Annotated in this window: 116 protein-coding genes and 3 tRNA genes (2 of these 119 only partly in view); 75 read left to right on the top strand and 44 right to left on the bottom strand. The window is 64.1% G+C overall.

The window, feature by feature from the left end; all coding sequences use genetic code 11:
- From A6F65_RS08290 to A6F65_RS08280, 3 genes are all read left to right on the top strand, one after another.
- Positions 1–180, top strand: the 3' end of a protein-coding gene (locus A6F65_RS08290; RefSeq protein WP_067787684.1) for an aminoacyl--tRNA ligase-related protein. 1,362 nt of this gene lie to the left of the window's left edge; 180 of the gene's 1,542 nt are visible here — the last part of the coding sequence; the start codon falls outside the window, past its left edge; its stop codon occupies positions 178–180.
- Positions 181–250: 70 nt separating this feature from the next.
- The gene (gene rnr / locus A6F65_RS08285; RefSeq protein WP_067787683.1) at positions 251–2,608 is read left to right on the top strand and encodes a ribonuclease R; all 2,358 of its coding nucleotides are present in this window, start codon (positions 251–253) and stop codon (positions 2,606–2,608) included.
- A 47-nt stretch (positions 2,609–2,655) separates the two neighbouring features.
- Positions 2,656–3,171, top strand: coding sequence for a peroxiredoxin family protein (locus A6F65_RS08280; RefSeq protein ID WP_067787680.1), 516 nt, complete (start codon positions 2,656–2,658; stop codon positions 3,169–3,171).
- 15 nt (positions 3,172–3,186) lie between these two features.
- Here A6F65_RS08280 and A6F65_RS08275 read toward each other — a convergent pair whose 3' ends face one another.
- A complete protein-coding gene (locus tag A6F65_RS08275; protein WP_067787678.1) occupies positions 3,187–3,639 on the bottom strand; it encodes a universal stress protein in 453 nt (150 codons plus the stop codon).
- A gap of 128 nt (positions 3,640–3,767) precedes the next feature.
- Between A6F65_RS08275 and A6F65_RS08270 the strand changes: the two genes are divergently transcribed.
- From A6F65_RS08270 to A6F65_RS08250, 5 genes are all read left to right on the top strand, one after another.
- Positions 3,768–5,066, top strand: a complete 1,299-nt coding sequence (locus tag A6F65_RS08270) for a pyruvate dehydrogenase complex dihydrolipoamide acetyltransferase (RefSeq protein WP_067787676.1) — start codon at positions 3,768–3,770, stop codon at positions 5,064–5,066.
- 10 nt (positions 5,067–5,076) lie between these two features.
- Entirely contained in the window at positions 5,077–5,448 is a 372-nt protein-coding gene (locus A6F65_RS08265) for an acyl-CoA thioesterase (protein ID WP_067787673.1), read from the top strand.
- Complete coding sequence (locus A6F65_RS08260; RefSeq protein ID WP_067787672.1) at positions 5,445–5,942, top strand: hypothetical protein; 498 nt, start codon at positions 5,445–5,447, stop codon at positions 5,940–5,942. Before A6F65_RS08265 ends, A6F65_RS08260 begins: the two co-directional genes overlap by 4 nt.
- A gap of 178 nt (positions 5,943–6,120) precedes the next feature.
- Complete coding sequence (lpdA, locus tag A6F65_RS08255) at positions 6,121–7,536, top strand: dihydrolipoyl dehydrogenase (protein ID WP_067787670.1); 1,416 nt, start codon at positions 6,121–6,123, stop codon at positions 7,534–7,536.
- An 84-nt stretch (positions 7,537–7,620) separates the two neighbouring features.
- Positions 7,621–7,806, top strand: coding sequence for a hypothetical protein (locus tag A6F65_RS08250; protein ID WP_067787668.1), 186 nt, complete (start codon positions 7,621–7,623; stop codon positions 7,804–7,806).
- A 1-nt stretch (position 7,807) separates the two neighbouring features.
- Here the strand turns inward: A6F65_RS08250 and A6F65_RS08245 are convergent.
- A tRNA-Ser gene (locus A6F65_RS08245) sits at positions 7,808–7,897 on the bottom strand.
- A gap of 124 nt (positions 7,898–8,021) precedes the next feature.
- Between A6F65_RS08245 and A6F65_RS08240 the strand changes: the two genes are divergently transcribed.
- The 11 genes from A6F65_RS08240 (at position 8,022) to mazG (ending at position 18,167) form a co-directional block, all read left to right on the top strand.
- Positions 8,022–9,050, top strand: a complete 1,029-nt coding sequence (locus tag A6F65_RS08240) for a lytic murein transglycosylase (protein WP_083989642.1) — start codon at positions 8,022–8,024, stop codon at positions 9,048–9,050.
- Positions 9,034–10,110 (top strand): SPOR domain-containing protein, encoded by a 1,077-nt coding sequence (locus A6F65_RS08235; protein ID WP_083989360.1) that lies wholly within the window; start codon positions 9,034–9,036, stop codon positions 10,108–10,110. The genes A6F65_RS08240 and A6F65_RS08235 overlap by 17 nt, the downstream gene beginning before the upstream one ends.
- A gap of 56 nt (positions 10,111–10,166) precedes the next feature.
- Positions 10,167–11,324 carry a D-alanyl-D-alanine carboxypeptidase family protein gene (locus A6F65_RS08230; protein WP_067787666.1) on the top strand — a complete coding sequence of 386 codons (1,158 nt, stop codon included), beginning with the start codon at positions 10,167–10,169 and terminating at the stop codon, positions 11,322–11,324.
- On the top strand, positions 11,321–11,956 hold the full coding sequence (tmk, locus tag A6F65_RS08225) for a dTMP kinase (RefSeq protein WP_067787662.1): 636 nt from the start codon (positions 11,321–11,323) through the stop codon (positions 11,954–11,956). The genes A6F65_RS08230 and tmk overlap by 4 nt, the downstream gene beginning before the upstream one ends.
- Entirely contained in the window at positions 11,953–12,906 is a 954-nt protein-coding gene (locus A6F65_RS08220; RefSeq protein ID WP_067787661.1) for a DNA polymerase III subunit delta', read from the top strand. Before tmk ends, A6F65_RS08220 begins: the two co-directional genes overlap by 4 nt.
- Positions 12,899–14,449: a methionine--tRNA ligase gene (gene metG / locus A6F65_RS08215; protein WP_067787658.1), complete on the top strand. Its 1,551-nt coding sequence runs from the start codon at positions 12,899–12,901 to the stop codon at positions 14,447–14,449. The genes A6F65_RS08220 and metG overlap by 8 nt, the downstream gene beginning before the upstream one ends.
- A complete protein-coding gene (locus tag A6F65_RS08210) occupies positions 14,449–15,225 on the top strand; it encodes a TatD family hydrolase (RefSeq protein ID WP_067787656.1) in 777 nt (258 codons plus the stop codon). The genes metG and A6F65_RS08210 overlap by 1 nt, the downstream gene beginning before the upstream one ends.
- Positions 15,222–15,989, top strand: coding sequence for an MBL fold metallo-hydrolase (locus A6F65_RS08205; RefSeq protein ID WP_067787654.1), 768 nt, complete (start codon positions 15,222–15,224; stop codon positions 15,987–15,989). Before A6F65_RS08210 ends, A6F65_RS08205 begins: the two co-directional genes overlap by 4 nt.
- On the top strand, positions 15,986–16,156 hold the full coding sequence (locus A6F65_RS13050; RefSeq protein WP_169817014.1) for a hypothetical protein: 171 nt from the start codon (positions 15,986–15,988) through the stop codon (positions 16,154–16,156). Before A6F65_RS08205 ends, A6F65_RS13050 begins: the two co-directional genes overlap by 4 nt.
- 110 nt (positions 16,157–16,266) lie before the next feature.
- Positions 16,267–17,421, top strand: coding sequence for an acetylornithine deacetylase (argE, locus tag A6F65_RS08200; RefSeq protein ID WP_067787650.1), 1,155 nt, complete (start codon positions 16,267–16,269; stop codon positions 17,419–17,421).
- Positions 17,418–18,167 carry a nucleoside triphosphate pyrophosphohydrolase gene (mazG, locus tag A6F65_RS08195; protein WP_067787649.1) on the top strand — a complete coding sequence of 250 codons (750 nt, stop codon included), beginning with the start codon at positions 17,418–17,420 and terminating at the stop codon, positions 18,165–18,167. The genes argE and mazG overlap by 4 nt, the downstream gene beginning before the upstream one ends.
- Positions 18,168–18,177: 10 nt before the next feature.
- Here the strand turns inward: mazG and hflX are convergent, their stop codons facing one another.
- From hflX to dusB, 7 genes are all read right to left on the bottom strand, one after another.
- Complete coding sequence (gene hflX, locus A6F65_RS08190) at positions 18,178–19,479, bottom strand: GTPase HflX (RefSeq protein WP_083989357.1); 1,302 nt, start codon at positions 19,477–19,479, stop codon at positions 18,178–18,180.
- Positions 19,480–19,508: 29 nt separating this feature from the next.
- Positions 19,509–20,063 carry an RNA chaperone Hfq gene (gene hfq / locus A6F65_RS08185; RefSeq protein ID WP_067787647.1) on the bottom strand — a complete coding sequence of 185 codons (555 nt, stop codon included), beginning with the start codon at positions 20,061–20,063 and terminating at the stop codon, positions 19,509–19,511.
- A gap of 152 nt (positions 20,064–20,215) precedes the next feature.
- Positions 20,216–21,604, bottom strand: coding sequence for a nitrogen assimilation response regulator NtrX (ntrX, locus tag A6F65_RS08180; protein WP_067790328.1), 1,389 nt, complete (start codon positions 21,602–21,604; stop codon positions 20,216–20,218).
- Between the two features lie 22 nt (positions 21,605–21,626).
- On the bottom strand, positions 21,627–23,861 hold the full coding sequence (locus A6F65_RS08175; RefSeq protein WP_335645316.1) for a sensor histidine kinase: 2,235 nt from the start codon (positions 23,859–23,861) through the stop codon (positions 21,627–21,629).
- A gap of 91 nt (positions 23,862–23,952) precedes the next feature.
- Entirely contained in the window at positions 23,953–25,368 is a 1,416-nt protein-coding gene (locus A6F65_RS08170) for a sigma-54-dependent transcriptional regulator (RefSeq protein WP_067787645.1), read from the bottom strand.
- A complete protein-coding gene (locus tag A6F65_RS08165) occupies positions 25,365–26,441 on the bottom strand; it encodes a two-component system sensor histidine kinase NtrB (protein ID WP_067787643.1) in 1,077 nt (358 codons plus the stop codon). Before A6F65_RS08165 ends, A6F65_RS08170 begins: the two co-directional genes overlap by 4 nt.
- Positions 26,438–27,454: a tRNA dihydrouridine synthase DusB gene (gene dusB / locus A6F65_RS08160; protein ID WP_067787641.1), complete on the bottom strand. Its 1,017-nt coding sequence runs from the start codon at positions 27,452–27,454 to the stop codon at positions 26,438–26,440. Before dusB ends, A6F65_RS08165 begins: the two co-directional genes overlap by 4 nt.
- A 70-nt stretch (positions 27,455–27,524) precedes the next feature.
- Here dusB and A6F65_RS08155 point away from each other — a divergent pair, with 70 nt between their 5' ends.
- From A6F65_RS08155 to A6F65_RS08145, 3 genes are read left to right on the top strand one after another with little or no spacing between them, the layout of a single operon-like run.
- Entirely contained in the window at positions 27,525–28,679 is a 1,155-nt protein-coding gene (locus tag A6F65_RS08155) for a bifunctional 2-C-methyl-D-erythritol 4-phosphate cytidylyltransferase/2-C-methyl-D-erythritol 2,4-cyclodiphosphate synthase (RefSeq protein WP_067787639.1), read from the top strand.
- 11 nt (positions 28,680–28,690) lie between these two features.
- Positions 28,691–29,218, top strand: coding sequence for a hypothetical protein (locus A6F65_RS08150; RefSeq protein ID WP_067787636.1), 528 nt, complete (start codon positions 28,691–28,693; stop codon positions 29,216–29,218).
- A complete protein-coding gene (locus A6F65_RS08145) occupies positions 29,215–29,712 on the top strand; it encodes a CinA family protein (RefSeq protein ID WP_205631869.1) in 498 nt (165 codons plus the stop codon). The genes A6F65_RS08150 and A6F65_RS08145 overlap by 4 nt, the downstream gene beginning before the upstream one ends.
- Here A6F65_RS08145 and A6F65_RS08140 read toward each other — a convergent pair.
- Genes A6F65_RS08140 through A6F65_RS08130 form a run of 3 tightly spaced genes read right to left on the bottom strand, consistent with a single transcriptional unit; the run spans position 29,673 to position 31,596 of the window.
- Positions 29,673–30,134 carry a type II toxin-antitoxin system RatA family toxin gene (locus A6F65_RS08140; protein ID WP_067787630.1) on the bottom strand — a complete coding sequence of 154 codons (462 nt, stop codon included), beginning with the start codon at positions 30,132–30,134 and terminating at the stop codon, positions 29,673–29,675. The genes A6F65_RS08145 and A6F65_RS08140 overlap by 40 nt on opposite strands.
- The gene (gene lipA / locus A6F65_RS08135; protein ID WP_067787628.1) at positions 30,134–31,099 is read right to left on the bottom strand and encodes a lipoyl synthase; all 966 of its coding nucleotides are present in this window, start codon (positions 31,097–31,099) and stop codon (positions 30,134–30,136) included. Before lipA ends, A6F65_RS08140 begins: the two co-directional genes overlap by 1 nt.
- Before the next feature lie 41 nt (positions 31,100–31,140).
- On the bottom strand, positions 31,141–31,596 hold the full coding sequence (locus A6F65_RS08130; protein ID WP_067787626.1) for a hypothetical protein: 456 nt from the start codon (positions 31,594–31,596) through the stop codon (positions 31,141–31,143).
- A gap of 257 nt (positions 31,597–31,853) precedes the next feature.
- On the opposite strand from A6F65_RS08130, the gene A6F65_RS08125 reads away from it, so the two are divergent.
- From A6F65_RS08125 to A6F65_RS08115, 3 genes are read left to right on the top strand one after another with little or no spacing between them, the layout of a single operon-like run.
- Complete coding sequence (locus A6F65_RS08125) at positions 31,854–32,564, top strand: NYN domain-containing protein (RefSeq protein WP_067787624.1); 711 nt, start codon at positions 31,854–31,856, stop codon at positions 32,562–32,564.
- A 57-nt stretch (positions 32,565–32,621) separates the two neighbouring features.
- Complete coding sequence (locus A6F65_RS08120) at positions 32,622–33,431, top strand: DUF1206 domain-containing protein (protein WP_067787623.1); 810 nt, start codon at positions 32,622–32,624, stop codon at positions 33,429–33,431.
- Positions 33,431–34,210, top strand: a complete 780-nt coding sequence (locus tag A6F65_RS08115) for a MauE/DoxX family redox-associated membrane protein (RefSeq protein WP_067787621.1) — start codon at positions 33,431–33,433, stop codon at positions 34,208–34,210. The genes A6F65_RS08120 and A6F65_RS08115 overlap by 1 nt, the downstream gene beginning before the upstream one ends.
- On the opposite strand, the gene A6F65_RS08110 is transcribed toward A6F65_RS08115, so the two are convergent.
- A complete protein-coding gene (locus tag A6F65_RS08110) occupies positions 34,207–34,704 on the bottom strand; it encodes a hypothetical protein (RefSeq protein ID WP_067787619.1) in 498 nt (165 codons plus the stop codon). The genes A6F65_RS08115 and A6F65_RS08110 overlap by 4 nt on opposite strands.
- Entirely contained in the window at positions 34,705–36,513 is a 1,809-nt protein-coding gene (gene mutL, locus A6F65_RS08105; protein WP_067787616.1) for a DNA mismatch repair endonuclease MutL, read from the bottom strand. It lies immediately after the preceding gene.
- Between the two features lie 186 nt (positions 36,514–36,699).
- Between mutL and A6F65_RS08100 the strand changes: the two genes are divergently transcribed.
- The 6 genes from A6F65_RS08100 (at position 36,700) to A6F65_RS08075 (ending at position 42,518) form a co-directional block, all read left to right on the top strand.
- Positions 36,700–37,746, top strand: a complete 1,047-nt coding sequence (locus tag A6F65_RS08100; RefSeq protein WP_067787614.1) for a rod shape-determining protein — start codon at positions 36,700–36,702, stop codon at positions 37,744–37,746.
- A gap of 76 nt (positions 37,747–37,822) precedes the next feature.
- Entirely contained in the window at positions 37,823–38,668 is an 846-nt protein-coding gene (mreC, locus tag A6F65_RS08095; protein WP_237164793.1) for a rod shape-determining protein MreC, read from the top strand.
- Positions 38,665–39,222: a rod shape-determining protein MreD gene (gene mreD / locus A6F65_RS12900; protein WP_067787609.1), complete on the top strand. Its 558-nt coding sequence runs from the start codon at positions 38,665–38,667 to the stop codon at positions 39,220–39,222. The genes mreC and mreD overlap by 4 nt, the downstream gene beginning before the upstream one ends.
- Entirely contained in the window at positions 39,222–41,249 is a 2,028-nt protein-coding gene (gene mrdA / locus A6F65_RS08085; RefSeq protein ID WP_083989348.1) for a penicillin-binding protein 2, read from the top strand. Before mreD ends, mrdA begins: the two co-directional genes overlap by 1 nt.
- Entirely contained in the window at positions 41,249–42,370 is a 1,122-nt protein-coding gene (gene rodA / locus A6F65_RS08080) for a rod shape-determining protein RodA (protein WP_067787606.1), read from the top strand. The genes mrdA and rodA overlap by 1 nt, the downstream gene beginning before the upstream one ends.
- 72 nt (positions 42,371–42,442) lie before the next feature.
- A tRNA-Lys gene (locus tag A6F65_RS08075) sits at positions 42,443–42,518 on the top strand.
- A gap of 348 nt (positions 42,519–42,866) precedes the next feature.
- Here A6F65_RS08075 and A6F65_RS08070 read toward each other — a convergent pair.
- Together A6F65_RS08070 and A6F65_RS12895 are read right to left on the bottom strand one after the other, a co-directional pair.
- Positions 42,867–43,100 carry a hypothetical protein gene (locus tag A6F65_RS08070; RefSeq protein WP_067787604.1) on the bottom strand — a complete coding sequence of 78 codons (234 nt, stop codon included), beginning with the start codon at positions 43,098–43,100 and terminating at the stop codon, positions 42,867–42,869.
- A 176-nt stretch (positions 43,101–43,276) separates the two neighbouring features.
- Positions 43,277–43,555, bottom strand: a complete 279-nt coding sequence (locus A6F65_RS12895) for a hypothetical protein (protein ID WP_157093097.1) — start codon at positions 43,553–43,555, stop codon at positions 43,277–43,279.
- Positions 43,556–43,627: 72 nt separating this feature from the next.
- Between A6F65_RS12895 and A6F65_RS08065 the strand changes: the two genes are divergently transcribed.
- Positions 43,628–44,290: a M48 family metalloprotease gene (locus A6F65_RS08065; protein WP_157093096.1), complete on the top strand. Its 663-nt coding sequence runs from the start codon at positions 43,628–43,630 to the stop codon at positions 44,288–44,290.
- Here A6F65_RS08065 and A6F65_RS08060 read toward each other — a convergent pair.
- Entirely contained in the window at positions 44,287–44,799 is a 513-nt protein-coding gene (locus A6F65_RS08060; protein ID WP_083989345.1) for a flavin reductase family protein, read from the bottom strand. The genes A6F65_RS08065 and A6F65_RS08060 overlap by 4 nt on opposite strands.
- A gap of 93 nt (positions 44,800–44,892) precedes the next feature.
- Here A6F65_RS08060 and ribB point away from each other — a divergent pair, with 93 nt between their 5' ends.
- Positions 44,893–46,155 carry a 3,4-dihydroxy-2-butanone-4-phosphate synthase gene (gene ribB, locus A6F65_RS08055; RefSeq protein ID WP_067787596.1) on the top strand — a complete coding sequence of 421 codons (1,263 nt, stop codon included), beginning with the start codon at positions 44,893–44,895 and terminating at the stop codon, positions 46,153–46,155.
- Between the two features lie 23 nt (positions 46,156–46,178).
- Positions 46,179–46,598 carry a 6,7-dimethyl-8-ribityllumazine synthase gene (gene ribH, locus A6F65_RS08050; protein ID WP_067787592.1) on the top strand — a complete coding sequence of 140 codons (420 nt, stop codon included), beginning with the start codon at positions 46,179–46,181 and terminating at the stop codon, positions 46,596–46,598.
- A gap of 55 nt (positions 46,599–46,653) precedes the next feature.
- Here ribH and eno read toward each other — a convergent pair whose 3' ends face one another.
- Complete coding sequence (gene eno / locus A6F65_RS08045; RefSeq protein ID WP_067787590.1) at positions 46,654–47,940, bottom strand: phosphopyruvate hydratase; 1,287 nt, start codon at positions 47,938–47,940, stop codon at positions 46,654–46,656.
- 179 nt (positions 47,941–48,119) lie between these two features.
- Between eno and A6F65_RS08040 the strand changes: the two genes are divergently transcribed.
- From A6F65_RS08040 to A6F65_RS08020, 5 genes are all read left to right on the top strand, one after another.
- Positions 48,120–48,668: a hypothetical protein gene (locus A6F65_RS08040; protein ID WP_237164792.1), complete on the top strand. Its 549-nt coding sequence runs from the start codon at positions 48,120–48,122 to the stop codon at positions 48,666–48,668.
- 2 nt (positions 48,669–48,670) lie between these two features.
- Positions 48,671–49,153 (top strand): phage holin family protein, encoded by a 483-nt coding sequence (locus tag A6F65_RS08035; protein WP_067787587.1) that lies wholly within the window; start codon positions 48,671–48,673, stop codon positions 49,151–49,153.
- A complete protein-coding gene (locus A6F65_RS08030) occupies positions 49,150–49,488 on the top strand; it encodes a hypothetical protein (RefSeq protein ID WP_067787585.1) in 339 nt (112 codons plus the stop codon). The genes A6F65_RS08035 and A6F65_RS08030 overlap by 4 nt, the downstream gene beginning before the upstream one ends.
- A gap of 23 nt (positions 49,489–49,511) precedes the next feature.
- Positions 49,512–50,009 (top strand): hypothetical protein, encoded by a 498-nt coding sequence (locus A6F65_RS08025; protein ID WP_067787582.1) that lies wholly within the window; start codon positions 49,512–49,514, stop codon positions 50,007–50,009.
- Between the two features lie 105 nt (positions 50,010–50,114).
- Positions 50,115–50,366, top strand: coding sequence for a DUF4170 domain-containing protein (locus tag A6F65_RS08020; RefSeq protein WP_067787580.1), 252 nt, complete (start codon positions 50,115–50,117; stop codon positions 50,364–50,366).
- Between the two features lie 24 nt (positions 50,367–50,390).
- Here A6F65_RS08020 and greA read toward each other — a convergent pair whose 3' ends face one another.
- The 4 genes from greA to carA form a co-directional block, all read right to left on the bottom strand.
- Entirely contained in the window at positions 50,391–50,858 is a 468-nt protein-coding gene (gene greA, locus A6F65_RS08015) for a transcription elongation factor GreA (protein WP_067787577.1), read from the bottom strand.
- 118 nt (positions 50,859–50,976) lie between these two features.
- On the bottom strand, positions 50,977–54,300 hold the full coding sequence (gene carB / locus A6F65_RS08010) for a carbamoyl-phosphate synthase large subunit (protein ID WP_067787574.1): 3,324 nt from the start codon (positions 54,298–54,300) through the stop codon (positions 50,977–50,979).
- The gene (locus A6F65_RS12890) at positions 54,300–54,818 is read right to left on the bottom strand and encodes a hypothetical protein (RefSeq protein ID WP_157093094.1); all 519 of its coding nucleotides are present in this window, start codon (positions 54,816–54,818) and stop codon (positions 54,300–54,302) included. Before A6F65_RS12890 ends, carB begins: the two co-directional genes overlap by 1 nt.
- On the bottom strand, positions 54,815–55,996 hold the full coding sequence (carA, locus tag A6F65_RS08005) for a glutamine-hydrolyzing carbamoyl-phosphate synthase small subunit (protein ID WP_067787572.1): 1,182 nt from the start codon (positions 55,994–55,996) through the stop codon (positions 54,815–54,817). Before carA ends, A6F65_RS12890 begins: the two co-directional genes overlap by 4 nt.
- A gap of 156 nt (positions 55,997–56,152) precedes the next feature.
- Between carA and A6F65_RS08000 the strand changes: the two genes are divergently transcribed.
- The 8 genes from A6F65_RS08000 to A6F65_RS07965 all read left to right on the top strand — a co-directional run bounded on the left by A6F65_RS08000 (position 56,153) and on the right by A6F65_RS07965 (position 64,490).
- On the top strand, positions 56,153–56,605 hold the full coding sequence (locus tag A6F65_RS08000; RefSeq protein ID WP_067787570.1) for a GatB/YqeY domain-containing protein: 453 nt from the start codon (positions 56,153–56,155) through the stop codon (positions 56,603–56,605).
- Positions 56,602–57,324 (top strand): hypothetical protein, encoded by a 723-nt coding sequence (locus A6F65_RS07995; RefSeq protein ID WP_083989342.1) that lies wholly within the window; start codon positions 56,602–56,604, stop codon positions 57,322–57,324. The genes A6F65_RS08000 and A6F65_RS07995 overlap by 4 nt, the downstream gene beginning before the upstream one ends.
- A 33-nt stretch (positions 57,325–57,357) precedes the next feature.
- The gene (gene dnaG, locus A6F65_RS07990) at positions 57,358–59,244 is read left to right on the top strand and encodes a DNA primase (RefSeq protein ID WP_083989339.1); all 1,887 of its coding nucleotides are present in this window, start codon (positions 57,358–57,360) and stop codon (positions 59,242–59,244) included.
- Positions 59,245–59,252: 8 nt separating this feature from the next.
- The gene (gene rpoD, locus A6F65_RS07985) at positions 59,253–61,274 is read left to right on the top strand and encodes an RNA polymerase sigma factor RpoD (RefSeq protein ID WP_067787565.1); all 2,022 of its coding nucleotides are present in this window, start codon (positions 59,253–59,255) and stop codon (positions 61,272–61,274) included.
- Between the two features lie 254 nt (positions 61,275–61,528).
- On the top strand, positions 61,529–61,966 hold the full coding sequence (gene rpiB / locus A6F65_RS07980; RefSeq protein WP_067787563.1) for a ribose 5-phosphate isomerase B: 438 nt from the start codon (positions 61,529–61,531) through the stop codon (positions 61,964–61,966).
- 8 nt (positions 61,967–61,974) lie between these two features.
- Positions 61,975–63,273: a serine hydroxymethyltransferase gene (glyA, locus tag A6F65_RS07975; RefSeq protein ID WP_067787560.1), complete on the top strand. Its 1,299-nt coding sequence runs from the start codon at positions 61,975–61,977 to the stop codon at positions 63,271–63,273.
- 3 nt (positions 63,274–63,276) lie between these two features.
- Positions 63,277–63,753, top strand: coding sequence for a transcriptional regulator NrdR (nrdR, locus tag A6F65_RS07970; RefSeq protein ID WP_067787558.1), 477 nt, complete (start codon positions 63,277–63,279; stop codon positions 63,751–63,753).
- Positions 63,753–64,490, top strand: coding sequence for an RNA methyltransferase (locus A6F65_RS07965; protein WP_067787556.1), 738 nt, complete (start codon positions 63,753–63,755; stop codon positions 64,488–64,490). Before nrdR ends, A6F65_RS07965 begins: the two co-directional genes overlap by 1 nt.
- On the opposite strand, the gene A6F65_RS07960 is transcribed toward A6F65_RS07965, so the two are convergent.
- Complete coding sequence (locus A6F65_RS07960) at positions 64,480–65,532, bottom strand: hypothetical protein (protein WP_067787554.1); 1,053 nt, start codon at positions 65,530–65,532, stop codon at positions 64,480–64,482. The two genes, A6F65_RS07965 and A6F65_RS07960, sit on opposite strands and share 11 nt — an antisense overlap.
- Positions 65,533–65,579: 47 nt before the next feature.
- On the opposite strand from A6F65_RS07960, the gene A6F65_RS07955 reads away from it, so the two are divergent.
- Entirely contained in the window at positions 65,580–66,533 is a 954-nt protein-coding gene (locus A6F65_RS07955; RefSeq protein ID WP_067787552.1) for a TauD/TfdA family dioxygenase, read from the top strand.
- Positions 66,534–66,540: 7 nt separating this feature from the next.
- Here the strand turns inward: A6F65_RS07955 and A6F65_RS07950 are convergent, their stop codons facing one another.
- The gene (locus A6F65_RS07950; protein ID WP_067787547.1) at positions 66,541–66,849 is read right to left on the bottom strand and encodes a chorismate mutase; all 309 of its coding nucleotides are present in this window, start codon (positions 66,847–66,849) and stop codon (positions 66,541–66,543) included.
- A 274-nt stretch (positions 66,850–67,123) separates the two neighbouring features.
- Here A6F65_RS07950 and rpsD point away from each other — a divergent pair, with 274 nt between their 5' ends.
- The gene (gene rpsD, locus A6F65_RS07945; RefSeq protein WP_067787545.1) at positions 67,124–67,738 is read left to right on the top strand and encodes a 30S ribosomal protein S4; all 615 of its coding nucleotides are present in this window, start codon (positions 67,124–67,126) and stop codon (positions 67,736–67,738) included.
- A gap of 66 nt (positions 67,739–67,804) precedes the next feature.
- Here the strand turns inward: rpsD and A6F65_RS07940 are convergent, their stop codons facing one another.
- The 12 genes from A6F65_RS07940 to A6F65_RS07885 all read right to left on the bottom strand — a co-directional run bounded on the left by A6F65_RS07940 (position 67,805) and on the right by A6F65_RS07885 (position 76,509).
- The gene (locus A6F65_RS07940) at positions 67,805–68,491 is read right to left on the bottom strand and encodes an SDR family NAD(P)-dependent oxidoreductase (protein WP_067787544.1); all 687 of its coding nucleotides are present in this window, start codon (positions 68,489–68,491) and stop codon (positions 67,805–67,807) included.
- Positions 68,488–69,624 (bottom strand): tRNA guanosine(34) transglycosylase Tgt, encoded by a 1,137-nt coding sequence (gene tgt / locus A6F65_RS07935; protein ID WP_067787543.1) that lies wholly within the window; start codon positions 69,622–69,624, stop codon positions 68,488–68,490. The genes A6F65_RS07940 and tgt overlap by 4 nt, the downstream gene beginning before the upstream one ends.
- Entirely contained in the window at positions 69,624–70,577 is a 954-nt protein-coding gene (locus A6F65_RS07930) for a DUF481 domain-containing protein (RefSeq protein ID WP_335645315.1), read from the bottom strand. Before A6F65_RS07930 ends, tgt begins: the two co-directional genes overlap by 1 nt.
- A 24-nt stretch (positions 70,578–70,601) precedes the next feature.
- On the bottom strand, positions 70,602–71,363 hold the full coding sequence (locus tag A6F65_RS07925) for an ABC transporter permease (RefSeq protein ID WP_067787541.1): 762 nt from the start codon (positions 71,361–71,363) through the stop codon (positions 70,602–70,604).
- Complete coding sequence (locus A6F65_RS07920; RefSeq protein WP_067787539.1) at positions 71,360–72,313, bottom strand: ABC transporter ATP-binding protein; 954 nt, start codon at positions 72,311–72,313, stop codon at positions 71,360–71,362. The genes A6F65_RS07925 and A6F65_RS07920 overlap by 4 nt, the downstream gene beginning before the upstream one ends.
- Positions 72,310–72,567, bottom strand: coding sequence for a hypothetical protein (locus A6F65_RS07915; RefSeq protein ID WP_067787535.1), 258 nt, complete (start codon positions 72,565–72,567; stop codon positions 72,310–72,312). The genes A6F65_RS07920 and A6F65_RS07915 overlap by 4 nt, the downstream gene beginning before the upstream one ends.
- The gene (queA, locus tag A6F65_RS07910) at positions 72,564–73,604 is read right to left on the bottom strand and encodes a tRNA preQ1(34) S-adenosylmethionine ribosyltransferase-isomerase QueA (RefSeq protein ID WP_067787532.1); all 1,041 of its coding nucleotides are present in this window, start codon (positions 73,602–73,604) and stop codon (positions 72,564–72,566) included. The genes A6F65_RS07915 and queA overlap by 4 nt, the downstream gene beginning before the upstream one ends.
- 88 nt (positions 73,605–73,692) lie before the next feature.
- Complete coding sequence (locus A6F65_RS07905) at positions 73,693–74,394, bottom strand: peptidylprolyl isomerase (RefSeq protein ID WP_067787530.1); 702 nt, start codon at positions 74,392–74,394, stop codon at positions 73,693–73,695.
- An 88-nt stretch (positions 74,395–74,482) separates the two neighbouring features.
- A complete protein-coding gene (gene coaD / locus A6F65_RS07900) occupies positions 74,483–74,995 on the bottom strand; it encodes a pantetheine-phosphate adenylyltransferase (protein ID WP_067787528.1) in 513 nt (170 codons plus the stop codon).
- A complete protein-coding gene (locus A6F65_RS07895; protein ID WP_157093093.1) occupies positions 74,992–75,327 on the bottom strand; it encodes a hypothetical protein in 336 nt (111 codons plus the stop codon). The genes coaD and A6F65_RS07895 overlap by 4 nt, the downstream gene beginning before the upstream one ends.
- 14 nt (positions 75,328–75,341) lie before the next feature.
- Positions 75,342–76,247, bottom strand: coding sequence for a polyprenyl synthetase family protein (locus A6F65_RS07890; protein WP_067787524.1), 906 nt, complete (start codon positions 76,245–76,247; stop codon positions 75,342–75,344).
- A 13-nt stretch (positions 76,248–76,260) separates the two neighbouring features.
- The gene (locus A6F65_RS07885; RefSeq protein ID WP_067790315.1) at positions 76,261–76,509 is read right to left on the bottom strand and encodes an exodeoxyribonuclease VII small subunit; all 249 of its coding nucleotides are present in this window, start codon (positions 76,507–76,509) and stop codon (positions 76,261–76,263) included.
- Between the two features lie 83 nt (positions 76,510–76,592).
- On the opposite strand from A6F65_RS07885, the gene purL reads away from it, so the two are divergent.
- The 3 genes from purL to A6F65_RS07870 all read left to right on the top strand — a co-directional run bounded on the left by purL (position 76,593) and on the right by A6F65_RS07870 (position 80,903).
- Positions 76,593–78,827 carry a phosphoribosylformylglycinamidine synthase subunit PurL gene (gene purL, locus A6F65_RS07880; protein WP_067787522.1) on the top strand — a complete coding sequence of 745 codons (2,235 nt, stop codon included), beginning with the start codon at positions 76,593–76,595 and terminating at the stop codon, positions 78,825–78,827.
- Positions 78,828–78,906: 79 nt separating this feature from the next.
- Entirely contained in the window at positions 78,907–79,593 is a 687-nt protein-coding gene (locus A6F65_RS07875) for a nitroreductase family protein (protein WP_237164791.1), read from the top strand.
- A gap of 95 nt (positions 79,594–79,688) precedes the next feature.
- A complete protein-coding gene (locus A6F65_RS07870) occupies positions 79,689–80,903 on the top strand; it encodes a DUF418 domain-containing protein (RefSeq protein ID WP_067787518.1) in 1,215 nt (404 codons plus the stop codon).
- On the opposite strand, the gene serB is transcribed toward A6F65_RS07870, so the two are convergent.
- Positions 80,900–81,820, bottom strand: coding sequence for a phosphoserine phosphatase SerB (gene serB / locus A6F65_RS07865; protein WP_205631868.1), 921 nt, complete (start codon positions 81,818–81,820; stop codon positions 80,900–80,902). The two genes, A6F65_RS07870 and serB, sit on opposite strands and share 4 nt — an antisense overlap.
- Here serB and miaA point away from each other — a divergent pair.
- The 9 genes from miaA (at position 81,777) to A6F65_RS07820 (ending at position 90,566) form a co-directional block, all read left to right on the top strand.
- Entirely contained in the window at positions 81,777–82,736 is a 960-nt protein-coding gene (gene miaA / locus A6F65_RS07860; protein WP_067787514.1) for a tRNA (adenosine(37)-N6)-dimethylallyltransferase MiaA, read from the top strand. The genes serB and miaA overlap by 44 nt on opposite strands.
- Positions 82,737–82,834: 98 nt before the next feature.
- Positions 82,835–84,577: a biosynthetic-type acetolactate synthase large subunit gene (gene ilvB / locus A6F65_RS07855; RefSeq protein WP_067787511.1), complete on the top strand. Its 1,743-nt coding sequence runs from the start codon at positions 82,835–82,837 to the stop codon at positions 84,575–84,577.
- Positions 84,577–85,092, top strand: a complete 516-nt coding sequence (ilvN, locus tag A6F65_RS07850) for an acetolactate synthase small subunit (protein WP_067787508.1) — start codon at positions 84,577–84,579, stop codon at positions 85,090–85,092. The genes ilvB and ilvN overlap by 1 nt, the downstream gene beginning before the upstream one ends.
- Position 85,093: 1 nt before the next feature.
- A complete protein-coding gene (locus A6F65_RS07845) occupies positions 85,094–85,477 on the top strand; it encodes a hypothetical protein (protein WP_067787505.1) in 384 nt (127 codons plus the stop codon).
- Positions 85,478–85,484: 7 nt separating this feature from the next.
- Positions 85,485–86,519 (top strand): ketol-acid reductoisomerase, encoded by a 1,035-nt coding sequence (gene ilvC / locus A6F65_RS07840; protein WP_067787503.1) that lies wholly within the window; start codon positions 85,485–85,487, stop codon positions 86,517–86,519.
- 17 nt (positions 86,520–86,536) lie between these two features.
- Entirely contained in the window at positions 86,537–87,169 is a 633-nt protein-coding gene (locus A6F65_RS07835; protein ID WP_067787501.1) for a DUF4329 domain-containing protein, read from the top strand.
- A 71-nt stretch (positions 87,170–87,240) separates the two neighbouring features.
- Positions 87,241–87,903, top strand: coding sequence for a YceI family protein (locus tag A6F65_RS07830; RefSeq protein WP_067787498.1), 663 nt, complete (start codon positions 87,241–87,243; stop codon positions 87,901–87,903).
- Between the two features lie 286 nt (positions 87,904–88,189).
- Complete coding sequence (gene leuA / locus A6F65_RS07825) at positions 88,190–89,866, top strand: 2-isopropylmalate synthase (RefSeq protein ID WP_067787495.1); 1,677 nt, start codon at positions 88,190–88,192, stop codon at positions 89,864–89,866.
- The gene (locus A6F65_RS07820; protein ID WP_067787493.1) at positions 89,859–90,566 is read left to right on the top strand and encodes a rhomboid family intramembrane serine protease; all 708 of its coding nucleotides are present in this window, start codon (positions 89,859–89,861) and stop codon (positions 90,564–90,566) included. Before leuA ends, A6F65_RS07820 begins: the two co-directional genes overlap by 8 nt.
- Here the strand turns inward: A6F65_RS07820 and A6F65_RS07815 are convergent.
- Positions 90,558–91,094: an AHH domain-containing protein gene (locus A6F65_RS07815; RefSeq protein ID WP_157093092.1), complete on the bottom strand. Its 537-nt coding sequence runs from the start codon at positions 91,092–91,094 to the stop codon at positions 90,558–90,560. The two genes, A6F65_RS07820 and A6F65_RS07815, sit on opposite strands and share 9 nt — an antisense overlap.
- On the bottom strand, positions 91,091–91,822 hold the full coding sequence (locus tag A6F65_RS07810; protein WP_067787490.1) for a hypothetical protein: 732 nt from the start codon (positions 91,820–91,822) through the stop codon (positions 91,091–91,093). The genes A6F65_RS07815 and A6F65_RS07810 overlap by 4 nt, the downstream gene beginning before the upstream one ends.
- A 201-nt stretch (positions 91,823–92,023) precedes the next feature.
- On the opposite strand from A6F65_RS07810, the gene recJ reads away from it, so the two are divergent.
- The 10 genes from recJ (at position 92,024) to phoB (ending at position 102,822) form a co-directional block, all read left to right on the top strand.
- Positions 92,024–93,802 carry a single-stranded-DNA-specific exonuclease RecJ gene (gene recJ, locus A6F65_RS07805; RefSeq protein WP_067787488.1) on the top strand — a complete coding sequence of 593 codons (1,779 nt, stop codon included), beginning with the start codon at positions 92,024–92,026 and terminating at the stop codon, positions 93,800–93,802.
- A gap of 81 nt (positions 93,803–93,883) precedes the next feature.
- A tRNA-Glu gene (locus A6F65_RS07800) sits at positions 93,884–93,958 on the top strand.
- A gap of 138 nt (positions 93,959–94,096) precedes the next feature.
- The gene (locus tag A6F65_RS07795; protein WP_067787486.1) at positions 94,097–95,287 is read left to right on the top strand and encodes a sensor histidine kinase; all 1,191 of its coding nucleotides are present in this window, start codon (positions 94,097–94,099) and stop codon (positions 95,285–95,287) included.
- 149 nt (positions 95,288–95,436) lie between these two features.
- Positions 95,437–96,822: an OprO/OprP family phosphate-selective porin gene (locus tag A6F65_RS07790; RefSeq protein ID WP_067787484.1), complete on the top strand. Its 1,386-nt coding sequence runs from the start codon at positions 95,437–95,439 to the stop codon at positions 96,820–96,822.
- 87 nt (positions 96,823–96,909) lie between these two features.
- Complete coding sequence (locus tag A6F65_RS07785) at positions 96,910–97,956, top strand: substrate-binding domain-containing protein (RefSeq protein ID WP_067787482.1); 1,047 nt, start codon at positions 96,910–96,912, stop codon at positions 97,954–97,956.
- 18 nt (positions 97,957–97,974) lie between these two features.
- Positions 97,975–99,357, top strand: coding sequence for a phosphate ABC transporter permease subunit PstC (pstC, locus tag A6F65_RS07780; protein ID WP_067787480.1), 1,383 nt, complete (start codon positions 97,975–97,977; stop codon positions 99,355–99,357).
- Positions 99,350–100,606, top strand: coding sequence for a phosphate ABC transporter permease PstA (pstA, locus tag A6F65_RS07775; protein ID WP_067787478.1), 1,257 nt, complete (start codon positions 99,350–99,352; stop codon positions 100,604–100,606). The genes pstC and pstA overlap by 8 nt, the downstream gene beginning before the upstream one ends.
- Before the next feature lie 35 nt (positions 100,607–100,641).
- Positions 100,642–101,388: a phosphate ABC transporter ATP-binding protein PstB gene (gene pstB, locus A6F65_RS07770; protein ID WP_083989638.1), complete on the top strand. Its 747-nt coding sequence runs from the start codon at positions 100,642–100,644 to the stop codon at positions 101,386–101,388.
- Entirely contained in the window at positions 101,388–102,050 is a 663-nt protein-coding gene (gene phoU, locus A6F65_RS07765) for a phosphate signaling complex protein PhoU (protein ID WP_067787472.1), read from the top strand. Before pstB ends, phoU begins: the two co-directional genes overlap by 1 nt.
- An 82-nt stretch (positions 102,051–102,132) precedes the next feature.
- Positions 102,133–102,822: a phosphate regulon transcriptional regulator PhoB gene (gene phoB / locus A6F65_RS07760; RefSeq protein ID WP_067787470.1), complete on the top strand. Its 690-nt coding sequence runs from the start codon at positions 102,133–102,135 to the stop codon at positions 102,820–102,822.
- Between the two features lie 9 nt (positions 102,823–102,831).
- Here phoB and A6F65_RS07755 read toward each other — a convergent pair whose 3' ends face one another.
- From A6F65_RS07755 to A6F65_RS07740, 4 genes are read right to left on the bottom strand one after another with little or no spacing between them, the layout of a single operon-like run.
- Positions 102,832–103,572 (bottom strand): extensin-like domain-containing protein, encoded by a 741-nt coding sequence (locus tag A6F65_RS07755; RefSeq protein WP_067787468.1) that lies wholly within the window; start codon positions 103,570–103,572, stop codon positions 102,832–102,834.
- Complete coding sequence (locus tag A6F65_RS07750) at positions 103,563–104,204, bottom strand: LysE family translocator (RefSeq protein ID WP_067787466.1); 642 nt, start codon at positions 104,202–104,204, stop codon at positions 103,563–103,565. Before A6F65_RS07750 ends, A6F65_RS07755 begins: the two co-directional genes overlap by 10 nt.
- 48 nt (positions 104,205–104,252) lie before the next feature.
- On the bottom strand, positions 104,253–105,698 hold the full coding sequence (locus A6F65_RS07745) for a UdgX family uracil-DNA binding protein (protein ID WP_067787463.1): 1,446 nt from the start codon (positions 105,696–105,698) through the stop codon (positions 104,253–104,255).
- Positions 105,699–105,700: 2 nt separating this feature from the next.
- Positions 105,701–106,945, bottom strand: a complete 1,245-nt coding sequence (locus A6F65_RS07740) for a putative DNA modification/repair radical SAM protein (protein WP_067787460.1) — start codon at positions 106,943–106,945, stop codon at positions 105,701–105,703.
- A 201-nt stretch (positions 106,946–107,146) separates the two neighbouring features.
- Between A6F65_RS07740 and A6F65_RS07735 the strand changes: the two genes are divergently transcribed.
- Together A6F65_RS07735 and A6F65_RS07730 are read left to right on the top strand one after the other, a co-directional pair.
- On the top strand, positions 107,147–107,872 hold the full coding sequence (locus tag A6F65_RS07735) for a carbonic anhydrase (RefSeq protein ID WP_067787458.1): 726 nt from the start codon (positions 107,147–107,149) through the stop codon (positions 107,870–107,872).
- A 134-nt stretch (positions 107,873–108,006) separates the two neighbouring features.
- Entirely contained in the window at positions 108,007–108,480 is a 474-nt protein-coding gene (locus A6F65_RS07730) for a pyridoxamine 5'-phosphate oxidase family protein (protein ID WP_067787455.1), read from the top strand.
- A 78-nt stretch (positions 108,481–108,558) separates the two neighbouring features.
- On the opposite strand, the gene A6F65_RS07725 is transcribed toward A6F65_RS07730, so the two are convergent.
- Positions 108,559–109,986: a sodium-dependent transporter gene (locus tag A6F65_RS07725; protein WP_067787452.1), complete on the bottom strand. Its 1,428-nt coding sequence runs from the start codon at positions 109,984–109,986 to the stop codon at positions 108,559–108,561.
- A gap of 107 nt (positions 109,987–110,093) precedes the next feature.
- Here A6F65_RS07725 and panB point away from each other — a divergent pair, with 107 nt between their 5' ends.
- Positions 110,094–110,969, top strand: a complete 876-nt coding sequence (gene panB / locus A6F65_RS07720) for a 3-methyl-2-oxobutanoate hydroxymethyltransferase (protein ID WP_067787450.1) — start codon at positions 110,094–110,096, stop codon at positions 110,967–110,969.
- 45 nt (positions 110,970–111,014) lie between these two features.
- Positions 111,015–111,422, top strand: partial view of a DUF475 domain-containing protein gene (locus tag A6F65_RS07715; RefSeq protein WP_205631867.1) — the start only. The gene runs 666 nt beyond the window's last position; 408 of the gene's 1,074 nt are visible here — the first part of the coding sequence; it begins with the start codon at positions 111,015–111,017; its stop codon lies beyond the right edge, outside the window.

Genomic DNA, 111,422 nt, shown 5'->3' with positions numbered 1-111,422 from the left:
TGGGCCGAAGTGCTGTGGTCCCGTCCCACGGGAGAGGCGCTGGATGCCGTCGTCGAGAAGCTGAAGGCGCACAAGCTGACCTTCCGCAACGTGCCGCGCGATGCGGCTGTGGCGGATGGCACCTGCATCTTTACCGGCGAGCCTGCGGTGGAGCGCATCTACGTCGCCAAGGCGTACTAGGCGCGCACTAGGCGCGTACTAGGCACCTACTAGCTTGCTTCGCCGCCCGGCAATGCCCACATGAGGGCGCATGAGAAAAAAGAACAACGGCCTGCCGACTAGTGCGCAGGTCCTCGAATTTATCCAGACATCCCCCACACCTGCCGGCAAGAGAGAAATCGCCAAGGCCTTCGGGCTCAAGGGGCAGGAAAAGATTGCCCTGAAAAAGCTGCTGAAGGACATGGCCGAAGAAGGCCTGATCGATGGCAGCAAGTCGGCATTCCACAAGATGGGCGGCGTACCCAAGGTCACCGTCCTTACCGTCGTCGATATCGAAGATGGCGAGGCAATCGCCATCCCGGAGAACTGGTCGCCCGACGACGCCGTGCCTCCGCCGCGTATCCGCCTGATCGAAAAGAAGAAACACGCCGCCCTGCGCAAGGGCGATCGCGTTCTCGCCCGCACGGAAGAGAACGAACGCGGTTGGCGTGCGCATCCGATGAAGAAGCTGCCGCAGCGGCATGACGCCCTGATGGGCGTGGTCGAGATCGACGGGGCCGGGCGCGCCTGGCTGGCGCCGACCGACAAGAAGATCCGCAACAGCTTCCAGATCGGGGACATTGGCGGGGCCGAAGAAGGCCAGCTGGTGATTGCCGAGAGCACCGGGAAGGGCCCGCGGAGCAAGGTGAAGGTCACCGAAGTCCTTGGCGACCCGCTCGCCCCGAAGAGCTTCAGCCTGATCGCCATCCACAAATACGGCATCCCGCATGTCTTCCCGGACAGCGTCATTGCCGAAGCCGAAGTCGCGGCGAAGCTGCCGCTGAGCGAGGAGAAGCGCGAGGACCTGCGCCACGTGCCCATCCTCGCCATCGATCCGGCCGATGCGCGCGACCACGATGATGCCATCTGGGCGCAGCCGGACGGCGAGGGCGGCTTCGACGCGATGATCGCCATCGCCGATGTCAGTTTCTACGTCCGCCCCGGCGGTGAAGTGGACCGCGAGGCACGCAAGCGCGGCAATTCCGTCTACTTTCCCGACCGCGTTGTCCCGATGCTTCCCGAAGTGCTCAGCACCGACGTCTGCTCCCTGAAATCGGGTGAAGACCGCGCCGCAATGGTTTGTAAGGTCAAGATAAATGCCAAGGGCGTCATGACGTCATGGCGCTTCACCCGGGCCATCGTCCGCATTGACGAGGTCATCGCATACGAAGATGCGCAGGCGCGCGTCGATGGTGATGGCGAGGAGACCAACCTGCGCGGCCTCTGGGCATGCTGGGAAGCGCTGGCCAAGGCCCGCGCCGACCGCGATCCGCTCGACCTGGACCTGCCGGAACGCCGCGTCATGCTGGACGATGAGGGCAAGATTACCGAAATCGCCGTCAAGGAGCGGCTCGACGCGCACCGCGTGGTCGAGGATTTCATGATCACCGCCAATGTCGCAGCGGCCAAGGCGCTGGAAAGCAAGACCAGCCCGGTCGTCTACCGCGTCCACGAGACACCATCGCGCGAAAAGCTACTGGCGATGCGCGATTATTTCGATTCCATCGGCAAGAAGTTCGCGCTCGGCCAGGTCATCACGCCCGGCCTATTCAACCGCATGATCAAGGATATCGGCGACCCGGCGGAGAAGGCGCTGGTGATGGAGGCCGTGCTGCGCAGCCAGACGCAGGCCTATTACGGGCCGGCCAATGCGGGCCATTTCGGGCTGGCGCTGGGCAGTTACGCCCACTTCACCAGCCCCATCCGCCGCTATGCCGACCTGCTCGTTCACCGCGCGCTGGTCGATGCCTTTGGGCTGGAGCAGCCAAAGCCGAAGGGCAAAATCCCGCCCGCAAGCGGCCTGAGCGACAAGGATCGCACGGATCTGGGCACGATCACCGACGCCATCAGCAAGACCGAGCGCCGCGCCATGGAGGCCGAGCGCGATACGGTCGACCGCTATGTCGCCGCATGGCTGTCCGGCCGCGTGGGCCAGACATTCGAGACGCGCATCACCGGCGTGCAAAGCTTCGGCTTCTTCGCCACCATCGTGGGGCTGGGCGGCGACGGTCTCGTCCCGGTCAGCACGCTGGGCAGCGACTATTTCCGCTATGACGAAGCGGCACGCGCGCTGGAGGGCGAGCGGACCGGACAGCGCTACGCCACCGGCGATACGCTGGAGCTGAAGCTGGCCGAGGCCAACCCCATCACCGGTGCACTGAAGTTCGAAGTGCCCGATGGCGACGGGAAGCCTATCGAACGGCGCGGCGAAAAGCCGAGGCCGCGCGGCCGCCAGCAGGGCAGCGGTGACAGGCGCGGCAAGCGCGGGCCGAATAGCGGACCGAGCAAGGGACCCGGCGGCGGCAAGGGCGCAAAGAAGGGCAAGGGTGCCCCGCGCCAGTCGCACGACCAGAATGCCCGCGGCCGCCCCAAGAACATCCGCCACCAGGGCCGCGGCAAGAAGAAGTAACGGAACGCAGACGCAGGGCCACTCATTGACCGGGAAAGGAGACACACATGCTCATTCCCGGCCACAAAGCCCCCGAACTCGAACTGCCGCTGACCATCCAGGCCACCTTCAAGCTGGCCGACCAGACGCCCAAAAACTTCACCATGCTGGTGTTCTATCGCGGCAAGCATTGCCCGATCTGCCGCAAGTACCTGACCGAAATCGGCCAGAAACTGGAGCAGATTACCCGGCGCGGCATCAATGTGTTCGCCGTGTCCATGGACAGCCAGGAACGGGCCATGGTCTCCCATGAGGAATGGGATACGCATGACCTGCCGCTGGCCCACTCCATGACCGAGGAAAAGGCCCGCGCATGGGGCCTCTACCTTTCCGACAAGCGCGACGGCAGCGACGAGCCGGACGTCTTCAGCGAACCGGGCCTGTTCCTGGTCCGCCCGGACGGAACGATCTTCATGGCGCAGATGCAGAGCGCACCCTTCACCCGGCCGCCGATCGACCAACTGCTCGATAATCTCGATTTCGTGTTGGAGAATGGCTACCCGGCGCGCGGCACACGCACCTGAGGCGCGCCTGCTGCCTTAGCTGAGCGCGTCGAGCCGGTCCGGGTCCATGCCGCCCGGCACCACGATCATGGGGCAGGGCAGGCTGCCGGGGCTGGCAGAGAAGTGCGTCACGAGCGGCCCCGGATTGCCTTCCTTCGCAGCGCCCAGCACCAGCGCGCTGACTTCAGGGTGGTCCTTCAGGTAAGCGGTCACCTCGGTCTTCGCATCGCCTACGCGCACGCCGATCTTCGGCATGCGGCCGGCGTCGCTCAACACCGATCCTGCGGCGCCATTGGCCAGCACCTCGGCGCGGTCGCGGGCCTCCTGCTCGATGGTCGCCTGCACGCCGCCGAATGCGTTGAAAGCCTGCTTCGGCACCAGGGCGAGCAGTTGCACGCCGCCGCCCGTGGCCGCTGCTCGCCGGGCAGCAAATCGCAGCGCCAGCGCAGCTTCCTCGGTCTCGTCCACGATGACGAGGTATGTCCGCATACGTTTTCTCCCCTCAAGCCCAATATCCTTTGTTACGGCCCGCGGCGCAAGAACCTTGCGGGCAGGCAGCCTTTCCGGCAGGGATTGCGCCGCAAGAACAGCCGGAACAACGGGGAAATATCCGACCCATGCCGATCGCCATCAAGATGCCCGCCCTTTCACCCACCATGGAGGAAGGCACGCTTTCCAAATGGCTTGTGAGCGTGGGGGACACGATTTCCGCCGGTGACATCATGGCCGAGATCGAGACCGACAAGGCCACGATGGAATTCGAAGCGGTGGACGAGGGCACCCTGGCCCACATCGCCGTGGAAGAAGGCACCGAAGGCGTCGCCGTCGGCACGATCATCGCGACGCTGGCGGAAGAAGGCGAGGATGTGGCTAATGTCCAGCCTGCTGGCGCAGCAGAGAGCCCGGCTCCTGCTGTCTCCGAAGAGAAGGACACCGCACCGGCCGCAGCGCCCGCGCCCACCCCAACACCGTCACCAGCCCCGGCGCCCGCTGCTCCCGCAGCCTCCGGCGACCGCATCATCGCTTCCCCGCTGGCGAAGCGGATTGCGGCGGACAAGGGCCTGGACCTGTCGACTATCAAGGGCTCCGGCCCGCGCGGCCGCATCGTGAAGGCCGACGTGGAAGGCGCGCAGCCCGGCGCAGCGTCTGCACCCGCCGCCTCTGCGGTGGAGAAGGAACTGGCCCCCTCCGTGCCGCCCAAGGCCGCCGAGGCCCAGGACTTCGGCATCCCGCACGACGTCGAGAAGCTTTCTGGCATGCGCAAGACGATTGCGCGCCGCCTGACCGAGAGCAAGCAGCAGGTGCCGCATATCTACCTGACGGTGGATTGCCGCCTCGATGCGCTGCTGAAGCTGCGCGGGGAACTCAACGCCGCGCTGGAGCCGCAGGGCATCAAGCTGTCCGTCAACGACATGCTGATCAAGGCGCTGGCCAAGTCGCTGGAGCAGGTCCCAGCCTGCAATGTGCAGTTCGCAGGCGACCAGATGCTGAAGTTCAGCCGCGCGGATATTTCCGTGGCGGTCAGCATTCCCAATGGCCTCATCACCCCCATCGTCACCGATGCGGGCAGCAAGGCGATGAGCAAGATCAGCGCGGAGATGAAGGACCTCGCCGCCCGCGCGAAGGACGGCAAGCTGGCTCCGGAAGAATACCAGGGTGGCACGGCCAGCCTGTCCAACATGGGCATGTTCGGCATCAAGCAGTTCGAAGCCGTCATCAACCCGCCGCAGGGCATGATCATGGCCGTGGGCGCGGGCGAGAAGCGCCCCTATGTCATCGACGACAGCCTGCAGATCGCCAGCGTGATGTCCGCCACCGGCAGCTTCGACCACCGCGCCATCGACGGTGCGGACGGCGCGCAGCTGATGAAAGCCTTCCGCGAACTGGTGGAGGCACCGCTGGGGCTGGTGGCGTAAGGTCACCGACATGCCTGACAGCAACCCCGCCATCCGCGTCACCGCCATGCCTGCCGACGCAAATGCGTATGGCGACATTTTCGGTGGCTGGCTGATGAGCCTGATGGATTCCGGCGCGGGCCTGGTCGCCGCGCGGCGGGCGAAGGGCAGGGCGGTCACCGTCGCGATGGACGGGGTGGAGTTCCACAAGCCCGTGAAGGTCGGCGACGAAGTGTCTGTTTATGCAGCAATCGAGAAGGTCGGGCGCACCAGCATGGTGATCCACACCGACGCCTATCGCCGGGAACGGCATTCGGAGGACGAGCAGCTCGTCACCTCTGCCAAGTTCACCTTCGTGGCGGTGGGCGATGACAACGCACCGCGCCCGGTGGATGGAGGATGACGATGCGCTTGCTGCCGATCCTGTTCCTGGTCTCTACCGCTGCGCTCGCCGCCTGCCAGGAGGCCGAGACCCCGACCAAGCCGATTTCCGTCGAATCCGCCATTCCGGTCGATCCGGCTTCCGCTTCGCCCGTCGAGGGTCAGCGCACGCTGGCCACCGGGCCAACGCGCCCGGTGCGTGTGGGTCAGGATGGGCCGGACATGGATGCATGCGGGAGCTATGCCGAAGTCGCCGAGCGGCCGACTGGCGAACAAAACTTCGCCATGGTGCTGGCGGCGCCGCAGGAGGGCGCAACGCCGCTGGAACGCCTCTCGGCCGGCCTCGGCGTCAGCGTGTGCGAGCAGGAGGGCGACTATGTCGGCGTCGTCTACAGCCGGGAAACCGATCTTGGCAGTTGCCGCGTCGGTTCGCCGGTGGCCGAAGAACAGGATTATGCCGGACCGTGCCGCTCTGGCTGGATCGAAGCCAAGTACCTGCGGATGATGGCCGGATGACACGCAAAGCGCTTTCCTACGCGACACGGTCGGAGGCAATCGGGCGGCATGACCCCGCCCGCGACCCCGTTTCTCCCGCTCGTCCCGACAGCGTCATGCGCGCCGCGAGGTTTTCGCTTCTGGACACTGTAACACCTGTAACACCTTCACCCGCAAACACTTGAAAACAGGACAGCAAATGGCTGACACCTCTTACGACGTCATCGTTCTCGGATCCGGCCCCGGTGGCTATGTCGCGGCAATCCGCTGCGCGCAGCTGGGGCTGAAGACGGCCATCGTGGAGCGCGAGAGCCTGGGCGGCATTTGCCTCAACTGGGGCTGCATCCCCACTAAGGCGCTGCTCCGCTCGGCAGAGATCAAGCATTACATGGATCACGCCAAGGATTACGGCCTGAAGGTCGCCGGCGCGATCGAGGCGGACCTCGACGCGGTCGTGAAGCGCAGCCGCGGCGTGGCCAAGCAGCTCAACAGCGGCGTCACCGGGCTGATGAAGAAGAACAAGATCGCCGTACACATGGGCGAGGGCACGCTGACCGGCCCCACCAGCCTGACGGTGAAGGGCGAGAAGGGCGAAGAGAAGCTCTCCGCAAAGCATGTGATCGTGGCCACCGGCGCGCGCGCGCGCGACCTGCCCTTTGCCAAGGCGGATGGGGAGCGGATCTGGACCTACCGTGCCGCCATGACGCCAAAGGAAATGCCAACGAAGCTGCTGGTCATCGGCAGCGGGGCAATCGGCATCGAATTTGCCAGCTTCTACAATGACATGGGCGCCGATGTTACCGTGGTCGAGATGCTCGATCGCATCGTGCCGGTGGAGGACAAGGATGTCTCCGCCTTCCTGCAGAAGTCGCTCACCAAGCAGGGCATGACGATCATGACCGGCGCGGGCGTTGAAGGGATCGAGACCGGTCCCAAGGGCGTGACGGCCAAGATAAAGGATGCCAAGGGCAAGATCACCGAGACCGAGTTCAGCCACTGCATCGTCGCCATCGGCATCGTGCCCAACACCGAGAATATCGGGCTGGAAAAGCTGGCCGAAATGGATCGCGGCTTCATCCAGATCGATCCCTATGGGCGCACGAAGTCCAAGGGCCTGTGGGCCATCGGCGATTGCACGCCCGGCCCCTGGCTGGCGCATAAGGCGAGCCACGAGGGCGTGACCTGCGCCGAGGCCATCGCGCAGGAACTGGGCAACAAGGACGTGCATCCGCACCCGCTCGACCGCTCCAGCATTCCGGGCTGCACCTACTGCCACCCGCAGGTCGCCAGCGTCGGCCTGACGGAGGAGAAGGCGAAGGAGGCGGGCCATGACGTCAAGGCTGGCACCTTCCCCTTCATCGGCAACGGCAAGGCCATCGCGCTGGGCGAGGCGGAAGGCTTCATCAAGACCGTGTTCGATGCCAAGACCGGCGAGCTGCTGGGCGCGCACATGGTCGGGGCGGAAGTGACCGAGCTGATCCAGGGCTACACCGTCGGCAAGACTTTGGAAACGACGGAGGAAGAACTGATGAACACCGTTTTCCCGCACCCGACGCTGAGCGAGATGATGCACGAAAGCGTGCTGGCCGCTTACGGCCGCGCGCTGCACATCTGACCCGCCGGCCCTGCGACCGGCGGTTTGCCGCAAATCCGGAAACAGCCGTGCTCCCCGGGCGTTAAGCGTCCGAGGAGACATGCAATGGAATTCGAAATTAGCGACGATGGCCGCAGCCGCCTGGAAGACGAAGACCTGGACATTATCGACGATCACATGGCCCTGAAGAACCAGAGTTCGGTCGACCCAAACAGCTATCCCGGCGACAATTCCCCGCTGGTGCGCAAGCCCGACAAGGCGGAGCACATCCCTGAGCAGGACGAGAAGTAGCTGGCGGACAGGGTGGGATTCGAACCCACGGTACGCTTGCACGCACGCCGGTTTTCAAGACCGGAGCATTCGACCACTCTGCCACCTGTCCGCGAGCGAAATCCCGCTAGCGCCTTGGGCGCGCCGTGTCACTGGCCTTTGCAGGATACCGGCTTGCCGCACGCCGCCGGTGGCAGGACTATGCACCGGGCAAGCGGCAGGGCATGGATGCCGGCATGATATTCAGACACTTGCGCATCCTCGCCGCCTTCATCATCGCCTCCGCTTCCCTCGCCGCACCCACCATGGCGAGCGCGCAGGATATGAGCTTCGAAGCCTATCTGGAGCTGGTGGCTGCCAAGGCGAGGGCCGAGGGTGTCAGCGAGCCGACGATCCGGTCCATGCTGGGCGGCCTGACGCCCAATGCTCGCGTGCTGGCCCTTGATACCGACAATGTGACCTCGCCAAGCCGCAGCGGCTATCCCGCGCTCGCGCCCTATATCCGCCGCCACAACAGCGCTGCGCGTATCTCCGCCGGTCGGCGTGAATACGGGCGCCTGGGCCCGCTCGCGAGCCGTGTGGAAAGCGCTTACGGCGTTCCAGCGAACGTGCTGCTTGCAATCTGGGGGCATGAGACGTCCTACGGCGCGGTGAAGGGCAGTTTCGACCTCGCGCAGGCACTGGCCACATTGGCTTGGGAAGGGCGCCGGCGGACGCTGTTCGAAGGCGAACTGATCGCGCTGCTCAAGATTGCGGACCGCGGTTATCCGCGCAGCCAGCTGGTTGGCAGCTGGGCGGGCGCATTCGGCAATCCGCAGTTCCTGCCCAGCGTCTACCTGCGCCTTGCCACTGATGGCGACGGAGACGGACGCGCGGACATTTTCAGCAACCGCGCCGATACGCTGTTCTCCATCGCCAAGTATTTCAATGATGCCGGCTGGCGCCCGGGCCTGCCCTGGGGCGTGCGTGCATACGTCCCCTCCGGCCTCGATCGCAGCCGTTTCGAGCGTGAGACGACCAGCCCGGTCTGCCCACGCGTGCATGAACGGCATGGCAAGTGGATGACGGTGGCAGAATGGCGTGCAGAGGGCGTGACCCCGCAATCCTACCTGCCGGATAATGCCATGGTGGCCCTGTTCGAACCGGATGGGCCGGGAACTTCTGCTTACCTCTTAACCCAGAATTATAGGGTTATCCTCGAATATAACTGCTCGAACTATTACGCGATGAGCGTGGGGTTGCTTGCAGATGAGATTATCCGCTGACACTTTCGGGAGCCGTAAGCTCCGCCTGATTGCCGCGCTTTGCGGCGCCTCTGCGCTTGCCGGATGCGGCATCGTGGGCGGGGGCGGGGGAGACCTTGCGTCTGCGCCTGCCATGGCCAGTCCGGACGACCTGACAGGCCCCGGCGCGGATTATCCCGTCGTGGTGGGCGAGCCCTATCGCATTGGCGATACGCTCTACACGCCGGTCGACACGCTCAATTACGACGAGGTCGGATATGTCGCGGCGCAGTCCGGCGCGCGGGGTTACACCGCGGCGCATCACACGCTGCCCCTGCCGAGCTACGCCGAGGTCACGGACCTTTCCACCGGCCGCACCGTGCTGGTGCGGGTCGAGGAACGCGGCCCGATGAACAGCAATGCCCTGGTCGCCATGTCGCCCGCGGCGCTGGCGCAGCTCGGCTCGCAGCCGGGCGCTTCGATCCGCGTTCGCCGTGTCACCCCTCCGGAAGACCAGCGCGCGATGCTGCGACAGGGCCAGGCTGCCCCGCTGCGCATGGACACGCCGGAAGCGCTGCTGGTGGTTCTTCGCCGCAAGCTGCCCGCCAGCGGCTCCGCCTCGCTGCAGCCCAATTACGACACGGCACGCGCAAATGCTCCGGCGTCCGCTCCGGCTCGCCCGGACGCAGCAAATGCGCCAATTGCACGCGCACCCGTACCAGCCTCCTCGTCGCCTGCTCCGGCCCCGGTTTCCGTGAGGCCGGCGGCAGGCGCGAACCCGGCCTCGCGTCCGCTGCCTCCGCTCGCGGGTGCCAGCAACACGCCTGTCCGTACGCCAGCACCTGCACCGGCCCCGGTTGCGGTGCGCGCCGCACCTGCTGCAACGGTGGCGAACGGCCGCTATGTCGTGCAGGCCGCCGCATTCAGCGACCGCTCGCGCGCAGACCGCGTGGCGCGCGTGATCGGCGGGGATGTAACCCAGTCTGGCCGTTTCTACCGCGTCCGCACCGGGCCCTTTGCCAACCGCAGCCAGGCCGAAGCCTCTCTCGCCAAAGTGCGGGCCGCTGGCTATGGTGACGCTCGAATCTTCACCAATGACTGATTGAGCCGGCTCCCGCCCGGCGGGGGACCAAAGTGACGGCAAGGACAAGCGCAGGGATGGCAGCTGCCGTTGCGGCGCTTTGCCTTGCAGCACCGGCGATGACGCAGTCCGCCGTTCCGGCACAGGTCAACCGCGTCGCATCGCCTGTCCCGGCGGAGGTGCCAATTGCGCTGGTCGTCGACACCAGCACCGGACAGACGCTTCTTTCGCGAGAGGCAGACCGACGCTTCGTGCCCGCAAGCGTCACCAAGGTGATGACCGCTTACACAGCCTTCCGCCTGATCGACGAAGGCAAGCTGTCTGCCGATAGCGAGATCGAGATCACGGCCGAACTGCTCGAGGGCTGGCGGCGCGAGGGCTCCACGCTGTTCCTGGAGGTTGGCGACCGCGTCAGTGTGGAGGACCTGCTTCTGGGCATCACAACCGTCTCTGCCAACGATGCCAGCGTGGTGCTGGGGCGGCATGTCGCGGGCTCGCTCGACGGGTGGACCGCGCTGATGAATGCCAATGCGCGCAAGCTTGGCCTCGCCGACAGCCATTTCGGCACGCCCAATGGGTGGATGGACGACGGCAACACTTTCACCAGCGCGCGCGACCTTGCGCGGCTGGGGGGTGCTCTGACGCAGCAATACCCCAATCTCTATGGCCGCTTCTTCGGCAAGACCGGCATGCGCTTCAATGGCGTGGCGCAGGACAATCACGAGATGCTGACCGGCCAGGTCGAGGGCGGGGACGGCATCAAGACGGGCTACACACGGCAGGCCGGCAATACCTTCCTCGGCTCCGCCAAACGTGGAGACCGAAGGATCGTGATCGTGCTGGCGGGCGTGGACGAGGGCGAGGTGCGCGACAGCGCGGCGCGCGCCATGGTGCGCTGGGCTTATGACGCCTTCACGCCGACGCGGCTGGTAAAGCGCGATGAAGAGATTGGCCTTGCCGAAGTGCAGGGCGGCTCAAAGGCGCAGGTAGCGCTGGTCGCGCCCAAGGATCTGGTGGTGGCCGTACCGCAGGGTCTGGCAGCCAGTCAGTTCCTCACCATAACCTACAATGGCCCCGTGCGCGCGCCAATCGCGGCGGGCGACACCGTTGCGACGCTGCGCTTCGCCGCGCCGGGTTACCCGGTGTTCGAGATGCCGCTGGCTGCGCGTGACGATGTGCCGGTCGCCGGGCCGGTGCGCCGGATCGGGCTTGGCCTCGCCTCGTGGTTCTCATGACGCGCGGCAAGTTCATCACATTCGAGGGCGGGGAGGGCGCTGGTAAGTCCACACAGGCGCGGCTGCTCCATGATTTCCTGCTTGCGCGGGGCATCCCGGCCGATTTGACGCGCGAGCCCGGCGGCACACCGGGCGCGGAGGACGTACGGGGCCTGCTGCTCGACCCCGCACAGGCGTGGAATGCCCGCACCGAGGCCCTGCTGTTCGCTGCGGCGAGGGCCGACCACGTAGCCCAGCTGATCGAGCCTTCACTTGGCTCCGGCCGCTGGGTGATCTGCGACCGTTTCGTGGACTCCACCAGGGCCTATCAGGGCGGTGGCGGCGACGTGCTGGATAGCGAGATCATGGACCTACACCGCATCGGCTCTGGCGGATTGCTGCCGGACATCACGATCCTGGTGACTGTCGATCCGGAGATCGCGGCCGAGCGGCTTGCCGCGCGCGATGGGGACACCAGCGACCGGATCGGCGGCAAGCCTGCATCCTACCATGCCGCTGTTGGCGACCGCTTCCGAGAACTCGCCGCGCAGGAGCCGTCGCGCTTTGTCGTCATCGACGGCAGCGGGGCGACTGACGAGGTGCAGGCCCGCGTCCAGAAGGCGATTGCGCACTGGCTGGGCGAAACGGGATGAGGCTGGTCGGGCATGAAGGGCCGTGGCGTGAATGGCAGGCCGCGATGGCGGGCGAGCGCATGCATCACGGGTGGATCCTCGCCGGGCGCAAGGGCAGCGGCAAGATGCAGTTTGCGCTGGAAGCCGCACACAGGCTGGTCGGCGGCGACATGGACCCGCTGTCGCATCCGGATATCCATGTCCTTTCCCACCTGCCCGCCACGCGCGACGACGAGAAGAAACGCGACGAGGGCAAGCCTTTCAATCTGAAGCGTAACATCGCCGTCGACCAGATTCGTGCCATGCAGCAGCGCCTGAATACGCGGCCCACGCTGGGGGACAGGCGCGCTATCATCATCGATCCGGCGGACGATTTGGAGAAGAGCGCCAGCAACGCCGTATTGAAGAGCCTGGAGGAGCCGCCGCAGGGCAGCTTCTTCCTGCTGGTCACGCATCGGCCCGGCCGGTTGCTCCCCACCATCCGCTCGCGCTGCCGCATCGTGCGCTTCCCGCAATTGTCGCAGGAGCAGGTGGAGGCGATCCTGGCGGAGCATGCCCCGGAAGCCGATCCGGCGGCCCGTCAGGCGGCTGCTGCAGCCAGCGGCGGGTCTCCCGGTGCAGCGCTGGAGTTCATGGAACTCGACCTAGCCCGCCTGCACAAGGCCATGTCGCGTATTGCGCACGAGGGTGACGATGATTTCGCGCTGCGCGGCGAGCTTACCATGGCCATGGGTGCCCGGCCCGACCGGCGGCGGCAGCTTGCTGCGATCGACCTTGCTCGCGCCGTCGTGGCGGGGGAGATGGCGCGTGCGCAGCCCCGCTCCATCCCCGCGCTGGTGCAGGCGCACAGCTCGCTGAGCCAGCTGGCCGCACAGGCGCCGACGTACAATTTCGATCCCGGGCTGCTGGTGATGGAAATCGGCGGCTTGCTCGCCTCGCTCGCCGCTTCTAGGGACACCGCCAATGCCTGATCCCTATTACATCACCACCGCCATCCATTACCCCAATGGAAAGCCGCATATCGGCCACGCTTACGAGACCATCGCGGCAGACGTCATGGCGCGGTACAAGCGGCTGCGCGGCTTCGACGTCCGCTTCCAGACCGGCACGGACGAACACGGCCTGAAGATGGCCCAGAAGGCCCGCGAACTGGACATGACTCCGGCCGCACTGGCGGATGAAATGTCGTCATATTTCAGTGGCCTGTTCGACAAACTTCATATCACGCATGACCGCTTTATCCGCACGAGCGAGGAGGCGCATCACGCCGCCAGCCAGGAACTCTGGCGCAGGATGGAGGCAAGCGGCGATTTGTATCTCGACCGGTACGAGGGATGGTACTCGATCCGGGACGAAGCCTATTACGACGAGAAAGAGCTGACCGAGGGGGATGGGGGCGAGAAGCTTTCCCCGCAAGGGACGCCCGTCGAGTGGACCGTCGAGGAAAGCTGGTTCTTCCGCCTGTCGAAATACCAGCAGCCGTTGCTCGACCTGTTCGAGGCCAATCCCGAGTTCGTGCGCCCGGCCAGCAGGCTGAACGAAGTGCGCAGCTTCGTGGAAGGCGGGCTGCGCGACTTGTCCATCTCACGTACCAGTTTCGACTGGGGGGTGAAGGTACCCGGCGCGGAAGACCACGTCATGTACGTCTGGGTCGATGCGCTGACGAATTACCTCACGGGCCTTGGTTTCCCGGGCGAAACCGAGGACATGGCCAAGTTCTGGCCGGCCGATGTGCACCTGATCGGCAAGGATATCGTGCGGTTCCACGCGGTATATTGGCCCGCCTTCCTGATGAGCGCCGGCATCACGCTGCCCAAGCAGGTCTATGCTCACGGCTTCCTACTCAATCGCGGGCAGAAGGAAAGCAAGTCGCTGGGCAATGTCACCGATCCGGGTGAACTGGCGGACAAGTTCGGCGTCGACGTGCTGCGCTATTTCCTGCTGCGGGAGTTTTCCTTCGGGCAGGACGGAAGCTATTCCGATGCCGCCATTGTCAGCCGGTCGAACTCGGAACTGGCGAACAGCTTCGGCAACCTCGCCCAGCGCGTGCTCGGATTTGTTGCCAAGAATTGCGACGGCGGGCTGGAAGCCAGCGCCGCGGCCACGGATGCGGACGATGCGCTGTGGCAGCAGGTGCGCGATGCCTGCGCCAACGACCTGCCTACGGCTTTCGACGAGCTCGCCTTTGCAGCAGGCCTGGAAGCGTGGATGCAGGCCGTCTACGCATGCAACCAATATGTCGACGAGCAGGCGCCATGGGCGCTGCGCAAGACCGATCCGGAGCGGATGGAGCGGGTGCTTGCGACGTTGTGCGATTGTACCCGCGCGCTCGCCATCGCGGTCACGCCCGTCATCCCCTCGTCCTCGGCCAAGATCCTCGACACGATGAACATCGCGGCGGATCAGCGAGACTTCGCGGCCATCGATAACCGTATCGCGGATGGGCGTCTTGACGTCACGAAGCCATCGCCGGTCTTCCCGCGGCTCGATATGCCGGAAGGCGGGGCCGCCTGATGCTCGTCGATAGTCACTGCCACCTCGAATACGAAGGTTTGGTCGAGGACCAGTCCGCAGTGCTCGACCGGGCGCGTTCGCGCGGGGTGGGGGCCTTCCTCAACATCTCCACGCGCCAGAGCGAATGGGGCAAGGTCGTGGGAACTGCCGAGCGGGAGCCGGACGTCTTCGCCACCGTCGGCATACACCCGCACGAGGCAGACCAGCATGCCGATCTAGGCCGCGCAGTCCTGCGCGAGGCGACCGATCATCCACGCGTGATCGGCATCGGCGAGACCGGCCTCGATTACTATTACGACAAATCGGACCGGAGCGTGCAGCAGGACCTTTTCCGGATGCACATCTCCGTCGCGCGCGAGACGCAGCTTCCCATCGTCATCCACACACGCGATGCAGAGGAGGACACGCTGGCGATCCTTTCGGGCGAGATGGAGGAGGGCGCCTTCCCGGCGCTGATCCACTGTTTCACCGCCTCACCTGAGTTCGGGCGCGCCGTGCTGGACCTCGGCTTGACGATCAGCCTGTCCGGCATCGTGACTTTCAAGAATGCCCGGGAAATCCAGGAATTCGTACCGGAAATCCCGGACAATCGCATCCTGGTGGAAACGGACAGCCCGTTCCTGGCGCCCGTTCCCAATCGCGGAAAGACCTGCGAGCCGGCCTTCGTGTCCGACACGGCGGCCTTCGTGGCTGAATTGCGAGGTGTAACGCCAGAGCAGCTCGCGCAGCAGACCACGCGCAATTTCGCTCAGTTGTTCAACAAGGCTGGTTTGTGAAGCTTCGCGTCCTGGGTTGCGGCACGTCCACCGGTGTCCCGCGCATAGGCAACAATTGGGGTATCTGCGACCCGGACGAGCCCAAGAACCGGCGCACCCGCGTCAGCATCGCGGTAGAAAGCAAGGCAGGTCAAAGACTTCTGGTAGATACCTCACCTGATTTACGCGCGCAGATGCTGGCCAATGAGATCGACGAGCTGGATGCCGTCTTCTGGACGCATGACCATGCCGATCACTGCCACGGCATCGACGATCTGAGGCCGCTGCGCTTCGGACGGAAAGGTCCGATTGCCGGTTTCGGATCCGAAGAGACCGTGCGGCGCCTTCGCCAGAGGTTTGGATATGTCTTTGCCGGCCGCGACGGCTATCCCACGATTGTGGAACTCAGCACACTTGGCAATCTCAAGATGTTCGCCGGGTTCGCCGTGGAATTCTGCGAGATGCCGCATGGGCCGATTCACAGCACCGGCTACCGGTTCGAAGCCGACGGCGGCTCCATCGGCTACGCCACTGATTTTGGCGCGATCACGGACGAAATGCTGTACCTGTTCGAGGACGTCGATATCCTTGTCACCGATTGTCTCCGCCGCGATCCGCACCCGACGCACGCGAACCTTGACCAGGCGCTGAAGCTGATCGAGCAGAGCGGAGCCAAGCGCGCCGTCCTCAGCCATTTGGACTTCAGCATGGATTATGCCACGCTGCAGGCCGAGATGCCGGACCACATCATGGTCGGTTATGACGGGATGGAGCTCGAAGCATGAATGAAGGTGGCTGGGTCTCGATCATCGCGCTGCTTGGCTGGCTGTTCCTCGCGGTCGGCGCCTGGCGCAGTTACCAGGTGAGCGGCAAGCGGGCCGTGACTTACATCCTGATCTGGGGATGCCTGTTCCTGACAGTTGCGCTTGGATTCATGCTGATAGGGAAGTGATAGGCCGCCCTGCCTCCTGATCCTATTTAACATAATATATATTATCATTCCAACTACGCGGCCGTAAGCCATGTCTTGGCTTGCCCGCAGCCGTGCCCTACTCAGCGCGCGTGACCGACACTGCAAAAGCCATCGACATCCTCGAACGCCTCGTCGGCTTCGACACGACATCGCGCCTCAGCAATCTGCAGCTGGTCGAATGGGTCGAGGATTACCTGCGCGGCCATGATGTAGCCAGTGAGCGCGTTGCCAATGCTGACGGGACCAAGGCCAATTTGTTCGCGTCACTCGGGCCCGCGGTCGAAGGCGGCGTCATCCTGTCCGGCCATAGCGATGTCGTTCCGGTCGATGGCCAGGACTGGAGCAGCGATCCCTGGACGCTAACACCGCGCGATGGCCGCCTTTACGGCCGCGGAACCTGCGACATGAAAGGCTTCATAGCGCTGGCGCTGGCTCATGTGCCAGCATTCGCAGCGGGGAAACGCCCGGTGCACCTTGCCATCAGCTATGACGAGGAAATCGGCTGCAAGGGCGCTCCGGACATGATTGCCCGCATGGCGGAGACGATCCCGACCCCGCGCGCCGCCATCATCGGTGAGCCGAGCCTGATGCGCGTGATCGATGGCCACAAGGGCATCACGGTCCATGAAGTCAGCATTCGCGGGCACGCGGCGCACTCTTCGCTGCCGCAGATCGGAGTTTCTGCAAACCACATTGCCATCGAACTGATGGCCAAGCTGCGGGAGATTGCACGCGATCTGGCCGCAAACCCGCGCGCCAATTGCGAGTTCTCGCCGCCCTACTCGACGCTGACGATCGGCATGATGCACGGCGGCACGGCTGCCAACATCCTTGCCGGATCCGCCGATTTCACCTTCGACCTGCGCTGCCTGCCTGGCGATGATCCCGCCACGATCCTGCAGCCCTTCTTCGCGCTTTGCGATACACTCCGGGCGGACATTCGCAGCGCGTTTCCTGCCACCGACATCGCCGTTTCGAAACGCAGCTCGGCCCCTCCCCTCACCCCCGATGGCAATGGCGATGCAGCGGCATTCGTTCGCAGTCTGACGGGTGAGAACGGGCCGGCCAGCAAGGTTTCCTTCGCGGCCGAGGCTGGCCAGTTCTGCGAGGCAGGTTTCCCGACAGTCATATGCGGCCCCGGCTCCATAGAGCAGGCCCACCAGCCAGACGAATGGATCGCGCTAGACCAGATGGAGGCGGGCAATGCCTTCATGGTGAGGCTGGCCGAGGAGCTTGCACGATGACCGCCGAAATGGACCGCCTGCTGGCCATCATGGCCCGCCTTCGTGACCCCGAAACCGGCTGCGAGTGGGACGTGGCGCAGGATTTCGCCAGCATCGCGCCCTACACCATCGAGGAGGCGTACGAAGTTGCCGACGCCATCGAGCGCAGCGACTTACAGGACCTGAAGGGCGAACTTGGCGACCTGCTGCTGCAAGTGGTTTTCCACGCTCGCATGGCGGAGGAAATGGGCGCATTCTCCTTCGCCGACGTGGCCCGCGCCATCTCCGAGAAGATGGAAGCCCGGCATCCGCACATCTTCGGATCCGAAGGCGGCACGATGGGCGAGGCGCGCTGGGAAGACCTGAAGGCTGCCGAGCGCGCACAGTCCGGACAGCAGAGCGCGATGGACGGCGTCGCCCGCGCCCTCCCCGCCCTGCTTCGCGCCGAAAAACTGCAGAAGCGCGCGGCGCGCGACGGCTTCGACTGGCCGGACCGCGAAGGGCCCGCCGCCAAGGTCACGGAAGAGATGCAGGAACTGGCAGAAGCCGGCGATGCAAGCCGCGAGGAAGAGGCGGGAGATTTGCTGTTCGCGGCCGTCAACCTGGTCCGCGCCTATGGTATCGCCCCGGAGGCAGCCCTGCGCCGTGCGAATGACAAGTTCGAAGCACGCTACCGGGCCATGGAAGCCAAGGCCGAGGACTTCGCCAGCCTCGACATCGATGCGCAAGAAAGCCTGTGGCAGGCGGTGAAGAAGGACGGCCTCTAAGCCCTTCCGCTCAAGCCTTTTCGCCCAGCGTGGCGAAGCGCCCGAACTCCTTTTCGCTCAGGCGCACGACCATGCGCTGGGCGGGGCCGTCGCCGGTGTCGAACTGCGCCTCTTCCAGCACTTCGCCATGCGCGTGGAGCCAGGCGATCTTCTCGCCCTCGCGCGGCGGTATGACGAATTCGTGCACCCGCGATCCGCGGTTCAGGATGTCGTTCACGCGGCGCTGCAAATCATCGGTGCCCTCGCCCGTGATGGCCGAAATTGCGACGATGTCATCGTCTTCCGCCACCAGCTCGGCCAATGCCTCTCGGCGCTCGTCATCCAGCAGATCCAGCTTGTTCCAGACCTCGATGATCGGGATTTCGCTGCCGCCATCCTCGGCATCGATCACGTCGAGGTCAGCGAGGACGGACAGCACCTCGCGCTTCTGCGCCGCGCTGTCGGGATTGGCGATGTCGCGCACATGCAGAATGATATCGGCCGCCATCACCTCTTCCAGCGTGGCGCGGAAGGCGGCGACCAGCTGCGTCGGCAGGTCGGAGATGAAGCCCACTGTGTCGGACAGGATCGCCTTCTCGATGCCCGGTAACTCGATCGCCCGCATCGTGGGATCTAGCGTGGCGAAGAGCAGGTCTTCCGCCATCACCTCGGCACCGGTCATGCGGTTGAAAAGCGTCGACTTGCCGGCATTGGTGTAACCGACCAGCGCGATGACCGGCCAGGGCGCCCTGCCCCGCCGCTTGCGGTGCAATTCGCGCGTCTTGCGCACCTGTTCCAGTTCGCGCCGCAGCTTGCCCATGCGCTCGCGGATCATGCGGCGGTCGGCCTCGATCTGGGTCTCGCCCGGGCCGCCAAGGAAGCCGAAGCCGCCGCGCTGCCGCTCAAGGTGGGTCCAGCTGCGCACAAGGCGGCTCTGCTGGTAATCGAGATGCGCCAGTTCCACCTGCAGGCGGCCTTCTGCCGTCGCGGCACGTTCGCCGAAGATCTCGAGGATCAGGCCAGTGCGGTCGATGACCTTGCGCTTCAGCCGGTCTTCGAGGTTGCGTTGCTGAATCGGGGACAGCGCGCCGTCCACGATGACGAGCTCCGCCTCCGCCTGTTCGCAGGCGATGCCGATATTCTCGACCTGGCCGGACCCGAACAGCGTGTTTGGCTTTACCTCGCGCACCGGCACGATGAAGCTTTCGGCAATCTCCAGCCCGATAGCGAGCGCGAGGCCGCGTGCCTCTTCGAGCCGCGCGTCCATGTCCTCGCCAACGCGCTGGCCGCGAATGTCCGGGCACACGACGAGCGCACGCGCGCCGCGCGTCACTTCGCCGGCAATATCGTCATTATCGACTATCAGGAGAAATCGCCTTCACTGTCGGCATCGTCGGTCAGGTCCACATGCTCGTCAGGCTGGATGGTGGAGACCGCGTGCTTGTAGGCCAGCTGCACGTATCCATCGCGCTCCAGCAGAGTGCAGAACTGGTCGAAGCTGGCGATGCGGCCCTGGAGCATCACGCCGTTGACCAGGAACATCGTCACCTGCACGGACGCTTCCAGCACACGCGTCAGGAAGACATCCTGAAGCTGCCGCTTCTTGCCGCGCTTGCCGGTGGCGGCGGAAAACTGTGCGGCATCGACGGGCTGCCCCGGCATGATGGTGCTGATGGCGTGCTTGTAGACGAGCTGGGACTGGCCATCGCGGCGCAGCAGCACGGAGAAATTGTCGAACCAGGTCACGATGCCCTGCAGCTTCACGCCCTTCACCAGGAACATGGTGACGGGCATCTTCTCGCGGCGCAGGTAATTGAGGAAAACGTCCTGCAAATTGCCGTCGGGCGCGCGCGGCGCGATGTCGGCGGCAGGCTCCGCTTCGGGCTTGGGACGGGCGGACAGGGTACCCTTGGTCACGGCTTTATCCTTCTTCTTATTGGCACCGGAAACAGGCCCGGCACATCCTGGCTGGCGGACATGACAGTCCGATGACAGCCGATTTCACCGCCAAGGTAGGGGGCCTGCACGCCGGTGCAAGCACGCTGCGCGTGAAAACGTTTTCCGCGCCTTTAGTCTTTCTTTCCGGCCGCCCCGTTCCGGTCCGCCATCCCAAGGATCTTCAGCTTACGGTGGAGCGCCGAACGCTCCATCCCGATGAAGCCGGCGGTCTTGGAGATGTTACCCGAAAAACGGCGAATCTGTATGGTCAGATATTCCCGCTCGAAGGTCTCGCGTGCCTCACGCAGTGGCACGCCCATGAGTGAGGTCATGGCGGAGCCGCCATCGGCATTACCGCCGGAGATTTCCTCGGGCAGCATATCGGGCTGGATCTCGGACAGGTCCTCGCGCGGGGTGAGGATGATGGTGCGCTCGATCACATTGCGCAGCTGGCGCACGTTGCCGGGCCAGTCATAGGCCTGCAGCGCGGCGAGTGCCTCGGAGCTCACCTTCGGGGGCGCCATCCCCTGTTCGCTGGCATAGCGCGTGAAGAAATGCTCGGCGAGCGAGGGAATATCGTCGCGCCGTTCTGAAAGCGACGGGATTTCCACCGGAACGACATTGAGCCGGTAGAACAGGTCTTCGCGGAAACGCTTCTCCTCGATCTCCTTTTCGAGATCGCGCGAGGTGGAGGAGACTACGCGCACATCCACCGCGATCTGCCGGTTACCACCTGCACGAACGAAGCTCTGGTCCGTCAGCACGCGCAGGATCCGCGCCTGCGTGCTTTCCGGCATGTCGGCCACTTCGTCCAGGAACAGCGTTCCGCCGTCGGCCATTTCCAAAAGGCCTTGCCGCACGAGCTTGCCGTCCGCTTCCTCGCCGAACAGCTCCTGCTCGAACCGCTCGGCAGTTACGCGGGCGGAGTTGACGGTGACGAAGGCCTTCTCGGCGCGCGGGCTCCAGGCGTGAAGCAGCCGCGCCGCGACTTCCTTGCCCGCACCGGCGGGACCGGAGATCAGCACGCGGCTACCGGTGCTGGCGACGCGTTTCAGGGTGGCGCGAACATTGTTGATGGCGGCAGAATTGCCCGTGAACTCGTCGCTGCGCACGAAGCCTTCACGCAGCTGCGCGTTCTCGCGGCGCAGGCGCTCTGTCTCCGTGGCACGGGCGACCAGATGCAGCAGCCGCTCCGCTTCGAACGGCTTTTCGATGAAATCCATCGCGCCGCGGCTCACCGCGGATACGGCCGTGTCGATATTGCCATGTCCGCTGAAGATCACCACCGGCAGCGCGGGTTCGCGCGTCTTGATGGCGTCCAGCACTTCAAGCCCGTCCATGTCCGACCCGTGCAGCCACACGTCCAGCAGCACCAGGCTGGGCCGCTTCTCATCGACCATGGACAGCGCGTCCTTCGCGGTCCCAGCGGTCCGGCATTCGTAACCTTCGTCTTCCAGCACGCCGGCGACGAGTTCACGAATGTCGCGCTCGTCATCCACGACCAGGATATCGAGTGCCATCAGACTATTCTCCAGTTTGCGATCATCGTGAAGCCTCGCCTTCCAGCGCATGCTCCACGGGGTTGCGGGCGAAGGTCAGACGCACCTCGGCGCCGCCTTCATCGAGCGGACGAAACGCCATTTCGCCGCCGTGTTCCTCGACTATCTTCTTCACGATCGCGAGGCCGAGACCGGTCCCCTTCTCGCGCGTGGTCACATAGGGTTCCAGAAGGCGCTCTGCCTGTTGACCGGGCAATCCGATGCCGTTGTCGCGCACCGCCACGGTCACGGTCTGCGCGTCACCGCGAACCGACACATCGATGCGCGGACGGAAGTCCGGCTCGGCATCCTTCATGCGGGCGTCGAGCGCTTCGGACGCGTTTTTGAGCACATTCGTCATGGCCTGCCCCACCTGGTGGCGGTCCGCCTGGATCGGTCCAATCTCTCCATCCACATCGAGGTTGAAGCCGATGTTGGGCTGGCCGACTTCCTGCAGGAAGAGCGCCTGGCGCACGAGGTCCACCGGGTCTTCCTGGCGGAAAACCGGCTTCGGCAGGCGGGCAAAGCTGGAAAACTCGTCCACCATGGTGCGCAAATCGCCAACCTGACGGATGATGGTGCCGGTCAATTCATCGAACAGCTCGCCATCCTTGGCGATCTGCTTGCGATAACGGCGATTGAGGCGCTCCGTCGCCAGCTGGATGGGCGTGAGCGGGTTCTTGATTTCGTGCGCGATCCGGCGGGCCACATCGGACCATGCAGCCTGCCGCTGGTCGACCAGCTGCCGGGTGATGTCCTCGAAGGTGATGACGCTGCCATCGCTGGCGCCGGAGACCTTCACGGCCAGTGTCAGCAGCTCCCCTTCGCGGTTGAAGTGGACGATCCCCTCCTTCTTCCCATCCTCGATCATCGCAGCGATTTCCGGCGCGATCTTGGCGAACTTGCGGCCGATCGGTGATCGGCCCTTGTCGCTGGCGAGCAACGCCTTGGCGGAGCTGTTGATGAGCAGCACGCGCCCGTCCATCCCCAGCGAAACGATACCGGCGGTGATGGATTCCAGCACGGCTTCGATGAACTGGCGGCGCTCGCCAAGCTGCTTGTTTGCGCCGAGGAGGTCGGCGGTCTGCCGCTCGATCTGGCCTGTCATGCGGTCGAAGGCGCGGTTGAGCAGGCCAACTTCGTCCGTGCCCTTTCGCCCGGCGACGCGCAGGGAATAATGGCCCCGCCCAACCCTGCGCGCGGCGGCGGCAAGCTCGGTCAGCGGGCGGACCTGCCGGTCGGCAAAGCGAAGCGCGAACCAGACGGCCAGCCCGACCAGCGCAAGCGAGACGAAGAACAGCGCCAGGTTGAACCGCAACTGCAGGATGCGCGCATTGCGGGTCAGGGCCTGGTACGCCTCGGTCACGCCTTGCGCTCGCCGCCATTCCGACAGGATGGGCGCGTCCGCGCTGCGGGCGTTGTAAAGATAGATGCCGGCATCCCGGTCGATGGCCGTGATTGCCTCGATGCGGTTTTCCTCGGCCAGAACGACCACGTCCTCGCCTGCGCGAAGGCGGTCAATCGTGTCAGAGGAAACGCGCTGGCCCGTCACTGCCTCGTCCGGGTCCACGATTGCGGCCACGCGCAGCGAACCGTCGGGCATGCGCTGCAGGATCGCGCTGGCATTCAGCTTCCGGTAGAGGACCTGGAGGGAATAGTTCTCTGCGAAATCGGGACTGGTGACCTCTTCCTGCTGCAGGATGAAGCGCAGGTCGCCCGCCATCACCAGCGTCTCGTCCGCCACCTCGCGCTGATTCTGGTCGTAATAGCCGCGCGCCAGCTCGTTCGCATTCTCGAACAGGCCACGCGAATTGTCGGAGAACCAGAACTCCACCCCGGACTGAAACAGGAAACTGGCAAACACCGCCACCAGCAAGGTCGGGACGGCCGCGACCAGCGAGAAGAAGAAGACGAGGCGCACATGCAGCCTGCCCCGGCTGCCGCCGGACCGGCGAATGGCCATGCGCCTGCCGAACAGGATGATGAGGCCCAATGCCGGGATGAGCGTGCCCACCAGCAGAAAAGCGGCCTGCGTTGACGGAACGAGCGCATTTGCGCCGGAGGCAGACAGGGCGATGTAAGTCGCGCCAACCATCACCACGAGCGTGACGGCGCACAGGATCTCCAGCCACAGGAACAGGTTGAACTTGCGCGCACCCAGCGCCAGCCTGCGCTGCCATCGCGGCGTCGAACGCCCGCTGGTTACAGGCATAGTGTCTGGGAGCGTGTCGGTCTGCACAGTTGCACGCTTACAACACTGCGACTGCCCGCTGGCAAGTCAAATGTTGCAGCTTTGCATCAGTCAGGCGCGGTCCTGCCTCGCCTCGGCATCAGGAAAACCGGTCGAGATCGATCCCGAGGTCGGTCAGTTTCTTTCGCAAAGTATTACGATTGATGCCCAAAAGCCTCGCCGCCTTCAGCTGGTTGCCGTGCGTCTGCGACAGTATGCGACTGATCAGCGGTTTTTCCATCGCAGCCAGCGCGGCGTGATAGATTTCGCCCTCAGCAAAATCGCGCGAGGACAGGAATGCTTCGACGGCGGCTTCGAAACCGTCGCCCGTATCATCCTGCCGGCCCAGCGAGGCGGTCGTTTCCTGCAGGATCGGGGCGATGACCGACGCGCCCAGATTGTCCTCCCGCGCCAGCAATGCGGCGCGCAGCATGAAGTTGCGCAGTTCCCGCACGTTCCCGGGCCAGCGATGGGCGCTCAGTCGCTCCGCTCCGTCATCCGGAAGGTAGCGGCGCGGCAGGCCCTCGGCTTCGGCTTCCTGCAGGAAATGCCGCGCAAGGTCCGGGATATCCTCCCGCCTGTCCCGCAAGGCCGGAAGCCGGATCGGCACCACATTGATGCGGTAATACAGGTCCTCGCGAAACCGCCCGTCGGCGATCATGGGAGATAGGTCGCGGTTGGTGGCAGCAATGATGCGGCAATCGATGCGGATTTCTTCCTGTCCGCCGACGCGCCGGATCCGGCCGGTCTGGAGCGCGCGCAGCAGCCGCGTCTGCGCGTCTGGCGGCATGTCCCCGATTTCGTCCAGGAACAGAGTGCCGCCCCTTGCCAGCTCGAACTTGCCGATGTTGCGCGTCACCGCGCCGGTGAAAGCCCCCTTTTCGTGGCCGAACAGCTCGCTTTCCACCAAATCGCGCGGGATGGCCGCCGTGTTGAGCGCCACGAAGGGCCCGGTCTTGCGGTGGCCCAGCTGGTGGATGGCCTCGGCCACAAGCTCCTTGCCGGTCCCGCTCTCACCCAGCACCAGCACCGACAAGTCGTTCTGCAGGACCCGGGTGATCATCCGGTAGACGTCCTGCATCGGCGGGCTTCGGCCGATCAGCGGCAGGCCCTGGTTCGGCAACGCGCCCTCGCCATCGTCCGGCCCTGCCCGTTCGGCAGCCTGCCGGACGGCCGCGACCAGCTCGTCGAGGTCGAAGGGCTTGGGGAAATACTCGAAGGCGCCGCTGCCCGTTGCCCGGACGGCAGTGTCCAGCGTGTTCTGGGCCGACAGGACGATGATGGGCATGGCCGGATGCGTGTCCTGCACGCCGGCAAGGCTTTCGATACCGTCCCCGTCGCCGAGGCGCACATCGGTCAGCATGACGTTGAAGCTGCCGCCGGACAGCGCCGCATCACGCTCTGCAATGCTGCTGCAATGCGACACGGCAAAGCCCTCGTCCTGCAGGGCGGCCGCTATAACGGTCGCGATGGAGCGATCGTCTTCGACCAGCAGGATGCGCTTGGGATCGGTCATTCTTGGTCGCTCGCCATTGGCAGGTGAATGCGGAAGTGCGTCAGGCCGGATGCCTCGTCGCGCGAATGGGTGATGCGGCCATTCATGTCGCGCACCAGCTTCTGAACGAGGGCGAGGCCAAGGCCCTGCCCCTTGGCCTTGCTTGTCACGAAGGGCTCAAAGATCTCGTCGCGGATCGCGCTGTCGATGCCCGGGCCGTTGTCGGTGACCTGCACCTCTATCGGCAGCTTCAGGGGGCGGCCCGCGCGCTTGACGTTCAGCAGCAGGCCGCTGGAGAAACGCGTTCGCACGGTCAGGGTTGGTGCCGCAACCTCTTCCATCGCGTCACGCGCATTGGTGAGGAGGTTGATAAGCACCTGCACCAGCGCGCCTTCATTGGCGAGCACCGGAGGCAGCGAGGGGTCGAACTCCTCGCAGATCTCGATGGGTGCCGGCGAGCCCGCCCGGACCGTTTCGCTGGCGCGGCGGATCGCGGCGTGGAGATTGAGCGGCGCGACCGGCTCGGCCTGCTCCCGCCCCAGGCGCTGCATGCGGTCCGTCAGCTGCACGATGCGGTCGACCTCGTCCGCAACCAGGTCCGACAGGTGCCGCGCCTCCTCCGGCACCTTGCGCGCCAGCAATTGCGCGGCGCCCCGGATGGCCGAGAGCGGGGTCTTTATCTCATGCGCTAGGATGGCCTGCCCGCGCATGCGCGAGGCGTTAAGACCGCTGGCGAGGCTTTCGCCCTGCCCTGCATCCGACAACGTCAGGACGTGCCAGCCATCATGCCGGGCGACGGGCGCAATGCTGGCGTTTACAACCATCTCCCGCGAACCCACCGTCGCTGCGATACCGCGCGCGACCAGGCTAGCGCCGGAGGCTTTCAGGCGTGACAGGATGGACGGATCGGCAAAGCTGACGAATGCTTCGAAGGGCTGACCCGCCATGCGTTTGACCGAACGGCCCAGCATGCTTTCGGCGGCAGGGTTGGCATCCGCAACCTGCCCGTGTGGATCGAGCAGCACGAGGGCGAAGGCGAGCGATGCCAGCTGCTCCCGCGCATCGGGCAAGGACGCGGCGGCAGGCTCGCTCACGCGGCGCGGCGTCGCAGGAAAGGCTCGTAGAACCGCTCGATTTCGCCCAGCACCTGCTTGGCGTCATCCATCGTATTGGCCTTGTTCCGGAACTCGGCCGAGCCGTGCATGCCCTTGGTATACCAACCGATATGCTTGCGCGCTATGCGAACGCCCACGTGCTCGCCATAATGGTCCATCATGCGCTGGTAGTGCTCGACGAGCGTCTCGTACTGCTTGTCGAAGCTCGGGCTTTCGAGTTTCTCGCCAGTCTTAAGCCAGTGCATCACCTGCGCCAGCAGCCAAGGGCGGCCATAGGCACCGCGCCCGATCATCAGGCCATCGGCCCCGGATTGCTCCAGCGCTTTTGCCGCGTCGGGGATGCTGCAGATGTCGCCATTCACGATGACCGGGATGGACACCGCGTCCTTTACCTTGCGGATGAAGGACCAGTCGGCGCTGCCGCGATACATCTGGTTGCGCGTGCGGCCGTGGACGGTAATCATCTTCACACCCAGGTCTTCCGCGATGCGGGAGAGTTCGGGCGCATTCAGGCTGGCATGGTCCCATCCCATGCGCATCTTGACCGTGACTGGCACTTTTACGGCCTTCACGGTCGCTTCCATCAATTTCACCGCCAGTGGCACTTCGCGCATCAGGGCGGATCCGGCGTACTGGCCCACGACCTTGCGCACCGGGCAGCCGAAATTGATGTCGATGATGGCCGCGCCGTTCTGCTCCTGCATCTTGGCTGCCTCCGCCATGCTGGCAGGATCGCAGCCGACAAGCTGCATGGAGACCGGCTCTTCCGTCGCGTCCCACTCAGCCTTCTGGATGCTCTGGCGCGTCTCGCGGATTGCGGCTTCGCTGGCGATCATCTCGGTCACGTTGAGGCCGGAACCGAAGCGGCGCACCAGCGTGCGAAACGGCAAGTCGGTCACGCCCGTCATGGGCGCGAGCACGACCGGCTCGGGGATGCTGACATCGCCGACCTTGATGGCATCGAGTGCAGGAGGCTTGGGAAGGACTGTCATGGAATTGCCTAAAATATGGGCAGCGCATAGTGGATTGCGAGGGGGGCCGCAAGCCGCTAGCGCCGCTGCCATGCCGACCGGACAATCCTTTGCCGCCATCGTGGTCGCCGCTGGCAGCGGCATCCGTGCGGGGCAGGCCGTTCCCAAGCAATTCGCGCCCTGGCGCGGCAAGCCGGTGCTGCGTTATTCCGTCGAGGCGTTGCTCGATGCCGGTGCTGCGCCGGTGGTGGTGGTCATACCCGAAAATGGCGACGCGCTGACGCTGCGCGCGCTTGAAGGACTGACGGATATCCACCTGGTGACTGGCGGCGCGACGCGGCAGGCATCGGTGCTCGCAGGGCTAGAGGCGCTGACAGATCATAAGCCGGGCATGGTTCTGATCCATGATGCGGCCCGGCCTGACCTGCCCGCTTCGGTCATAAACCGATTGCTGGAAGCGCTGGATGAAGAAAGCGGCGCGATCCCGGTGCTGCCGGTGGTCGATAGCATGGTCGAGGCATCCGGCTCCGTGATGGGCGCACCTGCCGATCGGGACATCCTGCGCCGCGTCCAGACCCCGCAAGCCTTCCGCTTCTCCGATATCCTGCAGGCGCACCGCGCATGGCAGGGCGAACCCGATGCAGGCGACGATGCCCAGGTGCTTCGCGCGGCCGGGCACACCATTGCTTTGGTCGATGGGGACGAGCGCCTGCACAAGCTGACCTTCGCCGCCGACTTCGCGCCTGAACAAGCAAAAGTTGCGCTGCCCGCTCCCCGCATCGGAATGGGATATGACGTCCACCGCCTTGCTGCCGGGGAAGAGCTCTGGCTCTGCGGGCTCAGGATCGAGCATACGCATGGCCTGGCTGGCCACAGCGATGCAGATGTCGGACTGCATGCCGTTGTCGATGCCGTACTGGGCGCAGCAGGGCGCGGCGACATCGGGCAGCACTTCCCGCCCAGCGATCCGCAATGGCGCGGCGCCTCGTCGGACAGGTTCGTGGAGCATGCCGTCAGCCTGGCCGCACAGGCCGGCTACCGCGTCGGCAATGTGGACCTGACGCTGATCTGCGAGGCGCCGAAGATCGGCCCGCACAGGGACGCGATGCAGGCGAAACTTGCCGATTTGCTCGGCGTCGATACATCGCAGGTCAATCTGAAGGCCACGACAACCGAGCGACTGGGTTTTGCCGGACGGCGCGAGGGTATTGCCGCGCAAGCCGTCGCGATGCTCTTACCGATTTGAGGAGACCGACAATGAACGCACGCAAGCTGACTTCCGCACTTACCGCCATGGCCGTTGCCATCGCCCCGCAGGTGGTTGCCGCGCAGGAATGCATGACGGAAGCGGAAGTGAACGCCATGGCGATTTACGCAGCTCCGGCCGCGATGGACGCTGCCGCCTATGCCTGCCGCGATGCCCTGCCCGCCGACAGCTTCCTGCTTTCCGAGCTGGGTCCGATGAAGGCGCGGTATGACGCGGTTCGCCCGGATTACTGGCCGCTCGCCCTGTCTGCTGCGACGAAGCTGATGGCAAGCGAGGGCGACGGTTCCGCGGATGACATGGCCATCTTCCAACAATTGCCGGAAGAGGCAGTCCGCCCGATGATCGACGCGCTGATCGTCCAGGAACTGTCCACCGAGATCAAGCCGGAGGACTGCGGATCAATCGACAAGGTCGTTGCAGCGTTTGGCCCTCTGGAGCCGACCGAGTTTGGCGGGATCATCGGCGCAGTCTTGACGGTTGCGGTGCCGGACGAAGACCTTTTCTGCAGCGAGACATGATACCCAGCCTCCTCCCGCAGGAACTCGCGCAGCTGGCTGAAAAGGTCGTTGCGCAGAATGCCGCCGCAGGCCGCAAGGTCGTGCTGGCGGAAAGCTGCACGGGCGGCCTGGTGACGGCGGCGTTGACCGCCGTGCCCGGCTCGTCCGAGGTGCTGGATCGCGGTTTCGTGACCTACAGCAACGGGGCGAAGCAGGAACTGCTCGGCGTCTCCGGCGAGGTGATCGAGGCGTTGGGCGCAGTCTCCGTGGCCTGCGTCTATGAAATGGCCCGCGGCGCGCTGGAACGCAGCGATGCGGATGTTGCCGTCGCCATCAGCGGCATTGCCGGGCCCGGCGGCGGAACGGAGCAGAAGCCGGTGGGCACCGTGGTTTTCGCGCGTGCTATCCGGGGCGAGCCGGAACCGACGGCGGAGGAACGCTTCTTCGAGGGTGAAGACCGCGCGGGCGTGCGCCGTCAGGCTACGCTTTGCGCGCTGGAATTGCTGCTGCCGTAAAGCTCGTCCGCGCGCGCTTCGAAGGCAGCGACCATCTTGCGGAAGGCGCGGTCGAAATACTGCCCGGCCAAGGCTTCGAAGATCCGGTTCTTGAACGCGAAGTCGACGCAGAAATCGATCTCGCACCCTCCCTCCGGCAGGTTGCGGAACTGCCAGCGATTGTCGAGATCGCGCAGCGGACCATCGACATATTGCACCCGCAATGCATCGGGCCGGTGCAGCTCCACGCGGGAGGTAAACTTCTCGCGGATCGCCTTGAAGCCCACCAGCATGTCGGCAACCATCGCCTCGCCGTCATTGCTCTTCACGCGGGTGGCGATCACCCAGGGCAGAAATTCGGGATATTTGTCGACATCGGCGACAAGGTCGAACATCTGCTCTGCGCTGTAAGGCAGGCGGCGCGTCTGCTGTATTCCCGGCATCAGTCGGCTGGGTCTGCCTTTGGCGCTACCTTAGCGGCTGCCTTGGCCAGCTTCGCCTCGCGCGCGGTGCGCATTTCGGCAAAATCGTCGCCAGCGTGATAGCTGGAGCGCGTCAGCGGGCTGCTGGCAACCTGCAGGAAGCCCTTGGCGCGGGCGATGGAGCCATAGGCGTTGAAGGTCTTCGGTTCGATGAAATCCTCGACCTTGGCGTGCTTCGGCGTGGGCTGCAGGTACTGGCCCATGGTCATGAAATCGATGTCCGCGCTGCGCATGTCGTCCATCACCTGGTGGACCTCCAGCCGCTGCTCGCCGAGCCCCAGCATGATGCCGGACTTTGTGAAGATCATCGGGTTGTGGCTCTTCACTTCTTCCAGCAGGCGCAGCGAAGCGTAGTAACGCGCGCCCGGCCGGATGGTGGGATAAAGACGCGGCACGGTTTCGAGGTTGTGATTGTAAACATCGGGACCGGCTTCACAAATTGCCTCGACCGCTGGGCGCATCTTGCCCCGGAAGTCCGGCGTCAGGATCTCGATAGTCGTGTCCGGAGTCTCGCGGCGCAGGGCCTGGATGACCTTCACGAACTGCCCCGCCCCGCCGTCCGGCAGGTCGTCGCGGTCCACGCTGGTCACGACGATATGCTCCAACCCCAGCTTCGCCGCAGCGGTTGCCGTGTGTTCCGGCTCCAGCGGGTCGACCATGCGCGGCATGCCGGTCTTCACATTGCAGAACGCACATGCGCGCGTGCAGACATCGCCCAGGATCATCACCGTGGCGTGCTTCTTGGTCCAGCACTCCCCGATATTCGGGCAGGCCGCTTCCTCGCACACGGTGTTCAGGTTCAGCTCGCGCATCAGCTGGCGCGTCTCGTTATAGCCCTTGCTGACGGGGGCCTTGACGCGGATCCAGTCCGGCTTGCGCTGGCGGCCTGAAGGGGTCGTTCCGGGAGGGGAGGAAAGGTCGTTCATTGCGAGGCCCACTTAGGCCCCGCTCCGGCCTCCCGCAACCTTTACTGGCTGGTGTCGACAGACAGGTCGATCGGCACTCGCTCACCCGTAAGGGGCGTTGCGGGGGCAAGCAGGTCCTCCTCCCCTTCCGCCAGCGGACGCAGTTCGATCTGGAAATCGCGCTCGTCCAGTTCCATCACGCCGCCGCGGCCGTCCATGACGTTCGCCAGCGCAGTCAGGCCGAGCGCGACGGGATCCGGGTCGCTTGCCTCGACCGCCATGCTGGTCGTCCGCTGCGCGACCTGCTGTGCCGAGACGCTGCTGGTGACGGTAAAGCGCTCGGTGTGGAAACCGGGTGCACTGACGGTAATCTCTCCGCCGCGATCTCGCAGCAGCGGGAGGTAGCAGGGCGTGCGGCAACTATCGCCGTAATTGGTCTGCGCGAGGGCCCCTGCCGGTAGTGTCACGATGTGCGCCGTCTCGGACGGGGCAAGCCCATGACCCTTCACGAACTGCATCTTAGCGCAGCCTGATACTGCTACGAGGATTCCTAAGGCGAGTGTGGTGCGACCCAAATTCATGACATTCTCCCTTGTGTCTTGTTTATGCCACCATGCATGCCGAGCACGGGGTGACTGACAGATGAATTTCAGTCTGCGACGTGATTTGAGCGAACGGCCGTGATTGAAAAGCCCTCTCTGCGCTTTCCGCAAATTGGGGAAAGGTCACTCGCCCGCCGGTTGCCCTTTTCGGCCGCAAGCGGCATCGCTTTGCCATGTCCGAGGAAAAACTGCGCAATATCGCCCTGCTGATCGATGCCGACAATGCGAGCCATCGCGGGATCGACCCTGTCCTGACCGTCCTGGCCGAGCTGGGGCAGGTCAATATCCGCCGCGCCTATGGCAACTGGGCCAAGCCTGCGCTGTCGGACTGGAACAAGATTACCCACCGCTACGGCCTGCAGCCGATGCAGCAGTTCGACCTGACCAAAGGCAAGAACGCCACGGACATGGCGATGACCATCGACGCGATCGACCTGCTGAACGCCGGTAAGGTCGATGGCTTCGGCATCATGAGCAGCGACAGCGATTTTACCCCGCTGGTGACGCGGCTGCGGCAGGACGGCCTGCTGGTCTATGGCTTCGGCGCAGCGAAGGCGCCCGAGGCTTTCCGCACGGCATGCAGCCGCTTCATCGATGTCGAGAAGCTGATCCGCACCGATGCCGCAGCGGACGACGCCGTCAGTGACGACACCATCGATCCGGAATTGATCGAACTGCTGGGCGGCGCGTGGAAGGCGGCCCATCGTGACGACGAAGGCTGGGCCAAACTGCAGGAAGTCGGCCAGATTGCCGGCAACCGTTCCAGCTTCGATGTACGCAACTATGGTTACAAGCGATTGTCCGAGCTGATGCGTGCGGCGGAGGGACATTTCGCGCTCGACCGGCGAGACAATAACCAGATGTATGTGAAAAGATTGCGCTGATTTGGCACCATCGCGCCCCGGCCTCGTTGGTTACGAAATCAATTGAAGGGGCACCCCATGGTCGACAAGTCCGAGAAGTTTAACTGGTTCGTCCGCGTAGGCTATTTCAGCCGCGCGATCCTTTACGCCGTCCTGGGCCTGATTGCGCTGACCAGCGCCGGCAAGATTGCCGAAGGCACGAACGGCATCTTCATGGCAATCCAGGACTTCCCGGCTGGGACTGCCGTGCTCTGGATCATGGTGGTTGGCCTGATTGCCTATGCCCTTTTCCGCCTCTGCTCCCCGCTTTTCGATATCGAGAATAACGGCAGCGATGCCAAGGGCTGGGGCAAGCGCATCGGCCATGCTGGCAGCGCGGTCGGCCACCTGGCCCTCGCCTATTCCGCTTGGAAGTTCGCCTCCAGCGACGGTGGCGGCTCCGGCGGTTCGGGCGGCGGCGCTCAGGAAGCGGCATCCGGCGTCCTGTCGATGGATTTCGGCGGGACGGTACTCGGCATCCTGGGCCTGATCTTCTTCGTCGTCGCGATCTTCCAGGCTAAGAAGGGCATCACGGGTGAATTCATGCACCGCATCAGCGGGCAGGCGCCCGATGCGACGCGCTGGCTGGGCGGAGCAGGCTTCCTCGCCCGCGGCGTGGTCTATGCCGTGATCGGCTGGTCGCTGTTCCAGGCCGGTTTTATGTCGGCGGGCGCAGACCAGATCAAGACGCTGGGCGATGCCGTAGCCAGCCTGGCCGGTGAAGGCTTTATCTTCACGCTGACTGCCATCGGCCTGCTTCTGTTCGGCCTCTTCAGCCTGGTGCTGGCGCGTTATCGCATCATTCCGGACCTCGACAGCGACGCCGGCGTGCCAAGCTTCCGAGCCTGATGAAAGCGCAAACGAAGACAGATGATAAGGCGGGCGATCGGAAGGTCGCCCGCCTTTATCGCATGGTGATGGACAAGCATGTCTGTCCCTATGGGATAAAGGCCAAGTGGCTCCTCGAACGCGAAGGCTATGAGGTACAGGACCACCACCTGACCACGCGTGAACAGACCGACGCTTTCAAGGCCGAGCATGACGTCACGATGACCCCGCAGGCCTTCATCGGAAACGACCGCATCGGCGGTTATGACGGGCTGCGCATCCACTTCGGCGACCGGCAGAAGGATAAGGGCGAAACCAGCTATCAGCCGGTGATCGCCGTGTTCGCTGTTGCGCTAGGCCTTGCCCTGTCGCTCAGTTTCTATTCCTTCGGGGAATTGCTGACGGTCAGGACGGCTGAGTGGTTCATAAGCTTTTCCATGGCCATGCTGGCGATGCTGAAGCTGCAGGATGTCGAGAAGTTCTCGACCATGTTCGTCGGCTATGACCTGCTGGGCCGCAGGTTCGTGCCCTATGCCTATGCCTACCCGTTCCTTGAGGCGACGGCCGCCATCCTGATGGCAGGGCGCGTGCTGCCCTGGCTCTCCATACCCATCGCTGCAGTGATTGGTACGATTGGTGCGGCGAGCGTGTTTTACGCGGTCTACATCCAGAAGCGCGAGATCAAATGCGCCTGCGTCGGCGGCAGCGGCAACGTCCCGCTCGGCTTCATCTCGCTTTCGGAAAATTTGGCCATGATGGGCATGGCAGCATGGATGCTCCTGCGCCCGGCAGGCGTCTAGCTACCGCACTGCGCCGTGCCGGTGGTGGCATAGACCGGATTACCACTCGCGTCGCTCAGGCGGACCGCTCCCTGGAAATCAACGGTCTCGTAGCCGGAAGATTCCCCGCCACCCTGCAAGGCCAGTTCAAGGCGGTAATCCTCGCTGGCGTAAGTATCGCGCGCGCCGAGCTCCAGCTCCCCCGTTCCCTCCGCTGGACCGAGTTGCAATACTTCGCCATCGATCTTGATCGCGGCGTAGTCCGATTGCGCGAGCACTACTGCCGCCATGCTCTTTCCGGACGCGAAATTGCACCCGGCGCCGAACAAGTCATTCGCCTCGATGTCGGGATAGAGGATCGGCTGCAGTTCCACCGCATTGGTGGCGCCCCGCAAGGCAAGGTTGCCTCCACCAGAGCCATCCGCGCTTTCAGAGGAGGCGTCCGGCATTGCATCACGTTGGTCGGTGCACGCGAGCAACAGGCAGCTTAAGAAAAGTACAACGGCGATCCTCATTCAATGCCTCCCGAACAGCTTCTCGACATCGGCCATGCCCAGCTTCACCCATGTCGGGCGGCCATGGTTGCACTGACCTGAGCGTGGCGTGCGCTCCATTTCGCGCAGCAGCGCGTTCATTTCCGTTACCGACAGAACGCGGCCAGCCCGCACGGAGCCGTGGCAGGCCATGGTCGCAAGGACATAGTCCAGTTTCTCGCCCAGAAGCAGGCTTTCGCCGTGCTGTGCGATATCGTCTCCCAGGTCTTGCAGCAGCTTGGCCGGGTCCGCCTTTCGGAGTGAGCCTGGCAATGCGCGCACGAGCATGGCGCCGGGACCGAAGCGTTCGATCACGAGGCCAAGCTCCGCGAACTTGTCCGCCTGTTCCTCCAGCCGGTCGCACGCGGTTTCTTCGAGTTCAACGACTTCCGGCATCAGCAGCGCCTGGCTGGCTGCTACCTTGTCCCCCGCCCCCGCCGCACGAAGGCGTTCGAGTACGAGCCGCTCATGCGCCGCATGCTGGTCCACGATCACGAGCCCGTCCGAGGCTTCCGCCACGATATAGGTCTCCGCCACCTGACCGCGCGCGATGCCCAGGGGGTATTCTGCGAGGTCCTCGGCCGTGGCCTCGGCCGCGCTTTCTGCCCTGCCTTGGGGCATTGCCAGATCACCCGCGCTGTTCTCGCCGTGAAAGGCCTGTGCCGGTTCGCGAAAAGTGCCGACGCTGCCGGGCGCGGACCAGTCACGGCCCTGGAAGATTGAGCGCAACGCTGGCTGAGGCTCGGCAGGCTCGACCTGCCAGCGGCCCATGGCCGAAGCGTCGGGCGCCTGCGCGCTTCGGCGGTCGCCCGTGGCAAGCGAGCCTCGCAGGCCCGACACGATGAAGCCCCGCACCGCCTGCGCGTCGCGGAACCGCACCTCCGTTTTCGCGGGGTGGACATTCACGTCCACATCCTCGTTCGGAAGGTCAAGGAAGAGGGCGAGCACGGCGTGCCGGTCGCGCGCCAGCATGTCGGAATAAGCTCCGCGCACGGCACCTGTCAGCAGGCGGTCCTTCACCGGGCGGCCATTCACGAACAGGTACTGGTGATCGGCCACGCCGCGGTTGTACGTCGGCAAGCCAGCAATCCCGGTCAGCCGCATGGCGCCGCGATCGACATCGATGACCACGCCATTGTCCTTCAAATCGCGCGCCACGATCTGGGCGACGCGCTCGGCAATGCCCTGCCCGCCCTGCAGGTCGAAAACGCAGCGGTCGCCATGTTCGAGACGAAAGGCGATGTCCGGGCGCGCCATGGCCAGGCGGCGGACGACATCGACGCAGGCGCCATATTCGCTGCGCGCCGTACGCAGGAACTTGCGGCGTGCGGGCACCTTCGCGAACAGTTTCTCCACCCGCACACGCGTTCCCGGCGGCAGGGCGGCGGGCCCGTCCTCGATGAGCTCTCCGTGATCGACGACCTTGCGCCAGCCCTCATCCGATCCGTGCAGGCGGCTTTCCACCATGAAGCGCGCGACGCTGGCGATGGATGGCAGCGCCTCTCCGCGAAAACCCAGCGTTGCCACCTGCTCGATCGCGTCGTCGGGCAGCTTGCTGGTGGCATGGCGTTCCAGCGCCAGCGCCATCTGTTCCGGCGACATGCCGCAGCCGTCATCCGTCACCTCGACGCGGTCCAGCCCTCCCTCGAGAATTTTGACCACGATCCGCGTTGCGCCCGCATCGACCGCGTTTTCGACGATTTCCTTCAGCGCAGATGCCGGGCGTTCAACCACCTCGCCAGCGGCGATACGGTTAACGAGGCTTTCCGGGAGGCGGCGAATTTCGGGCATCGGGGCCGCTTGTAACGCCCAATCGCCGCTTATTCGAGGCAGGCGGTGCAAAACTCCCCGGAAAGGCGAACAATTTTTTTCCCAAACGGCGCCAGTTTCGCTAAGAGGCGCGCGACTGTTGTCAATTTCGCACCACCCAAAGAAATCGGCCGGCCCGGCGGGGTCGGGACGGAGACGGATTAACCCATGAGTTCCTTCTTTTCGCGCCTGTTCAAGTTCGGCTCCCAAAACATGGCCATCGACCTCGGTACGGCCAACACGCTGGTCTATGTGCAGGACCGCGGCATCGTGCTGAACGAACCCTCCGTGGTCGCCATCGAGACGATCCAGGGCATCAAGCGCGTGAAGGCCGTGGGCGACGATGCGAAGCTCATGATGGGCAAGACGCCCGATTCCATCGAAGCCATCCGCCCGTTGCGTGACGGCGTGATTGCCGACATCGAAATCGCGGAAGAGATGATCAAGCACTTCATCCGCAAGGTGCACGGCAAGAAGAACCTGCTGCGCTATCCCGAAATCGTGATCTGCGTACCCAGTGGCTCCACCAGCGTGGAACGCCGCGCAATCCGCGATGCTGCCAGCAATGCCGGCGCCTCCGAAGTCTACCTGATCCTGGAGCCCATGGCAGCTGCCATCGGTGCTGACATGCCCGTTACCGAGCCGGTTGGCTCCATGGTGGTCGACATCGGCGGCGGCACGACGGAAGTCGCCGTGCTCTCGCTGCGCGGCCTTGCTTACACGACCTCCGTGCGCACCGGCGGTGACAAGATGGATGAAGCCATCGTCTCCTACGTCCGCCGCCACCACAACCTCCTGATCGGCGACGCCACAGCAGAGCGGATCAAGCAGGATTACGGCATCGCCATCGTCCCGGAAGACGGTGTGGGCGAAACCATCACCCTGAAGGGCCGCGACCTTGTGAACGGCGTGCCCAAGGAAATCACGATCAACCAAGCGCATATCGCCGAAGCCCTTTCTGAACCGATTGGCGCCATCGTGGAAGGCGTGCGCATCGCACTGGAAAACACCGCGCCGGAACTGGCGGCCGATATCGTGGACCAGGGCATCGTCCTAACCGGCGGCGGCGCGCTGATCCGCGGGCTGGACGAGCATCTGCGCGAAGAAACCGGTCTTCCGGTCAGCATCGCTGAGGATCCGCTGTCCTGCGTCGCCTTGGGCACTGGCCGGGCGATGGAAGACCCGGTTTATCGCGGCGTGTTGATGACCGCCTGACGCAATCTTGAACAAGGGGTAGGCGGAGATGGCGCCGCCGCGAGGCCGAAATACAAGCACGAACCGGAAGGCGCGAATGAGCGTCTTTACCGGCTATGTGATTGCGGGCTTCGGAGCGCTCTTTGGTGCTGCCCTGCTGGCCATTTCGCTCCTTCAGCCGCAGGTCTTTGCCGGAATGCGGTCAATGGCTGTCGATGCCGGCAGCGGTGTCGGCGAAGCCGGCGCATCCGCCCGCGTCAATTCGCAGGGCTTTTTCGAGGCCATCAAGGGCTATTACAAGGCCGGCAGCAAGAACGCCGAGTTGCAGCGCGAACTGGAAGTGGCGCGTATCGAGCTCGCCGAGGCGCGTTCGGTCGAGCAGGAGAACAAGCGCTTGCGCGCCCTGCTCGATCTACCGGAAGGCGAGAATGAGCCTGTCGCAACCGCCCGCATCATCGGCTCAACATCCTCCTCCGCGCGCAGGTTCGCGTACATCTCGGTGGGCGCGGCGCATGGCGTGGAAAGCGGCATGCCCGTAGTCTCGCCGAAGGGCCTCATCGGCCGCGTGCTGGAAGTGGGCGATGAAAGCGCCAGGGTCATCCTGCTGACGGATACGGAAAGCACCATTCCTGTTCGCCGGGCCAAGGACGATGTGGTGGCCTTTGCCGAAGGGCGCGCCGACGGTTCGCTTCGGCTGCGACTTATCAACCTGGGCATCAACCCCATCAAGAAGGGGGATGTCTTCGTCACGTCCGGCGCCGGCGGCCTGTTCCCGCCCAATATCGCCGTGGCGATGGTAACAGAAGTCACCGATGATGGGGCAATCGCGCGCGTCCTCAGCAATCCGGCGGCGACCGACTACGTGTCCGTCCGCCCGATCTGGCAGGCCGACCTGCTGCCTGCCGACCTTGCCGACGAAGATGCGGAGCTGCCGGGCGAATGATCGACCAGATCAATCCGCGCGCGCGCAGCGACCAGTTCGGCAGCAAGATCAATCGCGACCATTCCGTCGCCCTCGTTTACGGAATTCCCTGGGCGACGATCCTGCTGGCCTCGCTCAGCCCGCTCCTGCCCATCATCCCGCCTGCACCCATCGTGCCTCCACTGGCGCTGCTGTTCCTGCTGGCATGGCGACTGCTGCGCCCGGGTCTCCTGCCCCTATGGGCCGGCCTGCCCCTGGGCCTGTGGGACGACCTGTTTTCCGGGCAACCGCTTGGCAGCGGCATCCTCCTGTTCTCGCTCATCATGATCGGGCTGGAGGCGCTGGAGATGCGATTCCCCTGGCGTAATTTCTTCCAGGACTGGCTGGTCGCGGGACTGGTGCTTGCTGTCTACCTCGTCCTTGCGGCCTTTGTTTCGGGGGCCAGCCTAGGCGGTCTTCAGCTTGGCGTAATCGTGCCGCAGCTACTCCTGTCCATCGTGATGTTCCCGATCGTTGCCGGCATTGTTTCCCTCCTCGACAGGCTGCGCCTTATGCGCGTCCGACGGATAGGCTGATGGCACTGGGCCCACGATCCAATGAGAGCAGCCTGCGTGAGGTCTTCACGCGGCGAAGCTTCGTCATCGGCGCAGTGCAGGGCGGCGTCGGCCTGCTGCTGGCCGCGCGCATGGGTTACATCGCTGTCGCCGAGAATGAGAAATACGAGATGGAGGCCGAGAGCAACAGGGTGAACCTGTCGCTGATCCCGCCCCGCCGCGGCTGGATCCTGGACCGCAATGGCGCCCCCCTCGCTTCCAACCGTGCCGATTTCCGCGTCGACGTCATTCCCGATCGCATGGGCGACCAGGACAAGACGGTACGTGTCCTGAGCGAGCTGCTGAATTTCGACGAACAGCAGCGCGCCGACCTCGAAAAGCGTATCGAAGACAGCGCTGGCTTCCAGGCGGTGCCGGTGGCCAGCGGGCTGGATTACGACACTTTTGCTGCCGTGACCGTGCGCATGCCTGACCTGCGAGGCGTCGTGCCCCAGCGCGGCTATTCGCGCTATTATCCCACCGGGCCCGCCGTGGGGCATTTGCTCGGCTATGTCGGCACAGCCAACCGCGAGGAATACGAGCTGGAGCCGACGCCCCTCCTCGTCACCCCCGGCTTCAAGCTGGGCAAGGACGGGATGGAGAAGCAGTTCGAGCAGAAGCTGCGCGGGGAACCGGGCGCGCGGCGCGTTGAAGTCACGGCCTCTGGTAAGATCGTGCGCGACCTCGAGACGCGGGAGGACAAGCAGGGCCAGGCTGTCCAATTGACGATCGATGGCCCGCTCCAGGATTACGCGGCACGCAGGCTTGGCCTCGAATCCGGCTCCGTTGTCGTGATGGACTGCCTGACAGGCGGCCTGCTGTGCATGGCATCCATGCCCAGCTTCGATCCCAACAGCTTTTCCGACGGGATTGGCCGCGTCGAATACTCCATGCTCTCGCAGAACGAGCGCGTGCCGCTACGTAACAAGGTGCTCAAGGGCCTGTACCCGCCGGGCTCCACGGTGAAGCCGACGGTGTCCATGGCCTTCCTGAAAGCCGGGCTGGATCCAGACGAAAGCGTCAATTGCAGCGGCGGTTTGCGGGTGGGCAATCGTGTCTTTCGCTGCTGGAAACGCGGCGGCCACGGACGCGTCGACATGGCCAAGGGCATTTACCAGTCCTGCGACGTATATTTCTATCACTTCGCGCAGCGGATCGGGATGGATCCCATCGCCGCGATGTGCAGCCGCCTGGGCATGGGGCAGGAATTTCCCCTTCCCGTGACCAGCCAGTTCTATGGCACCGTTCCCAGCCCATCATGGAAGCTGGAGAAGTATGGCCGCGAATGGCAGGCCTTCGACACAGTGAACGCCACCATCGGACAGGGCTATATGCTCTCCAGCCCGCTGCAGCTTGCCGTGATGTCAGCGCGCCTTGCCATGGGCCGCGAAGTCATGCCGCGGCTGGTGATGGACGAGAAGAGGCCGAAGTTCGAAAGCTACCAGTTCCCGGACGAGCAGATCGCCTATATCCGGCAGGCGATGAGCGATGTCGTCAACGGCCCCGGCACCGCGCCGCGCGGCAAGCTGCCGCTGGAAGAGACGAAGATGGCCGGCAAGACCGGCACGGCGCAGGTCGTCTCGCTCAGCAAGTCCGACGGCAAGACCGGTAACTGGCGTTTTCGTGACCATGGGCTGTTCATCTTCTTCGCCCCGTTCGACAAGCCGCGATATGCCGGGGCAGTCGTGATCGAGCATGGCGGCGGATCGGGCGCGGCCTATCCCATCGCGCGCGATGTGATGACGTATATGTTTGACCCACAGAAGGGCCTTGAGGCGCTTTACCCGCTGGAGAAACAATGGGGCGGCACGGCGCAGCAGCGCCTCGATGCCTCTTACGCCCGCTTTGCTGCCGAAGCCGGCGTCGACATTCCTGCCGCCCCGACGGATATCCGTGACGCCTTTGCCAAGGTCGATGCGGAGGCTCGCGCCGAGGCGGTGCAACCAGAAGCGCCGGTGGCAAACGCGGTTGATCCGCGAGAAGACCCAACACCGCGGAGCGTGGACTGATGCGGCAATCGATCCTTCCCCCGGTACTCGAAAGCCAGCCATGGGCCGTGCTGATCACGCTCTTCACGTTGATCGCATTCGGCGGTGCCGTCCTCTACAGCGCGGCGGGCGGCTCCATGTCGCCCTATGCGACATCGCATATCGTTCGCTTCTGCGTGTTCCTCGTGATGGCGCTCGTGATCTCTTACATGCCGCGCGACCTGGCCTTCATGGCGGCGTATCCGGTCTACCTTGTCGTATTGCTGTTGCTGGTCGGCGTGGAGGCGCTGGGCGCAATGGGCGGTGGCAGCCAGCGCTGGCTGGAACTGGGTTTCATCCGCCTGCAGCCATCGGAACTGATGAAGCCGGCAGTGGTGCTGGCCCTCGCCGCATTCTTCCATACGCTGCCGGCCGGTATGATCGCGAGCTGGCGCTCCATCGTGCCAGCTGGCGTGGCGATCTTCCTCCCCATGGGCCTGGTGCTGATGCAGCCCGACCTTGGCACCGCTCTCGCCATCGCCTTCGGCGGCGTGGTGGTGCTGTTCCTGGCAGGATTGCCGATGAAGTGGTTTGCCGGCGGCGCGGTCGCAGCCATGATTGCGGCGCCTCTAGCCTTCTTCTTCGGGCTGAAGGAATACCAGCAACGCCGGGTGACGACCTTCCTCGACCCGGAAAGTGACCCTTTGGGCCAAGGCTATCACATCACCCAGTCGAAGATCGCGATCGGATCGGGCGGCATTACCGGCAAGGGATTTGGAGAGGGATCGCAGAGCCACCTCAATTACCTGCCGGAGCCGCACACCGACTTCGTGTTTGCCACCATGGCGGAAGAATGGGGCCTGCTAGGCGGCCTGTTCGTGCTGCTCGCCTTTGGTATCATCATCCGCTGGGGCTGGACGGTGAGCCGCAATGCGCCAGACCGCTTCTCGCGCCTGTTCGCCGGCGGGCTTGTCGCGACCATCTTCTTCTATGCCGGGATCAACCTGATGATGGTGATGGGACTTGCGCCTGTCGTGGGCATTCCCCTGCCATTCATGAGCCACGGCGGGTCATCCATGCTGACGAATATGATCTGCATCGGATCGCTGATGATGGTCGAAAGATGGTCGCGAAAGTCAGGTGCGCGAGGGACCTTTACTTGAGGCCTTCCCTTAGCGGATTTTATCGGTATACGGGCCGCTCCCGCGATTCGCGGGGCCTCGCGAAAGCGAAGTGGACGCATAGCTCAGTTGGTAGAGCAGCTGACTCTTAATCAGCGGGTCCTAGGTTCGAGCCCTAGTGCGTCCACCACTTTCTCCCCTCCCCGAATTGCTCTGGACATCGCCCCGTCGCGACAGCGCGGGCGTGCTTTTGATTGCGGAGAAGGCAGGGTCGATGACCTACGCAGGATCATTCCGGACGCTGACGGCGCCGGCCCATTCTGCCCCACCACAGCGAGGCATGGCCTGAACCTGTGAAACAGCCAGGCGCGTAGCTGAAAGATCAGGCCCCCTTGCCGGGTTCGAAGCTCACGTAGCATTTCGAACGCGCCAATTCGGGCGCGCAAACGAAACCGGCGGACCGAAGCCCGCCGCATCCCGATCGCGCAAAAGAAAAGGCGGGCAAAAGCCCGCCTTCCCTAATTCGATGTAGCTGAAATCAGCTGACCGGCGTCGTGTCCGGAATATCGTCGTCATCGCCGAGAGCGAAGGCAGCAACGCCGCCCAGGATCACGATGAGGAGGATGATACCGAAGGTGCCGAAATCGCCGAAGAATTCTTCGTTCTCAGCAACGTTCGAAGCGGTACGCGCGTCGACAGTGGCAGCCTGCGCGGTGGTCCCGAGCAGAGTACCAACGACGGCGAGACCTGTCAGAGTCTTGCGAATGATCATGTTATGCCCTTCCTAAAATTCACTTAGCCCAATAACAGGCTGCAATGTCACGTCAAGCTTTCGCCCGATTTTTCTTCCATGTCCCGAACGGTTCATCCACCGCGCCGTTCCAAGAAAATTACTCAATCTCTTCAATCTTTTCTCGCCATGCAGCATGCGCTGATAATTGCCAAGGGTTAATTCCACGTATGCGTGCCAAAAATCGCCCATTGATCGCGCATTTCGCGCTGCTCGTCGCAGCCTTTGGGCAGCTCCAGCCGGCATCGGCATCTGCCGCTGTCTCGGCCGAGGCGATAGCGGCTGATCCGTTGCAGGCTGCGGACCGCAAGCTTGCCTCCGTGACCTTGCCGCTCCTCCGCCAGAATGCGCGCCTTTGCCGCATATTCGCGCCGGCGACCGGCCTGGTACTCCATAGCCGCGACCAATACACCAACCCGACGTTCGAAAGGTTTCACGGGGATTCGGTCCTAGCAATTGCCGCAGTGGCGCCGGGAAGTCCGGCCGAGGCTGCGGGGCTGCGCACTGGCATGTCGGTCCTTTCGATTGGTGACACCGGGCCTGAGCAATGGCGGGACGCCAATGTCACGCCCCTGCGTGATGCAGCCTATGCGAGTCTGTTTGCCCAGAGCCGGGATTCGCTGCTCGTAGTATCTGACGGCGCAGCAGCACGAACCGTCCAGCTGCGCGCACCACTTGGCTGCCGCGCGCTGGTCGAGGTGACCACCGAAAGCGGGCTCGCGGCCCGGGCCGATGGCCGTGTGATCCAGGTCAGCTACGGGCTTGTGTCTGGCGCAACTGAGGCGGAACTGGCCGTCATCGTGGCGCACGAGCTGGCACACCAGATTCTCGAGCACCGGCGAAGGCTGGACCTTGCGGGTGTGAGAAAGGGCTTCTTTGGCCAGTTCGGGGGCAACCTCGCCGCGAATCGCATGGCGGAGGAGGAGGCAGACCGCCTTAGTGTGCACCTGCTGGCCAACGCCGGCTTCGACCCGGACATCGCACCGCGGTTCTGGCGGACGGGGATGGGTGTGTCGCTTGGCAGCGGCCTGTTCCGTAACCGTGCCTATCGCTCGCCGGACGACCGTGCGGCCTTCCTGGACCGCGAGATCGACAGGTACCTGGGGAACGGCGCAGGGCCGACATATCCGGGCCACCTGCTGATCCGCCGCGACGGTCCGATCATCTATTAGGAGGCTGGGTCCGCGCTGGCAGGGTCAATGAATTCACGATCGTAATAGGTCAGCGGCGCGCTGTTCCGGCGGTGCGCGGCGTGGACCAGCTCTCCGATGAAGATCGTGTGGGTACCGAATTCATGGCGGTCGACTGTCCGGCAGACAAAGGTCGACTGCGCATCCTGCAGCACGGGCGCGCCGGCAACGTCCTGCCAGTCACCTAGGGAAAACCGGTCTTCACCGCGGGCATCAACGAACAGCTGCGCCAGCTCCTTGTTCTCGAGCCCGAGCACGTTGACGGCAAAGATCTCCGCCGTTGCCAGCGGCTGGTGGAGCGAGGCCGAGCGATTGATACAGACCAACAGTGAGGGCGGGTCGAAGCTGAGCGAGCTGACGGCCGTGGCCAATATGCCGTGCCGGTCCCCGTCCCGGCCCGCCGTGATGGCATGGACGGTTGCGGTGACGTGACGCATCGCATCGCCGAAGACGGCGCGGATCTGATCGACGGTCTGCTTCGTATCGCTCACCCGGCTTCATTGGGGACACGTCCGGCGCTTGGCAACCTGATTTTCCCACAACCACCCCTTGCACTCACATTTCAATGTGAATACGGAGGTCAAATGGATGTGATCGAACGTGTTCGCGCCCTTGTGGCGGAAGAAACCATGTCGCGTGCCGGGCTTGCCCGCGCTGCGGGACTTCATGCCAACACCCTGCGCGACTGTACGGAGCCGAACTGGAACCCGACCAGCGAGACGCTGGCGAAGCTGCGCGCTTTCATCGAGGAGAACGATGATTCCCCCGTCCTTGTGGGGATCGAGGAAATCATCAACGAGGCCCGCAATGGCCGCATGTATATCCTTGTCGATGACGAGGACCGCGAGAATGAGGGTGACCTTATCATCCCGGCACAGATGGCGACCCCCGATGCCATCAACTTCATGGCGACCCACGGTCGCGGGCTGATCTGCCTGTCGCTGGACAGGAAGCGTGTCGAAACCCTTGGCCTTGAGCCGATGAGCCGCGACAATCGCGAACAGCACCAGACGGCCTTCACCATTTCCATCGAGGCGCGCGAGGGCGTCACCACCGGTATCAGCGCGGCAGACCGCGCGCGGACCGTTTCCGTTGCCATCGACGCATCCAAGGGACCGGGCGACATCGTCACGCCGGGCCACGTCTTCCCCCTCGCGGCGCGCGATGGCGGAACACTCGTCCGGGCCGGACATACCGAGGCGGCGGTCGATATCTCGCGCCTTGCCGGCCTCAATCCCTCCGGCGTGATTTGCGAGATCATGAACGAGGACGGCAGCATGGCACGGCTGGACGATTGCGTGCGCTTCGCCCGCCGGCACGGCCTGAAGATCGGGACGATTCGCGACTTGATCGCCTATCGCATGCGCAACGATCACCTGGTCGAGCTGGTCAGCGAGAGCGCGCTGGTCAGCGATTACGGCGGCGATTGGCGCGCGATGACTTATCGCAGCAAGGTGAGCGGCGCGACGCATGTGGTCCTGCAGAAGGGGCACGTGATTCCCGGCGAGCCTACGCTCGTGCGGATGCATGCCATCAGCATCTTCGACGATGTGCTGGGCCAGACCGGGCCACGCAAGCGCACCTTGCAGCGCGCCATGGCTGCGATTGGCGAGAAGGGGAATGGCGTGATCGTGCTGATCATGCCCGCCCGTCCCGAAGCCCTGCAGGCGGAGATCGGGCGCCATGCGGACCATGCCAGCGAGCTGCGCGATTACGGTATCGGCGCGCAGATCCTGGTCGATCGCGGCGTCACCGAGATGATGTTGCTGAGCGATTCGGAAAAGACCGTGGTGGGCCTGGAGGGCTTCGGCCTTTCCGTGGTCGGCCAGCAAGCCATCCCCGACTGAAGCGAACGATAAAGGAAACGCACATGGCAAAGTTCCTGCTGGTGGAAGCGCGCTTCTACGACCATCTCAACGACATGCTGATTGCAGGCGCCCGCGGCGCGCTGGAAGCTGCCGGTCACGAGGCCGAGGTGCTGACGGTACCCGGCGCGCTGGAAGTGCCCGGTGCCATCGCTATGGCTGCCGAAAGCGGACAATACGACGGCTTCGTGGCGCTGGGCGTGGTAATCCGCGGCGAGACCTATCACTTCGAAATCGTCGCTGGCGAAAGCGCGCGCGGTATCCTGGCGCTCACGATGGACGGGATCGCCATCGGCAATGGCATCCTGACAACGGAGAACGAGGCGCAGGCAATCTACCGTGCCGACCCCGCCCAGGCGAACAAGGGCGCAGGCGCAGCCGAAGCGGCCATGGCCCTGTTGAAGCTACAACAGAAATTCGGCTGAGCATTCTGGCGGAGGCAGGTCTCCGCCTGCGCTCCGCCAGCTTTGCAAGAGGCCATTAGCTAGAGAGGCGGCCGAAGCACCCCTCGCCCGCATAGGCGGCATTCATGCCCAGCTCTTCCTCAATCCGGATGAGCTGGTTGTATTTAGCCAGGCGATCGGAGCGGGCGAGCGAGCCGGTCTTGATCTGGCCGCAGTTCGTGGCGACGGCGAGGTCCGCGATTGTCGCGTCTTCCGTCTCGCCGCTGCGATGGCTCATGACGGCCGTGTAACCCGCGCGCTGGGCGATGCTGACGGCTTCAAGCGTCTCGGTCAGCGTGCCGATCTGGTTGACCTTCACCAGCAGGGAATTGGCCAGGCCCTTGCCGATGCCCATGCGCAGCCGCTCCGGATTGGTGACGAACAGATCGTCCCCAACCAGCTGCACCTTGTCGCCCACCATGTCGGTCAGCGCGCGCCAGCCATCGAAATCGTCTTCGTGCATGCCGTCTTCGATGGAGCGGATCGGGTAATCTTCGCACAGCTTGGCGAGGTAGGCTGCGTTCTCGTCCGACGAGAGCGAGGCGCCCTCGCCCTTCATCTCGTATTTGCCATCGACATAATATTCGGTCGCGGCGCAATCGAGCGCGAGGCACACGTCGCTCCCGGTCTTGAACCCAGCCTCCGCAACAGACTCCATGATGAAATCAAGCGCGGCCCGGGTGCTCGCGAGGTCCGGTGCGAAGCCGCCCTCGTCGCCCACGGCAGTGGCAAGTCCCTTGGCCGACAGCTTCTTCTTCAGCGTGTGGAAAATCTCGGAGCCCCAGCGCACCGCTTCCGCGATGGAGCCTGCGCCCACGGGCATGACCATGAATTCCTGCACGTCGATGGGATTGTCCGCATGCTCCCCGCCATTGATGATGTTCATCATCGGCACCGGCAGGACGTGGGCGGAGACACCGCCGACGTAGGAATAAAGCGGTAGGCCCCGCGCATTCGCTGCGGCCTTGGCCACCGCCATGCTGATCCCCAGGATCGCGTTCGCCCCGTGCACGGCCTTGTTGGCGCTGCCATCGGCGTCGATCATCGCCATGTCGATATCGCGCTGGTCTTCTGCATCGAGGCCCAGCAATGCATCGGAAAGCGCGCCATTCACGGCATCGACGGCCTTCGTGACGCCCTTGCCAATATAGCGGGAGCTATCGCCGTCGCGCAGTTCCACCGCCTCATGCGCACCGGTGCTGGCGCCGCTGGGAACCGCGGCACGCCCGAAGCTGCCATCTTCCAGCAACACGTCCACTTCCACCGTCGGGTTGCCGCGGCTGTCGAGGATTTCGCGGCCGTGAATGTCGATGATCGCGGTCATGGTAACTCCGGTGTTGTATGTGGCTAACACACTCCCCATATGAGGGAAGTTCGCGCGCTGCCTATCCATCGGAACAAGCGGAGGCAAGCCGCGTTGGAACAGTGAGAGCGCAGGGGTGTGAACCGCTGCGGGAGGATTCGCATTTACTGCAATCGCATTTGAAGAGGGATTACACGACCATGGCACAGGCACCCGCCAAACCGACCAAAGCAAAGAAGACGACCAAGAAGGCATCGACCAAGGCGATGGAAGCCGAAGTGAGCGCGGCCACGGCCAGCAGCAACACTTCGGAAGCCAAGAGCCGCTTCAATGCCGCCTTGGAAGAGGCGAAAGCCGGCGCTGCTGCGCTGGGCAAGGAAGCCAAGACCCGCGCCGGTGAATACCGCACGCAGGCCAAGAGCAAGTCCGGCCAGGCGACGACCGATGCCAAGGTAAAGGCCCGCGACCTCGCCAATGAAGGCAAGGGCAAGGCCAGCGAAGCGCTCGGCGCGCTGGGCCGCACCGTTGGCGATACCGCTACCGACATCGATGAGAAGCTGGGCGCCAAATATGGCGATTACGCCCGCTCCGCATCGCGCAGCCTGCAGGAAGCCGGTGCGAAGCTGGATACCAAGTCGGTCGACGAGATTGTCGAAGACAGCCGCGAATTCGTGCGCAAGAGCCCCGGCACCGCCGTCGGCATTGCAGCCGTAGTCGGCTTCTTCTTCGCCCGCCTCTTCCGCCGCTAAGGGTGAAAGCGCCCCACGATAATGCCGCTGTCGACCCGGTCGACGGCGGCAACGGCTTGCCGGATGAAGGGCTCGCGCCGCGCGGCGTGCATCCCGACCGGTATGCCACGCCGGAAGGGCAGGACCCGCCCGATGACTACGCCGACCGTTCACTATTCGAGGACGTCGAAGCCCTCTTCATAGATGGCAAGACGTATCTTGGCGCGGAGATCGCGTTCCAGAAAAGCCGCGCCGCCTATGCCGCGCAGTGCACCAAGCGCGGCGTAGCTTACGGCGTCATTGGCGCAGTGGTCGCCTTCCTTGCGCTGATCGGTTTGACGGTCGGGCTGATCCTTGGATTGAGCCCGCTGATTACCGCATGGGGCGCAACGGCGGTTGTCGTTGGCCTGTGGCTGATCGTGGCCCTGATTGCGTTTCGCGCAGCTGCGAAGAATTTCGGTGCGCTGGGTGAGGCATTCAGCGACGATGCGGGAGAGACGGAATGAGCCAGGCCCGCGAACATATGCTGGCGGACCGCGACATGCGCAACGCTGCGCGCCGCCTCTTCCAGACCGACCTGGAGTTCATCAAGACCGACCTCGCCGCTCGCGGCGTTGGCGGGCGGATTGCCGACAGGATCGGAGATAGCACGATGGACTTGGTGGACGACGCCGTCGATTATGCTGCCGATAACAAGGGGATGGTGACCACATTCCTCGCCGGTATCGCACTCTGGTTTGCCCGCAAGCCACTGCTCGCCGGACTGGAGCGACTGCTGGACGAAGATTCCGGCGATGACGCGGAACAGAGCGGCGATACCGACCATTACGAACACGACTGACAAATTCCGTACGGAGATACGATATGAGCGATGCAAAACGCCAGGAACTGAAGGAAAAGATCGACGCCGCCGAGGCCCGCAATGACGCGCGCCGCGGCGACAGCTTTCTCGACCAGGCCGGTGAGAAAGCCATCGAGGCGAAGGACAAGTTCACCGAGTTTGCCAAGGAACACCCGGTGGCGACAGTCGCAGGCGGCATTGCCGTGGGCGTGCTGATCGCAGGCATGTTCCGCGGCCCCCGCCGCGCGGCCATGCGTGCCGGCACGAAGACCGCTGGCCTCGCGGCCATCGGCGCGGAACTGGCCATGGCCTACGCCGCACGCGCTCTCGACAGTGCGCAGGATGCAGGCCGCCATGGTGCGGACAAGCTGAGCGACTTCGGCGATGCCCTGGGCGACACCGCCCGCGGCCTGAAGCGCGAAGCCTCCTACCTCGCCAGTAGCAAGGGCGACAGCGCCCGCATTGCTGCGCGCAAGGCTGGCAAGACGGTTCGCCGGACGGTTCGCAACCGCATCCACTGAGCCATCTGAGCGAAAGGCGGCTTCGCTGAGGGCGGGCCACTTGCGACGAATGAACAATCCCGTATGGACTGCGTGAGTATTTCACGCATTCCAACGGGATTTTTCATGGCTGAGAAGCAACTCCTCCACCTCGTCCTCGGCGGCAAGGTCACCGATCCGCGCGGCGTCAATTTCCAGAACCTGGCAAATGTCGACCTGGTCGGCGTCTACGCAAGCTATGCGGAGGCTGAGGAAGTCTGGCGCGGCAAGGCCCAGCGCACCGTGGACGATGCAGAGATGAAATACGTCATCGTGCACCTCCACCGCCTGCTGGAGCCGCATCTGACAGATGAAGAATTGGAACAGGGCGGCGAGTAAGCCCGCTTTGCCCGGTCAGGGTGTTTAGACGAACTTGACCTTGTCGATCAGGTAGAACCGGTCACCACTGGGCACGGTCACTTCGACCTCATCGCCAACGCTCTTGCCGATCAAGGCGCGAGCGAGCGGCGAATCGTAGGAAATCCGGCCCTGCTTGGCGTCCGCTTCGGGCTGGCCGACGATCTGGTAAGTGAGCGGCTTGTCCTCATCGTCCAGCACGGTCACGGTGGCGCCGAATACGACGCGGTCGCCCGAAAGCGTGGTGGGATCGATGATCTGCGCGCGGCTCGTCTTGTCTTCCAGATCGGCAATCTGCGCCTCGACCTGGCCCTGCCGTTCCTTGGCAGCATGGTATTCCGCGTTTTCGGAAAGGTCGCCATGCGCGCGCGCTTCCTCGATCGCGTCAACGATCTGCGGACGCTCGGCCCGCAGCGCCTTCAGTTCGGTGGTCAGCTTCTCATAGCCTTCCGCCAGCATCGGCACCTTCTGCATCGTAATCCCTGCCTCTTTATCCCTGGTCTGCCCCGAAAATTGCGTCAAAAGGCCACCTCCACCCCGCAAGGGATGACTGGCTGGCCCGCAATTCTTGGGGGAAACGCGTTATTCTTCGCTAGCTGTAATAGTCCTGCATGCTGCGGACTTCAAGATTGCTCGCATCCACGGTGGTTATGGCCAGGGCTGCTGCGGCCGAGGCGGCAGCCGTCGTGTAATACGGAACCTTGGCAGAAAGCGCGCCGGCACGGATGGACTGGCTGTCCTTGTGGCTCTGCCAGCCCTCGGTGGTGTTGAAGATCAACGCGATCTTTCCGTCAACGATGCTGTCCACGATGTGCGGGCGCCCTTCGGCCACCTTGTTGACCTTCTCCACCGGCAGGCCCGCTTCGGCCAGGAAGGACTGCGTGCCGCCTGTCGCCACTACGTTGAAGCCCGCCGCGATCAGATCCTTCACCGGCTGCACGATACCGGCCTTGTCGCTGTCCTTCACCGAAACGAACAGCGTGCCCGACGTCGGCAGCTTCGTGCCTTCGGCCAGCTGGCTCTTGGTGTAAGCGGTGGCGAAATCGCGGTCGATGCCCATCACCTCGCCAGTGGACTTCATTTCCGGCGTGAGAACCGGATCGCTGCCGGGGAAGCGCGCGAAGGGAAACACTGCTTCCTTCACCGCCATGTAATCCATCTCGCGGCGGATCTTCGGCAAATCGGCCAGCTTTTCACCCGCCATTATGCGGCTGGCAAACTTGGCGATGGGTTGCCCGATGGCCTTGGCGACGAAAGGCACGGTGCGGCTGGCGCGCGGGTTCACCTCGATCAGGTAAACCTCGCCGTCCTTCACCGCGAACTGCACGTTCATCAGGCCCACGACATTCAGCGCCATGGCCAGCGCCTCGCCCTGCCGCTCCATTTCCGCGACGATTTCGTCTGGCAGGGAATAGGGCGGCAGCGTGCAGGCGGAATCGCCGGAGTGCACACCGGCCTCCTCGATATGCTGCATTACGCCCGCGACCACGACCTGCTCGCCATCGCACAGCACGTCCACGTCGCATTCCACGGCGTCGCGCAGGTACTGGTCCACCAGCACGGGGCTGTCGCCCGACACGTCCACCGCCGTGGCGATGTAGTTTTCCAGCTGCGCGTCGCTGTCGACGATCTCCATGGCGCGGCCGCCCAGCACGTAGCTGGGGCGCAGCAGCACCGGGTATCCGATGCGGTGAGCCACGGCGAGCGCCTCTTCGTGGCTGTAAGCGATGCCGTTGTCGGGCTGCTTCAGGTCCAGCTTGTGGACGAGCTTCGCGAAGCGTTCGCGGTCTTCCGCCAGGTCGATGGCATCGGGACTGGTGCCGAGGATGGGGATACCCGCCTCCTCTAGCGCGCCCGCCAGTTTCAGCGGGGTTTGCCCGCCGAACTGGACGATCACGCCCACCAGCTCGCCGCGCTCATGCTCGACGCGCAGGATTTCCAGCACGTCCTCGGCCGTCAGCGGCTCGAAATACAGGCGGTCGGAGGTATCGTAATCGGTGGAAACGGTCTCCGGATTGCAATTGACCATGATGGTCTCGAACCCGGCCTCGGACAGCGCGAAGCACGCGTGGACGCAGCAGTAATCGAACTCGATACCCTGCCCGATGCGGTTCGGCCCGCCGCCCAGGATCACGATCTTGCGGCGGTCGGAGACATCGGCCTCGTTCTCCGGCTCCCCGAAGCTTCGTGCCTCGTAAGTCGAGTACATGTAAGGCGTGATGGCCTCGAACTCGGCCGCGCAGCTGTCGATCCGCTTGAACACGGGCAGCACGCCCAGCTTCTGTCGCAGCTTGCGCACCTCGTCCTCGCTGGTGGCACCGGCCATGGCGCGCAGGGCATCGTGCAGCAGGCCGCTGCGCTTCGCCTGCGTTTCGCCCAGCCCGCCGGCCACGCCCACGCTGCGCACCGCCAGCGTGGCCAGGCGCTTGTCCGAAAAGCCCATGGCCTTCAGCCGGCGCAAGCCCGCTGCATCGCCCGGCAGGCCGTTCTGGCCGATCATCTGCTCTTCATAGACGATTTCGTGGATGTGCCGCAGGAACCACGGATCGTAGAAGGTGATGGCCTGCACCTCCTCCACGGTGAAGCCTTCGCGGAAGGCCTGCGCGATCTTCAGGATGCGGTCCGGCGTCGCCTTGGAAAGCGCCGCAGTCACGATGTCGCGGCTGACGCCCTCAAGCTCGGTCACGCGGTTGAACCCGTCGAGGTCCGTTTCCAGGCCGCGCAGGGCCTTCTGCATGGATTCCTTGAAGTTGCGGCCGATCGCCATGACCTCGCCGACGGATTTCATTGCGGTCGAGAGCGTATTCTCCGCGCCCTTGAACTTCTCGAAGGCGAAGCGCGGGATCTTGGTCACGACATAGTCGATCGTCGGTTCGAAACTGGCGGGCGTGGCGCCGGTAATCTCGTTCGTGATCTCGTCCAGCGTGTAGCCCACGGCCAGCTTCGCCGCGACGCGCGCGATGGGAAAGCCGGTGGCCTTGGATGCCAGCGCCGAGGACCGCGAGACGCGCGGGTTCATCTCGATCACGATCAGGCGGCCATCCTTGGGGTTGACTGCGAACTGCACGTTCGAACCCCCTGTTTCCACGCCGATTTCCCGCAGCACATTGATGCTGGCGGTACGCATGATCTGGTATTCCTTATCCGTCAGCGTCAGCGCGGGCGCGACGGTGATGGAATCGCCTGTATGCACGCCCATCGGATCGACATTCTCGATGGCGCAGATGATGATCGCATTGTCCGCCTTGTCGCGGACGACCTCCATCTCGTATTCCTTCCAGCCAAGCAGGCTTTCCTCGATCAGGACTTCCGTGGTGGGGCTGGCATCGAGGCCGGAGCGCACGATGCTCTCGAACTCGCTGCGATTATAGGCGACGCCGCCGCCCGTGCCGCCGAGCGTAAAGCTAGGGCGGATGATGGAGGGCAGGCCCGTCCGCTCGAGAATCTCGAAAGCCTCGTCCACCGTATGCGCCACGCCGCTGCGCGCGCTTTCCAGCCCGATCTTGTCCATCGCCTCGCGGAAACGCTGGCGGTTCTCGGCCTTGTCGATGGCATCGGCCTTCGCGCCGATCATCTCCACGCCGAACTTTTCGAGCACACCCTGCTCTTCCAGCTTCAGCGCGCAATTGAGCGCCGTCTGCCCGCCCATCGTGGGCAGCAACGCGTCCGGCCGCTCTTTCTCGATGATCTTGGCGACGATCTCCGGCGTGATCGGCTCAATATAAGTCGCGTCGGCGAATTCCGGGTCCGTCATGATGGTGGCGGGGTTGGAATTGACCAGGACGACGCGGTAGCCATCCTCCTTCAACGCCTTGATCGCCTGCGTGCCGGAATAGTCGAACTCGCACGCCTGCCCGATGATGATCGGACCAGCACCAATGACGAGGATGGAGGAGATGTCAGTGCGTTTGGGCATTATACCTGTCCGATTTCAACAGTCGCGCGCGTGATGGGCAACAAGGCAATGGAGTCACTGCTACAATGAGATTTCAATCGGCCGTTGAAGGCGCGAGTGGGCTGTTTTTGATCCGCAGAATTGACCAAAACTGGACCATCTACCGTCCTACGAAAAAGCACCCAGTGCTCTCGACCATCGCGGCCTCCGATAATCGCGCCGCCGCTATCTAAAACTTGGTGGTGATTTTGGTAGGCGTCATCTTCTTCGCGCCATTCAATTTCTTCAAAATGATAAGCCCGGTATGGCATGCGAAACCGTGCAAACACGCGGTTCGCTATTCTTTGTAATTCGTCGGAGCAAAACCCCCCAGTGATCTTTTCTGGAGTAAGTGCGCCCTCTGACTGCGCCGCTTCCAACACAATTTTCATAGCGCCTTCAGGTGTTTCCGAGCGCCAATCGCTGAGAGATTTGAGAAAGTTCAATATGGAATACAAGCCGCAGAGCCCATCGGCGTTTCCTTGCTGAAAAGCACTCACCCCAACATCCCCACGAACTTCTCGAAGAGGTAGAAGCTGTCCTGCGGGCCCGGGCTCGCCTCGGGGTGGTACTGCACGCCGAATGCCTTCTTGCCGCTAATGCTGATCCCGCAGTTCGATCCGTCGAACAGCGAGACATGCGTCTGTTCCACATTGTCCGGCAGCGTGTCCGCATCGACGGCGAAGCCGTGGTTCATGCTGGTGATTTCCACCAGGCCCTGCGTCTCGCCCCAGGCCTCGCCCACGCGCTGGACCGGGTGGTTGGCGCCGCGGTGGCCCTGGTGCATCTTGGTCGTCTTCGCGCCCGCCGCCAGGGCGAGGAGTTGGTGGCCCAGGCAGATGCCGAAGATGGGGGTGTCCCGGTCGAGCAGCGCGCGGATGGTCGGCACGGCATATTCGCCCGTCGCCGCCGGATCGCCCGGTCCGTTGGAGAGGAATACGCCGTCCGGCCCCAGCGCCAGGATATCCTCCAGCGGCGTGCGCGCCGGCACAACCGTCACCCGCGCCCCGGCCTTCACCAGATTGCGGAAGATGTTGTCCTTGCTGCCATAATCGATGGCCACGACGTGGGGCTTCGCATCACGCGGTGCGCGGCCATAGCCCGTGCCGAGCTTCCACGGCCCGCCTTCCCAGCCCTCGTGCTTCTCGCGAGAAACGCGCTGGGCGAGGTCCATGCCTTCCAGCCCCGGCCATTCGATGGCGCGCTGCAGCAGCGCATCCACGTCGAAATTGCCCTTCGGATCGTGCGCGATCACGGCGTTGGGCGCGCCCTGGGTGCGGATGCGGCGGGTGAGCGCGCGGGTGTCCACACCGGAAATGCCGATCTTGCCGTTGTCCGCCATCCACTCGGCGAATTCTCGGTTGCTACGGAAATTGCTGCGCTCCGTCACATCCTCGCGCACCACGCAGCCGACAGCGCCCTCGACGCGGCTTTCCACGTCTTCGTCATTCGTGCCGACATTGCCGATATGCGGGAAGGTAAAGGTGACGATCTGCGCGGCGTAGGAGGGATCGGTCATCACCTCCTGGTATCCCGTCATCGCTGTGTTGAAGCAGACCTCTCCCACCGCCGCTCCGGTCGCGCCGAAGCCCTTGCCCCAGACCACCGTTCCATCGGCAAAAACGATCACTCCCGTCGCATCCTTGGGTTGCGCGCGTGAAGATGCGGGGTCGGCCATGAGGGGCGCTCCGAGTCAGGGGTTTCCGGCGATGTTGCTAAGGGGTGGCGGGTAGGTTGCAGCGGCCCTTACGTCAAGCTGGCATGGGGCGGAACATTCGCCTATCCGGCGCGCTGAGACTGCAAAGCGCCATTTCATCCACAGGAAAGACGAAACATGCTCCGCGAGAACATCCAGGCCGCCACCACCCAGGCAATGCGCGACCGCGACAAGGAGCGGACAGCAACGCTGCGCATGGTGATGGCCAAGATCAAGGATCGCGACATCGAACTGCGCACCGCCAAGAGCGTGCCGCAGGACGATGACCTTGTCTCCGACGTCTTGCTGAAGATGGCAAAGCAGCGGCGCGAGTCCATCGAGATGTATGAGCAAGGCGGCCGCACCGAACTTGCGGAGAAGGAGCAGGCGGAGCTTGCGGTAATCGAGGAATTCCTGCCACGCCAGATGGACGAGGGCGAGACGAAAGCCGCCATCGCGCAGGTAAAGACCGATGTCGGCGCCGAAGGCATGAAGGACATGGGCAAGGTGATGGCCGAACTGAAGGCCCGCCACGGCGCCACGCTGGACATGACCCGCACGAGCGGCTGGGTGAGGGACGCCCTTTCGTGATCCGCGCCCTGCCCCTTCTCGCGCTGTCTGCCGCGCTGGTAGCCTGCGGATCGGCTGAGCCGGAGCCTGCTCCGACGCCCACCATGACGGCAGACACCGGCCCGAAGACGCTGGTCGCAGCGAACCTCTCCGACATCCCGCTCGGCCCGAAGATCGAAGGACCCCAGGGGCCCGAGCCACAGTCCGAAATCATGGCCGATGATGGCACGATGCTCGGCACGATCACCAGCTATGTCGCCTGCCCCGCGCCGACGACCGAGGATGGCGATCCGATCCCGCCCACGTTCAATTCTGTCTGCGATCCCAAGGCGCAGCCCGAAGGCACCGTCTACACTTTCGTCCACCGCATCGCCCTCTCGGAAGGCCTAGCCAGCGAGATGGGCGAGCCGGGCGCACCGGGCACTTACGTGTTCCGCATGCTGCGCCCCGCCCACGGCTTCAACAATGTCGTCGGCTTCGACGCGGCGCAGGCGCAGGCGGCGCTGGGTGAAGCGGGCGAAATCAAGGTGCAGGTCGAGGACGATTCGCTCGTCTGGCGTGTGGTTGCGGGCGACGGCTGGACGGCTGGCGAGACGCTGACTTTGTTCTGGCAGGCAACTCTGCCCCCGGCGGGCCCGGCAGATGCGTACCAGCTGCGCATCGGCGACCATACGGCGGGCGTTACCGCGCCCTTCCCCGGTGAGCCGGAAAAACCGGCAAGCGAGGCTGCCGCCAACTAGCCGAATCCGCCATGCCGCATTAGGGTGCGCGGCATGGCACTTTCCCCCCAATGGCTTGACGAGCTGCGCGCACGTGTGACGCTCAGCACCGTCATCATGCGCACGGACAAGCTCCAGCGCGCCGGGCGGGAATGGAAGGCATGCTGCCCGTTCCACGAGGAAAAGACCCCCAGCTTCACGGTCAATGACCAGAAGGGCTTCTACCATTGCTTCGGCTGCGGCGCGCATGGCGATGTGATCCGCTGGATGACGGACCAGCGCGGCATGGCCTTCATGGACGCGGTGAAGGAGCTGGCTGCGGAAGCCGGGCTGGACGTCCCCGCGCCGGACCCGCGCGCCGCGGAACGCGCGGAAAAGCGCGCCGGCCTGCACGATGTGACCGCCGCGGCGCAGGACTGGTTTCGCACCCAGCTGCACAATCCTGCCGGGGCAGAGGCGCTCGCTTACCTGCGCAGGCGCGGCCTGTCCGACCATGTGATCGAGCGGTTCGGCTTCGGCTGGGCGCCAGAGGATCGCAACGCCCTCTCCAGCGCGCTGGACCGTTTCGATACGTCCATGCTGGTGGAATCCGGCATGCTGATCGCGGTGGACGGCAAGGCGCCCTACTCCCGATTCCGCGGCCGCGTGACGTTGCCGATCCAGGATGCACGGGAACGCGTGGTCGGGTTCGGCGGCCGAATCCTGGCCGATGTCGAGGGCGCTCCTAAATATCTCAACAGCCCGGAGACCCCGCTCTTCGACAAGGGCCGCACGCTCTACAACATCCACCGCGCCGCCGCGGCTAGCCGCAAGACGGATCGCGTGATCGTGGTCGAAGGCTACATGGACGTGATCGCCCTGGCTGCCGCCGGTTTCGAGGAAGCCGTCGCGCCGCTTGGCACGGCGCTGACGGAAAACCAGATCGGCCTGCTCTGGCGGATGGTGGACCGGCCCGTGCTCTGCTTCGATGGCGACAAGGCCGGCCAGCGCGCAGCCATGCGGGCCATCGGCCGCGCGTTGCCGCTGTTGCAGCCCGGCAAGTCGCTCAGCTTCGTGGTGCTGCCCACCGGCCTCGATCCGGACGATCTGCTGCAGCAGCAGGGCGCGGGCGCGATGGAGGCCCTGTTGGGCAAGGCGCATTCCCTGCTCGATATGCTGTGGCTGTTCGAACGCGATGCCGCGCCGCTTTCCTCGCCAGAGGACAAGGCGGGCCTGAAGCAGCGCTTGATCGAACACTGCGAGGCGATCCAGCACCCCGACATCAAGGCGCTCTATCGCCGCGACCTGATGGACCGGTTCAGCGACTTCGCTTTCCCCAAGCGCGAATTCCAGCCCCGGCAGCCCTTCGCCAAGAACCGCCCCTGGTCCAAACCCGGCCGCGCAGAACCGGTCTCGGCGCGGTTGAAGCAGCTCGCTGCCCTTGGAACGCGCGATGCTTTCCTGCGCGCCATCATCGCCGGTCTTGCGCGCCATCCGCACGAAATCGCGCCGCATGCAGAGGCGCTGGCCAACCTGCAGCCGGGTGACCCGAATGTCGCGGCGGCGATAGAAACCTTGCTGGACGTGTCGGAAACGCTTGAAGCGACCGGCCAAAATCCCATATCTGGCGCTGACAGCCTCGTACCGGTGCCGGATAACACCCGCTTTTCCTTCCTGATGGAAGGCTCCGATCCGCAAACCGTTCGCGAGGACCTGGCCGAAGCCATAGCCCTGCTGGTCGAGAGGCCGGCAATCGAACAGGCGATCGTGCAAACGACCGCGCGGTTCGACAGCGATCCCGAAGGCGCGTTTGCCGAACAGCAGCGCCTGCGCAAACGAAAGCTGGAAATCGAGGCGCGGCTGGGGCAGATGGCCAGGAAACGAGCGGGTGCGGCTGCACCAGAACACAATCAGGATATCGCACCGGCCCATGCGGCTGGCAGCGACGAGCAAATGGACTGAAGCGACTTATGGCTTCCACCGCCAAGGGCAAGCGCAAGAACGACAGCGAAGACGCACCGCTGATCGATCTCAACGAAGCTTCGATCAAGAAGATGATCGCGAAGGCGAAGCGCAAGGGCTATGTCACTTATGACGAGCTGAACGAAGCGCTGCCGTCCGACCAGATGAGCCCCGACCAGATCGAGGACATCCAGACCTCCCTATCCGAACTCGGCGTGCAGATCGTCGAGAATGCGGAAGAGGCCGAGGACGATGACGGCCCCGAGGAAATCGCTCCCGCGCCGACCGACGGCAAGAGCGCCGAGCCCAAGCAGAACGTTCCCGAAGCCAAGAAGAAGGCGACGAACGAGCGGACGGACGATCCGGTCCGCATGTACCTGCGCGAAATGGGCGCGGTGGAACTGCTCAGCCGCGAAGGCGAAATCGCCATTGCAAAGCGGATCGAAGCCGGCCGTGACATGATGATCATGGGCCTGTGCGAAAGCCCCATCACCTTCCACGCCATCATCATGTGGTCCGAAGCCCTCAATAACGAGGAAATGCAGCTGCGCGAGATCCTCGATCTCGATGCCATGCTGTCCAAGGAACCGCCTGCCGACAAGCTGGCCGACGATGCCGAGGACGATGATGACGGCGAGATCTCGGAAGAGACTGCCGGCCCCACCATCGTGGACGACGAAGACGAATCCGACGACGACGAAGACGGCGACGAGGATGGCGAAGGTACGTCCAAGAAGAAGGACGACGAGGAAGAAGAGGACAACACCATGTCCCTGGCGCAGATGGAAGCTGCGCTGAAGCCCGAAGCGCTAGAAACCTTCGCCCGCATCACGGACCTGTTCAAGAAGTTCGAGAAGATCCAGAACGAGCGTGTCGAAGTGCTCGGCGGCGGGGCGGAATTCCCCAAGGCCAAGGAAAAGAAGTACGAAGACCTGCGCGAGCAGCTGACGGCGGAAGTCGAGAGCGTGCAGTTCCACGCGACGAAGATCGAATACCTCGTCGACAACCTCTATGCCTTCAACCGCCGCCTGACCGCCCTGGGCGGCCAGATGCTGCGCCTGGCCGAACGCCACAAGGTGAAGCGCAAGGACTTCCTCGACGCCTATATCGGCAACGAGCTGGACGAAGCCTGGCTGGCCGACATGGCCAAGAAGGACAAGAAGTGGGCCGCCTTTGCCGAGCGCGAAGGCGACGCGGTCGAGCGCATTCGTGCCGAAATCGCCGATATTGCCAGCGCCACGGGCATGAGCCTCAATGAATTCCGGCGCATCGTGAATATGGTGCAGAAGGCGGAGCGCGAGGCGCGTATCGCGAAGAAGGAAATGGTGGAGGCGAACCTGCGCCTCGTCATCTCCATCGCCAAGAAATACACCAACCGCGGCCTGCAGTTCCTGGACCTGATCCAGGAAGGGAACATCGGCCTGATGAAGGCGGTCGACAAGTTCGAGTACCGCCGCGGTTACAAGTTCAGCACTTACGCTACGTGGTGGATCCGCCAGGCCATCACCCGCTCCATCGCGGACCAAGCGCGCACGATCCGCATTCCGGTGCACATGATCGAGACGATCAACAAGCTGGTGCGTACGAGCCGCCAATTCCTGCACGAGCAGGGCCGCGAGCCGACGCCCGAGGAAATGGCCGAGCGCCTTTCCATGCCGCTTGAGAAGGTCCGCAAGGTGATGAAGATCGCCAAGGAGCCGATCAGCCTCGAAACGCCAATCGGCGACGAGGAAGATTCGCACCTTGGCGATTTCATCGAGGACAAGAACGCTATCATCCCGGTGGATGCGGCGATCCAGTCCAACCTGAAGGAAACGGTCACCCGCGTCCTCGCCAGCCTCACCCCGCGTGAGGAGCGCGTGCTGCGCATGCGCTTCGGCATCGGCATGAACACCGATCACACGCTGGAGGAAGTCGGCCAGCAGTTCAGCGTGACCCGCGAACGCATCCGGCAGATCGAGGCCAAGGCGCTGCGCAAGCTCAAGCACCCGAGCCGCAGCCGCAAGATGCGCAGCTTCCTGGATCAGTAAGGCTGCCGGGAACGCTTTTCGCGGCCGATCATTGGTTATGTATCAGACGATGTAAAAATCTTCTGATCATGATTGGACCCTCTTCTAGAGGTTCAAATCAGGGGCCCCGACGTCATTCGTGACGCCGGGGCCTTCCTGTTTCTGCGCTTGGATATGCCCGGAGCCGGGGACTGCGCGGCTTTTGCCGTTGGCCCGCCCTGCCCCCTTCCCTATGCAGGCGACGAACCGAATCTGCCTCCATCAGGGGTCATGCCATGAAGATCGCCATCGCTTCCGACCACGCCGCCGTAGAAATGAAAGCGCAGCTTGCCGATTGGCTTCGCGGCGAAGGCCATGACGTGACCGACCTCGGCCCGGACACGGCCGACAGTGTCGACTACCCATCCTACGGCGCGAAACTGGCCGATGCGGTCGCCAGCGGCGATGCCGAACGGGGCGTGGCACTTTGCGGAAGCGGGATCGGCATTTCCATGGCCGTCAATCGCAACCCTGCCGTGCGCTGCGCGCTTGTCAGCGAGCCGCTTTCCGCCACCCTCTCCCGCCAACACAACGATGCCAACGCCATCGCCATGGGCGCGCGGCTGATCGGCGTTGAAATGGCCAAGGCCTGCCTGACCGCATTCCTGACCACCGAATTCGAAGGCGGGCGCCACCAGCGCCGCGTCGACATGCTTGAAAACCCTTCTGCCTGAGGCCCGCAATGACCGACAAGAATACTGCGCAGCAGCGCTTCTGGAATGATGATCTCGCCGCCGCCGATGCGGAGGTCCACGCCGCCATTCGCAACGAGCTGGAGCGCCAGCAAGATGGCATCGAGCTGATCGCCAGCGAAAACACCGCGAGCCGCGCCGTGCTGGAAGCCACCGGCAGCGTCTTCACCAACAAATATGCCGAAGGCTATCCGGGCAAGCGCTATTACGGCGGCTGCGAATATGCCGATGTGGTCGAAAACCTTGCCATCGAGCGGGCGAAGAAGCTGTTCGGCTGCAATTTCGCCAATGTGCAGCCCAATTCCGGCAGCCAGATGAACCAGGGCGTCTTCCTGGCGCTGCTGCAGCCGGGCGACACCTTCATGGGCCTGGACCTTACCAGCGGCGGACACCTGACCCATGGCAGTCCCGTCAACATGAGCGGCAAGTGGTTCAATTGCGTGCCTTATGGCGTGCGCGAGGATGACCACCGGATCGACATGGACGAGGTTGCCCGCATCGCTCGAGAGTCCAAGCCGAAGCTGATCATCTGCGGCGGCACGGCCTATCCGCGCCCGTGGGACTGGGCCCGTTTCCGCGAGATCGCCGATGAAGTCGGCGCTTACCTGCTGGCTGACATGAGTCACATCTCCGGACTGGTCGCAGGCGGCGCGCATGACAGCCCTGTGCCGCATGCCCATGTCACAACCACCACCACCCACAAGAGCCTGCGCGGCCCGCGTTCGGGGGTGATGCTGTGGAATGACGAAGCGCTGTCCAAGCCGCTCAACATGGCGATCTTCCCCGGCCTGCAGGGCGGCCCGCTGATGCATGTCGTGGCGGCAAAGGCCGTCGCCTTCGGAGAGGCGCTGCGCCCCGACTTCAAGACCTATGCCGCCAATGTTGCGGAGAATGCGAAAGTGCTGGCCGCCGCGCTGCAGGAACGTGGCCTTGCCATCGTGTCCGGCGGCACGGACAACCACCTCGTCCTCGTCGACCTCACGCCCAAGGACGTGACCGGCAAGGACGCGGAGAAGGGCCTCGATCGCGCCCTGCTGACCTGCAACAAGAACACGATCCCCTTCGAGCCGCGCAGCCCCTTTGTCACCAGCGGCATCCGCCTGGGCACGCCGTCCGGCACGACGCGCGGCTTCGGTCCGGATGAATTCCGCAAGATCGGCAACCTGATCGCTGATGTGGTGGACGGCCTTGCAAGCAATGGCGCAGAAGGCGATGCACAGATCGAAGAGCGCGTGCGGCGCGAAGTCGGTGAGCTGTGCCGCGCCTTTCCCGTCTATCCGGGACGCTAACGCATGCGCTGCCCGTTCTGCGCGCATGAGGACAGCCAGGTAAAGGATTCCCGGCCGACGGAGGACAACTCTGCCATCCGACGCCGTCGACAGTGCAGCAGCTGCGGCGCGCGCTTCACGACCTTCGAACGCGTCCAGCTGCGCGAAGTCACGATCGTGAAGAGCGACGGCAAGCGCGAGCCCTTCGACCGCGCGAAGCTGGAACAGTCCGTGGCCCTCGCCTGCCGCAAGCGGAATGTGGGTGCTGAGCAGCTCGACCAGCTCGTGTCCGGTATCCAGCGCCAGGTGGAAGTTGCCGGCGAAGGCGAAATTCCCTCGGCTCGCCTTGGGGAACTGGTCATGGACGGGCTGCGGCAGATCGACACCGTCGCTTACATCCGCTTCGCCAGCGTTTACCGCGACTTCAGCGAGGCCAAGGATTTCGAGGATTTCGCCAGCACGGTTGCCGACGCCGCCCATGGCGCTGACGGGTCGGACTGATGGCAGCAACGCGCCCCGGCCCGGTCATCGTGCTGGTCCGCCCGCAGCTGGGCGAGAATATCGGCAAGGCGGCACGCGCCATGCTCAACTTCGGGCTGACCGAAATGCGGCTGGTGGAGCCGCGCGACGGCTGGCCCAATCCCGCTGCGGGCCCCGCGGCTTCGGGCGCGGATAATGTTCTCGCCGATGCCAAGGTCTACCCCACCACGGCCGAGGCTGTGGCGGACTGCGCCCATGTCTACGCCACGACCGTGCGCAAGCGCGGGGATACCAAGCCTGTTGTCACGCCAGAAGAAGCTGCGGGCGAAATATCGGCGCGCGAAGGGCGCAGCGCCATCCTGTTCGGCCCAGAACGCTCCGGCCTGGAGACGGTCGACATCTCGCTGGCCCGTTCGATCCTGACCGTTCCCATCAATCCCGATTTCGGCAGCCTGAACCTGGCCCAGGCCGTCATCCTGTGCGCCTATGAATGGTCAAAGGTCGCGGCCGGCAGCGTGGTGCAGCCGACGCAGGAAGACACCCTTCCGCCCGCGCCGCAGGAGGAGCTGGAAGGCCTGATCGGTCATTTTGAGCAGCTGCTTGAGCCCCGGCGTTACTTCTTCCCGGAAGACCGCGCGGAGGCGAACCGGCGCACGCTGCGCAATGTCCTGACCCGCCCGGGCTGGAACCACCTCGAAGTCCGCACCTTACGCGGCGTTCTTAGCGCGCTTTCGAGGACCCCTGACGTCAGGAAATGAGTTGGCCGCCCGCCTCGCCAAGCGGCTTGGTGAGCTCATCGATCAGGCCATGGCGATCCTTCGCCCCCATCACCCAGTTCCGCGCGTCTTCGATCTGGCTCGAAAGGCGGCCCTTCGCCTCTGCCTCGCGCGCAAGACGAACCTGCGGATCGTAATCCAGCGCCGGGTTCTTCGCGTAGGTCTGGAACAGTTCGCCGTCCGCGATCTCCCGCGCCCGCTCGGCAGTCATCGGAATACCGAAAATCTTTGCAGATGCAGCAATCGCGTCCTGCGGCTCGGCAAAGAATTGCGAGGCATTGAGCGAGCGCGCATTGGGGAAGCGCTGCAATACGGCATCGAAGATCTTCATCTGCACAAACCACAGGGCAGCGGCCTTCTGCGCGGTGTTGGCCGGCGGTGCCTTGCTGACCCACTCGCTCTCACCGATCCGCATTTCGTCGTAAATGGACGTCACCCAGCGTTCGTGCGCCTCTGTCCGCATGATGGCGGCGATGTATTCGGCAAGCGGGAAGTACATCAGCACCGCGCCCGCTTCCGGGTTGCGTGCCATGATTTCCGGCGCGATGAAGTTCACCGGCACATTGGCCTTCACAACGACGGAGGAGGAGCTTTCAAACCTTTTGCCAAGCAGTGCCATCGTGACGCTCAGCAGGCGGTCGATGCCCGGGTCGCCCAGGCGCTCGTGCCGGTCTGCTCCAGCGCTGGCGATCACGCCGATCTGGCGTATGGCAGCCGGCTCTCGCAGGACGAGGCTTTCGCCGGGATGGTCGAGCGACCGCGCCAGCAGTGTGGATCCGCACTGTGCGACGTGGAATATCCAATTAACCGGGCATGACGTCAGCGCCGGCATGCGGAAATTGTTTGCCAGGGCATCGATTGGCGCCCGGAACATCTTGCGATTGCCGTGCTGGATTCGCTCGTCAAGAAAAACCGACTTGTGGAACGCGTCGCGCGGCATCTCCAGGAATTGCGCGAATTCCTTGTGAAAATTGTAGAGATACAGGGCCGGATCGGTGCTGATGGATTGCATGTCTATCGTCATGCGAGGCCCCCTAGCATGCGATTTCGCTTCCGACTATCTGTGTGCGCATGACACATATCACAGCGCCTTCCGACGGTTGCCCCGCCGCGATCCTGCATGCCGATGGCGAGGCGTTGGACGCCATTGACGCGGATGCATTGCGGGCGCTGATCGAGGAACACGGCGCAGTTATCATCCGCGGCGCTGAAACCAGTGCTGCCGGCTTCGGCGCGATGGCGAAGCAGCTGTGTTCCACATCTGTCTTCAACGAGAGTCCGGGGCGCGAAAGCTACGAAGGCGGCATGCAGTCGGTGAACCTGGGGGATGATCCCTTCCCGCTTCACCCCGAACTGTCTCGCGAACCGTGGCGGCCGGACCTGGCCATGTTCGCCTGCCTTTCACCGCCCGGTATCGGCGGGCAGACCACGATCTGCGACGGGGCCGCTCTGGTCGATGCGCTTCCCGATGATCTCCGCGAGACGCTCGACGGCCGGGAGCTAATCTATCTTCGAGAAGCGGGGCCTGAAACGCTACAATACTGGCTTGGCAGCCCCGACCCCGATGATGCGGCACTGGAAAACTCGCCGGAGACCTGCCCCTACTTTTTCAGGCGTTCCGGGGGCCGGGTCATTCGCGGCTTCCGGCGCCCCGTGTTCGAGCCAACGCTGTTCGGCGATCGGCGGGCATTTGGAAATTTCCTGTTTTTCGCCCGAGATTACCTGCGTAACGAGCGCAATCCGGTGCTGGAGGATGGATCGGTCTTCCCGGCAGACTGGCTCGACACGATCCGATCCACGGCCCGCCGCCTGAGCTACGCCCACGCCTGGCAGGCGGGTGATGTCATCATGCTGGACAACAGCCGGTTTATGCATGGGCGCCGTGCAATCGTCATGGCGGACGAAAGGCGGATCGCGACGTATTTCGGTTATTTGAAGGGCATCGATCGGCGCGCACTGGACCCCGTCGACCCGCCGTGGCGCAAGACGGACTTCGTCCCGCCCGAAGTGCCCGAAGCCAATTAGGCGCTGCTCAGCGCGTGGCGTCCCATTCCGCCAGTTCATAGGCGATGGAACTTTCCACGAGCTGGTCCCAGATCTGCGCGAGATCGTCTGCCGGAAGGGCGCGCACTGCGGCATCCGCGCGGGCGTTTTCGATGACCTGCGCCTTGCGCGCTTCGTCGCGTACGGTGTCCCGGCTCGGCTTGATACGGGCGGCGGCGCGCATGTAGCCATAGCGGCGCGTCAGCAATTCCATCAGCGCCCGGTCGGTGGCATCCACGCCTTCGCGCACCTGCTGCATGGACCGGCAATCGTCGGGATTGGTGGTGTGTTCGATCATGCAGCGCGCCTTGGCCAAAAGCGCAGGCTTTGTCGAGTATGGCCGCGCCAAGCCTGCACAGGCGCAAGGCCGGGACCAAATGCTTGACCTTGCCGCGTGTCCTGCTATGCGCGCGCTTCACTTCGGCGGTGTGCCTTCTGGCGCACCTTCGATTGGCTCCGCACCCCGGTGAAGCGGCAGCCGCGCATGGTGGTCCATTGGGACACTGGCCATGCGGTGCGATGCCGGGTTGAACGGCCGCGAATGGCGCGGTCCTGCAAATTGGAGAAGACTGATGTCGAAGCGCAAGAGCGCCAAGTACAAACTCGACCGCCGGATGGGTGAAAACATCTGGGGTCGCCCGAATTCCCCGGTCAACAAGCGTTCCTACGGCCCCGGCCAGCACGGTCAGCGTCGCAAGGGCAAGATGTCCGACTTCGGCCTGCAGCTGCGCGCCAAGCAGAAGCTGAAGGGCTATTACGGCGACGTGACCGAGAAGCAGTTCAAGTCCACTTATAAGGACGCGAGCAGCATGAAGGGCGACACCGGCCAGAACCTTATCGGCCTGCTGGAGCGCCGCCTGGACATGATCGTGTACCGCGCCAAGTTCGCGCCGACGATCTTCGCCGCGCGCCAGCTCGTCAGCCACGGCCACATCCGCGTCAACGGCACGAAGTGCAACATCGCGAGCCGCCGCTGCGATGTGGGCGACGTGATCAGCCTGGGCGACAAGGCCAAGGAAATGGCACTGGTCGCGGAAGCACAGAGCCTGCCCGAGCGCGAAATCCCGGAATACGTGGCCGTCGACGGCGACGACAAGGTCAGCTTCAGCCGCGTTCCGACGCTGGACGAAGTGCCTTACCCCGTCACGATGGAACCGAACCTGGTCGTCGAGTTTTACTCGCGCTGATCGGTTACCGGATACGATACAAGAGGGCGGTCCTGCGGGGCCGCCCTTTTTGTATGTACGCCAGGATCAGGGCGCGATGCGCTGCCCATCCCACGCGAAATGGCCGCCGCTGTCCTGCGGGCCGAGGCCGTCCAGCACATCCAGCATGGCGCCAGCGGACTTTTCCGGTGTGAACAGCTTGCCTTCCGGCACATTGCCCTGGAACGGCTCGCTCAGCTTCGTGTCCACCGTGCCGGGATGCAGCGCGACGCAAAGCGCCTGCTTGTGCGTGCGGCCAAGCTCAATCGAAAGCGTCTTCACCAGCATGGCAAGGGCCGCCTTGCTGGCGCGGTAGCCGTACCAGCCACCCAGACCATTGTCGGTTATGCTGCCCACTCGCGCGCCGATGGCGGCAAAGGCGGCGCGGCTGTCGCGCGGGAATAGGGGCAGAAAATGCTTGGCCACCAGCGCGGGGCCGGCGGCGTTGATGGCGAAATAGGCGGCCAGCTGGTCAGGTGAGAGATCGCGAAAGCTCTTCTCCGGCCCCGCGCCCTCCACATGGAGCACGCCGGACGCCACCAGCACGAGGTCCGGCGGACTGTCCCGCATGCCATCGGCCGCGGCAGCGATGCTGGCCTCATCCGAAAGGTCGATCGCGTTCTCGCCGCTCCGATTGAAGCGAACCACTTCGCAGCCCCGCGCCTCCAAAGCATCGCAGAGCGCCGCACCGATGCCGCCCGATGCGCCGATGACCGCTGCCCGGTGCCAGCTCATTGGGCACCCAGGTAATCGCGCTGGAAATCGGCGGCGAAGGCGGCAAAGCGGCCCTCGCCAATCGCATCGCGCATCGCTTGCATCAGCTGTTGGTAGAAGCCGATATTATGCTCCGTCATCAGCACCGCACCGAGGATTTCCTGCGATTTGACGAGGTGGTGCAGATAGGCCCGGCTGTATGTCCCGCAGGTGGGGCAGGCGCATCGCTCGTCCAGCGGCGCCAGGTCCTCCGCGAAGCGCGCATTGCGCAGGTTCAGCGGGCCGTTCCAGGTGAACGCCTGTCCGTTGCGGCCCGACCGGCTCGGCAGTACGCAATCGAACATGTCGACCCCGCGCTCCACTGCGCCGACCAGATCGTCCGGCTTGCCGACCCCCATCAGGTAACGCGGGCGATCCTCCGGCAATTGCCCCGGCGCGAAGTCGAGCGTGGCGAACATCGCCTCCTGCCCCTCGCCCACGGCGAGCCCGCCGATGGCATAGCCGTCGAAACCGATCTCACGAAGCGCTTCTGCCGACTGTCCACGCAGTTCCTCGTCCAGCGCGCCCTGCTGGATACCGAACAGCGCCGCACCCGCCGCATGGGCCTCGCCTGCATCGAAGGCGTCGCGGCTGCGCTTTGCCCAGCGCATGCTCATCTCCATGCTGGATGCGATCACATCGCGCGGCTGGTCGGCACGTGGGCATTCGTCGAATGCCATCACGATGTCGCTGCCCAGCAGGCGCTGAATTTCCATGCTGCGTTCCGGGGTGAGCATGTGCTTGCTGCCGTCGATATGGCTGCGGAACTCCACACCCTCCTCGGTCAGCTTGCGCAGGTCGGAAAGGCTCATCACCTGGTAACCGCCGCTATCGGTCAGGATCGGGCGATGCCAGTTCATGAATTTGTGCAATCCGCCCAGCTTCGCCATGCGCTCCGCGCCCGGGCGCAGCATCAGGTGGTAAGTGTTGCCAAGGATGATGTCCGCGCCCGTCGCCCGCACGGCTTCCGGCTTCATGGCTTTCACGGTTGCGGCCGTGCCCACCGGCATGAAGGCCGGCGTGCGGATGTCACCGCGCTGCATGCGGATTGTGCCCGTGCGGGCCTTGCCGTCCGTGGCGGCGATATCGAACTGGAAGCGCGGGGCGCTGGCCATCAGAAACCGTACACCAGCGTGAAACGGGTCAGCGTGTCTGTCGCCACGGCGCCAGCGGGCGGGTTGCTGTCATACTCGATGGCATAGGACAGGCGCGCGCTCAGGCTGTCGCTGATCTTGGCTTCCACGCCGGTAATAAGGTTCAGGCTGGTGTTGGAGCTGTCGAAGATGACGGTCGCCTGCCCGCCAGTTTCTGCCACGGCATTGGTGTCCTGCGTCAGCTTGATGCTGTCCGAAATGCGCCAGTCGAAGTCGAGGCCTACCAGCCCGGCCAGCCTGTCCTCGCTGCGGCCAGTCACGAACTCGGTCCGCCGGAAAGCCGGACCAGCCTTGATGGAAAGCGACATGTCCGGAGTCGCAATCACCTTGTAACCGATACCGGCAGAGGTCGCGTAACGCGCCGAAAACCCCTGGAACCGGTCGCGCTCGTATTGCAGCAGGCCGTAAGCGAACAGGCGGTCGTTGATCTGGTAGCGCGGCTCGTAACTGGCGAGGAACTGCTCGCGCGTCGTCTGGCCATTCGTCCGCTGGTAATCGGCGGAAAGGCGCATCCGGTGACTCCACGCCAGGCCCTCGCGCTTCAGCTTGAGGATGCTGGACACGCCCACGCTGTCTGTGTTGCCGCTGGACTGGAAGGCGCCGATCTGCCCTTCCCCGCTCCAGTTGTCGAGCACGCCGGCCTCGGCCAATTCCTGCTCCTTCGCAGCGGCGGCGAGGCGTGCCTCTTCCTCCTTCTGCTGCAAGAAGGCGCCGTGCATCGCGTCGATTTCCGCGGTGTCGTCAGGATTGGTCTGTTTGGCCAGCTCTACCACGGTGGCGACCTTGTCCGCATCGCCCGTCGCGATGGCGGCTTCGATCATTGCGCGCACCGGTTCCGGCACGTCCGCATGGGCGGGATCGGCGGAGAATGCGGTTGCTGCAAGCGCGAGAGGCAGGAAAGCGAGGCGAGGCATGGACATCGCCGCCGCGCTACTAAATCACTCGCGCAAACGCCACCCCGTGCGGAAGATGACTGCGATGATGCCCACGCACAGCACGAGGAAGCCGATCGTGAAGCCGAAGGACACGGCAATCGGGAAGTCCGCCGTGCCAAGGAAGGTCCAGCGCAGCCCGCTGACGAGGTATACGATCGGGTTCAGCATCGCGAGCGTCTGCCATGGCTCCGGCAGAACACTGATCGGGTAGAAGGTGCCGCCCAGGAAGGTCAGCGGCATCAGGATCAGCAGCGGCACGATCTGCAGCTTTTCGAACCCGTCAGCCCACAGCCCGATGATGAAACCGAACAGGCTGAAGGCGGCCGAGACCAGGATGATGTAGCCGAAAGCCAGGATCGGATGGGCGATGGAATAATCCACGATCAGCGCCGCCGTGCCCATGATGATGACCGCCAGGATCAGCGACTTGGTTGCCGCCGCCCCGACGAAGCCGACCAGCGTTTCGGCCACGCCCACGGGGGCGGAGAGCAGTTCGTAAATCGCGCCGGTGAACTTGGGCATATAGATCCCGAAACTGGCGTTGCTGGTGCTTTCCGATAGCAGCGTGAGCATCAGCAGGCCGGGCACGATGAACGCGCCATATTCCGCACCGCCGAGCCCCGGCATGCGCCCGCTCATCGCCGCGCCGAATACAATCAGGTACAGCGATGTGGTGATGACGGGCGAAAGGATGGAGCCGAAAATGGTGCGGAAAGCCCGCATCAGCTCATTGCGATAGATCGCCAGCGCGCCCCGGATATTCATGCCGCCTGCTCCTGATCATCGCGCTCGTGCAGCAGGTCCACGAATATGTCCTCAAGGGAGCTTTCGCGCGTATCGATGCCAGTGAATGCCACGTTCTCCTGCACCAATATCCGCGCGATATCGGCCACTTCCTGTTTGCCCTTCCCCGACCCGTCACCGCCGCGATAGACCAGCGCGCTGCCGTCCTGGTCCAGATGCACGGGATAATCGGACAGCGATGCAGGAACGGCAGCCAGCGGCGGATTGAGGGTAAAATGCGCCTCGGTCCGGCCAAGCTTGGCCATGATGGCATCCTTGTCATCCACCAGCAGGATCTCGCCCTTGGCGATCACGCCAACGCGGTCGGCCATTTCCTCGGCCTCCTCGATATAATGCGTGGTCAGGATGATGGTGACGCCGCGGGCGCGCAGGGCGTCGATCTGCTGCCACATGTCGCGGCGCAGCTCCACGTCGACGCCGGCCGTGGGTTCGTCCAGGAACAGCAGGTCGGGATCGTGGGCCAGCGCCTTGGCGATCATCACCCGGCGCTTCATCCCGCCCGACAAGTTGCGGATCTGCTCGTCGCGCTTGTCCCACAGGCTGAGTGCGCGCAGCACCTCCTCGATCCGGGCCTCATCCGGCGAACAGCCGAACATGCCGCGCGAATAGCGGACCTGCCGGATGACCTTGTCGAACATGTCGAAGGCCAGTTCCTGCGGGACAAGGCCGATGCGGCGGCGCGCCTCGCGCCACTTTGTCGCCACGTCCAGCCCGAAGGCGTGCATCGTGCCGCCAGTGGGCCGCACCATGCCGCAGACTGCGCCGATCAGCGTGGTCTTGCCCGCACCATTCGGGCCGAGCAGCGCAAAGATTTCTCCCTTGCGCACATCGAGGTCCACGCCTTTCAGCGCCTGCACCCCGCCCTTGTAAGTCTTCTCCAGCCCGCGGAGCGATAGGATCGGTTCGGTCATTCGGCGTCCGCCTGGCGTTCGAGGAACAGGATGTAGCCACCGGCAAGCACCGTCATGCCCAGCCAGAGGGTGAATTGCGTTGCAAAGCCCTTGCCGCCGACCGTCAGCACCGGCCACATGAGCAGCAGAAACGCAGTAAGGCTGGCCATGCCGAAGAGGTAGCGGATCCGTTTCCGACCACTCGTCTTACGGGCGATGGCGATTGCCGCGTAAAAGACCGACATCAGGGCGGCGAGGATCAGCCAGTCGTTCATGCATTCTCCTGCGGAAGCAGCAGCGACGAATCGCCGTAGGAATAGAAACGGTAGCCGTTTTCGATGGCGTGGGCATAGACGGCCTGCATCCGCTCGCGACCCATCAGGGCGCTGACCAGCATCATCAGAGTGGATTTGGGCAGGTGGAAATTGGTCATCAGGCCGTCCACGGCGCGAAACGCGTATCCCGGTGTGATGAAGATGCTGGTGTCATCGGCAAAGGGCTGAATCGTGCCGTCGGGATCGGCCGCGCTTTCCAGCAGGCGCAGGACGGTGGTCCCCACGGCGATCAGGCGTCCACCGGAAGCTCGCGCGGCATTCAGGCGCTCTGCCGTCTCCGCGTCGATGCGCCCGAATTCGGCATGCATGCGGTGGTCGTCCGTATCCTCGGCTTTCACCGGCAGGAAAGTCCCGGCACCAACGTGCAGCGTCAGCGTTTCCCGCCGCACACCGCGTTCGTCCAGCGCAGCGAGCAGGCGGTCCGTGAAATGCAGCGCGGCCGTGGGGGCTGCCACGGCCCCGTCTTCGCGCGCAAACATGGTCTGGTAATCGGCCTTGTCCTGCTCGTCCGTCGCGCGCTTGCCCGCGATGTAGGGCGGCAGCGGCATGCGGCCGGCGCGCTCGAGCAGGACCTCAACCGGCTCTTCGCCGGCAAAGGCCAGCGTCCAGCTGCCATCCTCGTGCCGCGTCTCCGCAATCGCCGTCACACCGGCAGGAAACTCGATCTGCTGGCCAGTCTTCAGCCGCTTCGCATTGCGAATGAAGGCCTGCCAGCGCCTGAGGTCGATACGCTTGTGCAGCGTGGCGCCAATCCTGGCCTCGCCCCGGCGGCCTTCAAGCTGGGCGGGAATGACGCGCGTGTCGTTGAACACCAGCACATCGCCCGGACGCAGCATGCCCGGCAGGTCCATGACCGTGCGATCCGCAAAGGGCGCATCCCCGTCCACCACCAGCATCCGTGCGGCATCGCGCGGCCGCGCGGGACGCAGGGCAATCAGGTCCTGCGGAAGGTCGAAATCGAACAGATCGACTTTCATGAAAGTCGATTCCGATCATCTTGGGCTTGTCGAAGGGCGCGCATGTCAGCGCGCCAATAGCACGCAAACGCCGCGCGTCAGGCAGGAATTACTCCTGCACCGTGCCCGGCACGATTTCCACCGTGGTGCCATCGAGCTGCGGAGCGATCTGCGCGGGCGCGGCCACCGGCTGCGGGAAAGCCTGCGGCTTGTTGTCCGCCGCAATGCTGGCCTGGACGATGTACGTCGGGTTCGCAGGCGGTTCGCCGCGCTGGATGGCATCGACCGCCGGCATATTGGCAATCACGCGCCCGAAATTGGTGTAATTGCGGTCCAGCGCCAGGCGCGGGTAGAACACGATGAAGAACTGGCTGTTCGCGCTGTTCTCATTGTCGCCAAGGCGCGCCATGGAAACGGTGCCGCGAACGTGCGGCATCGGGTTGAATTCCTTCTCGAGGTCGGGGAGCGTGGAGCCGCCCTCGCCCGTGCCGGTCGGATCGCCGGTCTGCGCCATGAAGCCGTCGATCACGCGGTGGAAAACGACGCCGTCATAGAAGCCCTGGCGGGTCAGCAGCTTGATCCGCTCAACATGGCCCGGCGCCCAGTCCGGCATCAGGCGGATTGCCACGCGCTCACCATTCGAAAGGTCCAGGAACAGGATGTTCTCCCGATCCTCGTTCAGGTCGGTCGGCACGGCGATGCGCATGGTGCGCGGCGCTTCGGGCGTGGCCTCTGCCGGGGCTTCCTGCGCAGCGGCAGGGCCGAAGGCGATGGAGGCGGCGAGGATGGAAGCGGTAAGGCGTTTGAACATGTAAATACGGGTCCCGGACTGTGTCTTGTCGGCGCGATAGCGGGATGCGGCTGACACCGCAATGAACGGGATTGGCGGCGCGGCCCGGCTAGAGATCGCCCTTGCGGCCGTTCTTTTCGACGCGCGCATCGACGAGCGCCTTAACTTCCGGGCTGACAAAGGGCGCGATGTCCCCGCCATAGACCGCGATTTCCTTCACCAGCTTGCTGGCAATGGGCTGCAGCGAGACATCCGCCATCAGGAAGACGGTTTCGATATCGTCGTTCAACTGCTGGTTCATGCCGGCCATCTGGTATTCGTATTCGAAGTCCGCGACCGCGCGCAGGCCGCGTACGACAACGCTGGCATTCACATGCTCGGCAAATTTCATCAGCAGCGCGTTGAAGCCCTGCACCTCGACATTGGGAATTTCCATCCGCGCGACTTCATTGCGGACCATCTCCATCCGCTCGTCCGGCGTGAACATGGGGTTCTTGCTGGGATTGGTGGTGACGCCGATAATCAGCCGATCCACCAGCTTCGCACCCCGCCGGATGATATCCGCATGGCCGAGCGTGATCGGGTCGAAGGTGCCGGGGTAGATGCCGATGCGTTTAGTCATGTTTCAATCCGCTCCCAAACCACCGTAAGTCCGGATTCATCGAAAAAGATCTGGTGAATTAGTCCCGGCCGGGCGAATGAATAATACATATCCCTTCCATCTTCAGCGGGCAGGAATCCGGCATTTTTCGCCGCCAGCCTCGTCTTCCGTAAGCACTCGGCGCTGACCTTGAATGTGGTCGTATCCGTACCGTCCTGAGGGTGGAGGATTCCAGCCATTTCGCTGGTAACGCGGACCTGATCAAATGGCTTACAAGGCTCCATTTCCACAATATCGAACAGATAGACCTCGCGGTTTCTGTCACAACCAGCGGACATCAGGAGTGCGGTCAAGCAAAGCAGGTATCTCACCGATCCCGCTCCACGATAAAGCGCGCCAGTTCGCGCAATATGTCCGCCTCGCTGCCATAGGCGCTGAGGTGGCCGATGGCCTGGTCGGCCAGCGCGCTTGCCTGGGCGCGGGCCTGTTCGGCGCCCATCAGTGTGACGAAGGTCTGTTTCCCGGCTGCATCATCCTTCCGCAGCGCCTTGCCCGCGGCTTCCTCGTCGCCTTCAACGTCCAGCAAATCGTCCGCGATCTGGAAGGCGAGGCCGATGTCGCGGGCGTAATTGCGCAGATGGCTGCGCCCCTCGGAAGGCACGCGGCCAATGATGGCGCCCATCTCCACCGCCGCGCCAAGCAGCGCGCCGGTCTTCAGCTGCTGGAGGCGCGTTATGGTATGGAGGTCCAGGTCTCCGCCCGCTTCCTCCGCCGCAATGTCCATCACCTGGCCACCCGCCATGCCCTTATGCCCGCTGGCGCTGGCGAGCGCATGGACGAGTTCGGCGCGGACGGCCGGGTCGTTGCTCATTTCAGGCGAGGCCAGCAGGTCGAAGGCCAGTGCGTGGAGCGAATCCCCCGCCAAAACGGCGATGGCGTCGTCATATTTCTTATGCAGCGTAGGCTTGCCGTGGCGCAGGTCGTCATCGTCCATGCAGGGCAGATCGTCATGGATCAGCGAATAGACGTGGATCGCCTCGATCGCACAGCCGGCCCGCACGGCCTGTTCGCGCGAACCATTGTGCAATTCCGCGACGCTGGCGACCAGCAAGGGGCGGACCCGCTTGCCGCCGCCGATGGCCGCATAGCGCATGGCCTCCACCAGCGACGCGCTCATGTCGTCCGGCACGGGCAATTGCGCGTCGAAGGCGGCGTCGATCTCGCGCTGGATGCGGGACAGCCCGTCTTTCAGCACATTGCTTGTGAACGTCATGCCCACGGCAGGATCAGCCCTCGCCGAAGGGCTTGGTGGCCGTCGCCTGCCCGTCCGCATTGGCGACGATCTGCTCGATCTTCGCCTGTGCTGCATCGAGCCGCGCCTGGCACGCCTTGCGCAGCGCCTCGCCGCGTTCGTACAGCTTGATGGAATCGTCCAGCGGCACTTCCCCGCTTTCCAGCTTGCGGACCGTATCCTCGAGCGCGCGCAGCGCATCCTCGAAGGTCATATCGGCGATGGGTTTGGCATCAGCATCCATGGCCGCAGCATTGGCGGGGACAAGCAGGCGGGTCAAGCATGGCCTACTAGCGCGCCGCATCCGCCCTCGCTAAAGGGCTGCACATGTCCGAGATCACCCCCGAAGTCGTCGCCCAGCACGGGCTGTCCGAAGAAGAATACGAGCGCGTGCTCAATGCGCTGGGCCGCGAGCCGAACCTGGTGGAGCTCGGCATCTTCTCGGTGATGTGGAGCGAGCACTGCTCCTACAAGTCCTCGCGCCTGCACCTGAAGAAGCTGCCGACCGAAGCGCCGTGGGTCATCTGCGGCCCGGGCGAGAACGCCGGTGTGATCGATATCGGTGATGGCCAGGCCGCCATCTTCAAGATGGAGAGCCACAACCACCCTAGCTACATCGAGCCCTATCAGGGTGCGGCGACGGGCGTTGGCGGGATCCTGCGCGACGTATTCACCATGGGCGCCCGGCCGGTGGCGAATGCCAATGCGCTGCGCTTTGGCCGTCCCGACCACCCGAAGATGAAGCACCTGGTGCAGGGCGTTGTCGCAGGCATCGGCGGTTACGGGAACTGCGTGGGCGTGCCGACTGTGTGCGGCGAGACGAATTTCCACCCGGCCTATGACGGCAATATCCTCGTCAATGCGATGACTGTGGGCGTGGCTGACGCGGACAAGATTTTCTACAGCGCGGCGACGGGTGTCGGTAACCCCATTGTCTATGTCGGCTCCAAGACCGGGCGTGACGGAATCCATGGCGCAACCATGGCCAGCGCCGATTTCGAGGAAGACGCCGACGCCAAGCGGCCCACCGTGCAGGTCGGCGATCCCTTCACCGAGAAGCTGCTGATCGAGGCCTGCCTGGAACTGATGGCCACCGACGCCATCGTCGCAATTCAGGACATGGGCGCAGCGGGCCTCACAAGCTCCAGCGTCGAAATGGCCACCAATGGGAAGGCCGGGATCCGGCTGGACATGGACAAAGTCCCCTGCCGCGAAGAGGGCATGACCCCTTACGAAATGATGCTGAGCGAGAGCCAGGAGCGTATGCTCATGGTGCTCAAGCCCGGCAAGGAAGCCATGGCGCAGGCCATCTTCGAAAAGTGGGAACTGGACTTCGCGGTCATCGGTGAAGTTACCGACACGCGCCACATGGTGCTGGAATTCGGCGGCGAGGTCGTTTGCGACATCCCGCTTGGCCCGCTGGCTGCCGATGCGCCGGAATATGACCGGCCTTACCTCTCCATGGAGGAATACCTAGACTGGGCCGGTATCGCCCCGATGACGCAGCGGCCCGACAGCACGGATGTGGGTGAGGACCTCCTCACGCTTCTGGCAAGCCCCAACCTCTCCTCCCGCCGCTGGATCTCCCAGCAATATGACAGCCAGGTTGGCTCAGACACTCTGCAGACCGGCGGCGATGCAGGCGTGGTGCGAGTACACGGCACGAAGAAGGCGCTGGCGATCAGCACGGACTGCACGCCGCGCTATGTTCACGCGAACCCGCGCGAGGGCGGCAAGCAGGCCATTGCCGAGGCTTTCCGCAACCTCTGCGCCGTGGGTGCGCGCCCGCTGGCCGTGACCAATTGCCTCAACTTTGCCAACCCGCAGCGGCCGGAAATCATGGCGCAGTTCGTCCATGCGCTGGACGGCATGGGCGCCGCCTGCCGCGCGCTCGACTTCCCGATCGTGAGCGGCAATGTCTCGCTTTACAACGAGAGCAAGGCGACCGGCGGCGGCAGCGCGATCCTTCCCACGCCGGCCATCGGCGGCGTCGGCATCATCGACGATTACAGCCAGATGATGACGATGCCCTTCAAGCAGGACGGCGATGCGATCTACCTGATCTGGCCGGAAGAATGGGCAACGCCGGACGCTGAGCGCAGCCATCTTGGCAAGTCGCTCTGGCTCTCCGAAGTGCATGGCCGCGATGAAGGCCGCGCCCCGCCGGTAGACCTGGCGCTGGAGAAAGCCGCAGGCGAGATCGTGCGCCAGCTGATTGCCGACGGACTGGTCAATGCCGTGCACGATGTTTCCGATGGCGGCATCGCCGTGGCGCTGGCCGAAATGGCCATGGCCGGCAGCATGGGCGCTGACGTGACGCGCAACGAGGATTACAGCGAGGCGCAGTGGTGGTTCGGCGAGGACCAGGGCCGCTACATCGTCACCGTGCCGGATACCGCGGCGCTGAACGAGACACTGGCCAAGGGTACGCAGGATGAAAACCACGCCCGCGTCGGCTTCCGCCGTCTGGGCACCGTTGGCGGCGACAGCCTGTTCGGCAAGAGCGTATCGGAGCTGAAGGCTGCGCATGAGCGCTTCTTCGAGGAATGGATGGAAGGCTGAACCCATCCGCTCGTGCTGAGCCTGTCGAAGCACGCTGCGCCCACGCCCTTCGACAGGCTCAGGACGAACGGAAGCTGGATTGACGGAAAAGCACCACCCCTACCCCGCCATGCCGGACCTCTCGGATGAGGAGCGGATCACTCGCGCCCGTGCCATGTTCGAGCGGCTGAGTACGCGCCGATCCTGCCGCGCCTTCACCGATGGCCCCGTCCCGCGCGAAGTCATCGAAAACGCCATCCGCGCTGCCGGCACTGCTCCCAATGGAGCCAACCACCAGCCTTGGCACTTCGCCGCGATTTCCTCGCCGGAAACCAAGCGCGCCATTCGCGAGGCTGCCGAGGCCGAGGAGCGCAAGTTCTACGGCGCCGATGGCGACAAGCCGAAGGCCAGCGAGGAATGGCTCGGCGCGCTCGACCCTATCGGGACCGATGCTCACAAGCCGTTCCTGGAGACCGCACCATGGCTGATCGCGTGCTTCGCCCAGCGCAAGGGCGGGATCGAAGAGGACGGCGAGACGCAGAATTATTACGTCAATGAAAGCGTCGGCCTTGCCTGCGGGATGCTGCTGGCGACGCTTCACGAGGCGGGCCTTGCCACACTGACGCACACACCGTCGCCCATGGGCTTCCTGCGCGAGATTTGCGGGCGGCCCGATACGGAAAAACCGCTCATGCTGATCGTGGTCGGCCACCCCGCGCCCGATGCAACCGTGCCGGATCACGCGCTGCGCAAGAAGCCGCTAGAGCAGATCGCCAGCTGGCTCTGACGTCGGACGGCGTCGGCCGTTCGTCGGAATTATCTGTCTGGCGCGACGGAAAGGCGTATGGCACGCCTAACACACCTGCCTGAGGGGGCTTGAGAATGGCAACCACCGCGCCGCCGAATACGCGCATCGAAACGCTGGACATCATCCGCGGCATTGCCGTGATGGGAATCTTCTCGGTCAACGTCGTCGGCCTCGGCATGGTCGAGAGCGCCTATTTCTATCCGCCCGATTATGGCTTCGCCACGCTGGGCGACATGGTGATGTGGGCGCTGAATTTCATCTTCGTCGACGGCCGATTCCGCAGCCTGTTCTCGGTCCTGTTCGGGGCCAGCATGGTGCTGGTGATCGACCGCGCCGTCGCGGCCGGACGGAAGGGCTGGAAGGTCCATTTCCCCCGCATGGCCGCGCTCCTCGCCTTCGGCCTCGTGCATTTCTATTTCCTGTGGTGGGGCGACATCCTGTCGAATTACGCGCTCGTCGGCATGATCGCCTATATGTTCGTCCGCCTGAAGCCCAAGACCCTGACGCTGACCGCCGCCGGCCTCTTCATCTTCATGTATGGCGGGATGACGGCCGGGACGATTGTCCAGTCCACGCAGAACCGTCCCGCCCTGACGGCAGAGCAAACCGCCGAAAACGAACAGCGACTGGCGCTGCGCATCGAGCGTGAGCGCGAGGCCCACGCCAGCCCGGCGGCACATTTGAATTTCACACTGGAGACGCAGCCCCTGCGCCCGTTCCTTTCCGTACCGCAATACGGCATTGAAACGCTCGCGCTGATGCTGCTGGGCATGGCGCTTTACAAGTCGGGCTTCCTGTCGGGGACATGGGCGCAGCGCGATTACGTGCGGATCGCGGCGTACACGCTTGTGCCAATGCTGCTTTACCATGTCTTGGCCGCTGCCGCGGTGCTGAACGCCGACTTCGCGCGCGCTGTGTTTACTCCGCTGGTCAGGATGCTGCCGTTCTGGTTCCATCCCGTCGGCGCTATCGGTTACGCCGCGCTGGCAATCCTGCTGTTCCGGTCCGGCGCGCTGGCGGACAGGTTCGCTGCAGTCGGGCGCACCGCGTTCAGCAATTACCTTTGCTGCACGCTCGTCGGCATGCTGCTGTTCTTCGATTTTGCCGGCGGATTGTGGGGCGATCTGTCGCGCGGTCAGCTGTGGCTGATCGTCCCGCCCGTCTGGGCACTGATGCTGCTTTGGAGCCCGTGGTGGCTGGCACGTTACCGCTACGGGCCGCTGGAATGGGCGTGGCGCAGCCTGTCGCGCTGGGAATTGCAACCGATGCGAGAGGTGGCTGCGGCCTAGCCCGCGACCCAGTCGCTCTCCCGGACTTCCAGCAGTTTCAGGATGGCCGTCAGGTATTCGCTCTCGATCCTGCCATTGGCGGCATCGCGGGCCTTGGGCTTTGCGCGATAGGCGAAGCCGTAATCCGCCGCCTCGATCATTGGGATGTCGTTCGCGCCGTCGCCCGCAGCCATTACAGCGGCATTGTCACCCAGCTTCGCCCGCTCTTCCTGCAGGGTTTCCAGCTTGGTTGAGCTGTCGGAGATGGGACCAGCCAGTTCGCCCGTCAGCTTCCCGTCCGCCACGCCGAGCCGGTTGCCCACGACGCGATCAAAACCCAGCTGGTCCGCCACGGCATCGGCGAAATGGTGGAAGCCGCCCGTCACCAGCACGCAGCGACAGCCCTGCGCCTTTAGCGTTGCGACAAGAGCGCGTGCGCCGGGCGTGGGCCTGATGCGTTCGGACAGGCAGCGGTCAATCGCGCCCTCGTCCAGGCCGGCGAGCAGCCCAACCCGCTCTCGCAGCGCGCTTTCGAAATCGAGCTCACCCTGCATGGCGCGTTCGGTGATGGCTGCAACCTGACCCTTCAGGCCCGCGAAATCGGCCAGCTCGTCGATGCATTCCTGGCCGATCATGGTGGAATCCATGTCGGACACGAATAGCTTGGGCGGAGTGATCTCCTGCCGGGCCACCAGCATGTCCGCGCCCGCGAAGTGCCGGTCCAGCACGCCGCATATTGTCTGCACATCGCCTTCCGGGATCAGCAATTGCAGCACATCGCCGCAGAAATCGAGCATCCCTGCGCTGGCGACGGCCAGCCCCGCATTCGACAAATCGCGCGTTGCCGCGTCGAGGCGACTTTCGAGTGTCGCAGGGTCTGCTATCAGGCGGGCGATGGGCACGAATATCTCTCCGGTCGGGCGAAGGCTCGCGCTCATTGCAGGGCCAACGGCCAGCGGCAAGAGCGATCTGGCGGTGCGGCTCGGCCAGGCATGGCAGGACCGCGGCAGGCGCGCACTGGTGATCAATGCCGACAGCGCACAGGTTTACCGCGACCTGCAAGTGCTTAGCGCCCGGCCCACCGAGGCGGAGATGGGCGGCGTGACCCATGCCCTGTTCGGCAAATGGGATGGGGCAACGCCGTGCAGCGCAGCCGATTGGGCAGAGGCGGCTCGCGAGGCGATTGTCCGCGCTCACGCTTCGGGCGTGCTGCCGATCCTGGTGGGCGGTACGGGCCTTTATATCCGCACATTGCTGGACGGCATCGCGCCTATCCCCGCGATTGCGCCGGAGATCAGGGACGCCGTCCGCAGCCTGTCGGTGGCCGAAGCCTATGCCGCCCTGGAGGACGAGGATCCGGAACGCGCCGCTGCCCTCAACCCCGCCGACACCACTCGCGTGCAGCGGGCCCTCGAGGTGGTTCGTTCCACTGGCAAGCCCATGGCGCACTGGCAGTCGCGGCGTGAAGGCGGGATCGGGCCAAACGTCGATCTCAGTCCACTGGTGCTGATGCCCGATCGCGAGGAATTGTACGCGCGGTGCAATGCGCGCTTCTGCCGGATGCTGGACCATGGCGCGGTGGAGGAGGTGGAGGCTCTGCTCGCCCGCGACCTCGACCCCGCCTTGCCGGTCATGCGGGCGATAGGCGTCCCGGAGATTGCCGCCTGGCTGCACGGGGAAATCCAGCGCGACGAAATGGTCATGCGGGGCCAGCAAGCCACGCGCAATTACGCAAAACGGCAGTTCACCTGGTTCCGCCGCCAGATGCCGGAAGATTGGCAAAGGGTCGTGAACGAAGATTCGCGTAATTCCTTAACGATTGAAAGATTATTCCCAGATTTGCTGTTGACATGATATTTTCAGCAACCTAGAGCGGCCCCAGAGTTTGAGAGGAAGTGGCCCGGCGCGGTACGATCGCGTCGGGCTCACTTTTACAGGACGGGAGAAAATCTGTGTCGGATATGCGCAGCGGCGCTGCGATCCTGGTGGAAAGCCTCGTGCGGCAGGGCGTCGAATTTGTTTTCGGCTACCCCGGCGGTGCGGTGCTGCCGATTTATGACGAGCTGTTTTCCGACACGCGCATCCGCCACATCCTGGTCCGGCACGAGGCTGGCGCAGCCCATGCGGCAGAAGGCTATGCCCGCTCCACCGGCAAGCCCGGCGTGGTGCTGGTCACCAGCGGACCGGGCGCGACCAACGCCATCACAGGCATTGCCGACGCTTATCTCGATTCCATCCCGCTGGTGGTCATCACCGGCCAGGTGCCGACAAACCTGATCGGCACGGACGCGTTCCAGGAAGCGGACACGATCGGCCTCACCCGCCACTGTTCCAAGCACAATTACCTCGTAAAGGACCCGGCAGACCTGGCCGCCACGCTGGAGGAGGCGTTCGAGATCGCCACCACCGGCCGCCCCGGCCCTGTGGTGGTGGACATCCCCAAGAACGTGCAGATCGCCTCCGCCGATATGCCCAACGGCAAAGCCAAGCGAAAAAAGCGCTACCAGCCCCGCACCGTGGGCGCGGCGGACGAGATTGCCGAAGCCATCGACATGATCGCCAAGGCAAAGGCGCCCATCCTCTACACAGGCGGCGGCATCATCAATGCGGGGCCGCATGCCAGCCAGCTGCTGCGGCAGTTCCAGCGCAAGACCGGCGCGCCCGTCACCTCCACGCTGATGGGCCTCGGCGCGTTTCCTGCCGATCATCCCGAATGGCTCGGCATGCTGGGCATGCACGGCACGTTCGAGGCCAATATGGCGATGAACCAGTGTGACGTGATGATCTGCATCGGCGCGCGTTTCGACGACCGCGTGACCGGGCGGCTCGATGCATTCTCGCCGGATTCCAAGAAAATCCATGTCGATATCGACCGCGCGCAGATCAACAAGGTGGTGCCGGTCGATCTTGGTATCGTGGGCGACTGCGCGACCGTGCTGGAACAGCTCGTTTCGGCCTGGGGTGAGCGCAGGGGGCAGGACCTTTCCGAGTGGAAGGCGCGCATCCGCGGCTGGAAGGCGCGCGACAGCCTGGCTTACCCGGCCGGCAAGGACGCCATCATGCCGCAGCGCGCCGTGGAGCGCCTGTTCGAGCTTACGAAGGACCGCGACCCGATCATCAGCACGGAGGTGGGCCAGCACCAGATGTGGGCGGCGCAGTATTTCGGCTTCATGGGCCCTAACAAGTGGCTCACTAGCGGCGGGCTTGGCACGATGGGCTATGGCCTGCCCGCAGCCATCGGCGCGCAGCTGGGTAATCCGGACGCGCTGGTGATCGACATTGCGGGCGAGGCCAGCATCCAGATGAACATCCAGGAGCTGGGCACCGCCAGCCAGTTCCGCCTGCCGGTGAAGGTCTTCATCCTCAATAACGAATACATGGGCATGGTCCGCCAGTGGCAGGAGCTGACTTATGAAAGCCGGTATTCAAACAGTTACAGCGATTCTCTGCCAGACTTTGTGAAGCTGGCCGAAAGCTATGGCTGGAAGGGCATCCGCATCACCTCCGATGACGAGCTGGACGCAGGCATCCAGGCCATGCTGGACCATGACGGGCCGGTGATCGTGGACTGCCAGGTGTCCAAGGAAGCCAACTGCTACCCCATGATCCCAAGCGGCGCGGCGCATACCGAGATGCTGATGCACGGCGACGAGGTTTACGGCATCATGGCCGATGAAGCGAAGGCGCTCGTGTGATGAAAATCGAACATCGCCCCTCCGAACGCCACGTCCTTGCCGTCACGGTCGATAACGAAAGCGGTATCCTCGCCAAGATCGCGGGGCTGTTCACCGCGCGCGGCTACAATATCGACAGCCTGACCGTGGCGGATATTTCCGAAGACCACGCCGTCAGCCGCATCACCATCGTCACCAACGGCCCGCCGCAGGTGATCGACCAGATACAGGCGCAGCTGGAACGGCTGGTGCCGGTGCACAAGGTCGTCGACCTGACCGAGGAAGGCCCGCATGTCGAACGCGAGCTGGCGCTGGTGAAAGTGGCCGGCGAAGGCGAAACCCGTGTCGAGGCCTTGCGCCTGGCCGAAATCTTCCGCGCGAAAGCGGTGGACACCACCACTGCCTCCTTTATCTTCGAGCTGACCGGGACACCGGAGAAGATAGACAGCTTTGTCGCCCTCATGCGCGAACTGGGACTGGTCGAGGTCGGCCGGACGGGGATCGTGGGCATGATGCGCGGCGCGGAGACAGCCTGACATGCCAATTATCGAACCCTTCCTGCTCATCTGGGCCGGCATCCTATGCGTCGCAACGGCGCTGATCCATTCCATCATGGGCGAACGCCAGCTGATCGGCCCCATGCTGGCCGGCGCGCAGGGCGTGCTTGAAAACGACCAGGCGAGGCAGGTCACGCGCTTCGCCTGGCACTGGACCACGCTGCTGTGGTTCCTGGTCGCCGCCATGCTGGTCCTCGCCGGGCTGGAAGGCGTCGGCAACCGCTGGATGATCGCCGCAATCGGCGCGGCGCATCTCGGCGCAGGTTTTTACGATGCCATCGTCACCCGCGGCCGCCATGTCGGCTGGCCGCTCCTCGTCCTGATCGGCGCGCTCGTGCTGACATCGCTTTATCTCACGCAATAGGAATACCATGAAGGTCTATCACGATACGGACACCGATCGCAGCCTGATCGAAAGCCGCAACATCGCCGTCATCGGCTATGGCAGCCAGGGCCACGCCCATGCGCAGAACCTGCGCGACAGCGGGGCCGGCGAAGTGCGTGTGGCACTTCGCGAAGGCTCTGCCACGGCACGCAAGGCGGAAGCGGCTGGCTTCACGGTCATGTCCAATGCGGAGGCCGCAAAGTGGGCGGATATCGTGATGGTCCTGGCCCCGGACGAGTACCAGTCCGAGATCTGGCGCAACGATTTGCGCGACAACATGAAGCAGGGCGCCGCCCTCGCCTTCGCTCACGGCCTGAATGTGCATTTCGGCCTGATCGAACCGCGCGAGGACCTGGACGTGATCATGATCGCGCCCAAGGGCCCCGGCCACACGGTGCGCAACGAATACCAGCAGGGCCGCGGTGTCCCCGCCCTGATCGCCGTGCATCAGGAAGGGTCCGGCTCCGGCGGCAATGGCTTCGCCCAATCCCTCGCGCTGGCCTATGCCGGTGCCATGGGCGCAGGCCGCTCAGCCATCATCGAGACGACATTCAAGGACGAATGCGAAACCGACCTGTTCGGCGAGCAGGCCGTGCTGTGCGGCGGCATCAGCCACCTTGTGCTGGCCGGCTTCGAGACGCTGGTCGAGGCAGGCTATCCCGAAGAGATGGCCTATTTCGAGTGCCTGCACGAAACCAAGCTGATCGTGGACCTGATGTATGAAGGCGGCATCGCCAACATGCGTTACTCCATCAGCAACACGGCGGAATACGGCGATTACCACACCGGCCCGCGGGTCATCACGGATGAGACAAAGGCCGAGATGAAGCGCGTGCTGGACGACATCCAGCGCGGCAAGTTCGTGCAGCGTTTCATGACCGACAATGCCGTGGGCAATCCGGAAATGAAGGCGGCCCGCAAGCGCCAGGAAGCACACCCGATCGAAAAGGTCGGTACCAAGTTGCGCTCCATGATGCCGTGGATCGGCGACAACAAGCTGGTGGACAAGGACAAGAACTGACCTAGCATCGCCGTGATATGTTCGAAGGCAATCGCGGCACAGTTCTGGTCCTGCTCGGCTGTGCGCTCGCATGGGCCTTCATCGTGCTGCGCCAAGCGGATACCGTGCTGGAAGCGGACATTCATGAGGCAATCGTGCCCCAGGCGGAGGTGGAAGCCTTCGCCCGGGAGCAGTTGGCCAAGTTCCAGCGCCGCTCCATTGCCGAAAACGTCGAACTTTGCGGCATGGTGGCGGAGCGCGCGAATGGCGAGCTGGTCCTGCGCGAGGAAATCCTGGGCAGCGAGGACCGCTGCAACATCAGCTATTTCGACGTACGCAGCCTCTATCCTCGCGCCACCATCCACACGCATGGCGCGCACAGCGCGTCCTATGACAGCGAAGTGCCATCCCTGCTCGATATGCAGGGCGATATCGCCAGCCAGACGGATGGCTACATCGCGACCCCAGGCGGGCGGTTCTGGCATATCGACTGGCAGGCGGAAAAGGCGCGGCTGGTGTGCGGTGCTGGCTGCCTGCCCTCGGACCCGGCATACCGCGCCTGCGATACGCTGGAGCCGCAGGAAAGTTACAACCTGCTGCAATTGCAGGAGCGCGAGAGTGTCCGGCTTCCGGTCTGCCAGGCCGATGCCGCCAGCGCCATGACGGGCTGATGCGACACGCCTTCCGGAACATTCCGGGCCGCCTCTGGGTTAAGCAACACGACAATTCTGGGAGATCGAATATGCGCCGCACACGTCTCACCCTACTTTCCGCCGCCCTCGCCATTCCGGCGGCGGCCTTGTCAGTCAGCGCGATCGGCGCGCAGGACGCACCCGCCCTGCCCGGCAACGCCAATGTCGCGGATGTGATGGCCGGGACCTATACCGCCGATGCTGGCCATTCCATGGTCGGGTGGCGCGTAAATCACTTCGGCTTCAACGATTACCTTGGCATTTTTGGCGATGTCTCCGGCACGCTGGAGATCGACCCCGCGAACCTGTCCGCGGCCAAGGTCGATGTGATGATCCCCATCGCATCGGTCACCGTGCCGAGCGAGGGGCTGAAGAACCACCTGCTGCGCGCGGGCAAGGATGGCGGCTCGCCGGACTTCTTCGGGCCCGAGCCGCAGGCTGCGCGCTTCGTATCCACATCCGTGATGCCCACCAGTGGCACGCGCGCCAATATCATGGGCGAGCTGACGATGAACGGCGTGACCGTGCCCGTCACCGTGATGGCGCAGTTTACGGGCGCAGGCAGCAATCCGATGTCCGGCGCGCGCACGATCGGTTTCGAGGGCGAGGCCTTCATCAATCGCAGCGACTTCGGCATCGACTATGCCCTGCCAGTGATCGGGAACAATGTGGCGCTGGACATCTCCGTCGCCTTCGAGATGCCCGCCGAGTAATTCGGAATACTGGCGAAAAATCGGGGCGCGGGCTCAGGCTCGCGCCCGTTTTTTCGTCAGCCTTCTTTAGCCGCTTTACGCGCCCGCTGCAGCGCGCTAGCCTCAACGTCAGATGACAAAGCAACGCGCCCTCTGCCTGCTGCTGCGACTAGCGCGCCCTTAGGCGTGTCCTCCGTGCTGCGCCCGGTCGCGCGGCTGCCCGCCTAAGGGGCCTTTCATCTAGAAAAGCGAATCCTTTCCCCGCCGCACTTGCTGCGCGGGCAAAGCAGGATAAGGCTGGCAGCCCATGTTGCGCGATCCGTCCAAGAAATACCGCCCCTTCCCGCAGGTCCCCTTGCCCGACCGGCAATGGCCCACGCGCACGATCACGAGCGCGCCGCGCTGGCTCAGCACGGATCTGCGCGATGGCAACCAGGCCATCGTCGATCCCATGGACGCGGTGAAGAAGAACCGCTTCTTCGACCTGCTGGTGGAAGTCGGCGTGAAGGAAATCGAAGTCGGCTTCCCAAGCGCGGGTGCGACAGAGTTCGATTTCATCCACAAGCTGGTCAATTCCGGGCGCGTGCCGGACGATGTGATCGTGCAAGTCCTGACGCAAAGCCGCGAGGACCTGATCCGTACCAGTTTCACCAGCCTCGAGGGCGCGCGGGCGGCCATCGTCCATCTCTACAATGCGGTCAGCCCGGCCTGGCGCGACATCGTCTTCCGCATGTCGAAGGAAGAGGTTCGCGAGATTGCCGTGGCCGGTGCCAAGGTGATGCGCGACGAGGCGGCGAAGCAGCCCGGTACCGAGTGGCATTTCCAGTATTCGCCAGAAACCTTCAGCACGGCGGAACTCGATTTCTCGATCTCCGTCTGCGAGGCGGTGATGGAAGTTCTGACACCCACCCCGGAGCGGCCCATCATCCTGAACCTGCCGGCCACGGTCGAGGCGGCAACGCCCAACATCTACGCCGACCAGATCGAGTATTTCTGCCGCAACCTGCCGGGCCGGGACAGCGCGGTGATCAGCCTGCATACGCATAACGACCGCGGCACGGGTGTCGCCGCGGCGGAGCTGGGGCTGATGGCTGGCGCAGACCGGATCGAAGGCTGCCTGTTCGGCAATGGGGAGCGGACCGGCAATTGCTGTCTCGTGACGCTGGCGCTCAACATGTACACGCAGGGCATCGACCCGGGCCTCGATTTCTCGGACATCGACCGGGTGATCGAGACGGTGGAGTACTGCAACCAGATCCCCGTCCACCAGCGCCATCCCTATGGCGGCGAACTGGTCTTCACCGCCTTCAGCGGCAGCCACCAGGACGCCATCAAGAAGGGGTTCGCGGCTCACGAAGCGCAGAACGATCCGCAGTGGCGCGTGCCTTACCTGCCGGTCGATCCGGCGGACCTTGGTCGCAGCTACGAGGCGGTGATCCGCGTGAACTCGCAATCCGGCAAGGGCGGCTTCGCATGGGTCCTCGAACAGGATCAGGGCCTGAAACTGCCCAAGCGCTTGCAGGCCGATTTCAGCCGCCATGTGCAGGCCGTGGCCGACAGCCAGAGCCGCGAACTGGATGCAGGCGACATCTGGGACGTCTTCCGCAAGGCCTATTACATACAGGTGGAGGAGCGCCGCTATCGCCTGATCGATTACGAGGAAGCGCGCGCTTCCGATGGATCGCGCGTGTTTACCGGCACGATCGAGGTGGACGGTGTGGAGCAGCGCGTTTCCGGACGCGGCAAGGGCCTGATCTCCTCCGTGCTGGCAACGCTGCGCGATGCCTTCGGGCTGGACCTGGAAGTTGTCGATTACACCGAACACGCGCTTGGCAGCGGCACTGATGCGCGCGCTGCAACCTATCTGGAATGCGCGACCGGTGCGGGCGGGACAGTGTGGGGCGTCGGCATAGACGAGGACGTCGCCACGGCCAGCCTCCGAGCGATCCTGAGCGCAGCCAATGCGGCAAGCCAGGATGGATGATCGCCAGCCAGACCGGATGGGCGCTTCCGCCAGCGGCGTGCCGCTGGTCCCGCGCGCGCAGGGCAGCGTCATGGGCCGGGCCGATGCGATCCCTGCCCTCGCCTTCGTTGGCCTGATAGCCGCCATCTGGGGCTGGTTCGCCTTGCGCGATGAAAGCATGGGCGTGTGGGGCGTCAGCGCCGCCACGATGGCATCCGGCGAATATGAGAACCTGTTCCTCTCCATGCTCGCCCATGGCGGGATCGTGCACCTGGCATTCAACTCCATGGCTACCCTGGCCCTTCTACCGCCCGTTATCGCAACGCTGGGACATGGCGCGCGGGCGGTTTTCTACGCCTTCGTCCTGTTCCTAGCCTGCGGGCTTGGCGGCAGCGCGGGGTTCCTGGCATTGAACCCGTCGGGCATCATCCCCGCAATCGGCGCATCCGGCGCGCTATACGGCCTGATCGGCTATCTGGCGCGGCTTGGGCCGGGGCCGGACCATGTCGCACCGCTGTTCAGCATGCGCTTCGGCCGGCAATTGATCGGCTTCCTGCGGCAGAACATGCTGCTGGTGATCTTCACAACCGTGCCGATCTTCCTGTCCGACGGCGGCGGCATCGCGTGGGAGGCGCACCTCGGCGGCTTCGTGACCGGGCTGCTGCTCGCACCGCTGTTCTTCAACGCTTTAAACGGGCCTGACCGGGCATACTCAGCCTGACGCGGCCCACAACATGTCAGCCATCGCGTCGAGTTCGCTAAAATCCCGGCCCTTGCCCAGCGGGTCCTTGCGATTGAGGATCAGGGGGCGTGCCGTGTCCAGCAGCTTGCGCCGCAATGCGCCCTGCAGCAGCCTCAAACGACCAAGCGCATCCTGCACGGCGAATGCTTCATGGCGGAGACGGGCATTGGACCAATCGTCCGTGATGCTTCCGACCCGCTCGGCCACCAGTTCGTTGTAATGCCGGTGCGGCCCGCGGTGAAGCGGCAGACCTGATGCCGAAGCGGCCGCCTCGTTTGCGGGCAGGAGCAAGCCATTCGTCCGAAAGTCCTCCATCACCTGCGTTCGCCCGCCTGCGTGCCCGACAAGTCGCTCGAACGCGGACCTGCTTAGCAATTGGCACGGGAGCAGGTGATGTTTCTGCATATCGGACCGGTGCGCTGCGGTTCCGGGCCGGTTCACCATGCGAAAAGGGAGCGGCTGCCGTGAGCCTTTCAGGGTCTTGAGCGCGCGTTTCCGGTCATTCATCCGCGCCAGACACGCAGGTATCGACCGTTCTTGCTTGGCGTCAGCCGCAGCGGCTGGCCGTCAGGCGCCGTCAGCACTTCCTCGCTGGAGAGCTTGCCCTGCCGCACGAGGAAGTCGATCAGCCGCAGCGCCAGCTTGGCAAGTTCCGGTATGCTTTCACCCAGCTCCGGCTCGACGCGCAATTCCTGCCCGCTGAACTGCGCCAAGCCTTGGCTCGTCAGGCCGCCGTCCGGATCGTTGTTCAGCGAGACGAGCACGAGCCCGGGAAAGACACCGCCCTCTACCCAGCGGGCAACCTGCTGGGCGAAGAAGTCGGGCGCGCACAGATTGCTTGCTGGGCACCAGGTCAGCGCCACGACATTGCCCAGCTCCGACAGGGCGGCGGCCAGGGCGGCCAAGCTGCGAAGCACGGGGACCATCATGGATCCGCCGGCGAGGTGCGGGCCCGGAGACAGGACGATGGCTTCCGCCTCGGCGTCAAGGTCTTCCTGCCGGATCCCGACACAGCTGCGCCCAGGCTCGGTATCGGCTGGCTTTCCAGGCGCGAGACCGCGAAGATCGAAGGTAAGACCGTTTACCAGCAGTTCCGCCCAGAGTTCGCCTTCGTCCGCCTCGTCCGGATCGCCTTCCATGGTCACCGCAAATGCGCCTGAGCTGTCTGCCAGTGCATTGATGGCAGGCAGGTCCGGTCGGCTGCCCGCTGCAAACAGCAGGGCGACAGCAGGCACAGAGTCAAAATCAGGGGAGTTGATACGCGAAATCAGCAATTTCCCTAACGCATTGCCCGCTCGTGATGGCGCGAAATGTCCGGACAGTCGAGTCTGTGATAAGCCGAATGATCCAATTCGAAGGCAGTTAAACTTCTGCAAGCGTGGAACATTGGCCTGCTCCGCTATGCAACAGTCCCCGCGCACGCTAGATTCCGGCCCATGCAGACCACCGCCAACGTCCTCGGCATCGCCCGCTCCATCACCGGCAAGGCCTGGCGCTGGCGCGGCGGAAACATGGCGCTGGAAAGCGGTGTCGCGGGGCTGGAGGACGACATCGTCACGCAGCTGCTGCTCTCGCGCGGTGTCGAGCGGGACGATCTGCAACGCCACCGTGAACCCAGCATCCGCAGCTTCCTGCCCGATCCCTCTGTATTCCGGGACATGGACAACGCGGCTGAACGCCTCGCGCAAGCGGTGCTCTCGGGCGAGAAGGTGACGGTCTATGGCGATTACGACGTGGACGGTGCCACCAGCGCGGCCCTGCTGATCCGGCTGTTCCGGATGCTGGACCACGATGCCGAATACTACATCCCGGACCGCCTGCTGGAAGGCTATGGCCCCAGCGGAGAAGCGCTGGTCAAGCTGGGCGAGACAGGATCGAGCCTGGTCGTGACGGTCGATTGCGGGGCGATGGCGTTCGAGGCCCTGTCAGCGGCGCGCGATGCGGGTGTGGACGTGGTGGTGGTGGACCATCACAAATGTGCCGCAGAGCTTCCCGCCGCCCTAGCCCTCGTCAATCCCAACCGGTTGGACGAAAGCGATGAAGGCGCGGAGCATGGCCATCTTGCCGCTGTCGGCGTCGCATTCATCCTCGCCGTCGCGCTCACCCGTACCCTGCGCCAGCGCGGCTTCTTTGCGGATAGGAAAGAGCCTGACCTGCTGTCACTGCTCGACCTCGTGGCGCTGGGCACGGTGGCCGATGTCGCGGCCATTCGCGGGCTCAACCGCGCCTTCGTTGCGCAGGGCCTGAAGATCATGGCGCAGCGCCGCAACACCGGCATGGCTGCCCTCATCGACGCAAGCCGCCTTGGCCGCGCGCCGCAATGTTCGGATTGCGGCTTTGCGCTGGGTCCGCGCATCAATGCCGGGGGCCGCGTGGGCGAATCCACCCTAGGCGTGCGTCTCCTGACAACGCAGGACCCTGACGAAGCAGCGCAGATCGCCAAGCAGCTGAGCGACCTAAACGAGGACCGCCGCGCCATCGAAGCGGCAGTGCAGGAGGCCGCGGAAGAGCAACTCGCCAGCCAGCACAATCGCTCCGTCATCGTGCTCTCGGCTGAGGGCTGGCACCCGGGCGTCATCGGCATCGTCGCAGGGCGGATCAAGGAGAAGACCGGCAAGCCCGCACTCGTGATCGCGCTGGACGATGACGGCACGGGCAAGGGTTCGGGCCGCTCCATCCCGGGCGTCGACCTGGGCGCCGCCATCATCGGTGCACGTGAGAAAGGCCTGCTGGTCGCAGGCGGCGGGCACGCGATGGCTGCGGGCCTCACCGTTGCGTCGGAGAAGCTGGACGAATTTGCGGACTGGCTGGACAGCCACCTTGCTGCATCCGTCTCCAAGGCGCGAGAGGACCAGGTGATGACGCTGGACTTGTCGCTGGCACCGGGCGGCCTGACGCCCGACCTCGTCGATGCGATGGACAGCGCAGGCCCCTTCGGCATGGGCTGGCCCGGACCGCGCGTGGCGGTGGGGCCGGTGCACCTCGTCAAATGCGACATCGTGGGCAAGGACCACGTCCGCATCATCGCCGCCGGGCAGGATGGACGCAGCTTCAAGGGAATCGCCTTCCGCTCCGCCGACAGCGAGCTCGGCCAGAGCCTGCTCCACGGCGCGAAAGGCCGCCGGTTATGGCTCGCTGGCCGGGTGAAGGTGGACGACTGGGGCGCACGCCCTCAGGCCGAATTGCACCTGGAAGACGCCGCCTGGGCCGACTGAGCCAAATTTTTTCGTGAGCCGAGCGTACAAGGCTTGACCGTATCCCGATGCCCCCCTAAGTGCGCCGCTCGTACCGCAGATGGCCCCTTCGTCTAGCGGTTAGGACGCGGCCCTTTCACGGCTGAAACACGGGTTCGATTCCCGTAGGGGTCACCAGCGGTACGAGATTTCCTTACATCGCTGATCGGTTTGGCTGGGTTGCCGTTTGTGCGCAGCGCCCACGCATGCAGGCTTTCGACCGCTATACGCATCAAGCCGCTTCCACCTCCGTCAATCGCGCTCTAAGGCCGTGCCATGGACAGCCGGCGCGACACTCCATGGGCAGGCATTGCCCTGGCCCTGATCGGCGCAGCGGCGGCGATGATTTCCGGCGCACATCCCATCCTGGCTCTGGCGATACTCCTGCTCTGGATCGGGTCGCTCTATCTCGTCCCGGCTCCCGTGCCGGAACGCCGTGAGACCGACATGTCGCGCAGTGTCACCATCACGCGCGACCGGATCGGTCGGCTGGTAGAGAATTCGAATCTCGCCATCTTGCTGGTCGACGGAGAGCGGATCGTGCTGGCCAATGCCACGGCGCGCGAGGCCCTGGGTGCGCACGTCGTCGGCCAAGACGCCCGGGTCGCTTTCCGCCATCCTGCCGCCATCGACCTGCTGACCCGTGAACGTGGCGGCGAAACAATGATCGTCGGCCTCACAGGGCCGCGCAGTAATTGGCTGATGCGGCGGCAGAGAGTGGATGACCGGTACTGGCTCGTCGAACTGGTCGACCGCTCGTCAGAGGCGGAGCTGGGCCGGGCCCATGCCGATTTCGTCGCCAATGCCAGCCATGAGCTTCGCACGCCGCTGGCCTCCATCATCGGATATGTCGAGACGCTGGAGGACGAAGCGCCAGACGCCGATCCGGCAATCATCCGCAAGTTCCACAAGACGGTGCTGCGCGAGGCGCGCCGCCTCCAATCCTTGGTCGCCGACCTGATGTCACTGTCCAAGGTGCAGGCCGAGAAGCATGAGGTCCCGCGCGACCGTGTCGACCTGACCAGCGTTGTCAAACGCGCTTCGCACGACGTTTCTGCCGGAGAACATTCGGACCGCCTTGTCTATGAGATGGACGAACAGGTCCTCGTGCCGGGCGAGGCGGAGCAGCTAGAGCAGCTGGTGCGAAATCTGGTCGAGAATGCCCTGAAATACGGCGATCCGGCGAAGCCCGTGACGATCTCGCTGGCGAAGGGCGCGCGGTCCATGGCCGAGCTGGTCGTACGCGACCTGGGGGAAGGGATAGAGGCGGAGCACCTGCCGCACCTCACGCGCCGCTTCTATCGCACCGATCCGGGTCGCAGCCGCGCTGCCGGCGGCACCGGCCTTGGCCTCGCCATCGTGAAACATATCGTGGAGCGGCACCGCGGGCGGCTCGATATCGACAGCGAGCTGGGCGTTGGCACCTCTGTCCGCGTGCGTTTGCCGCTGCACGAAGACACGGCCTGAGCGACAGGCCGAAGACTCTTTTTCGACCTTATCAACCACTTGTGCACAGGCTTCGATGACGCTCCGGCGAACTGTCACCGGCCTGTAACATTGCGCGCATAACGGCGACCCGACTTTGATGGAATCACGTCAAGTGAAGGGATCGAAAAATGCGGAACGTCACACTCATCGGGCTTGCTCTCGCGGCAACCAGCCTCACCTCCCTGCCCGCTGCCGCGCAGCAGGCCGGCACGATGTCCGTGCAGGAAGAACTCGCCCAGATGCGCGCCGAAATGGCGGCACTGTCCGGCCGCGTCGCCACGCTCGAAGGTGAGCTGGAGCAGACGAAAGCGGAACTGGAGCAGGAGCGTGCTCGCAACGCGCAGCTGACGCAGCCCGCAGCGCCCGTCGCTGTAGCCGTAGCCCCCGCAGCAGAACCGGGCGCCGAAATCGAATTCAAGGGCGCACCCGAGATTTCCGCAGATGGCGGCTGGTCCTTTAAACCGCGCGGCAGGATCCAGGCCGATGCCGGCTTCATTTCCGCGCCGGACTCGACCGGCGCAGCCGACGGCTTCGGCAGCAATCTTCGGCGAGCGCGCATCGGCATGCAGGGCGATATCCCGGGCGGCTTCGGCTACAAGTTCGAAGTCGATTTCGCCGGTGACCAGGTCACGCTTGCGGACGCCATCCTCACCTATGAAGGCAAGGGCGTCGATATCAGCATCGGGCAGCACAACAACTTCCAGTCGCTGGAAGAGCTGACCAGCAGCCTGCACACTTCCTTCATCGAGCGGGCCGCCTTCACCGACGCGTTCGGTTTCGAGCGTCGGCTCGGCATCTCCGTCGAATTCGGCGTCGGCGACGTGTCGGTGCAGGCCGGTGCCTTCAGCGACAATATCTCCGACCTTCCCGGCAAGGAGCACAGCTTCGATGGCCGCGTGGTCTACGCACCGAAATTCGGTGACGGCCAGCTGCACCTCGGCGCATCCGTCCATTACGCCGATACGGACAGCAACAATGTGCGATACCGCCAGCGTCCGCTGGTCAACTTCACCTCCGAACGCTTCGTCAACACCGGCAATCTCGCCGCTGAAAGCGAGTTCGGTTACGGTGCGGAAGCTGCCTTCATCTCCGGCCGCTTCCACGTCGCTGGCGAAGCATTCTGGCAGAATGTCGACCGCCCCGGCGCGCTGGCGGACCCGACCTTCTTCGGCGGCTATGCCGAGGCAGGCGTCTTCCTGACCTCCGGTGACAGCCGCGGTTACAAGGGCGGCACGTTCAACCGTATCAAACCGGCCAGCCCGGTCGGCGAAGGCGGCATCGGCGCGATCCAGTTCAACGTCCGCTACGACCATCTGGACCTGAACGATGCCGGCATCACGGGCGGCAAGCAGAACGGCTATTTCGCATCGCTGGTCTGGACCCCAACCGATTACACCCGTTTCCTCGTGAATTACGGCCGCCTCGAATACACCGATGCCGTGCTTCCCGAAACGAGCGGCAACCGTGACTACAGCGTCGATGTCGTGGGCGTGCGCGCGCAGGTGGATTTCTAACCAAACGGGGCTGGTGCAGCTTCGCGCCGGCCCCACAATTCCGACATTCAGTTCAAGACTGCACAATTCAATCGAAAGGGATCGATTATGAAAATGCTCTTCAAAGGTACCATCGCGGCAACCGCCGCTCTCGCCCTCGCCGCTTGCGGTTCGGAAGGCACTGGTGGCAGCGATACGCGCGACTCCGTCCGCGTCGTCGGCTCCTCCACTGTGTTCCCCTTCGCAAAGTCTGTGGCTGAAAGCTTCGCCCGCTCCACCGATTTCGGCTCGCCGATCATCGAATCGACCGGCACGGGCGGCGGCATCCAGCTGTTCTGCTCGGGCGTCGGCACCGACACGCCCGACATCGCGAACGCCTCGCGCCGCATGAAGGCCAGCGAGTTCGCCGATTGCCAGGCCAATGGCGTGGAGAACATCACGGAAATCCAGGTCGGCCTGGACGGCATCGCCTTCGCATCCGCCAAGGGCGGCATCACGATGAACCTGACGCCGGAAATCGTTTACCGCGCGCTGGCCGCCAGCCCCTATGGCAAGGAGCAGACGGCGCAGACGTGGTCCGATGTCGATCCGTCCCTGCCCGACCTGCCGATCCTGGTCTACGGACCGCCCTCCACCTCCGGCACGCGTGACGCGCTGAAAGAACTGGTCCTGGAAGTGGGCTGCAAGGCCGATCCGGCCATGTCCGAGCTGAAGGAAGCGGACGAAGACAAGTACGACCAGGTCTGCACGGAAGTCCGCTCCGACGGGAAGTATGTCGACCAGGGCGAGCAGGACAATTTGATCGTGCAGAAGCTGGGTGGCAACCAGAACGCCGTGGGCGTATTCGGCTACAGCTACCTGGAAGAGAATCTCGACAGCGTGCAGGGCCTGCCGATGAACGGCGTGGACCCGACGTATGAGAACATCTCCAGCTTCCAGTACCCGGGCGCCCGTCCGCTGTTCATCTACGTGAAGAACGCCCACCTCGAAGCGATCCCCGGCCTGCGCGAATATATCGGCGCCTGGGCTGCAAACTGGGGACGGGGCGGTTCGCTTGCTGCCATCGGCCTTGTCGCAAATCCTGAAGACGCTATGGCGACTGCCAACACCGCTGCCACGGAGTTCACTCCGCTGACGGCCGACAAGCTGAAGTAACGGAGCCGAGCACCCTCCATGTCACCCGCTATTTTGCTACTCCTGGCTTTAGGGCTGGGGCTCGCCGGATGGCTGGTGGCACGGGGGCGTGCCCAGGCTTTCGCATCCCAGTCGGGCGGGCGCATTGCAGCCCGCCCGTCTTACCATGGATGGTATGCGGCGCTGTGGATCGCCCTGCCCGTCACCATCTTCATCGTGATTTGGAGCGTGGTATCGCCGCAACTGGTGATGGCCCACGTCCTCGCCAGCCCGGAAGCAAGCGTGCTGCCGGAATTCGGTATGAAGCGGCAATCGCTGATTTCCGAAGCGCGCGCCGTGGCAACCGGCAGCGCCACCACCGTCTTCAATCCCGAGGCGCGCCAGCTGATCGGCCCCTTCGAGGATGCGCTAACACGCTATAACTGGATTGGCCTTGCGCTGACGCTGATCATCGCGCTGGCCGGGGCCGCATGGGCCTTCCTGCGCCTGAAGCCGGACTTCACCGCCCGCACGCGTGTGGAAAAGGCCGTGATGACCGGCCTGCTGCTGGCATCGCTCGTCGCCATCCTGACCACGCTGGGCATCGTCGTCAGCTTGGTGTTCGAGACCATCCGATTCTTCGGCATGGTCAATCCCATCGATTTCCTGTTCGGCACGCATTGGGGGCCCGACCCCATGGCCAATCCGGACAATCCCGACCCCACGCGTTACGGCGCAATCCCGCTGTTCTGGGGCACGATCTATATCGGTGCCATCATCGCCATGATCGTGGCGCTGCCTCTGGGCCTGATGAGCGCGATCTACCTCACGCAATATGCCTCGCCGCGCTGGCGCAAGGTGTTGAAGCCTGCGCTGGAGGTGCTCGCCGGCGTCCCCACCGTGGTTTACGGTTATTTTGCCGCGCTGACTGTCGCACCTTTCATCCGCGACCTTGCCGTCTCCGTGGGCATTTCCAATGCCTCCAGCGAAAGCGCGCTGGCCGCGGGCATGGTGATGGGCGTGATGATCATTCCCTTCGTAAGCTCCATGGCCGACGATTCCATCGCCGCCGTCCCGCAGGCGATGCGTGATGGCTCGCTGGCACTGGGCGCGACCACCAACGAGACGATCCGCCGCGTGCTGGTGCCCGCCGCCCTGCCCGGCATCGTGGCCGGCATTATGCTTGCCGTCAGCCGCGCTATTGGCGAGACCATGATTGTTGTCATGGCGGCCGGTGCCGCAGCCAATCTGTCGGCCAATCCATTGGAGGCAATGACCACAGTCACCTTCCAGATCGTGGCCATGCTTACGGGCGAAGGCAGTTTCGACCACCCTGCAACGCTCAGCGCATTTGCGCTTGGCTTCGTGCTGTTCCTGGTCACCCTCGCCCTCAATTTCATCGCCTTGCGCGTCGTGAAGAGGTTCCGCGAAGCTTATGAGTGAGCAGGCCATCACCGCACCGACCCGCACGGAAGCCTTCGAAGCGCGACTGAAGAAGCGTTATGCCTCGGAACGTCGTTTCAAGGCGATGGGCCTTGGCGCGATTCTGGTATCCGTCTTCATCCTGGTTTTCCTGCTGGGGACGATGACGTTCAACGGCATCGCCGGCTTCCAGCGCGCCGAGCTCGCCGTACCGATGGACTTTGGCGAAGCGGGCATCTCGCTCGATCCCTCGATTGCTGACGAGAAGGACAAGTTCCGTTCCCTCGAAGGCCAGGGCCTGCGCGAAGTCGTGCAGTTCTTCGCCGAGCAGGAACTGGGTGCCGAAGGTGCAGCCGAGCTGAGCCCGCAGGCATGGCGCGTCGCGGCCGACGAGATCGTGGCCGATCCCTCGCTGCTGCGGCAGCAGACCACGCTCTGGCTGCCAGCGACGGATGATCTTGCCACGGCCTATTCGGGTGATGGTCAGGCAGACCTGCAACCGCTCGCCCAGCAACTGGCGGGCGAAGGCAAGCTGTCCGACAATTTCGATCCCGGCTTCTTCTCGCGTTCGGACGCGACCGACCCTCAGCAGGTCGGCATCTGGGGGGCGCTGAAGGGCTCCATCCTGACGATGATCGTCACCCTGCTTCTGGCATTCCCGATAGGCGTACTGGCCGCGCTTTATCTTGAAGAATACGCGCCGAAGAACCGCTGGACCGATATCATCGAGGTTTCCATCAACAACCTTGCGGCTGTCCCGTCGATCATCTTCGGCCTGCTGGGCCTCGCCGTGTTCCTGTGGATCTTCCCGAATTTCCGGTCTGCGCCGCTGATCGGCGGCATGACGCTGGCGCTGATGACCATGCCGGTGATCGTCATTTCCGGCCGCAACGCCATCAAGGCCGTGCCGCCCAGCATTCGCGACGGCGCCATGGCGCTGGGCGCTTCCCCGGTGCAGGTCGTGTTCCACCACGTCCTGCCGCTCGCCCTGCCCGGCATCCTAACCGGCACTATTATCGGCATGGCCCGCGCGCTGGGTGAAACCGCGCCTCTGCTGATGATCGGCATGCGCGCCTTCGTGGCCACCCCGCCCGATGGCTTCACCAGCCCCGCCACGGTGCTGCCGGTCCAGATCTTCCTCTGGTCGGACGAGATCGACCGCGGCTTCGTGGAGCGCACGAGCGCCGCGATTATCGTCCTGCTCATCTTCCTGCTAGTGATGAATGGCCTCGCCATTTACCTGCGCAACCGTTTCGAGAAGACCTGGTGACCGAAAACCATACCCAGAATACCGGCATCCCCAAGATGCGCGCCCGCAATGTGGACGTGTATTACGGCACGAAGCAGGCGATCGACGATGTCTCCATCGACGTGCACGAGGAGCATGTGACGGCCTTCATCGGCCCGTCCGGCTGCGGCAAGTCCACATTCCTGCGGGCGCTGAACCGCATGAACGACACGATCCCGAGCGCGAAAGTGTCCGGCACGATCGAACTGGAAGGCGAGGACATCTACGCCTCCGGCATGGACGTGGTGCAGCTGCGCGCGCGCGTGGGCATGGTGTTCCAGAAGCCGAACCCCTTCCCCAAGTCGATCTACGAGAACATCGCCTACGGTCCCAAGATCCACGGCCTGGCCGAAGGCAAGGGCGCGCTGGACGAGGTTGTCGAACGCAGCCTGCGCCGCGCGGGCCTGTGGGAAGAGGTGAAGGACCGGCTGGAAGATTCCGGCACGGCACTTTCCGGTGGCCAGCAGCAGCGCCTGTGCATCGCGCGCGCCATCGCCGTCGATCCCGAAGTCATCCTGATGGACGAGCCATGCAGCGCGCTTGATCCCATCGCGACCGCAAAGATCGAAGAGCTTATCGCCGAACTGCGCGGCCGCTACGCCATAGTGATCGTCACGCACTCCATGCAGCAGGCCGCCCGCGTTTCGCAACGCACGGCCTTCTTCCACCTCGGCAAGATGGTGGAATATGGCAAAACGAGCGACATCTTCACCAATCCGCGCGAAACGCGTACTAAGGATTATATCACCGGGAGGTACGGCTGATGGCGTCCGACCACACAGTCAAGGCATTCGACGAAGACATCACGCGGCTTCGCGGCCTGATCGCCGAAATGGGCGGCCTGGCGGAGCTTGCCGTGCAGGAATCGCTGCAGGCGCTGATCAATGGCGACGAGGAACTCGCAGCCAAGGTGGTGGAGCGCGACAAGCGGCTCGACGCGCTGGAAAGCGAAGTCGATGCCATGGCCGTTCGCACCATCGCCCTGCGCGCGCCGATGGCGGACGACCTGCGTGAGATTATCGCGGCGCTGAAGATCGGCGGCGTTGTCGAGCGGATCGGCGATTACGCCAAGAATATCGCCAAGCGCGTTGGCCGGATCGAGGGCCGCAGCCGTTTCGAACCGCTCACCCTTTTGCCCGCCATGGGCGACGTAACGACCGAGATGGTGCACGATGTGCTGACCGCCTTTGCCGCGCGCGATCCGGCGCTGGCGCTGGAAGTGATCGAGCGCGACGACAAGGTGGATGCGTTCTACGATTCCATCTTCCGCAATCTGGTCAGCCACATGGTCGAGAACCCGGCCACCATCAGCAGTGCAGCACAATTGCTGTTCATCGCCCGCAACCTTGAACGGATCGGCGATCACTGCACGAATGTTGCGGAAATGGTGCATTTCGCCGCAACCGGCGAATATCCGGACGACTGACTGGCACGGCGCGACCTGTCATGTAACTGACACTGAAACGTCATATACGGACCGGGAATTCATCTCAGGGAAGCCCTAAGCCATGGCCTCGCCGAAACTGCTGCTTGTAGAAGACGATCAGGCCCTTGCCGAACTGCTGGAATACCGTTTCAGCAATGAAGGCTATGACGTGCGCTGCACCTCGGACGGCGACGAGGCGATCCTGCTGGCCAGCGAGCATCAGTTTGACCTGGTGATCCTGGACTGGATGGTCGAGGGCACTAGCGGCATCGAGGTATGCCGCCGCCTGCGCCGGGATAAGGACACGGCCGGAGTCCCGATCATAATGCTTACCGCACGCGAGGCGGAGGACGACCGGATCCGCGGGCTGGAGACAGGCGCGGACGATTACCTGACGAAGCCGTTTTCACCGCGCGAATTGCTGGCCCGCGTGGCCGCCGTTCTCCGGCGCGTGCGCCCTGCGCTGGCGGGCGAAAACCTGACCGTCGGCGACCTTACGTTGGACCCGGTGGCGCATCAGGTCAGCCGCAAGGGACAACCGCTCAGGATTGGCCCGACCGAATACCGGCTTCTGCGCTACCTGATGGAACATCCGCGCCGGGTCTTCAGCCGCACGCAGTTGCTCGATGCGGTCTGGGGCACGGAAAGCGATATCGAGGAGCGCACGGTGGACGTGCATATCCGCCGCTTGCGGAAGGCGGTGGAATTGGAAGGCGAGCCGGACCCGATCCGCACCGTCCGTAGTGCCGGTTATTCCATAGAACCGGTTTGAGACCTCGCCTCAGCGGCACACATTCCCAAACGCCCTGCCGCCCTGGTCGAGGTGGAAATGGTCCGCATGCGCCGCGTTGTAGTCGGGCGACAATGTGGTCGAGAACACGCCGCAAGCCCCGTCGCGCACGCGGCGCAGGAACGCGCCCTTCGCGCCCTTGTTCGACCAATCGCGCAGCACATTGATGCGCGTACCGTCTGACAGCGTGAAACCAGCGATATCGATGGCATTGCCCGTCGCATGTTCGCTCCACGGGCCGCTGTCATTGCCGTAGAGCCGCCGGCAGCCGAAGACGCCGAGATGCTCCACCCTTTCGATATCGGCCTGAAACAGCTCGCGCGCTGCCGGTTGCAGGCTTTGCCGCAGCCAGATTTCAAGCCCTGCATCCACGGCGCAGGTTGCAGCCGGGGTGTCCGGGCTCAGCGGATAGTCGAGCAACACCGTGCGATCTTCGCGGCGGCACGGACCGGCGTCGCCTGCTGCGGGGAGCGCCTCAAAGCCGACGTCGCTGCGTTCAAGGACGGCCCTGCATGCATCGGCATCATCGCGTAGTGCAGCGAGCTTGCGCGCTGTCGCCCAGCCCGGCGGGTCCGACAGGTCGAGCGGCGCCAAGGGATTGTGCTGCGGATGCTCCTCCAGCCACGCGCGGCCGCCAAGGCCGAGGGCAGAGATCACCAGCACCGCGATCAGCAGGCGATCAAGGCGAAATGCCCCGACCTGCTTGCGGAATCCGGTACGCTTCACTGCCACGCCATGATCTCCCAGACCAGCAGCGCCGCGATCACGATATATGTGAAGCCGATACCAAGACCCAGCTTACGCTGCTGCGCCGGAGCGGTCATCGCCCGCGCCAGCCAGCTGCCCGCCTGGATATAAGCGGCGCCGACCAGCAGGTCTGCAACAAGCGCAACAAGGGCCAGCAAGGCGATCTGCGGCACGACGGACAAGGCCGGATCGATGAATGGCGGGATGATGGCGACCATGTAGATCAGGGACTTGGGGTTGCCGATCGCGATGGCCATCCCGTCGCGCAAGCCATTGCGGGCTGGCGGCGCCACCGGCTCGCCCGGTGCTTCCGGCGCAGCCTCGACGCGCGCCGACTTCATGACTGCCTGCACGCCCATCCACGCAAGGTAGGCAGCGCCGCCGAAGGCCAGCAACCGGAAAGCGAAGGAATAGGTTTGGGCGAGCGCGCCGAGGCCAAGCGCAGCGACCAGCCACCACACGAAGTAGCCCAATTGCATGCCCGCCAGCGCGGTCCATCCTGCGCGCGGCCCGTGGCTGACGGCCTGCCCGGTGACGAACAACATGCTGACGCCGGGCACGATGCTGGTCGTCGCGGTGACCAGGAAGAAAGCAAGCAGGGTCTCGGGCGCGAACATCGACGATGTGTTAGCGGCAAGTATTGCCGAATGCGCCTGCAAATCCCATCAACTCGCCAATTCCTCGAGCCGCTCCTTCACCGCTGCAAGATCGGCCTCGAACAGCGCGGCCTGCTTGTCCGCCGCCTCCCCGTCCAGCCTGAGCAAGTAGGAAGGGTGCGCCGTGATCCACAACTCGCTGCCATCCTCCAGCGGGATACCCTCCCCCCGCGCCCGTGAAATACTGACAGTCTTGCCCAGCACGCCGCGTGCCGCGCTGGCGCCTAGGGCAAGGACGAGCTTGGGACGAACGATCGCGCGCTCGCTCTCGATCCACCATCGACAGGTGTCGATTTCCTTGGCGGTGGGGGACTGGTGGATGCGCCGCTTACCGCGCTGCAAATATTTGAAATGCTTGACCGTATTGGTGACGTAAGCGCGTTTCCGGTCGATGCCCGCCTTCTCCAGATGGCGGTCCAGCAATTGCCCGGCCGGGCCAACGAAGGGGCGGCCCGCGATGTCCTCATGGTCGCCCGGTTGCTCGCCCACGATCATCAGGTCCGCGCCGCGCGGCCCCTCGCCCATGACGGCATGATTTTCGAGCTGGCCGATGGGGCATTTGTGGCAGCCCTCGATAGCCTTGGCGATAGCATCCAGCGTTTCGGGCCGTTCCTCGAAATCCAATTCGCCTGCTGCCACCATCTCGCTCTCTCGCCTTTGCGCGCCTGCCACCAATTCGGGTATCAACGCCGCTTCGGGCATGTTTTTCCAGTACTTGCGCGGCATTTCCTTCGTCATTGCGCCGATCTTTAGCCGGGCGGGATTGAAGATGGAGGCGTAATATTTGCGCCAGAGGTCCTCCGTCGGATCGCCGGACGGCGCATCGCTGCGCTCCGCTGGCGGGCCTTCGCGCATCGTCTCCCCGTCCCAGTGCAGGCAGCCGCGCGGTGTCAGGATGGACCATTTCATATTGGCGAAGCGGCGCTTGAAGAAACCGGCATTGGCACGGACGATGTGATGCTCCGGCTCGAACCAGGCGACGTAGTGATCGCCTTCCTCACCGCCATCTTCGGTCTCGATGCGGCGGAAGCGGACGAAGGCGTGCATCTTGTGGCTGTCGCGGCGGACCGCCTTGTCGAGCAGCTCCAGCTGGCGCACGTCGCGGTCCGCCTTGTCTTCCACCACGCGCAGGTTGGACTGCATGCGCCACAGCAGGCGATACAGCAGGGCGAACCGCTGGGGTTCGGAATGCAGGATTGCATTGCGGGCGAGGCTGACGAAGCGCTTGCTGACACGGACGATGCCGTCTTTCCCATCCGGCAGCGGCCAATCATCCGTCTCTCCCGCCGCGCCGCTGAACAGGTCGCCGCTGCCACCCGGCTCGATCCAGCTGACCTTTTCCGGAGCAATGCCCGCCGCCACCAGCGAACGCGCGCGGGCGCGCCAGAAGTCGAAATCGTCGGGACGTGGCAGGTGGACCGCGATCCCGTCCTGCACCGGATTGATGGAGGCCATGACTATGCCGCGAACAGTTCCAGCTGCTCCGCCTTGGGCGCGAGCAGGCTGCGCAAATCCGCGCGATCGGTCAGCGTGAGCGGCCGCCAGTCCGCCGCGATCAGGAACGGTCGCACCTTGGCGATGGAGACGGTGAGCTTCGCTATATCATCGAGCCGCAGGGTCCGGTGACGACGGCTCGCAATGATGCGGTTCACCGCGGTCACGCCGAGACCCGGGACGCGCAGCAATTCCTCGCGGCTTGCGCGGTTCACGTCGAGCGGAAAACGCTCGCGAAATTTCAGCGCCCACGCCAGCTTGGGGTCGATGTCCAGCGGAAGGTTCCCGTCGGCCTCCGTCGCCTGCATCACCTCGCCGGGCGCATATCCGTAGAACCGCATCAGCCAGTCCGACTGGTAAAGCCGGTGCTCGCGGATCAGCGGCGGGCGTTTCAGCGGCAGTACGGCGCTGGCGTCCGGGATCGGAGAGAAGGCGCTGTAATAGACGCGGCGCAGGCGGAAATTGTCATACAGGCGGCTGGCCTTGCCCACGATATCCGCATCGGTCGCGCTATCCGCCCCGACGATCATCTGCGTCGACTGGCCGGCAGGGGCAAAGCGCGGCGCGTGGCGGAAGCGCTTCTTCGCGTCCTTCATCTCCACGATGTCCGACTTCGTCTTGCCCATCGCGGTTTCGATCTGCCGCGCATCCTTGTCCGGTGCGAGGCGGGTAAGTCCGCTATCGGTCGGCAGCTCCACATTGATGGAAACGCGGTCCGCATAGAGCCCCGCCTGGTGCACCAGTTCCGGATCGGCTTCGGGGATGGTCTTGAGGTGGATATACCCGCGAAAATCGTGGTCCTCGCGCAAGATGCGCGCGGCCTCCACCATCTGCTCCATCGTGAAATTGGAGCTCTTGATGATGCCGGAGGACAGGAACAGCCCTTCGATATAATTGCGGCGATAGAAGCTGAGGGTAAGGTCCGCGATCTCCTGAGCCGTAAAGCGCGCGCGGCGCACATTCGAGCTCTTGCGGTTCACGCAGTAATGGCAATCGAAGATGCAGTGATTGGTCATCAGGATCTTCAGCAGGCTGATGCAGCGCCCGTCCGGCGCATAGGCGTGGCAGATGCCCATGCCCTCTGTCGAACCGATGCCCTTCCCGCCCAGCGAGTTCTTCTTCGCCGTCCCGGAAGACGCGCAGGACGCGTCATACTTCGCCGCATCGGCGAGGATTCCCAGCTTTTCGATTGTCGATAGCGCGCCCATCTGTTCCTTATATGTTCCAATGCACTTTAGTGCAAGAGCAACCGGGTCGGGAACCCGACACAAAAGTGTCCGTTTATCTCGCGCGGACCGGGCCCCTCTGGCGAGTTTCTCTCGTGATGTCGGACGCATTGCATGGCGTTTGCCCCATGCAAGAAATCAATCCGGGCCCGTCACGCGCGAGCCCTGCAACGGGAACTCATTATGAAATTCACTCTTCCGCTGGCACTCGTCGCCCTCATGACCGCACCTGCCGTGGCGAAGGACAAGGACTGGACCTTCGGCGACGGCGAAATGCCCGAGCGCTGGTCCGCCCTCAACAGCGACTACGCCCTGTGCGATGCCGGCCTGATGCAGTCGCCGATCGATCTCGGCCATCACAAGGCCCACGGCCAGATCGAAGTGCAGACCAATTACGGCACGACTGGCAGCACGCTGGCAGTCGCCCAAGAGAAGGTGCAGCTCGATTTCCCGGCCGGCATGATGATGATGTCGGGCGGCAAGACGTTCAACCTGATCCAGGTGCACTTCCACACGCCGGCAGAGCACGCCATCAGCGGCGAGCGTCACCCGCTTGTCGCCCACTTCGTCCACGCGACGGATGAAGGCGAGCTGGGCGTGCTGGGCGTGATGTTCGTGCCGGGCGATGCAAACCCCGGTCTCGATGCGCTGATGGGTTCGATGGACGAAGGCAATGGCGCAGCAGTCACGGTGGACGCATCGCAGATGATCCCCGAAGACCTGACGGTCTATCGCTACATGGGCTCCCTCACCACGCCGCCTTGCAGCGAAGGTGTGAACTGGCACGTCGCCAAGGCGACCATGACGGCGAGCCCCGAGCAGATCGCGGCGCTGACTGAAGCGCTCGGCCCGACGGCCCGCTCGCTGCAGCCGCTCGGCAACCGCCTGCTGGTTGCGCCGGGTCACTGATAACTGACCAACCAAATCGAAGGAGGCGCGTCGGTCACCGGCGCGCCTTTTTCTTTGTCTGGCAGAGGCCCCCGGGTGCCGAAGGATGGAACCGCTGGCGCGCCTGCTTCGTTGGTCAGGCAAAGGAGATACCGATGAGCAATACCGACGAACTAAAGACGAAATTCTGGAAATCGCTGGCCGACAGCCCTTTCCTGTTCCTGGAGCGCAGTGACGAGAGCGGCACCGCCGTTCCCATGAGTGCGCAGCTGGACAAGGACGCCGACAGCGCGATCTGGTTCTTCACGCACACCAAGAGCGCCTTTGCCAAGCTCGGCCCGGCAACGGCCACCTTCCAGGGTAAGGGTCACGAGATGTATGCCCGCTTCAACGGCAATCTCGTGAAGGAAACCAGCCAGGAGCGGTTCGACCAGTTCTGGAATAACTTCGTGGAAGCCTGGTATGAAGGCGGGAAGGACGATCCCGACATCCTGTTCCTGCGTATGGACCTTGGCACTGCCGAGATCTGGGACGCCGACATCGGCCTGCTGAATGTCGCGAAGATGGCGCTGGGCAAGTATGTCCAGCCCGAGCAGGAAGAACAGCACGTCAAGGAAGCCGCGCTGTAAATTCCGCCAACCGTAATTGAAAAGGGCCGCCCCGGTTGATGCCAGGGCGGCCCTTTTTTGTGAGTTCTCCCGACCCGACTAGTCGAGGATGGACGGGAACAGGCCAGTCACCAGGATGATGGCCACCGCCAGCGGGCACAGCCACGCCAGCAGAAAGCGCCAGATGGTGAACATGATCGGCGAAAGGCCGGTCGTGCTTTCCAGCAGGCGGCGATCCGCGCGCCAGCCCACGAAGATGGACACGAACAGCGCGCCCAGCGGCAGCATCACCTTGCCGGTGAAGCCGTCCACCGTGTCCAGGATGTCGGTCTCTGCGAACAGCGACCAGAAGCCGAGCGGGCGCACATCCGACCACACATTGTAGCCCAGCAGACAGGCGATCCCGATCAGGAACGCGCCCACGCCGAAGATCAGCGAAGACTTCGTCCGGCTCCAGCCCATTTCGCCCACGCCCCATGCCGTGGGCACTTCCAGCAGCGAAATCGAGCTGGTGATCGCCGCGACCAGGATCAGGACGAAGAACAGGAGGCCGATCAGCGAGCCAGCGGGCATGCTCTCGAAAGCGAAAGGCAGCGTCTGGAACACGAGCGTCGGGCCCGCGGCCGGGTCGAGGCCCACTGCGAAAACGATCGGGAAGATCATCAGGCCCGCAATCAGTGCCACGGCCGTATCGGCAAAACCGATGGCCAGCGCGGTGGAGCCAAGCGGCGTGCCCTGCCGAATGTAGGAGCCGTAAGTGATGATGCCCGCAACACCCAGCGACAGCGAGAACAGGGCCTGGCCAAGCGCGCTGTTCATCACTTCGGGCGTCAGCTTCGACCAGTCCGGCGTGAACAGGAAGGCGGCTGCCTCCCCGATATCACCCACGATTGCCCCGTAGATGGTGATACCAAGCAGCAGCACGAAGAAGGCCGGCATCAGCCAGGTGGCCGCCTTCTCAATCCCGCCCGAAATGCCGCGTGCGACGATGATAAGCGTCGTGCCCATGAACAGCAGGTGCATGGTCAGCAGCAGCCAGGGGTTCGCGAACAGGTCGCCCATGCGGCCCGCAATCTGTTCCTGCGATTGGCCCTGCAGCGCGCCGCGGAAGGGCTCGCCTGCGAACAATGCGCCGAAAAAATCGCTCGCAAAGACGCCGACGTAATACAGCACCCAGCCAGCAACGACCGAATAGAAGGAAACGATCAGGAAAGCCGCCAGCGCGCCAAGGCCGCCAACCAGCGACCACGCCGGGCTGACGCGCGATTGCGTTGCCACCTTGCGGATGGAACCGACGGCATCGGTCTGCCCTGCCCGGCCAATGAAGATCTCCGCCAGCAGCAGTGGCAAGCCCAGCAGGACCACGCAGCCGATGTAGAAGATGACAAAGGCACCGCCCCCGCTTTCACCCGCGAGCGTCGGAAAACGCCACAGATTTCCAAGCCCGACTGCCGCGCCGATGGCGGCAAGGATGAATGCCGACCGCGAGGACCAGCCATCGCCGGTCGCACTGGTGGAAATTGCCATGTAGTCTCTCTCCCGACCCCGTGTTCTTGGCGCGCGTCCTAGCAAGCTATCGGCGGACAAGTCGAGAGGTGGTTTGCGCCTGTCCCTCACTGGGCTACAGGTTTGCCATGTCCACGACCTTCCAGCTCGATACGAGCACGAGCCGCGCCAATCCCACCCCGCAGCCCATGAAGCGGCTGACCGTGCCGAAGCTGCGCGCACGAAAGGTCGACGGCAGGGTGGAAGAGCCGCTGGTGATGCTGACGGCCTACACCGCACGCCAGGCGCAATTGCTGGACGCGCATTGCGACATGCTGCTGGTGGGGGATTCGCTGGGGCAGGTCATCTACGGCCTGCCCTCCACCATCCCCGTGACGCTGGACATGATGGCAAACCATGCCGCGGCGGTCGTGCGCGGCAGCTATCATTCCGTGGTCGTCTGCGACATGCCCTTTGGCAGCTACGAGCAATCGCCGCAGCAGGCATTCGAGAACGCTGCCACGTTGCTGAAGCAGAGCGGCGCGGCGGCAGTGAAGCTGGAAGGCGGCAAGGCGATGGCCGAAACCATTGAATTCCTGGTCAACCGCGGCATTCCGGTGATGGGCCATGTCGGCCTGACACCCCAGGCGGTCAACGTGCTGGGCGGCTACATGGCGCGCGGGCGCAGCGACAGTGAGGCGGAAAAGATCGTCGGTGATGCGAAGGCGCTGGACGAGGCCGGGGCTTTTGCCATCGTAATCGAAGGCGTCGTGGAGCCCATCGCCATCGAGGCGACCGAGGCGGTCTCCGCGCCCACCATCGGTATCGGCGCCAGCGCGAAGTGCGACGGGCAGGTGCTGGTCACGGAGGACATGCTGGGCATGTTCGAGCGGGTGCCGCGCTTCGTGAAGAAATATGGCGACATTGCCAGCACGATAGAGCAGACGGCGGCGAAATATGCATCCGAGGTGCGGACACGCAGCTTCCCTGGGCCGGAACAGACGTACCAGCCCAAAAGCGACTGATCCGCACCTTACTCTCACCGATTTCACGAATAATGGGCCGTTTCCATGGCAACGCTGCTGCGCTTTTATAAATTCTCCTTTATCTTCACGCTGATCTGCCTGGGCCTTGGCGTCTGGTACGGCTGGTCCAGCACGGGCTCCGTCACGGCGACCGCGCAGCTGCTGTGGATTATCGTGGTCCTGTCGGTCCTCGAAATCTCGCTCAGCTTCGACAATGCCGTGGTCAATGCCTCTGTCCTGAAAGACATGAGCGAGGTGTGGCAGCGCCGTTTCCTGACCTGGGGCATCGCCTTTGCGGTCTTCGGCATGCGCGTGGTCTTCCCGCTCGCCATCGTCGCGATTGCAGCTGGGCTCGGGCCGCTAGAAACCATCAACCTCTCGTTGAACGATCCCGAAGAATATGAGCGCATCGTCTCCGGCGCACATGTGGGGATCGCCGGTTTCGGCGGCGCA

The sequence above is a fragment of the Paraurantiacibacter namhicola genome (assembly GCF_001687545.1).
GTDB lineage: Bacteria > Pseudomonadota > Alphaproteobacteria > Sphingomonadales > Sphingomonadaceae > Paraurantiacibacter > Paraurantiacibacter namhicola.
Note: the sequence above shows the minus strand (reverse complement) of the source record. Positions and strands in the feature narration are given on the sequence as shown.

Excerpts from the sequence above, each read along its gene's own strand:
- A6F65_RS08125 (WP_067787624.1), top strand. The coding sequence starts at position 31,854 with ATGTCCGAGGAAAAACTGCGCAATATCGCCCTGCTGATCGATGCCGAC.
- A6F65_RS07795 (WP_067787486.1), top strand. The coding sequence starts at position 94,097 with ATGGACAGCCGGCGCGACACTCCATGGGCAGGCATTGCCCTGGCCCTG.
- A6F65_RS08250 (WP_067787668.1), top strand. The coding sequence starts at position 7,621 with ATGGAATTCGAAATTAGCGACGATGGCCGCAGCCGCCTGGAAGACGAA.
- A6F65_RS07955 (WP_067787552.1), top strand. The coding sequence starts at position 65,580 with ATGACACATATCACAGCGCCTTCCGACGGTTGCCCCGCCGCGATCCTG.
- A6F65_RS08100 (WP_067787614.1), top strand. The coding sequence starts at position 36,700 with ATGAGTTCCTTCTTTTCGCGCCTGTTCAAGTTCGGCTCCCAAAACATG.
- A6F65_RS07835 (WP_067787501.1), top strand. The coding sequence starts at position 86,537 with ATGTTCGAAGGCAATCGCGGCACAGTTCTGGTCCTGCTCGGCTGTGCG.
- mreC (WP_237164793.1), top strand. The coding sequence starts at position 37,823 with ATGAGCGTCTTTACCGGCTATGTGATTGCGGGCTTCGGAGCGCTCTTT.
- panB (WP_067787450.1), top strand. The coding sequence starts at position 110,094 with ATGTCCACGACCTTCCAGCTCGATACGAGCACGAGCCGCGCCAATCCC.
- rpiB (WP_067787563.1), top strand. The coding sequence starts at position 61,529 with ATGAAGATCGCCATCGCTTCCGACCACGCCGCCGTAGAAATGAAAGCG.
- A6F65_RS08115 (WP_067787621.1), top strand. The coding sequence starts at position 33,431 with ATGAAAGCGCAAACGAAGACAGATGATAAGGCGGGCGATCGGAAGGTC.
- miaA (WP_067787514.1), top strand. The coding sequence starts at position 81,777 with ATGGGCACGAATATCTCTCCGGTCGGGCGAAGGCTCGCGCTCATTGCA.
- A6F65_RS07905 (WP_067787530.1), bottom strand. The coding sequence starts at position 74,394 with ATGTTCAAACGCCTTACCGCTTCCATCCTCGCCGCCTCCATCGCCTTC.
- A6F65_RS08025 (WP_067787582.1), top strand. The coding sequence starts at position 49,512 with ATGAGCGATGCAAAACGCCAGGAACTGAAGGAAAAGATCGACGCCGCC.
- A6F65_RS07885 (WP_067790315.1), bottom strand. The coding sequence starts at position 76,509 with ATGGATGCTGATGCCAAACCCATCGCCGATATGACCTTCGAGGATGCG.
- A6F65_RS07965 (WP_067787556.1), top strand. The coding sequence starts at position 63,753 with ATGGCAGCAACGCGCCCCGGCCCGGTCATCGTGCTGGTCCGCCCGCAG.
- phoB (WP_067787470.1), top strand. The coding sequence starts at position 102,133 with ATGGCCTCGCCGAAACTGCTGCTTGTAGAAGACGATCAGGCCCTTGCC.
- tgt (WP_067787543.1), bottom strand. The coding sequence starts at position 69,624 with ATGGCCAGCGCCCCGCGCTTCCAGTTCGATATCGCCGCCACGGACGGC.
- A6F65_RS13050 (WP_169817014.1), top strand. The coding sequence starts at position 15,986 with ATGAATGAAGGTGGCTGGGTCTCGATCATCGCGCTGCTTGGCTGGCTG.
- recJ (WP_067787488.1), top strand. The coding sequence starts at position 92,024 with ATGCAGACCACCGCCAACGTCCTCGGCATCGCCCGCTCCATCACCGGC.
- A6F65_RS07830 (WP_067787498.1), top strand. The coding sequence starts at position 87,241 with ATGCGCCGCACACGTCTCACCCTACTTTCCGCCGCCCTCGCCATTCCG.
- A6F65_RS08130 (WP_067787626.1), bottom strand. The coding sequence starts at position 31,596 with ATGCAGTTCGTGAAGGGTCATGGGCTTGCCCCGTCCGAGACGGCGCAC.
- glyA (WP_067787560.1), top strand. The coding sequence starts at position 61,975 with ATGACCGACAAGAATACTGCGCAGCAGCGCTTCTGGAATGATGATCTC.
- A6F65_RS08240 (WP_083989642.1), top strand. The coding sequence starts at position 8,022 with ATGATATTCAGACACTTGCGCATCCTCGCCGCCTTCATCATCGCCTCC.
- mrdA (WP_083989348.1), top strand. The coding sequence starts at position 39,222 with ATGGCACTGGGCCCACGATCCAATGAGAGCAGCCTGCGTGAGGTCTTC.
- lpdA (WP_067787670.1), top strand. The coding sequence starts at position 6,121 with ATGGCTGACACCTCTTACGACGTCATCGTTCTCGGATCCGGCCCCGGT.
- A6F65_RS07740 (WP_067787460.1), bottom strand. The coding sequence starts at position 106,945 with ATGGGCGCGCTATCGACAATCGAAAAGCTGGGAATCCTCGCCGATGCG.
- A6F65_RS07750 (WP_067787466.1), bottom strand. The coding sequence starts at position 104,204 with ATGTTCGCGCCCGAGACCCTGCTTGCTTTCTTCCTGGTCACCGCGACG.
- A6F65_RS08210 (WP_067787656.1), top strand. The coding sequence starts at position 14,449 with ATGCTCGTCGATAGTCACTGCCACCTCGAATACGAAGGTTTGGTCGAG.
- A6F65_RS07870 (WP_067787518.1), top strand. The coding sequence starts at position 79,689 with ATGGCAACCACCGCGCCGCCGAATACGCGCATCGAAACGCTGGACATC.
- A6F65_RS07785 (WP_067787482.1), top strand. The coding sequence starts at position 96,910 with ATGAAAATGCTCTTCAAAGGTACCATCGCGGCAACCGCCGCTCTCGCC.
- A6F65_RS07730 (WP_067787455.1), top strand. The coding sequence starts at position 108,007 with ATGAGCAATACCGACGAACTAAAGACGAAATTCTGGAAATCGCTGGCC.
- A6F65_RS07845 (WP_067787505.1), top strand. The coding sequence starts at position 85,094 with ATGCCAATTATCGAACCCTTCCTGCTCATCTGGGCCGGCATCCTATGC.
- pstB (WP_083989638.1), top strand. The coding sequence starts at position 100,642 with ATGCGCGCCCGCAATGTGGACGTGTATTACGGCACGAAGCAGGCGATC.
- rpoD (WP_067787565.1), top strand. The coding sequence starts at position 59,253 with ATGGCTTCCACCGCCAAGGGCAAGCGCAAGAACGACAGCGAAGACGCA.
- A6F65_RS08040 (WP_237164792.1), top strand. The coding sequence starts at position 48,120 with ATGGCACAGGCACCCGCCAAACCGACCAAAGCAAAGAAGACGACCAAG.
- ilvC (WP_067787503.1), top strand. The coding sequence starts at position 85,485 with ATGAAGGTCTATCACGATACGGACACCGATCGCAGCCTGATCGAAAGC.
- A6F65_RS08140 (WP_067787630.1), bottom strand. The coding sequence starts at position 30,134 with ATGCCGGGAATACAGCAGACGCGCCGCCTGCCTTACAGCGCAGAGCAG.
- A6F65_RS07890 (WP_067787524.1), bottom strand. The coding sequence starts at position 76,247 with ATGACGTTCACAAGCAATGTGCTGAAAGACGGGCTGTCCCGCATCCAG.
- A6F65_RS08155 (WP_067787639.1), top strand. The coding sequence starts at position 27,525 with ATGCCGACCGGACAATCCTTTGCCGCCATCGTGGTCGCCGCTGGCAGC.
- pstC (WP_067787480.1), top strand. The coding sequence starts at position 97,975 with ATGTCACCCGCTATTTTGCTACTCCTGGCTTTAGGGCTGGGGCTCGCC.
- A6F65_RS08110 (WP_067787619.1), bottom strand. The coding sequence starts at position 34,704 with ATGAGGATCGCCGTTGTACTTTTCTTAAGCTGCCTGTTGCTCGCGTGC.
- A6F65_RS07820 (WP_067787493.1), top strand. The coding sequence starts at position 89,859 with ATGGATGATCGCCAGCCAGACCGGATGGGCGCTTCCGCCAGCGGCGTG.
- A6F65_RS08170 (WP_067787645.1), bottom strand. The coding sequence starts at position 25,368 with ATGACCGATCCCAAGCGCATCCTGCTGGTCGAAGACGATCGCTCCATC.
- tmk (WP_067787662.1), top strand. The coding sequence starts at position 11,321 with ATGACGCGCGGCAAGTTCATCACATTCGAGGGCGGGGAGGGCGCTGGT.
- A6F65_RS07930 (WP_335645315.1), bottom strand. The coding sequence starts at position 70,577 with ATGCCTCGCCTCGCTTTCCTGCCTCTCGCGCTTGCAGCAACCGCATTC.
- A6F65_RS08280 (WP_067787680.1), top strand. The coding sequence starts at position 2,656 with ATGCTCATTCCCGGCCACAAAGCCCCCGAACTCGAACTGCCGCTGACC.
- A6F65_RS08150 (WP_067787636.1), top strand. The coding sequence starts at position 28,691 with ATGAACGCACGCAAGCTGACTTCCGCACTTACCGCCATGGCCGTTGCC.
- A6F65_RS08145 (WP_205631869.1), top strand. The coding sequence starts at position 29,215 with ATGATACCCAGCCTCCTCCCGCAGGAACTCGCGCAGCTGGCTGAAAAG.
- A6F65_RS08120 (WP_067787623.1), top strand. The coding sequence starts at position 32,622 with ATGGTCGACAAGTCCGAGAAGTTTAACTGGTTCGTCCGCGTAGGCTAT.
- mreD (WP_067787609.1), top strand. The coding sequence starts at position 38,665 with ATGATCGACCAGATCAATCCGCGCGCGCGCAGCGACCAGTTCGGCAGC.
- metG (WP_067787658.1), top strand. The coding sequence starts at position 12,899 with ATGCCTGATCCCTATTACATCACCACCGCCATCCATTACCCCAATGGA.
- purL (WP_067787522.1), top strand. The coding sequence starts at position 76,593 with ATGTCCGAGATCACCCCCGAAGTCGTCGCCCAGCACGGGCTGTCCGAA.
- A6F65_RS08020 (WP_067787580.1), top strand. The coding sequence starts at position 50,115 with ATGGCTGAGAAGCAACTCCTCCACCTCGTCCTCGGCGGCAAGGTCACC.
- ribH (WP_067787592.1), top strand. The coding sequence starts at position 46,179 with ATGGCAAAGTTCCTGCTGGTGGAAGCGCGCTTCTACGACCATCTCAAC.
- A6F65_RS08260 (WP_067787672.1), top strand. The coding sequence starts at position 5,445 with ATGACGATGCGCTTGCTGCCGATCCTGTTCCTGGTCTCTACCGCTGCG.
- coaD (WP_067787528.1), bottom strand. The coding sequence starts at position 74,995 with ATGACTAAACGCATCGGCATCTACCCCGGCACCTTCGACCCGATCACG.
- ribB (WP_067787596.1), top strand. The coding sequence starts at position 44,893 with ATGGATGTGATCGAACGTGTTCGCGCCCTTGTGGCGGAAGAAACCATG.
- A6F65_RS08265 (WP_067787673.1), top strand. The coding sequence starts at position 5,077 with ATGCCTGACAGCAACCCCGCCATCCGCGTCACCGCCATGCCTGCCGAC.
- A6F65_RS08070 (WP_067787604.1), bottom strand. The coding sequence starts at position 43,100 with ATGATCATTCGCAAGACTCTGACAGGTCTCGCCGTCGTTGGTACTCTG.
- A6F65_RS08220 (WP_067787661.1), top strand. The coding sequence starts at position 11,953 with ATGAGGCTGGTCGGGCATGAAGGGCCGTGGCGTGAATGGCAGGCCGCG.
- ilvN (WP_067787508.1), top strand. The coding sequence starts at position 84,577 with ATGAAAATCGAACATCGCCCCTCCGAACGCCACGTCCTTGCCGTCACG.
- A6F65_RS07745 (WP_067787463.1), bottom strand. The coding sequence starts at position 105,698 with ATGGCCTCCATCAATCCGGTGCAGGACGGGATCGCGGTCCACCTGCCA.
- nrdR (WP_067787558.1), top strand. The coding sequence starts at position 63,277 with ATGCGCTGCCCGTTCTGCGCGCATGAGGACAGCCAGGTAAAGGATTCC.
- A6F65_RS08030 (WP_067787585.1), top strand. The coding sequence starts at position 49,150 with ATGAGCCAGGCCCGCGAACATATGCTGGCGGACCGCGACATGCGCAAC.
- leuA (WP_067787495.1), top strand. The coding sequence starts at position 88,190 with ATGTTGCGCGATCCGTCCAAGAAATACCGCCCCTTCCCGCAGGTCCCC.
- eno (WP_067787590.1), bottom strand. The coding sequence starts at position 47,940 with ATGACCGCGATCATCGACATTCACGGCCGCGAAATCCTCGACAGCCGC.
- A6F65_RS08270 (WP_067787676.1), top strand. The coding sequence starts at position 3,768 with ATGCCGATCGCCATCAAGATGCCCGCCCTTTCACCCACCATGGAGGAA.
- rnr (WP_067787683.1), top strand. The coding sequence starts at position 251 with ATGAGAAAAAAGAACAACGGCCTGCCGACTAGTGCGCAGGTCCTCGAA.
- A6F65_RS08065 (WP_157093096.1), top strand. The coding sequence starts at position 43,628 with ATGTCGGTCCTTTCGATTGGTGACACCGGGCCTGAGCAATGGCGGGAC.
- lipA (WP_067787628.1), bottom strand. The coding sequence starts at position 31,099 with ATGAACGACCTTTCCTCCCCTCCCGGAACGACCCCTTCAGGCCGCCAG.
- A6F65_RS07735 (WP_067787458.1), top strand. The coding sequence starts at position 107,147 with ATGAAATTCACTCTTCCGCTGGCACTCGTCGCCCTCATGACCGCACCT.
- A6F65_RS07925 (WP_067787541.1), bottom strand. The coding sequence starts at position 71,363 with ATGAATATCCGGGGCGCGCTGGCGATCTATCGCAATGAGCTGATGCGG.
- pstA (WP_067787478.1), top strand. The coding sequence starts at position 99,350 with ATGAGTGAGCAGGCCATCACCGCACCGACCCGCACGGAAGCCTTCGAA.
- A6F65_RS07915 (WP_067787535.1), bottom strand. The coding sequence starts at position 72,567 with ATGAACGACTGGCTGATCCTCGCCGCCCTGATGTCGGTCTTTTACGCG.
- A6F65_RS07790 (WP_067787484.1), top strand. The coding sequence starts at position 95,437 with ATGCGGAACGTCACACTCATCGGGCTTGCTCTCGCGGCAACCAGCCTC.
- rpsD (WP_067787545.1), top strand. The coding sequence starts at position 67,124 with ATGTCGAAGCGCAAGAGCGCCAAGTACAAACTCGACCGCCGGATGGGT.
- mutL (WP_067787616.1), bottom strand. The coding sequence starts at position 36,513 with ATGCCCGAAATTCGCCGCCTCCCGGAAAGCCTCGTTAACCGTATCGCC.
- A6F65_RS07920 (WP_067787539.1), bottom strand. The coding sequence starts at position 72,313 with ATGACCGAACCGATCCTATCGCTCCGCGGGCTGGAGAAGACTTACAAG.
- rodA (WP_067787606.1), top strand. The coding sequence starts at position 41,249 with ATGCGGCAATCGATCCTTCCCCCGGTACTCGAAAGCCAGCCATGGGCC.
- A6F65_RS08235 (WP_083989360.1), top strand. The coding sequence starts at position 9,034 with ATGAGATTATCCGCTGACACTTTCGGGAGCCGTAAGCTCCGCCTGATT.
- queA (WP_067787532.1), bottom strand. The coding sequence starts at position 73,604 with ATGAAAGTCGATCTGTTCGATTTCGACCTTCCGCAGGACCTGATTGCC.
- mazG (WP_067787649.1), top strand. The coding sequence starts at position 17,418 with ATGACCGCCGAAATGGACCGCCTGCTGGCCATCATGGCCCGCCTTCGT.
- A6F65_RS07940 (WP_067787544.1), bottom strand. The coding sequence starts at position 68,491 with ATGAGCTGGCACCGGGCAGCGGTCATCGGCGCATCGGGCGGCATCGGT.
- carB (WP_067787574.1), bottom strand. The coding sequence starts at position 54,300 with ATGCCCAAACGCACTGACATCTCCTCCATCCTCGTCATTGGTGCTGGT.
- A6F65_RS08230 (WP_067787666.1), top strand. The coding sequence starts at position 10,167 with ATGGCAGCTGCCGTTGCGGCGCTTTGCCTTGCAGCACCGGCGATGACG.
- greA (WP_067787577.1), bottom strand. The coding sequence starts at position 50,858 with ATGCAGAAGGTGCCGATGCTGGCGGAAGGCTATGAGAAGCTGACCACC.
- A6F65_RS07960 (WP_067787554.1), bottom strand. The coding sequence starts at position 65,532 with ATGACGATAGACATGCAATCCATCAGCACCGATCCGGCCCTGTATCTC.
- carA (WP_067787572.1), bottom strand. The coding sequence starts at position 55,996 with ATGGCCGACCCCGCATCTTCACGCGCGCAACCCAAGGATGCGACGGGA.
- serB (WP_205631868.1), bottom strand. The coding sequence starts at position 81,820 with ATGAGCGCGAGCCTTCGCCCGACCGGAGAGATATTCGTGCCCATCGCC.
- dnaG (WP_083989339.1), top strand. The coding sequence starts at position 57,358 with ATGGCACTTTCCCCCCAATGGCTTGACGAGCTGCGCGCACGTGTGACG.
- dusB (WP_067787641.1), bottom strand. The coding sequence starts at position 27,454 with ATGACAGTCCTTCCCAAGCCTCCTGCACTCGATGCCATCAAGGTCGGC.
- A6F65_RS07950 (WP_067787547.1), bottom strand. The coding sequence starts at position 66,849 with ATGATCGAACACACCACCAATCCCGACGATTGCCGGTCCATGCAGCAG.
- A6F65_RS07815 (WP_157093092.1), bottom strand. The coding sequence starts at position 91,094 with ATGAATGACCGGAAACGCGCGCTCAAGACCCTGAAAGGCTCACGGCAG.
- A6F65_RS07725 (WP_067787452.1), bottom strand. The coding sequence starts at position 109,986 with ATGGCAATTTCCACCAGTGCGACCGGCGATGGCTGGTCCTCGCGGTCG.
- A6F65_RS08275 (WP_067787678.1), bottom strand. The coding sequence starts at position 3,639 with ATGCGGACATACCTCGTCATCGTGGACGAGACCGAGGAAGCTGCGCTG.
- A6F65_RS08000 (WP_067787570.1), top strand. The coding sequence starts at position 56,153 with ATGCTCCGCGAGAACATCCAGGCCGCCACCACCCAGGCAATGCGCGAC.
- phoU (WP_067787472.1), top strand. The coding sequence starts at position 101,388 with ATGGCGTCCGACCACACAGTCAAGGCATTCGACGAAGACATCACGCGG.
- ntrX (WP_067790328.1), bottom strand. The coding sequence starts at position 21,604 with ATGGCACTCGATATCCTGGTCGTGGATGACGAGCGCGACATTCGTGAA.